This window comes from Pseudarthrobacter linnaei, from assembly GCF_055412825.1.
In genome coordinates this window covers 1-113,592 of the sequence record NZ_JBVAYX010000002.1, presented here as the reverse complement: position 1 = coordinate 113,592, position 113,592 = coordinate 1, and the positions used below count along the sequence as shown (strand labels likewise).

Annotated in this window: 109 protein-coding genes and 2 pseudogenes (1 of these 111 only partly in view); 77 read left to right on the top strand and 34 right to left on the bottom strand. The window is 66.3% G+C overall.

The features are described from left to right. From rplK to rplL, 6 genes are all read left to right on the top strand, one after another. A protein-coding gene (gene rplK, locus ACZYZ3_RS02420; RefSeq protein ID WP_024365990.1) for a 50S ribosomal protein L11 crosses the window boundary here: on the top strand, positions 1-99 show its 3' end. Its footprint begins 333 nt before the window's first position; only the last 99 of its 432 coding nucleotides appear in the window; its start codon lies beyond the left edge, outside the window; its stop codon occupies positions 97-99. Between the two features lie 141 nt (positions 100-240). Beyond that, complete coding sequence (rplA, locus tag ACZYZ3_RS02415) at positions 241-948, top strand: 50S ribosomal protein L1 (protein ID WP_024365991.1); 708 nt, start codon at positions 241-243, stop codon at positions 946-948. Positions 949-1,040: 92 nt separating this feature from the next. Beyond that, complete coding sequence (locus tag ACZYZ3_RS02410) at positions 1,041-2,156, top strand: GNAT family N-acetyltransferase (RefSeq protein WP_463962250.1); 1,116 nt, start codon at positions 1,041-1,043, stop codon at positions 2,154-2,156. Positions 2,157-2,281: 125 nt separating this feature from the next. Further along, on the top strand, positions 2,282-3,391 hold the full coding sequence (locus ACZYZ3_RS02405; protein WP_463962249.1) for a GNAT family N-acetyltransferase: 1,110 nt from the start codon (positions 2,282-2,284) through the stop codon (positions 3,389-3,391). A gap of 311 nt (positions 3,392-3,702) precedes the next feature. Continuing rightward, on the top strand, positions 3,703-4,311 hold the full coding sequence (gene rplJ, locus ACZYZ3_RS02400) for a 50S ribosomal protein L10 (RefSeq protein ID WP_463962248.1): 609 nt from the start codon (positions 3,703-3,705) through the stop codon (positions 4,309-4,311). A 73-nt stretch (positions 4,312-4,384) separates the two neighbouring features. Then, complete coding sequence (gene rplL, locus ACZYZ3_RS02395) at positions 4,385-4,759, top strand: 50S ribosomal protein L7/L12 (protein ID WP_463962247.1); 375 nt, start codon at positions 4,385-4,387, stop codon at positions 4,757-4,759. 306 nt (positions 4,760-5,065) lie between these two features. Here the strand turns inward: rplL and ACZYZ3_RS02390 are convergent. Together ACZYZ3_RS02390 and ACZYZ3_RS02385 are read right to left on the bottom strand one after the other, a co-directional pair. Then, a pseudogene (locus ACZYZ3_RS02390) lies at positions 5,066-5,586 on the bottom strand (aminoacyl-tRNA deacylase). A 20-nt stretch (positions 5,587-5,606) separates the two neighbouring features. Beyond that, positions 5,607-6,806, bottom strand: a complete 1,200-nt coding sequence (locus ACZYZ3_RS02385) for an acetyl-CoA C-acetyltransferase (protein WP_463962246.1) — start codon at positions 6,804-6,806, stop codon at positions 5,607-5,609. Between the two features lie 411 nt (positions 6,807-7,217). Here ACZYZ3_RS02385 and rpoB point away from each other — a divergent pair, with 411 nt between their 5' ends. The 8 genes from rpoB (at position 7,218) to ACZYZ3_RS02345 (ending at position 24,598) form a co-directional block, all read left to right on the top strand. Beyond that, the gene (rpoB, locus tag ACZYZ3_RS02380; protein ID WP_463962245.1) at positions 7,218-10,736 is read left to right on the top strand and encodes a DNA-directed RNA polymerase subunit beta; all 3,519 of its coding nucleotides are present in this window, start codon (positions 7,218-7,220) and stop codon (positions 10,734-10,736) included. A 105-nt stretch (positions 10,737-10,841) separates the two neighbouring features. Next, entirely contained in the window at positions 10,842-14,741 is a 3,900-nt protein-coding gene (locus ACZYZ3_RS02375) for a DNA-directed RNA polymerase subunit beta' (RefSeq protein ID WP_463962244.1), read from the top strand. Between the two features lie 424 nt (positions 14,742-15,165). Beyond that, positions 15,166-15,540 carry a 30S ribosomal protein S12 gene (rpsL, locus tag ACZYZ3_RS02370; RefSeq protein WP_011692814.1) on the top strand — a complete coding sequence of 125 codons (375 nt, stop codon included), beginning with the start codon at positions 15,166-15,168 and terminating at the stop codon, positions 15,538-15,540. A gap of 1 nt (position 15,541) precedes the next feature. Beyond that, positions 15,542-16,012, top strand: a complete 471-nt coding sequence (gene rpsG, locus ACZYZ3_RS02365) for a 30S ribosomal protein S7 (protein ID WP_011692813.1) — start codon at positions 15,542-15,544, stop codon at positions 16,010-16,012. A 69-nt stretch (positions 16,013-16,081) separates the two neighbouring features. Next, a complete protein-coding gene (fusA, locus tag ACZYZ3_RS02360) occupies positions 16,082-18,196 on the top strand; it encodes an elongation factor G (protein ID WP_463962243.1) in 2,115 nt (704 codons plus the stop codon). 242 nt (positions 18,197-18,438) lie between these two features. Then, on the top strand, positions 18,439-19,629 hold the full coding sequence (gene tuf, locus ACZYZ3_RS02355) for an elongation factor Tu (protein ID WP_069949303.1): 1,191 nt from the start codon (positions 18,439-18,441) through the stop codon (positions 19,627-19,629). A gap of 620 nt (positions 19,630-20,249) precedes the next feature. Further along, complete coding sequence (locus ACZYZ3_RS02350) at positions 20,250-24,425, top strand: hypothetical protein (protein ID WP_463962242.1); 4,176 nt, start codon at positions 20,250-20,252, stop codon at positions 24,423-24,425. 47 nt (positions 24,426-24,472) lie between these two features. Continuing rightward, positions 24,473-24,598, top strand: a complete 126-nt coding sequence (locus ACZYZ3_RS02345) for a hypothetical protein (RefSeq protein ID WP_282379773.1) — start codon at positions 24,473-24,475, stop codon at positions 24,596-24,598. A 56-nt stretch (positions 24,599-24,654) separates the two neighbouring features. On the opposite strand, the gene ACZYZ3_RS02340 is transcribed toward ACZYZ3_RS02345, so the two are convergent. After that, positions 24,655-26,082, bottom strand: coding sequence for a GH1 family beta-glucosidase (locus tag ACZYZ3_RS02340; protein ID WP_463962241.1), 1,428 nt, complete (start codon positions 26,080-26,082; stop codon positions 24,655-24,657). A gap of 458 nt (positions 26,083-26,540) precedes the next feature. Between ACZYZ3_RS02340 and rpsJ the strand changes: the two genes are divergently transcribed. The 23 genes from rpsJ to map all read left to right on the top strand — a co-directional run bounded on the left by rpsJ (position 26,541) and on the right by map (position 40,304). Then, complete coding sequence (rpsJ, locus tag ACZYZ3_RS02335) at positions 26,541-26,849, top strand: 30S ribosomal protein S10 (RefSeq protein WP_024366135.1); 309 nt, start codon at positions 26,541-26,543, stop codon at positions 26,847-26,849. Positions 26,850-26,866: 17 nt separating this feature from the next. Beyond that, positions 26,867-27,517 (top strand): 50S ribosomal protein L3, encoded by a 651-nt coding sequence (gene rplC / locus ACZYZ3_RS02330; protein WP_024366134.1) that lies wholly within the window; start codon positions 26,867-26,869, stop codon positions 27,515-27,517. Positions 27,518-27,521: 4 nt separating this feature from the next. Further along, positions 27,522-28,145 carry a 50S ribosomal protein L4 gene (gene rplD / locus ACZYZ3_RS02325; protein ID WP_463872982.1) on the top strand — a complete coding sequence of 208 codons (624 nt, stop codon included), beginning with the start codon at positions 27,522-27,524 and terminating at the stop codon, positions 28,143-28,145. Continuing rightward, positions 28,142-28,447 carry a 50S ribosomal protein L23 gene (gene rplW, locus ACZYZ3_RS02320; RefSeq protein WP_024366132.1) on the top strand — a complete coding sequence of 102 codons (306 nt, stop codon included), beginning with the start codon at positions 28,142-28,144 and terminating at the stop codon, positions 28,445-28,447. The genes rplD and rplW overlap by 4 nt, the downstream gene beginning before the upstream one ends. A 30-nt stretch (positions 28,448-28,477) precedes the next feature. After that, positions 28,478-29,317 carry a 50S ribosomal protein L2 gene (rplB, locus tag ACZYZ3_RS02315; RefSeq protein WP_069949299.1) on the top strand — a complete coding sequence of 280 codons (840 nt, stop codon included), beginning with the start codon at positions 28,478-28,480 and terminating at the stop codon, positions 29,315-29,317. A gap of 12 nt (positions 29,318-29,329) precedes the next feature. Next, complete coding sequence (gene rpsS, locus ACZYZ3_RS02310; protein WP_018773666.1) at positions 29,330-29,611, top strand: 30S ribosomal protein S19; 282 nt, start codon at positions 29,330-29,332, stop codon at positions 29,609-29,611. Positions 29,612-29,649: 38 nt separating this feature from the next. Next, positions 29,650-30,015: a 50S ribosomal protein L22 gene (gene rplV / locus ACZYZ3_RS02305; protein ID WP_069949298.1), complete on the top strand. Its 366-nt coding sequence runs from the start codon at positions 29,650-29,652 to the stop codon at positions 30,013-30,015. After that, positions 30,016-30,861, top strand: coding sequence for a 30S ribosomal protein S3 (gene rpsC / locus ACZYZ3_RS02300; protein WP_463962240.1), 846 nt, complete (start codon positions 30,016-30,018; stop codon positions 30,859-30,861). It abuts the gene before it with no gap. Continuing rightward, complete coding sequence (gene rplP, locus ACZYZ3_RS02295; protein WP_024366129.1) at positions 30,862-31,278, top strand: 50S ribosomal protein L16; 417 nt, start codon at positions 30,862-30,864, stop codon at positions 31,276-31,278. Between the two features lie 2 nt (positions 31,279-31,280). Next, positions 31,281-31,610 carry a 50S ribosomal protein L29 gene (rpmC, locus tag ACZYZ3_RS02290; protein WP_463962239.1) on the top strand — a complete coding sequence of 110 codons (330 nt, stop codon included), beginning with the start codon at positions 31,281-31,283 and terminating at the stop codon, positions 31,608-31,610. Beyond that, the gene (rpsQ, locus tag ACZYZ3_RS02285) at positions 31,607-31,915 is read left to right on the top strand and encodes a 30S ribosomal protein S17 (protein ID WP_123257073.1); all 309 of its coding nucleotides are present in this window, start codon (positions 31,607-31,609) and stop codon (positions 31,913-31,915) included. Before rpmC ends, rpsQ begins: the two co-directional genes overlap by 4 nt. 1,233 nt (positions 31,916-33,148) lie before the next feature. After that, on the top strand, positions 33,149-33,517 hold the full coding sequence (gene rplN, locus ACZYZ3_RS02280; RefSeq protein ID WP_003803789.1) for a 50S ribosomal protein L14: 369 nt from the start codon (positions 33,149-33,151) through the stop codon (positions 33,515-33,517). A gap of 3 nt (positions 33,518-33,520) precedes the next feature. Next, on the top strand, positions 33,521-33,880 hold the full coding sequence (gene rplX / locus ACZYZ3_RS02275) for a 50S ribosomal protein L24 (protein WP_307460561.1): 360 nt from the start codon (positions 33,521-33,523) through the stop codon (positions 33,878-33,880). Continuing rightward, positions 33,880-34,461, top strand: coding sequence for a 50S ribosomal protein L5 (gene rplE, locus ACZYZ3_RS02270; protein ID WP_024366124.1), 582 nt, complete (start codon positions 33,880-33,882; stop codon positions 34,459-34,461). Before rplX ends, rplE begins: the two co-directional genes overlap by 1 nt. Before the next feature lie 90 nt (positions 34,462-34,551). Next, positions 34,552-34,950 carry a 30S ribosomal protein S8 gene (rpsH, locus tag ACZYZ3_RS02265; RefSeq protein ID WP_056425243.1) on the top strand — a complete coding sequence of 133 codons (399 nt, stop codon included), beginning with the start codon at positions 34,552-34,554 and terminating at the stop codon, positions 34,948-34,950. An 18-nt stretch (positions 34,951-34,968) separates the two neighbouring features. Continuing rightward, positions 34,969-35,505, top strand: a complete 537-nt coding sequence (gene rplF, locus ACZYZ3_RS02260; RefSeq protein WP_226760328.1) for a 50S ribosomal protein L6 — start codon at positions 34,969-34,971, stop codon at positions 35,503-35,505. A 2-nt stretch (positions 35,506-35,507) separates the two neighbouring features. Beyond that, positions 35,508-35,891, top strand: coding sequence for a 50S ribosomal protein L18 (gene rplR / locus ACZYZ3_RS02255; protein ID WP_307460555.1), 384 nt, complete (start codon positions 35,508-35,510; stop codon positions 35,889-35,891). A gap of 26 nt (positions 35,892-35,917) precedes the next feature. Continuing rightward, the gene (gene rpsE, locus ACZYZ3_RS02250; protein WP_301226746.1) at positions 35,918-36,601 is read left to right on the top strand and encodes a 30S ribosomal protein S5; all 684 of its coding nucleotides are present in this window, start codon (positions 35,918-35,920) and stop codon (positions 36,599-36,601) included. 1 nt (position 36,602) lies between these two features. Further along, complete coding sequence (rpmD, locus tag ACZYZ3_RS02245) at positions 36,603-36,809, top strand: 50S ribosomal protein L30 (protein ID WP_307460552.1); 207 nt, start codon at positions 36,603-36,605, stop codon at positions 36,807-36,809. After that, a complete protein-coding gene (rplO, locus tag ACZYZ3_RS02240) occupies positions 36,809-37,300 on the top strand; it encodes a 50S ribosomal protein L15 (RefSeq protein ID WP_463962238.1) in 492 nt (163 codons plus the stop codon). The genes rpmD and rplO overlap by 1 nt, the downstream gene beginning before the upstream one ends. 184 nt (positions 37,301-37,484) lie before the next feature. Further along, a complete protein-coding gene (gene secY / locus ACZYZ3_RS02235; protein WP_463962237.1) occupies positions 37,485-38,795 on the top strand; it encodes a preprotein translocase subunit SecY in 1,311 nt (436 codons plus the stop codon). A gap of 5 nt (positions 38,796-38,800) precedes the next feature. Beyond that, positions 38,801-39,370, top strand: coding sequence for an adenylate kinase (locus ACZYZ3_RS02230; protein ID WP_463962236.1), 570 nt, complete (start codon positions 38,801-38,803; stop codon positions 39,368-39,370). A 106-nt stretch (positions 39,371-39,476) separates the two neighbouring features. Continuing rightward, positions 39,477-40,304: a type I methionyl aminopeptidase gene (map, locus tag ACZYZ3_RS02225; RefSeq protein WP_463962235.1), complete on the top strand. Its 828-nt coding sequence runs from the start codon at positions 39,477-39,479 to the stop codon at positions 40,302-40,304. Between the two features lie 838 nt (positions 40,305-41,142). Here the strand turns inward: map and ACZYZ3_RS02220 are convergent. The 3 genes from ACZYZ3_RS02220 to ACZYZ3_RS02210 form a co-directional block, all read right to left on the bottom strand. Next, positions 41,143-42,489 carry an ABC transporter substrate-binding protein gene (locus ACZYZ3_RS02220; protein WP_463962234.1) on the bottom strand — a complete coding sequence of 449 codons (1,347 nt, stop codon included), beginning with the start codon at positions 42,487-42,489 and terminating at the stop codon, positions 41,143-41,145. Between the two features lie 68 nt (positions 42,490-42,557). Next, positions 42,558-43,472, bottom strand: coding sequence for a carbohydrate ABC transporter permease (locus tag ACZYZ3_RS02215; protein ID WP_463962233.1), 915 nt, complete (start codon positions 43,470-43,472; stop codon positions 42,558-42,560). Continuing rightward, entirely contained in the window at positions 43,469-44,419 is a 951-nt protein-coding gene (locus ACZYZ3_RS02210; RefSeq protein WP_463962232.1) for a carbohydrate ABC transporter permease, read from the bottom strand. The genes ACZYZ3_RS02215 and ACZYZ3_RS02210 overlap by 4 nt, the downstream gene beginning before the upstream one ends. Positions 44,420-44,685: 266 nt before the next feature. On the opposite strand from ACZYZ3_RS02210, the gene ACZYZ3_RS02205 reads away from it, so the two are divergent. The 8 genes from ACZYZ3_RS02205 (at position 44,686) to ACZYZ3_RS02170 (ending at position 50,022) form a co-directional block, all read left to right on the top strand. Next, the gene (locus ACZYZ3_RS02205) at positions 44,686-45,621 is read left to right on the top strand and encodes a P1 family peptidase (RefSeq protein ID WP_463962231.1); all 936 of its coding nucleotides are present in this window, start codon (positions 44,686-44,688) and stop codon (positions 45,619-45,621) included. 177 nt (positions 45,622-45,798) lie between these two features. Next, positions 45,799-46,020: a translation initiation factor IF-1 gene (gene infA, locus ACZYZ3_RS02200; protein ID WP_011775571.1), complete on the top strand. Its 222-nt coding sequence runs from the start codon at positions 45,799-45,801 to the stop codon at positions 46,018-46,020. 68 nt (positions 46,021-46,088) lie between these two features. After that, complete coding sequence (gene rpmJ, locus ACZYZ3_RS02195) at positions 46,089-46,202, top strand: 50S ribosomal protein L36 (RefSeq protein WP_009358722.1); 114 nt, start codon at positions 46,089-46,091, stop codon at positions 46,200-46,202. A gap of 184 nt (positions 46,203-46,386) precedes the next feature. Then, positions 46,387-46,761: a 30S ribosomal protein S13 gene (rpsM, locus tag ACZYZ3_RS02190; RefSeq protein ID WP_024366110.1), complete on the top strand. Its 375-nt coding sequence runs from the start codon at positions 46,387-46,389 to the stop codon at positions 46,759-46,761. A 41-nt stretch (positions 46,762-46,802) separates the two neighbouring features. Further along, on the top strand, positions 46,803-47,204 hold the full coding sequence (gene rpsK, locus ACZYZ3_RS02185) for a 30S ribosomal protein S11 (protein ID WP_018773682.1): 402 nt from the start codon (positions 46,803-46,805) through the stop codon (positions 47,202-47,204). A gap of 132 nt (positions 47,205-47,336) precedes the next feature. Next, positions 47,337-48,347, top strand: coding sequence for a DNA-directed RNA polymerase subunit alpha (locus ACZYZ3_RS02180; RefSeq protein WP_024366109.1), 1,011 nt, complete (start codon positions 47,337-47,339; stop codon positions 48,345-48,347). A gap of 77 nt (positions 48,348-48,424) precedes the next feature. Further along, a complete protein-coding gene (gene rplQ / locus ACZYZ3_RS02175; protein WP_463962230.1) occupies positions 48,425-49,099 on the top strand; it encodes a 50S ribosomal protein L17, sunset domain variant in 675 nt (224 codons plus the stop codon). A 32-nt stretch (positions 49,100-49,131) separates the two neighbouring features. Then, positions 49,132-50,022, top strand: coding sequence for a tRNA pseudouridine synthase A (locus ACZYZ3_RS02170; protein WP_463962229.1), 891 nt, complete (start codon positions 49,132-49,134; stop codon positions 50,020-50,022). A 21-nt stretch (positions 50,023-50,043) separates the two neighbouring features. On the opposite strand, the gene ACZYZ3_RS02165 is transcribed toward ACZYZ3_RS02170, so the two are convergent. Then, the gene (locus tag ACZYZ3_RS02165; protein WP_463962228.1) at positions 50,044-50,937 is read right to left on the bottom strand and encodes a sensor histidine kinase; all 894 of its coding nucleotides are present in this window, start codon (positions 50,935-50,937) and stop codon (positions 50,044-50,046) included. Positions 50,938-51,151: 214 nt separating this feature from the next. Between ACZYZ3_RS02165 and ACZYZ3_RS02160 the strand changes: the two genes are divergently transcribed. Then, positions 51,152-51,940, top strand: coding sequence for a response regulator transcription factor (locus ACZYZ3_RS02160; RefSeq protein ID WP_463962227.1), 789 nt, complete (start codon positions 51,152-51,154; stop codon positions 51,938-51,940). Here the strand turns inward: ACZYZ3_RS02160 and ACZYZ3_RS02155 are convergent. The 11 genes from ACZYZ3_RS02155 to ACZYZ3_RS02105 form a co-directional block, all read right to left on the bottom strand. Beyond that, positions 51,919-52,392 (bottom strand): Hpt domain-containing protein, encoded by a 474-nt coding sequence (locus ACZYZ3_RS02155; protein ID WP_463962226.1) that lies wholly within the window; start codon positions 52,390-52,392, stop codon positions 51,919-51,921. The genes ACZYZ3_RS02160 and ACZYZ3_RS02155 overlap by 22 nt on opposite strands. Positions 52,393-52,520: 128 nt before the next feature. Continuing rightward, on the bottom strand, positions 52,521-53,405 hold the full coding sequence (locus tag ACZYZ3_RS02150) for a type II secretion system F family protein (RefSeq protein ID WP_463962225.1): 885 nt from the start codon (positions 53,403-53,405) through the stop codon (positions 52,521-52,523). A 6-nt stretch (positions 53,406-53,411) separates the two neighbouring features. Beyond that, complete coding sequence (locus ACZYZ3_RS02145) at positions 53,412-54,341, bottom strand: type II secretion system F family protein (protein ID WP_463962224.1); 930 nt, start codon at positions 54,339-54,341, stop codon at positions 53,412-53,414. A gap of 7 nt (positions 54,342-54,348) precedes the next feature. Further along, on the bottom strand, positions 54,349-55,824 hold the full coding sequence (locus ACZYZ3_RS02140) for a TadA family conjugal transfer-associated ATPase (protein ID WP_463962223.1): 1,476 nt from the start codon (positions 55,822-55,824) through the stop codon (positions 54,349-54,351). Then, positions 55,825-57,015, bottom strand: coding sequence for a CpaE/TadZ family protein (locus ACZYZ3_RS02135; protein ID WP_463962222.1), 1,191 nt, complete (start codon positions 57,013-57,015; stop codon positions 55,825-55,827). Beyond that, positions 57,012-57,743 (bottom strand): Flp pilus assembly protein CpaB, encoded by a 732-nt coding sequence (gene cpaB, locus ACZYZ3_RS02130; RefSeq protein WP_463962221.1) that lies wholly within the window; start codon positions 57,741-57,743, stop codon positions 57,012-57,014. Before cpaB ends, ACZYZ3_RS02135 begins: the two co-directional genes overlap by 4 nt. Positions 57,744-57,811: 68 nt before the next feature. Continuing rightward, positions 57,812-58,852, bottom strand: a complete 1,041-nt coding sequence (locus ACZYZ3_RS02125) for a pilus assembly protein TadG-related protein (protein ID WP_463962220.1) — start codon at positions 58,850-58,852, stop codon at positions 57,812-57,814. Continuing rightward, on the bottom strand, positions 58,840-59,214 hold the full coding sequence (locus ACZYZ3_RS02120) for a TadE/TadG family type IV pilus assembly protein (protein WP_463962219.1): 375 nt from the start codon (positions 59,212-59,214) through the stop codon (positions 58,840-58,842). Before ACZYZ3_RS02120 ends, ACZYZ3_RS02125 begins: the two co-directional genes overlap by 13 nt. 105 nt (positions 59,215-59,319) lie before the next feature. After that, positions 59,320-59,553 (bottom strand): Flp family type IVb pilin, encoded by a 234-nt coding sequence (locus ACZYZ3_RS02115; RefSeq protein ID WP_463962218.1) that lies wholly within the window; start codon positions 59,551-59,553, stop codon positions 59,320-59,322. Between the two features lie 58 nt (positions 59,554-59,611). Further along, positions 59,612-59,824, bottom strand: a complete 213-nt coding sequence (locus ACZYZ3_RS02110; RefSeq protein ID WP_463962217.1) for a Flp family type IVb pilin — start codon at positions 59,822-59,824, stop codon at positions 59,612-59,614. A 334-nt stretch (positions 59,825-60,158) separates the two neighbouring features. Beyond that, positions 60,159-60,824: a prepilin peptidase gene (locus ACZYZ3_RS02105; RefSeq protein WP_463962216.1), complete on the bottom strand. Its 666-nt coding sequence runs from the start codon at positions 60,822-60,824 to the stop codon at positions 60,159-60,161. A gap of 292 nt (positions 60,825-61,116) precedes the next feature. On the opposite strand from ACZYZ3_RS02105, the gene rplM reads away from it, so the two are divergent. The 3 genes from rplM to glmM all read left to right on the top strand — a co-directional run bounded on the left by rplM (position 61,117) and on the right by glmM (position 63,634). Beyond that, positions 61,117-61,560 (top strand): 50S ribosomal protein L13, encoded by a 444-nt coding sequence (gene rplM, locus ACZYZ3_RS02100; protein WP_024367145.1) that lies wholly within the window; start codon positions 61,117-61,119, stop codon positions 61,558-61,560. Between the two features lie 36 nt (positions 61,561-61,596). After that, on the top strand, positions 61,597-62,103 hold the full coding sequence (gene rpsI / locus ACZYZ3_RS02095; RefSeq protein WP_282379850.1) for a 30S ribosomal protein S9: 507 nt from the start codon (positions 61,597-61,599) through the stop codon (positions 62,101-62,103). 169 nt (positions 62,104-62,272) lie between these two features. Next, positions 62,273-63,634 carry a phosphoglucosamine mutase gene (glmM, locus tag ACZYZ3_RS02090; RefSeq protein WP_463962215.1) on the top strand — a complete coding sequence of 454 codons (1,362 nt, stop codon included), beginning with the start codon at positions 62,273-62,275 and terminating at the stop codon, positions 63,632-63,634. Between the two features lie 104 nt (positions 63,635-63,738). On the opposite strand, the gene mscL is transcribed toward glmM, so the two are convergent. The 3 genes from mscL to coaA form a co-directional block, all read right to left on the bottom strand. Continuing rightward, a complete protein-coding gene (gene mscL, locus ACZYZ3_RS02085; protein ID WP_463962214.1) occupies positions 63,739-64,143 on the bottom strand; it encodes a large conductance mechanosensitive channel protein MscL in 405 nt (134 codons plus the stop codon). A 145-nt stretch (positions 64,144-64,288) separates the two neighbouring features. Continuing rightward, the gene (locus ACZYZ3_RS02080; RefSeq protein WP_463962213.1) at positions 64,289-65,212 is read right to left on the bottom strand and encodes a M15 family metallopeptidase; all 924 of its coding nucleotides are present in this window, start codon (positions 65,210-65,212) and stop codon (positions 64,289-64,291) included. Between the two features lie 5 nt (positions 65,213-65,217). Beyond that, positions 65,218-66,183, bottom strand: a complete 966-nt coding sequence (coaA, locus tag ACZYZ3_RS02075) for a type I pantothenate kinase (protein ID WP_463962212.1) — start codon at positions 66,181-66,183, stop codon at positions 65,218-65,220. A 132-nt stretch (positions 66,184-66,315) separates the two neighbouring features. Between coaA and glmS the strand changes: the two genes are divergently transcribed. The 8 genes from glmS to ACZYZ3_RS02035 all read left to right on the top strand — a co-directional run bounded on the left by glmS (position 66,316) and on the right by ACZYZ3_RS02035 (position 78,948). Then, positions 66,316-68,208 carry a glutamine--fructose-6-phosphate transaminase (isomerizing) gene (gene glmS / locus ACZYZ3_RS02070; protein WP_463962211.1) on the top strand — a complete coding sequence of 631 codons (1,893 nt, stop codon included), beginning with the start codon at positions 66,316-66,318 and terminating at the stop codon, positions 68,206-68,208. 4 nt (positions 68,209-68,212) lie between these two features. After that, a complete protein-coding gene (locus ACZYZ3_RS02065; protein WP_326957574.1) occupies positions 68,213-68,560 on the top strand; it encodes a holo-ACP synthase in 348 nt (115 codons plus the stop codon). A 64-nt stretch (positions 68,561-68,624) separates the two neighbouring features. Next, positions 68,625-70,151 carry an NAD(P)H-hydrate epimerase gene (locus ACZYZ3_RS02060; protein ID WP_463962210.1) on the top strand — a complete coding sequence of 509 codons (1,527 nt, stop codon included), beginning with the start codon at positions 68,625-68,627 and terminating at the stop codon, positions 70,149-70,151. A 111-nt stretch (positions 70,152-70,262) separates the two neighbouring features. Continuing rightward, the gene (gene glgX / locus ACZYZ3_RS02055; RefSeq protein WP_463962209.1) at positions 70,263-72,500 is read left to right on the top strand and encodes a glycogen debranching protein GlgX; all 2,238 of its coding nucleotides are present in this window, start codon (positions 70,263-70,265) and stop codon (positions 72,498-72,500) included. Further along, positions 72,497-74,839 carry a malto-oligosyltrehalose synthase gene (gene treY, locus ACZYZ3_RS02050; RefSeq protein ID WP_463962208.1) on the top strand — a complete coding sequence of 781 codons (2,343 nt, stop codon included), beginning with the start codon at positions 72,497-72,499 and terminating at the stop codon, positions 74,837-74,839. Before glgX ends, treY begins: the two co-directional genes overlap by 4 nt. Positions 74,840-74,867: 28 nt before the next feature. Continuing rightward, positions 74,868-76,640, top strand: a complete 1,773-nt coding sequence (gene treZ / locus ACZYZ3_RS02045) for a malto-oligosyltrehalose trehalohydrolase (protein ID WP_463962496.1) — start codon at positions 74,868-74,870, stop codon at positions 76,638-76,640. Between the two features lie 15 nt (positions 76,641-76,655). After that, positions 76,656-77,693 (top strand): L-glyceraldehyde 3-phosphate reductase, encoded by a 1,038-nt coding sequence (gene mgrA, locus ACZYZ3_RS02040; protein WP_463962207.1) that lies wholly within the window; start codon positions 76,656-76,658, stop codon positions 77,691-77,693. Between the two features lie 169 nt (positions 77,694-77,862). Continuing rightward, entirely contained in the window at positions 77,863-78,948 is a 1,086-nt protein-coding gene (locus ACZYZ3_RS02035; RefSeq protein WP_282379873.1) for an inositol-3-phosphate synthase, read from the top strand. Positions 78,949-79,031: 83 nt separating this feature from the next. Here the strand turns inward: ACZYZ3_RS02035 and ACZYZ3_RS02030 are convergent, their stop codons facing one another. The 3 genes from ACZYZ3_RS02030 to mshA form a co-directional block, all read right to left on the bottom strand. Continuing rightward, the gene (locus ACZYZ3_RS02030) at positions 79,032-79,949 is read right to left on the bottom strand and encodes a DUF559 domain-containing protein (RefSeq protein ID WP_463962206.1); all 918 of its coding nucleotides are present in this window, start codon (positions 79,947-79,949) and stop codon (positions 79,032-79,034) included. 121 nt (positions 79,950-80,070) lie between these two features. Then, positions 80,071-81,873: a formate--tetrahydrofolate ligase gene (locus tag ACZYZ3_RS02025; protein WP_463962205.1), complete on the bottom strand. Its 1,803-nt coding sequence runs from the start codon at positions 81,871-81,873 to the stop codon at positions 80,071-80,073. A 58-nt stretch (positions 81,874-81,931) separates the two neighbouring features. After that, positions 81,932-83,218, bottom strand: a complete 1,287-nt coding sequence (gene mshA / locus ACZYZ3_RS02020; protein ID WP_463962204.1) for a D-inositol-3-phosphate glycosyltransferase — start codon at positions 83,216-83,218, stop codon at positions 81,932-81,934. A 132-nt stretch (positions 83,219-83,350) separates the two neighbouring features. On the opposite strand from mshA, the gene ACZYZ3_RS02015 reads away from it, so the two are divergent. Further along, positions 83,351-83,887, top strand: a complete 537-nt coding sequence (locus tag ACZYZ3_RS02015) for a GNAT family N-acetyltransferase (RefSeq protein ID WP_463962203.1) — start codon at positions 83,351-83,353, stop codon at positions 83,885-83,887. A 10-nt stretch (positions 83,888-83,897) separates the two neighbouring features. On the opposite strand, the gene ACZYZ3_RS02010 is transcribed toward ACZYZ3_RS02015, so the two are convergent. Beyond that, on the bottom strand, positions 83,898-85,319 hold the full coding sequence (locus tag ACZYZ3_RS02010) for a family 4 glycosyl hydrolase (RefSeq protein WP_463962202.1): 1,422 nt from the start codon (positions 85,317-85,319) through the stop codon (positions 83,898-83,900). Between the two features lie 81 nt (positions 85,320-85,400). Between ACZYZ3_RS02010 and ACZYZ3_RS02005 the strand changes: the two genes are divergently transcribed. The 6 genes from ACZYZ3_RS02005 to tsaD all read left to right on the top strand — a co-directional run bounded on the left by ACZYZ3_RS02005 (position 85,401) and on the right by tsaD (position 90,908). After that, positions 85,401-86,492 carry a carbohydrate kinase family protein gene (locus ACZYZ3_RS02005; protein ID WP_463962201.1) on the top strand — a complete coding sequence of 364 codons (1,092 nt, stop codon included), beginning with the start codon at positions 85,401-85,403 and terminating at the stop codon, positions 86,490-86,492. Between the two features lie 160 nt (positions 86,493-86,652). Continuing rightward, complete coding sequence (alr, locus tag ACZYZ3_RS02000; protein ID WP_463962200.1) at positions 86,653-87,873, top strand: alanine racemase; 1,221 nt, start codon at positions 86,653-86,655, stop codon at positions 87,871-87,873. Further along, the gene (gene tsaE / locus ACZYZ3_RS01995; protein WP_463962199.1) at positions 87,870-88,547 is read left to right on the top strand and encodes a tRNA (adenosine(37)-N6)-threonylcarbamoyltransferase complex ATPase subunit type 1 TsaE; all 678 of its coding nucleotides are present in this window, start codon (positions 87,870-87,872) and stop codon (positions 88,545-88,547) included. Before alr ends, tsaE begins: the two co-directional genes overlap by 4 nt. Beyond that, positions 88,547-89,218, top strand: coding sequence for a tRNA (adenosine(37)-N6)-threonylcarbamoyltransferase complex dimerization subunit type 1 TsaB (gene tsaB / locus ACZYZ3_RS01990; RefSeq protein ID WP_463962198.1), 672 nt, complete (start codon positions 88,547-88,549; stop codon positions 89,216-89,218). Before tsaE ends, tsaB begins: the two co-directional genes overlap by 1 nt. A gap of 107 nt (positions 89,219-89,325) precedes the next feature. Next, complete coding sequence (gene rimI, locus ACZYZ3_RS01985; protein WP_463962197.1) at positions 89,326-89,793, top strand: ribosomal protein S18-alanine N-acetyltransferase; 468 nt, start codon at positions 89,326-89,328, stop codon at positions 89,791-89,793. Beyond that, on the top strand, positions 89,790-90,908 hold the full coding sequence (gene tsaD, locus ACZYZ3_RS01980; protein ID WP_463962196.1) for a tRNA (adenosine(37)-N6)-threonylcarbamoyltransferase complex transferase subunit TsaD: 1,119 nt from the start codon (positions 89,790-89,792) through the stop codon (positions 90,906-90,908). Before rimI ends, tsaD begins: the two co-directional genes overlap by 4 nt. 128 nt (positions 90,909-91,036) lie before the next feature. Here the strand turns inward: tsaD and ACZYZ3_RS01975 are convergent, their stop codons facing one another. Beyond that, entirely contained in the window at positions 91,037-92,188 is a 1,152-nt protein-coding gene (locus ACZYZ3_RS01975) for a glutamate--cysteine ligase (RefSeq protein ID WP_463962195.1), read from the bottom strand. A 316-nt stretch (positions 92,189-92,504) separates the two neighbouring features. Here ACZYZ3_RS01975 and ACZYZ3_RS01970 point away from each other — a divergent pair, with 316 nt between their 5' ends. Then, entirely contained in the window at positions 92,505-94,088 is a 1,584-nt protein-coding gene (locus ACZYZ3_RS01970) for a glycoside hydrolase family 3 N-terminal domain-containing protein (protein WP_463962194.1), read from the top strand. A 72-nt stretch (positions 94,089-94,160) separates the two neighbouring features. After that, positions 94,161-95,003 carry a shikimate 5-dehydrogenase gene (locus ACZYZ3_RS01965; RefSeq protein WP_463962193.1) on the top strand — a complete coding sequence of 281 codons (843 nt, stop codon included), beginning with the start codon at positions 94,161-94,163 and terminating at the stop codon, positions 95,001-95,003. A 72-nt stretch (positions 95,004-95,075) separates the two neighbouring features. On the opposite strand, the gene ACZYZ3_RS01960 is transcribed toward ACZYZ3_RS01965, so the two are convergent. Further along, positions 95,076-96,353 (bottom strand): THUMP-like domain-containing protein, encoded by a 1,278-nt coding sequence (locus tag ACZYZ3_RS01960; RefSeq protein WP_463962192.1) that lies wholly within the window; start codon positions 96,351-96,353, stop codon positions 95,076-95,078. 56 nt (positions 96,354-96,409) lie between these two features. Between ACZYZ3_RS01960 and ACZYZ3_RS01955 the strand changes: the two genes are divergently transcribed. The 3 genes from ACZYZ3_RS01955 to groL all read left to right on the top strand — a co-directional run bounded on the left by ACZYZ3_RS01955 (position 96,410) and on the right by groL (position 99,136). Next, entirely contained in the window at positions 96,410-96,841 is a 432-nt protein-coding gene (locus tag ACZYZ3_RS01955; RefSeq protein ID WP_463962191.1) for a hypothetical protein, read from the top strand. Between the two features lie 310 nt (positions 96,842-97,151). Beyond that, on the top strand, positions 97,152-97,448 hold the full coding sequence (gene groES / locus ACZYZ3_RS01950; RefSeq protein ID WP_024367421.1) for a co-chaperone GroES: 297 nt from the start codon (positions 97,152-97,154) through the stop codon (positions 97,446-97,448). A gap of 77 nt (positions 97,449-97,525) precedes the next feature. Further along, on the top strand, positions 97,526-99,136 hold the full coding sequence (groL, locus tag ACZYZ3_RS01945) for a chaperonin GroEL (protein ID WP_463962190.1): 1,611 nt from the start codon (positions 97,526-97,528) through the stop codon (positions 99,134-99,136). A gap of 213 nt (positions 99,137-99,349) precedes the next feature. On the opposite strand, the gene ACZYZ3_RS01940 is transcribed toward groL, so the two are convergent. Then, the gene (locus ACZYZ3_RS01940) at positions 99,350-100,318 is read right to left on the bottom strand and encodes a DUF389 domain-containing protein (RefSeq protein WP_463962189.1); all 969 of its coding nucleotides are present in this window, start codon (positions 100,316-100,318) and stop codon (positions 99,350-99,352) included. 166 nt (positions 100,319-100,484) lie between these two features. Here ACZYZ3_RS01940 and ACZYZ3_RS01935 point away from each other — a divergent pair, with 166 nt between their 5' ends. From ACZYZ3_RS01935 to ACZYZ3_RS01915, 5 genes are all read left to right on the top strand, one after another. After that, the gene (locus ACZYZ3_RS01935; RefSeq protein ID WP_463962495.1) at positions 100,485-102,545 is read left to right on the top strand and encodes an acyltransferase family protein; all 2,061 of its coding nucleotides are present in this window, start codon (positions 100,485-100,487) and stop codon (positions 102,543-102,545) included. Between the two features lie 180 nt (positions 102,546-102,725). Continuing rightward, the gene (guaB, locus tag ACZYZ3_RS01930; RefSeq protein WP_463962188.1) at positions 102,726-104,237 is read left to right on the top strand and encodes an IMP dehydrogenase; all 1,512 of its coding nucleotides are present in this window, start codon (positions 102,726-102,728) and stop codon (positions 104,235-104,237) included. Positions 104,238-104,574: 337 nt separating this feature from the next. Next, positions 104,575-104,772, top strand: a complete 198-nt coding sequence (locus tag ACZYZ3_RS01925) for a hypothetical protein (RefSeq protein WP_463962187.1) — start codon at positions 104,575-104,577, stop codon at positions 104,770-104,772. Positions 104,773-104,811: 39 nt separating this feature from the next. Beyond that, positions 104,812-104,940, top strand: a complete 129-nt coding sequence (locus tag ACZYZ3_RS01920; protein WP_463962186.1) for a hypothetical protein — start codon at positions 104,812-104,814, stop codon at positions 104,938-104,940. An 84-nt stretch (positions 104,941-105,024) separates the two neighbouring features. Further along, a complete protein-coding gene (locus ACZYZ3_RS01915) occupies positions 105,025-106,866 on the top strand; it encodes an ABC transporter ATP-binding protein (RefSeq protein ID WP_463962185.1) in 1,842 nt (613 codons plus the stop codon). A 21-nt stretch (positions 106,867-106,887) separates the two neighbouring features. Here ACZYZ3_RS01915 and ACZYZ3_RS01910 read toward each other — a convergent pair whose 3' ends face one another. The 5 genes from ACZYZ3_RS01910 to ACZYZ3_RS01890 form a co-directional block, all read right to left on the bottom strand. After that, complete coding sequence (locus tag ACZYZ3_RS01910) at positions 106,888-107,394, bottom strand: hypothetical protein (protein ID WP_463962184.1); 507 nt, start codon at positions 107,392-107,394, stop codon at positions 106,888-106,890. Further along, the gene (locus ACZYZ3_RS01905) at positions 107,391-107,753 is read right to left on the bottom strand and encodes a hypothetical protein (RefSeq protein WP_463962183.1); all 363 of its coding nucleotides are present in this window, start codon (positions 107,751-107,753) and stop codon (positions 107,391-107,393) included. Before ACZYZ3_RS01905 ends, ACZYZ3_RS01910 begins: the two co-directional genes overlap by 4 nt. A gap of 324 nt (positions 107,754-108,077) precedes the next feature. Beyond that, positions 108,078-108,716: a hypothetical protein gene (locus ACZYZ3_RS01900; RefSeq protein WP_463962182.1), complete on the bottom strand. Its 639-nt coding sequence runs from the start codon at positions 108,714-108,716 to the stop codon at positions 108,078-108,080. Positions 108,717-108,755: 39 nt separating this feature from the next. Then, a complete protein-coding gene (locus tag ACZYZ3_RS01895) occupies positions 108,756-109,289 on the bottom strand; it encodes a hypothetical protein (protein WP_463962181.1) in 534 nt (177 codons plus the stop codon). Between the two features lie 120 nt (positions 109,290-109,409). Continuing rightward, positions 109,410-109,535, bottom strand: coding sequence for a hypothetical protein (locus ACZYZ3_RS01890; protein WP_463962180.1), 126 nt, complete (start codon positions 109,533-109,535; stop codon positions 109,410-109,412). A gap of 214 nt (positions 109,536-109,749) precedes the next feature. On the opposite strand from ACZYZ3_RS01890, the gene ACZYZ3_RS01885 reads away from it, so the two are divergent. The 3 genes from ACZYZ3_RS01885 (at position 109,750) to ACZYZ3_RS01875 (ending at position 113,271) form a co-directional block, all read left to right on the top strand. After that, on the top strand, positions 109,750-110,886 hold the full coding sequence (locus tag ACZYZ3_RS01885) for a GuaB3 family IMP dehydrogenase-related protein (protein WP_463962179.1): 1,137 nt from the start codon (positions 109,750-109,752) through the stop codon (positions 110,884-110,886). Positions 110,887-110,960: 74 nt separating this feature from the next. After that, positions 110,961-112,712: a glycerol-3-phosphate dehydrogenase/oxidase gene (locus tag ACZYZ3_RS01880; protein WP_463962178.1), complete on the top strand. Its 1,752-nt coding sequence runs from the start codon at positions 110,961-110,963 to the stop codon at positions 112,710-112,712. Between the two features lie 70 nt (positions 112,713-112,782). Beyond that, a complete protein-coding gene (locus ACZYZ3_RS01875) occupies positions 112,783-113,271 on the top strand; it encodes a PTS sugar transporter subunit IIA (RefSeq protein ID WP_463962177.1) in 489 nt (162 codons plus the stop codon). A gap of 82 nt (positions 113,272-113,353) precedes the next feature. Here the strand turns inward: ACZYZ3_RS01875 and ACZYZ3_RS01870 are convergent. Then, positions 113,354-113,518, bottom strand: a pseudogene (locus ACZYZ3_RS01870) (IS30 family transposase); the annotation flags it as partial. Positions 113,519-113,592: the final 74 nt, after the last annotated feature.

Below are 113,592 nucleotides of genomic sequence, written 5' to 3'. Positions count from 1 at the left end.
ACCACCAAGATGGAAGACCTCAACGCCACGAGCCTGGAAGGCGCCGCGAAAATCATCGCCGGCACCGCCCGTTCCATGGGTATCACCGTCGAGGGCTAATAGCCTTCACCGCCGGGCAACCGGCACCACCTAAACATTGAGATTGTTGGAGAGCCGGGCCGGACAAACCGTTCGGAACTCCAACTGTGGCAGGGCCCAGCGCGGTCCGCAGACCACAACTGCACAAGGAGAATAAGCAGCATGGCAAAGCGCAGCAAAGCATATGAGGCAGCCGCAGCCAAGATCGACGCGGAGAAGTTCTACGCGCCGTTCGAGGCAGTGACGCTGGCCAAGGACACCAACCCGTCCAAGTTCGACGCCACCGTTGAGGTTGCTTTCCGCCTGGGTGTCGACCCGCGTAAGGCTGACCAGATGGTCCGCGGCACCGTTATCCTGCCGCACGGCACCGGTAAGACTGCCCGCGTCCTCGTTTTCGCAACGGGCGACAAGGCTGAGGCAGCAATCGCAGCCGGCGCCGACTTCGTTGGTTCTGATGATCTGATCGAAAAGATCGCAGCCGGCTGGACCGACTTCGACGCCGCCGTCGCCACCCCTGACCTCATGGGCAAGGTTGGCCGCCTCGGCAAGGTCCTGGGCCCGCGTAACCTGATGCCGAACCCGAAGACCGGCACCGTGACCGCTGACGTCGCCAAGGCCGTCAACGATATCAAGGGCGGCAAGATCGACTTCCGCGTCGACAAGCACTCGAACCTGCACTTCATCATCGGCAAGGTTTCCTTCGACGCCCTCAAGCTGGCCGAGAACTACGCAGCCGCTCTGGAAGAGGTCCTGCGCCTCAAGCCGTCCGCTTCCAAGGGCCGCTACATCCAGAAGGCCACCGTCGCGACCACCTTCGGTCCGGGCATCTCGGTTGACCCCAACGTCACCAAGGTCCTGACCGAGGTCTAAGCTTCACCGGATCCACAGCAGTAACAGGAAAGACCGACCCGCATCCGCGGGGCGGTCTTTTCTGCGTTCCGGGTCACGGCTACGCTGTCCCCGTGACTGCAGCGCCGTACCGCATTGAACGCCTCCTGATCCCGGACGCCCTCGATTCCCCGGACGCCAGAGACTTCCTTGAGGTCGGAGCATTGTGTGACACCCTGACGCTCCAGACTTGGGGCAACCTGGACCGGGCGACCCCGCCCGAGGCCAGGCTCCAGTTCTGGCGGGACAACGCCTACCGGAAAATCCAGCTCTTTTTTGTGCGCCAGGACGGGCGAATGGCCGCCCGGTCCTGGGTCCGCTTCGAACTCCAGGAGAACCGGGGCAGCGCGTTCGTCCACGTTGAGGTGCTCGAGGAGTTCAGCGGCCGGGGGCTTGGGCTGGCGCTGCTCCGCCACGCGGAAGCGCTGGCGGCCGCAGCGGGCCGCACCATCCTGCAGAGCTACACGGAGCATCCCGCGGGCTTTGACCCGGAAATCCCGGACGCAACCTTCAGGCCGGCCACCGGAACGGGAGCGCTTCCCAATGACGCGCGGGGGGTCCGCTTTGCCCTCAAGGCCGGGTACCGGCTGGAACAGGTCTCGCGCTTCAGCGCCCTGGATGTCCGCGCGCATGCCGCGTCGTGGGATGCGCTGGAACGGGCGGCCCTGGCCAAGGCGGGGGAGGACTATGAGCTTGTGTCCTGGACGGGCCGCTGCCCGGACGAGTATGCCCGTCAGCTCTCCGTACTGATGTCCCGGATGAGCACTGACGCGCCGACCGGAGACCTGAGCTATGACCCGGAGGAGTGGGATGTGGGACGGGTCCGCCACGTCGAGGATACCTGGCAGCGGGCCGGCCTGGAGTCCCTCGTCGCGGCCGCCCGGCACCGGGGCAGCGAGGAGCTGGCCGCCTATTCGGTGCTTCAACTCACGCCGTCGAAACCGTGGCTGGCGGACCAGGACGACACCCTGGTTGCCGCCAGTCACCGCGGGCACCGCCTGGGCATGCTCGTCAAGATCGGCAACCTCCGCCGCCTGCTCGCCGAGTACCCGGCGGTGGAACGTGTCATCACCTTCAACGCCGCGGAAAACGAGCACATGCTCGCCATCAACGTGGCGCTCGGATTCCGCCCCGCCGGCTACGACGGCGAGTGGCAGCGGACCGTCGGCGCCGCCGGCCGGGAGCCGTAGCGGGCAGGGCGCACGTCGCTGATGGAACGCCGGCACAAACCGGCATATGCTGACCGTGGAAACCCTGTTTACTGCAGGAAATCCGGTACCCGTGGATGGCAGAACAGCTGGGGATGATGCCCGTTATGGCAAACGACGTACGGATTGAACAGCTGTGGATCCCCGATTCGCTGGACGGACCGGACGCCGCCGACTTCATTGCCGCCGTCGAAGTGGGCCGCAAGGTGCGCATGCAGACCTGGGGAAGCGACGACCTCGCCTACGCGCCGCAGGAGAAACTGCTGGAACTGGCAGACCCCTACGAGCGCCAGGTGATGCTCGTGGCCAGGATCGGCGGGGAAATCGTCGGAACCGTTGACATTGCTCTGCCTCTCTCCGAGAACCTCGACCTGGCCGAATTTGCCCTGGACATCCTGCCGGAGTTCCAGGGCCGGGGCGTGGGCCGGCAACTGCTCGAAGCCGCGGAGCACTTCGCACGCGATGAGGGCCGTCACACCATCCTGATCGAGACGAACCATCCGAGGTCCTCGTTGGGTGACAGTGAGGCCGGTCAACTGGTCCCCGGCACAGGCCTCGGCTTCGTACCCGTGGACAGCAGGGAGGTGGAGTTCGCCCGCCACAGCGGCTACACCCTCCAGCACATCGAACAGTTCAGTGCCTGTGCGCTGCCGATGGACAGCGGGCTCGTGGAGGAGCTGCAGACCGAGGCCGAGGAAGCCAACGGCGGCCGCTACCGCCTGCACCATTGGACGGACCGGTGCCCGGAGCAGTGGCTCGGGGCGGTCGCGGCGTTGGAAAACAGCGCGGGCGAAGACGGCGTGCCCGGCGTCGACGATACCGACATGGTGTTCGACGGCGGCATCCTCCGTGAGGCGGAAGACGTCGCCATCGCGCAGGGCCGGCGGACGGTGGTTACCGCCATCGAACATATCGACAGCGGTGACCTCGTTGGTCTGACGACCATCAGCGTCCTTGCGTTGCGCCCCGACGTCGTGTTCCAGGACGACACGGTGGTGCTGCGGGAGCACCGGGGCAACAAACTGGGCCTGCTGATCAAGGTCGCGAACATGGAGCGGCTCTCCGAGCAGTTCCCGGACGCCCGGGTGCTCTACACCTGGAACGCGCCCGAAAACCGATACCTGCTCAAGGTCAACCAGCAGCTCGGGTTCGCTACCGCCGGCGTGACGGGGATCTGGCAAAAGGAGCTCCCCAACTTCGGCCCCAGGAACAGCTAAACGAAGCCCGGGGCGCCCGATTTGGAGCAGACGCCCCGACTCGCGTAAGCTGGGGGAACCAAAGACCGTCGGTTGTTGGAAATTCACTCTCCCAAGCAAGACTCACTTCTGCAGTCGCGCCGGGAGAGCCAGTGGATCTCCAGACGAAGGACCCTGAACATAGGGCGGCCGGCGCAGGTGAACGAAGCAAAGCTCCGCAGTCATGGACTGCGTCGAGACAAGCCCCGTGCATCTGCGCGGGGCGTTTTTTAGTTTGTAGCTCTTTTGAGCGGGGACCGGGAAATACCGGCACTATCCCCGGAAGGAGGGTTATGGCAACGCCTAGCAAGGTTTCAGCAGTAGCTGAGATCACTAACGATTTCAAGGAATCGAACGCCGCTGTCCTGACCGAATACCGCGGGCTCACCGTTGCACAGCTCAAGCAGCTGCGTGTCTCTCTCGGCCAGGACACCAAGTTCTCGGTCGTCAAGAACACCCTGACCGCTATTGCAGCCAAGGAAGCTGGTGTCGAAGCATTCGACGGCCAGCTCGCCGGCCCCACTGCAATCGCTTTCATCAAGGGTGACGCAGTTGCCGCTGCCAAGAGCCTCACGGATTTTGCCAAGACCAACAAGCAGCTGGTTATCAAGACCGGTTACTTCGAGGGCAAGGCACTGAACGCCACCGAGGTTGCTGCCCTGGCAGCACTCGAGTCCCGCGAGCTGCAGCTCGCCAAGGTTGCAGGCATCCTCAAGGCTCCTGCTGCCGCGGCTGTGCGCATCATCGACGCGCTGCGCCTCAAGCTTGAAGAAGAGAACGGTGCTCCGGCTGAAGCCGAGGCGCCTGCCGCTGACGAAGCTCCGGCCGACGCAGCAGCTGAAGCTCCGGCTGACGCTGCCGCTGAAGCTCCCGCCGACGCCGCAGCCCCCGAAGAGAACTAACTCTCTAAACCAGACTCCGGTGCGAAGGCACGGCTCCGGCCGCCGAGCACCACTATAGGAAGGACGCCACACCATGGCGAAGCTCACCAACGAAGAGCTCATTGCAGCTTTCAAGGAACTGACCATCATCGAGCTCTCTGAGTTCGTAAAGCTCTTCGAAGAGACCTTCGAAGTTACGGCTGCTGCTGTTGCAGTTGCCGGCCCCGCTGCCGGCGGGCCTGCCGAAGAAGAAGAGCAGACCGCATTCGACGTCATCCTGGAGCACCCGGGCGACAAGAAGATTGCAGTCATCAAGGAAGTTCGCGCTATCACTTCCCTGGGCCTCAAGGAAGCAAAGGACGTTGTTGACAGCGCTCCGAAGGCCATCCTCGAAGGTGTCACCAAGGAAGCTGCCGAGAAGGCTGTTGCACAGCTCGAAGAAGCCGGCGCTCGCGTTACCCTCAAGTAACTCGCCGCTTCAGGAACTGTCCGGGAACCACGCGTTCCCGCTCCGCTCCAGAAACCCCGTCCACTCCGGTGGGCGGGGTTTCCTGCGTTCAAGGCTGGATAAACTTAGCGGCTCCACGGCCTGACGGAGCTGGCGGGCGCTCCACCGGCCGCCCGCCCCTGCAACAGCAACGCGGGGTCACTTACGGCCCATCCCAGGCGGCGGGATGGGCCGTAAGTGACCCCGCGTTGTTTTGCTAACCCGGGGGAGGAGTTAACCCGGCAGGGCTAAATGGCTTCATGGGCCGGTTGGCTAGCTGGCCCGGGGTCAGTTGGGTTCGGAGATGTCCGCGACGACGGCAGCGAGGGCGGCGGTCAGGGCGTCGGCGTCGATGAAGGCGCTGAGGCCGTGTTCTCCGGCACCCATCGATATCCTGCGCCCGGTGATGGTCCGGTCCGCGTACACGGGCCAGGCCACGGCGCTTCCGAGCGGGGTGATCGTGCCGCGCTCGTAGCCCGTGGCGGCCAGGGCCATGTCGGCCGACGGAAGGGACAGCTTGTTCACCCCGACCAGCGCTCGGAGCTTCGGCCAGGAAATCTGCCGGTCGCCCGGAACAGGGCGAACAGGAAACTGCCGTCCTTGTGTTTGACCACCAGGGACTTCACGATATCCCCGGGCCCGATCCCCAGGATCCGGGCCGCCTCCTCCAGGCTGTTCGCCGCCAGGCGCTCCACGAGCTGGACGCTGAGGCCGCGGGCGGCGGCGTCAGCCAGGAACCGCTCCCGGCCGGCGGCGCCACCACCGGTGCGACCACCGCCACCGCTACCGGCCGGGACCTGCCCAGGCATCACGGGGTCCGGCATGGCGCTCAGTCGCGGTACAGCAGGAGTGCTTCGCCCTGGCCGCCGCCGCCGCAGAGAGACACCGCGGCTTTGCCGGCGCCGCGCCGCTTCAGCTCGTGCGCCGCGTGCAGGGCAAGCCGGGCGCCGGAGGCGCCGATCGGGTGGCCCACGGCGATCGCGCCGCCGTGGATGTTGCACTTCTCCAGCGGGTAGTCGAGGTCCTTGAGTGACTGGACGGCGACGGAGCCAAACGCCTCGTTGATCTCGATGAAGTCCAGGTCCGCGGCGGACCAGCCGGCCTTGTCCAGCGCGCTCTTGATTGCGTTGGCGGGCTGGGAGTGGAGTGAGTTATCCGGACCGGCCACCTGCCCGGGTTTCCCGACGACGGCGAGGTACTCCAGGCCGTTGTCCTCGGCAAACTTCCGCGAGGACAGCACGAGGGCGGAGGCGCCGTCGGACAGGGGAGAGGAGTTGCCGGCGGTGATGGTGCCGTCGGTGGCGAACGCCGCCCGCAGCCCGGCCAGGGACGTGACGGTCGTGTCCGGCCGGATGCCTTCATCCGCGGCCAGGATGACAGCGTCCCCCTTGCGCTGCTTCACGCTGATCGGGGCGATTTCGCCGTCGAAGACCCCGTCCTTGGCGGCACGCGCGGCGCGCTGGTGGGACGCGGCCGCCACCTCGTCCTGGGAGGTGCGGTCGATGCCCAGCGTCAGGTTCCTGGTCTCGGTGGACAGGCCCATGGACTGCCCGTCGAAGGCGTCGGTCAGGCCGTCATGGGCCGCGACGTCGAGCGCCTGGATGGAGCCGTAGGTCCAGCCCTGCCGGGAGCCGGGGAGCAGGTGCGGCGCGCGGGTCATCGACTCCTGGCCGCCGGCGACGACGACGGCGGCGTCGCCGCTGCGGATCATCCGCGCCGCATCGATCACCGCGGTCAGCCCGGACAGGCAGACCTTGTTGATGGTCAGGGTGGGAACGTTCCAGCCGAGGCCGGCGCCGATGGCGCTCTGGCGGGCGGGGTTCTGGCCTGCCCCGGCCTGCAGCACCTGGCCCATGATCACCGAGTCCACCTGATCGGCCTTCACCCCGCTGGCGGCCAGGGCCGCGCTGATGGCGTGCGCGCCGAGCTCCACGGCGGTGAAGCTGGCGAGCTGCCCGTTGAGGCGTCCCTGGGGCGTGCGGGCGGCGGCGAGGATGACAACATCATTGTTGTCTGCAGAGTTGCTCATGGTTTTCTCTTCCGATCTTGATCGATGTACAGCAAGGCTATCGTGGCCCCAGTCGCCGGGCCATCCGCCGCCCCCGCCGCCGGCGAAGCGGGGCCGCGCCCCGCGGGCGTGATACCCGATCCGGGCACCGGGGCCAGTGCTTGCAATCCCGGGCGAAGTGGGGTAGACAAGTAGGTTGCTTTGCCGTATTGTAGATATTTGCGTCTTCCCTGTTTACCTTCAGCCTTCATATAGCGGTGGGCTTAGCCTGGCAGCTGGGCCATCAATGTGCCGTCAACAACGGCACCAGCATGGTCAGCGCGGGTCCCGGGTCATATAGCGGAACCGGATTGGTAGCACTGCGGAGTCACTCCGCAGGGTCCATAACGGGGGAGATCTGAAAACGCCTGAAGGTCTGTGGAAGGATCCCTCTTGGTCGCCTCGAGCACCTCTAATGTAAACAACGCTGCAACCGCTATCAATGCCGACAGCACCGACGGTGCAACCCGCCGGCTCTCATTCGCAAAGATTCACGAACCTCTTGACGTTCCGAATCTGCTTGCCCTGCAAACGGACAGCTTTGACTGGCTGGTCGGAAACGAACGCTGGCAGGCACGCGTAGCCAAGGCCGTCGAAGAAGGCGACCTCAGCGTCGCCACCTCCTCGGGTCTGTCCGACATCTTCGAAGAGATCTCCCCGATCGAGGATTTCCAGGGCACCATGTCCCTGAGCTTCTCGGAGCCGGAGTTCGCTGATCCGAAATACACGATGGCTGAGTGCAAGGACCGGGACGCAACGTACTCGGCTCCGCTGTACGTCAAGGCCGAATTCATGAACAACAACACGGGCGAAATCAAGCAGCAGACCGTGTTCATGGGTGACTTCCCGCTGATGACCGAGAAGGGCACCTTCGTCGTCAACGGCACCGAGCGTGTCGTTGTCTCCCAGCTGGTCCGCTCCCCGGGCGCCTACTTTGAGCGCACCGCCGACAAGACCAGCGACAAGGACATCTTCACCGCGAAGATCATCCCGTCCCGCGGCGCCTGGTTCGAACTCGAAATCGACAAGCGCGACCAGGTCGGCGTTCGCCTCGACCGCAAGCGCAAGCAGTCCGTCACGGTGCTGCTGAAGGCCCTCGGCTGGACCGAAGGCCAGATCCTCGAAGAGTTCGGCCAGTACGACTCCATGCGCGCGACGCTGGAGAAGGACGCCACCGAAACCCGCGAAGATGCCTTGCTGGACATCTACCGGAAGCTGCGACCGGGCGAGCCGCCCACGGTCGAGGCTGCCCAGTCCCTGCTGGACAACCTGTACTTCAACTCCAAGCGCTACGATCTGGCCAAGGTTGGCCGTTACAAGATCAACCGCAAGCTCGGCATCGACCGCTCCCTTGGTGACAAGGAAGCGTCTGTCCTGCACGTTGAAGACATCGTCGCCATGATCAAGTTCCTCGTTGCCCTGCACGCCGGTGAGAAGACCCTCACGGGCAAGCGCGACGGCCAGGACCACGAGCTGCGCGTTGAGATCGATGACATCGACCACTTCGGCAACCGCCGCATCCGCGCCGTCGGCGAGCTCATCGAGAACCAGGTCCGCACCGGCCTGTCCCGCATGGAGCGCGTTGTCCGCGAGCGTATGACGACCCAGGACGTCGAGGCCATCACGCCGCAGACGCTGATCAACATCCGCCCCGTCGTGGCAGCGATCAAGGAGTTCTTCGGAACCTCCCAGCTGTCCCAGTTCATGGACCAGAACAACCCGCTGTCGGGTCTGACCCACAAGCGCCGCCTGTCGGCGCTTGGCCCGGGTGGTCTGTCCCGTGACCGTGCAGGCATGGAAGTCCGAGACGTTCACCCGTCGCACTACGGACGTATGTGCCCCATCGAAACCCCTGAAGGCCCGAACATTGGCCTGATCGGTTCGCTGGCTTCCTACGGACGGATCAACCCGTTCGGTTTCATCGAGACCCCGTACCGCCTGGTGGCGGAGGGTGTTGTCTCCGATGAGGTCGAGTACCTCACGGCCGACGACGAAGCAGAGGTCCTGATTGCACAGGCCAACGCTCCGCTCGATCCGAACAAGAAGTTCGCCGAAGAGACCGTCCTGGTCCGCGCCCGTGGTGGTGGAGGCGAGCCCGTGCTGGTCCCCGCCGGCGAGGTCGAGTTCATGGACGTTTCCCCGCGCCAGATGGTGTCCGTGGCTACCGCCCTGATCCCGTTCCTAGAGCATGACGATGCCAACCGCGCACTTATGGGTGCCAACATGCAGCGCCAGGCCGTGCCGCTGGTCCGTTCCGAGGCGCCGTTCGTCGGTACCGGCATGGAACGCGCCGCAGCCGTCGACGCCGGTGACGTCACCATCGCGAAAAAGGCCGGTGTGGTCACCGAGGTTTCCGCCGAGCTCGTCATCATGCTCAACGACGACGGCACGGAAACCAACTACCGCATCAACAAGTTCGCCCGCTCCAACCAGGGCAACTGCTACAACAACCGCGTTCTGGTCAGCGAAGGCCAGCGCCTGGAGGTCGGCGGCATCATCGCTGACGGCCCGGCAACGGACCAGGGCGAACTGGCCCTCGGAAAGAACCTGCTCGTGGCATTCATGTCATGGGAAGGCCACAACTTCGAGGATGCCATCATCCTGTCCCAGCGGATCGTGGCCGAGGATGTTCTTTCCTCCATCCACATCGAGGAGCACGAGATCGATGCCCGCGACACCAAGCTTGGTGCCGAGGAGATCACCCGTGACATCCCGAACGTGTCCGAGGAAGTCCTGGCAGGCCTGGACGAGCGTGGCATCATCCACATCGGTGCCGAGGTTGAAGCCGGCGACATCCTGGTCGGAAAGGTCACGCCCAAGGGCGAGACCGAGCTGACCCCGGAAGAGCGCCTGCTGCGCGCCATCTTCGGTGAGAAGTCCCGCGAAGTGCGCGACACCTCCCTGAAGGTTCCGCACGGCGAGTCCGGCACCGTCATCGGTGTCCGCGTCTTCGACCGCGACAACGACGACGAGCTGCCCCCGGGCGTCAACCAGCTGGTCCGCGTCTACGTCGCTGCCAAGCGCAAGATCACCGACGGCGACAAGCTCGCCGGCCGTCACGGCAACAAGGGCGTCATCTCCAAGATCCTCCCGATCGAGGACATGCCCTTCATGGCCGACGGTACCCCCGTTGATATCGTCCTGAACCCGCTGGGTGTCCCGGGCCGTATGAACGTCGGCCAGGTGCTGGAAACGCACCTCGGCTGGGTTGCCAAGACCGGCTGGAAGATCGAGGGCGAGCCCGAGTGGGTCAAGCAGCTGCCGAACCTGCCGCGCGAGAGTGGCTCGACCACTGTTGCAACGCCGGTCTTCGACGGGGCGCGTGAAGAGGAAATCACTGGTCTCCTCGATTCCACCAACGTCACCCGCGACGGTGTCCGCCTGATCAACTCCTCAGGCAAGACCCGGCTGTTCGACGGCCGCTCCGGCGAGCCGTTCCCGGATCCGATCTCGGTCGGCTACATGTACATCCTGAAGCTCCACCACCTGGTGGACGACAAGATCCACGCGCGCTCCACCGGCCCGTACTCCATGATCACGCAGCAGCCGCTGGGTGGTAAGGCACAGTTCGGTGGCCAGCGCTTCGGTGAAATGGAAGTGTGGGCGCTCGAAGCCTACGGCGCCGCGTACACGCTTCAGGAGCTCCTCACGATCAAGTCCGATGACATCCATGGTCGTGTGAAGGTCTACGAGGCCATCGTCAAGGGCGAGAACATCCCCGAGCCGGGCGTTCCTGAGTCCTTCAAGGTCTTGATCAAGGAAATGCAGTCGCTGTGCCTGAACGTGGAAGTTCTTTCCACGGACGGAACCACAATTGAAATGCGTGACTCTGATGACGCAGTCTTCACGGCTGCGGAAGAACTGGGCATCGATCTGTCTCGTGCAGAGCCCAGTTCCGTAGAAGAGGTTTAGCAGAGGGTGCACGACGGCGGGTTCCCACCCGCCGTCGTGCCTCCCCTCCCTCTTCCCGTAACCCAAGACTTCAGAATTTAGAGAACAAGAGAGAACAGGGACCATATGTCCAGCGAATCCTCCTTCGGCCTCATGCAGATCGGCCTCGCCACCGCGGAAGACATCCGTGGCTGGTCTTACGGCGAGGTTAAGAAGCCGGAAACCATCAACTACCGCACGCTCAAGCCTGAGAAGGACGGCCTCTTCTGCGAGAAGATCTTCGGCCCGTCCCGCGACTGGGAGTGCTACTGCGGTAAGTACAAGCGCGTGCGCTTCAAGGGCATCATCTGCGAGCGGTGTGGCGTTGAGGTCACCCGCGCAAAGGTCCGCCGTGAGCGCATGGGCCACATCGAGCTGGCCGCCCCGGTCACGCACATCTGGTACTTCAAGGGTGTTCCGTCCCGCCTGGGCTACCTCCTTGACCTGGCACCGAAGGACCTCGAAAAGGTCATCTACTTCGCCGCCTACATGATCACGAGCGTCGACGCCGACAGCCGCCACGAAGAACTGCCCAACCTCCAGGTTGAGCACGACATCGAGAAGAAGCAGCTGATCGACAACCGCGACTCGGACATCGCCACGATCGCCCGCGACCTTGAGAACGAGGTTGCCCGTCTCGAAGGTGAAGGCGCCAAGGCTGCCGACAAGAAGAAGGCCCGCGACTCCGCTGACCGCCAGATGGCTAACGTCCGCAAGCGCGCGGACGCTGAAATCGAGCGCCTCGAGCAGGTCTGGGACCGCTTCAAGAACCTCAAGGTCGCTGACCTTGAAGGCGACGAAGGCCTGTACCGCGAACTGCGCGACCGCTACGGCATGTACTTCGAAGGCTCCATGGGTGCCGAAGCGATCAAGAAGCGTCTTGAAAACTTCGACATGCAGGCCGAGTCGGACATGCTCCGCGACATCATTGCCAACGGCAAGGGCCAGCGCAAGACCCGCGCCCTGAAGCGGCTCAAGGTGGTCAACGCGTTCCTGACGACCAACAACAGCCCGCTAGGCATGGTGCTGGACGCCGTCCCGGTGATCCCGCCGGAACTGCGCCCGATGGTCCAGCTGGACGGCGGCCGCTTCGCGACCTCCGACCTTAACGACCTCTACCGCCGTGTGATCAACCGCAACAACCGCCTCAAGCGCCTGCTTGATCTCGGTGCTCCGGAGATCATCGTCAACAACGAGAAGCGCATGCTTCAGGAAGCCGTTGACAGCCTCTTCGACAACGGCCGCCGCGGCCGTCCGGTCACCGGACCGGGCAACCGTCCGCTGAAGTCCCTGTCCGACATGCTCAAGGGCAAGCAGGGTCGTTTCCGCCAGAACCTCCTGGGTAAGCGCGTTGACTACTCCGGCCGTTCCGTGATCGTCGTCGGCCCGCAGCTGAAGCTGCACCAGTGTGGCCTGCCGAAGCAGATGGCGCTGGAGCTCTTCAAGCCGTTCGTGATGAAGCGCCTGGTTGACCTCAACCACGCCCAGAACATCAAGTCGGCCAAGCGGATGGTTGAGCGCTACCGCCCGCAGGTCTGGGATGTCCTCGAAGAGATCATCACCGAGCACCCCGTGCTGCTGAACCGTGCACCCACCCTGCACCGTCTCGGCATCCAGGCGTTCGAACCGCAGCTTGTTGAAGGCAAGGCAATCCAGCTGCACCCGCTGGTTTGTGGCGCCTTCAACGCCGACTTCGACGGCGACCAGATGGCAGTGCACCTGCCGCTGAGCCCCGAAGCCCAGGCTGAGGCCCGCATCCTGATGCTCTCCTCGAACAACATCCTGAAGCCCTCTGACGGCCGTCCGGTGACGCTGCCTTCGCAGGATATGATCATCGGCCTCTACCACCTGACCACCAAGCGTGTCGGTTCAGCTGGCGAGGGCCGGATCTTCTCCTCCGTCGCGGAAGCCATCATGGCGTACGACCTGCACGAGCTGCACCTGAACTCCCAGGTCAAGATCCGGCTTGAGGGCTTTGTCCCTTACGCCGGCTGGGAAGCTCCGGAAGGCTACGAGCCGGGTCAGACCGTGCTCGTCCAGACCTCCCTGGGCCAGGTCCTCTTCAACGAGACGCTTCCGGCGGACTACCCGTGGGTTGAGAACGTTGCGGACAAGGGCGAACTGTCCACGATCGTCAACGATCTCGCCGAGCGCTACCCGAAGGTGGTCACGGCGGCAACGCTGGACAACCTGAAGGATGCCGGTTTCTACTGGGCCACCCGGTCCGGTGTCACCGTCGCCATCTCCGACATCGAGGTGCCCAAGGACAAGCCGCGGATCCTCGCCGGTTACGAGACCATGGCTGCCAAGATCCAGGGCCAGTACGACAAGGGCCTGATCGACGACGACGAGCGTCGCCAGGAACTGATCGAGATCTGGAACAAGGCAACCAACGAGATCGCCCAGGCGATGCGTGACAACCTGTCCCCGATGAACACGATCAACCGCATGGTGTCCTCCGGCGCACGTGGTAACTGGATGCAGGTCCGGCAGATCGCGGGTATCCGTGGCCTGGTGGCCAACCCTAAGGGTGAGATCATCCCGCGTCCGATCAAGTCCTCGTACCGCGAGGGCCTGTCGGTGCTGGAATACTTCATCGCCACGCACGGTGCCCGTAAGGGTCTGGCCGACACCGCGCTGCGTACCGCCAACTCGGGTTACCTGACCCGTCGTCTGGTGGACGTGTCGCAGGATGTCATCGTTCGCGAAGAGGATTGTGGCACCGAGCGCGGTCTGATGACCGCCATCGCGGTCGCGGACTCCAACGGCGAGCTGGTCCTGGACGAGAACGTCGAGAACAGCGCGTACGCCCGTACCCTGGCCGTGGATGTCGTTGACTCCAAGGGCAAGGTCCTGGCAGCGGGCGGCACTGACTGCGGCGACGTCGTCATTGCTGAACTGTTCGCCGCCGGCATCACCGAGGTCAAGGTCCGCTCCGTACTCACCTGTGAGTCCAGCGTCGGCACCTGCGCCCTGTGCTACGGCCGTTCGCTGGCCACGGGTAAGACCGTCGACATCGGTGAGGCAGTCGGCATCATCGCCGCACAGTCCATCGGTGAGCCGGGTACCCAGCTGACCATGCGTACGTTCCACACCGGTGGTGCTGTGTCCTCCAGCGGCGGCGACGACATCACCCAGGGTCTGCCCCGTATCCAGGAGCTCTTCGAAGCCCGTACTCCGAAGGGTGTCGCACCGATTGCTGAAGCAGCCGGCCGCATCACCATCGAAGAGTCCGAGCGGCAGATGCGCCTGGTCATCACCCCGGATGACGGATCCGAAGAGATCGCCTACCCGGTGCTGCGCCGTTCACGTCTTCTCATCGAAGACGGCGAGCACGTCAGCGTCGGCCAGAAGCTCATCAACGGTCCGGTCGACCCCAAGCAGGTTCTGCGCATCATGGGTCCCCGTGCCGCGCAGAAGTTCCTGGTCGACGAGGTCCAGGGCGTGTACCGCAGCCAGGGCATCGGTATCCACGACAAGCACGTCGAGGTTATCGTCCGCCAGATGCTGCGCCGCGTCACGGTCATCGAGTCCGGCGAATCGGACCTGCTGCCCGGCGAGCTCGCCGAGCGCAGCCGCTTCGAAGATGCCAACCGCCGTGTTGTGTCCGAGGGCAAGACGCCGGCTTCCGGCCGGCCCGAGCTCATGGGCATCACCAAGGCGTCCCTGGCGACCGAGTCCTGGCTGTCCGCAGCTTCCTTCCAGGAGACCACCCGCGTCCTGACGCAGGCGGCCATGGAAGGCAAGAGCGATCCGCTGCTCGGCCTCAAGGAAAACGTCATCATCGGTAAGCTCATCCCGGCCGGCACGGGTCTCCCGCGCTACACCGAGGTCACCGTGGAGCCCACTGAAGAAGCAAAGGCCAACCTGTTCACCGGCCCCAGCGCGTTCAGTGACTTCTCCTACGATTCCCTGGGCGGCGACGGAGCTCCTGAGTTCCACGCCATCCCGCTGGATGACTACGACCTGGGCAGCGACTTCCGCTAACCGCTAAAGCAACGCGGGGTCACTTACGGCCCAATCCGCACCTTGGATTGGGCTCAAAGTGACCCCGCGTTGCTGTTTAAGGGCGGTGCCGGACGGGCAGGGTTCCGCGCCGATTAAGGGCCGGGACCTGAGCGTGTTAGACTTGAGACTAATTGTTATTGTGGCAGTGGATGAGTGCGCCGGTAGAAGCTGAGAGGCTGAACCAGGTCGACGTTTCCGGTTTGCAGGGTTCTTGTGCAACGTATGCCACATTTTCGCATGCCTAGGGGCATTCCAGGATAAAAGTCCGTGGGCCCCGGCGTGCGGTCCGACTATTAAGGCTTCGCCTCAGCTGCTCTGGAGAACTTCAAAGCTCGAGCGGCGGGGCGCAGCGACAAGAGAGCGGCTGCCAACGGCCGCTCCGGATAAAACGGAGAACACGAGAGTGCCTACGATTAACCAGCTGGTCCGCAAGGGCCGCACGCCTAAGGTCAAGAAGACCAAGGCCCCCGCGCTTAACGGCAGCCCGATGCGCCGCGGTGTTTGCACCCGCGTGTACACGACGACCCCGAAGAAGCCGAACTCGGCTCTGCGTAAGGTTGCACGTGTGCGCCTCAACGGCGGCGTTGAAGTTACCGCGTACATCCCCGGTGTAGGCCACAACCTGCAGGAGCACTCCATTGTGCTCGTCCGTGGCGGCCGCGTTAAGGACCTTCCGGGTGTCCGTTACAAGATCGTCCGTGGCGCCCTCGATACCCAGGGTGTCAAGAACCGTAAGCAGGCTCGTAGCCGCTACGGCGCAAAGATGGAGAAGAAGTAATATGCCTCGCAAGGGTCCGGCCCCCAAGCGGCCGCTAGTTCTAGATCCCGTTTACGGCTCCCCGCTGGTCACCCAGCTGATCAACAAGGTGCTCGTCGACGGCAAGAAGTCCACCGCCGAGCGCATCGTTTACGGTGCACTCGAAGGTGCTCGCGCCAAGTCCGGCGGCGACCCGGTTGCAGCCCTCAAGAAGGCCATGGAAAACGTCAAGCCTTCCCTCGAGGTCCGCTCCCGCCGCGTCGGCGGCGCCACCTACCAGGTTCCGGTTGAGGTCAAGCCGGGCCGCTCCACCGCACTCGCACTGCGCTGGCTGGTTGGCTACTCGAAGGCCCGCCGCGAGAAGACCATGACCGAGCGCCTCCAGAACGAGATTCTGGATGCCTCCAACGGTCTCGGTGCCGCTGTGAAGCGTCGCGAAGACACCCACAAGATGGCCGAGTCCAACAAGGCCTTCGCACACTACCGCTGGTAATACTTCCCGGACGCCGCCGGCTCCACCGAGCCGGCGGCGAACGTGCAGTCCATCCGAAAGGGAGACACCGTGGCACAGGACGTGCTTACCGACCTTAGCAAGGTCCGAAATATCGGCATCATGGCCCACATTGATGCCGGCAAGACCACTACTACCGAGCGCATTCTGTTCTACACAGGTGTGAACCACAAGATCGGCGAAACGCACGACGGCGCTTCGACGACTGACTGGATGGAACAGGAAAAGGAACGCGGCATCACCATCACGTCTGCCGCCGTGACCTGCTTCTGGGAAAACAACCAGATCAACATCATCGACACCCCCGGCCACGTGGACTTCACGGTTGAGGTTGAGCGCTCGCTGCGCGTCCTCGACGGTGCCGTTGCCGTGTTCGACGGCAAGGAAGGCGTGGAGCCGCAGTCTGAGACTGTTTGGCGCCAGGCTGACAAGTACAACGTCCCGCGCATCTGCTTCGTCAACAAGATGGACAAGCTCGGCGCTGACTTCTACTTCACCGTCGACACCATCATCAGCCGCCTCGGTGCCAAGCCCCTCGTCATGCAGCTGCCGATCGGCGCCGAGAACGACTTCGTCGGCGTCGTCGACCTGCTCTACATGCGTGCGCTGGTCTGGCCCGGCGACTCCAAGGGTGACGTCACCATGGGGGCCAAGTACGAGATCCAGGAGATCCCGGCTGACCTCAAGGAAAAGGCCGAGGAGTACCGCGCAACGCTCATCGAGACCGTTGCAGAGTCCTCCGAAGAGCTCATGGAGAAGTACCTCGAAGGTGAAGAAATCACCGAAGACGAGCTCAAGGCCGGCATCCGCAAGATGACGATCAACTCCGAGCTCTACCCGGTCTTCTGTGGCTCCGCGTTCAAGAACCGCGGCGTCCAGCCGATGCTTGACGCCGTCGTGGACTACCTGCCGAACCCGCTCGACGTCCCGCCGATGATCGGTCACGATCCCCGCGACGAAGAGAAGGAACTGACCCGCAAGCCTTCCTCCGAGGAGCCGTTCTCGGCTCTGGCGTTCAAGATTGCAACGCACCCGTTCTTCGGTCAGCTCACCTTCATCCGCGTGTACTCCGGTCACGTGGAAGCAGGCGCCCAGGTGGTCAACTCCACCAAGGGCAAGAAGGAGCGCATCGGCAAGCTGTTCCAGATGCACGCCAACAAGGAAATGCCCGTTGACGGCGCTACCGCTGGCCACATCTACGCAGCGATCGGTCTGAAGGACACCACAACGGGCGACACCCTGTGCGACTCCAGCAACCAGATCGTCCTTGAGTCCATGAGCTTCCCGGAGCCCGTGATTTCTGTTGCGATCGAGCCGAACACCAAGGGTGACCAGGAGAAGCTCTCCACGGCCATCCAGAAGCTCTCCGCTGAGGACCCGACCTTCCAGGTCTCCCTCAACGAAGACACCGGTCAGACCATCATCGCCGGCATGGGCGAGCTCCACCTGGACATCCTGGTGGACCGCATGCGCCGCGAGTTCAAGGTCGAAGCCAACGTGGGCAAGCCCCAGGTTGCGTACCGCGAAACCATCAAGCGTGCTGTAGAGCGTCATGACTACACGCACAAGAAGCAGACCGGTGGTTCGGGCCAGTTCGCGAAGATCCAGATCGCGATCGAGCCGCTGGACACGTCCGACGGCGAGATGTACGAGTTCTCGAACAAGGTCACCGGTGGCCGTATTCCGCGCGAATACATCCCCTCGGTCGACGCCGGCATCCAGAGTGCGCTGAACGACGGCGTCCTGGCCGGTTACCCGGTTGTCGGCATCAAGGCCACGCTGATTGACGGCGCGTACCACGATGTTGACTCCTCGGAAATGGCGTTCAAGATCGCTGGCCGTATGGCTTTCAAGGAAGCCGCACGCAAGGCGAACCCCATCCTGCTCGAACCGCTGATGGATGTCGAGGTCCGCACCCCTGAGGAATACATGGGTGAAGTTATCGGTGACCTCAACTCCCGCCGTGGCCAGATGCAGTCCATGGAAGATGCCCAGGGCGTCAAGGTCATCCGCGCGCACGTCCCGCTGTCCGGCATGTTCGGCTACATCGGTGACCTGCGCTCGAAGACCCAGGGCCGCGCTGTGTACTCCATGACGTTCCACAGCTACGCCGAGGTCCCGAAGGCTTATGCCGACGAGATCATCCAGAAGAACCGCGGCGAGTAGTCTCCACGGCTCTCGCAGCAACGAACTCGGGTGCATCTTCGTCAACGGAGATTCACCTGGTGCAGGTGGCCGGCTCCGGCCTCGCCGGCCGGCCATCTGCACCGACAGACTCGAGGGACTAGTATTGGTTCCTGAATCTGCAATTTCATCAATCCAAAGCCCCCCAAGTAGACTTACTGAGGTTTCGCCGCGACAAGCGCGGTCGAAGAGTAAGTCATTTGAAAACGTTCTAGGAGGAACCTGTGGCAAAGGCAAAGTTCGAGCGGACTAAGCCGCACGTCAACATCGGCACCATTGGTCACGTTGACCACGGTAAGACGACGCTGACGGCCGCTATTTCCAAGGTGCTGTACGACAAGTACCCGACACTCAACGAGCAGCGCGACTTCGCGTCCATTGACTCTGCTCCCGAAGAGCGTCAGCGCGGCATTACCATCAACATCTCCCACGTTGAGTACCAGACCGAGAAGCGCCACTACGCACACGTAGACGCTCCGGGTCACGCTGACTACATCAAGAACATGATCACCGGTGCTGCACAGATGGACGGTGCAATCCTCGTGGTTGCCGCCACTGACGGCCCGATGGCTCAGACCCGCGAGCACGTCCTGCTCGCCCGCCAGGTTGGTGTCCCCTACCTGCTGGTTGCACTGAACAAGTCGGACATGGTCGATGACGAAGAGCTCCTCGACCTCGTCGAAATGGAAGTTCGCGAGCTGCTTTCGGCTCAGGGCTTCGATGGCGATGAGGCTCCGGTCGTTCGCGTCTCCGGCTTGAAGGCTCTCGAAGGCGACCCTGTTTGGGTCAAGTCCGTCGAGGACCTCATGGAAGCTGTCGACAACTCTGTGCCGGACCCGGTACGTGACCGCGACAAGCCGTTCCTGATGCCGATCGAAGATGTCTTCACGATCACCGGCCGTGGCACCGTTGTTACGGGCCGCGCCGAGCGTGGAACCCTCGCGATCAACTCCGAGGTCGAGATCGTCGGCATCCGCCCGGTCCAGAAGACCACGGTTACCGGTATTGAGATGTTCCACAAGCAGCTCGACGAAGCATGGGCCGGCGAGAACTGTGGCCTCCTGCTCCGCGGTCTGAAGCGTGACGATGTCGAGCGTGGCCAGGTTGTCGTCAAGCCGGGTTCCATCACCCCGCACACCGACTTCGAGGCTAACGTCTACATCCTCTCCAAGGACGAAGGCGGGCGTCACAACCCGTTCTACTCCAACTACCGCCCGCAGTTCTACTTCCGCACCACGGACGTAACCGGCGTTATCACCCTGCCGGAAGGCACGGAAATGGTTATGCCAGGCGACAACACTGAGATGACCGTTGCGCTCATCCAGCCCATCGCCATGGAAGAGGGCCTCGGCTTCGCTATCCGCGAAGGCGGCCGCACCGTTGGTTCGGGACGCGTTACCAAGATCCTCAAGTAATACCTGTCGATCTGAGTTAGACCTCTGATCGGGTGGCCGTCTGACGGTTCCCGTGAAGCAAAGAACAGCCCCGCTGCACCCGCAGCGGGGCTGTTCTTTTTCGCCCCGGGTTCCCTGCCCCGGGTTCCCTTCCCCGGGCGGCGGGACTCTTTCCTGCCTGCGCGTTTGCCGCACGTTGCTCGATCGAAAGGTTCGCCGCCGGATCCGGCGGGGCCGCGGACCTGGGTGTCGGCACAAACACCGACTGGCGGCTGTGGCTGATCGGCAGCGGCGCGACCGGCGGGATCGCCGAGAAGGTCCTGAGCGGACCGTCCGCACCTACGGCCACCATTCCCTGGCAGCCGTCGGGCCAACTGCCGGGCAGGCTTTGCCCGCCGACCGGGAGAGATACCCGACGGCGGCCCCGGCGAGCTGCCCGCGGCGATCCAGACGGACCGGTGGCTGCGGCGGCGGGCCACGATGCGGTTCGACACGGTCCCGCTGGTCGTGGAGGATCCCGGCCCGGGAGCGGGCCCTGTGGACAGGCATCCGCTGACTGTCCACCGGTGCTATATTTCATCTAGTCATTGGATTTACAGGAGCTGGGCGGGTACGGACAGCCGGAGTCACGAAGGATGTTCATGTCGACCGCTGTCCACCCCCTGCTGGTAATACTCCTGGTCGCGGGCGCCCTCCTGCTGGGCCTCCGCTGGGGGAGGGCGCGGGAACGCCGTCGTGCCTCCGACGCGAACAACCAGGCCTTCGCGGGCGGCTTCCGCGACGGGCACCTCCACGGCTGGCGGGACGCCCAGGCCGCCCGGGAGCCGGTGGCCCAGGCCGCCCGGGAGCCGGTGGCGGCGGCCGTCCCGCCGGCTGCGGCGGCTCCACCGCTCGCCCCGCCAGGTCGGCCAACACCGCCGGTCCAGGCTGCCTCGGCGCTCCGGAACCGGCCAACACAGCCGGTCCGGCCTGAAACGCGTGATCAGCACTGGCCCCCGCCGGTGCAGCGGCCCGCTGCGCCGCAGGTGGCCTCGCCGCCGCCTGTTCCTCGGGAGTCCGACGCGGACCGGGCTGCCCGGAAGGAGAAACGGGACCGGCAGAACATTAACATCACTCTCTACGTCGCCAGCCTCCTGCTGGTGGCTGCCGGTGCCCTGTTCATCGGCACCGGCCTCCCGGCAGTCCTCCGCTTCGCCGGCGTTGTGGCCATCACCGCGGTGTTCTATGCCGGCGGTCTGATCCTCCATGCGAAGGCCCCGCGGCTCAGGCCGGCCGCCGTCGCCTTCGCCGGAACCGGCCTGGCCCTGATCCCGGTGGTCGGTCTGGCCATGTACAACTTCACCCTTCCCGACGGCCCCGCCGCCTGGCTGGTCACCTCGTTCATCGGCACCGTGGCCTATGTTGGTGCCGCCGTCCGGATGGACAGCAGGATTCTCGCCTACCTGTCCCTGACGTTCGTCGTGTCGACGGCGTGGTCCGGGATTTCGACCGTGGGCGGAGCCCTGATCTGGTACTTCGCGGCGCTGATCGCCATCGCGGTCATCTTGACGCTGCTAGCCCTGACCCGTCCCCGCTGGATGCCGTCGGTGTTCCTCAAACCGCTGATGGACCTGCATCCGTTCGTGGTCCCCTCCGTCGCAGCCGCTGCGACCTTCCTTCCGATGCTGCTCGGACCGGGCGAGTACGCGTTCATTATGTTCCTGAGTGGAACCTACTTTGCCCTGATGGCGGCGCTCCCGCAGAGCCGTTTCCGGGTCGGCCAATACTACGGCGCGCGGGTCAGCCTTACCGTGGCGCCGGCGGCCGCGGTCTGGGCTGCGAGTGACAGCCTGCCGTGGATGGTGCTGACCGCCCTCGTGCTGGCAGCGCTGCAGTCCGTGCTGCTGGCGTCCGGGCTGACGGTGCTGCCGGCCGCGCTGCTGGGGTCGGCCGGCCGCCGGCGGGCGGACGCCCTCGGCACCTTTGGACTGCAACTGCTCCTGACCGTGCTGTGGGGCGTGGCCACGGTGTTCGTTGCCGCTGTCGGCACTACAGCCGACCCCGCCGTCGACGTGCCAGTGTGGCTGCCGCTGTTGCTGGCGCTGCTCACCGGGATGGCCCTCGCCGCGGGACTGGGAGGGCCGGCGGAGTGGGCCCCGGTGGCTGCGCTGCTGGTGGCGGCGGCCTTCGGCGGACGTTCCGGCGTCTGGAGCCCGGCAGTGTTCCTGTTGCTGGCCGCGCTGTTCTGGGCCGTGCGCTCCAGGCCGCCGGCGGAGCCCCTGCGCCGGTACTTCGTGCTCGCCGCCCGCATCGCAGCCACGCTGGCCGTTCCGGCGGTGGCCGCGGCGGTGACCGGCGGCGGCGCTGTTCCGGTGCTGTCCGCTTTCCTGCTGGCTCTCGTGCTGCAGCAGCTCGCCACGGCAGCCATGGTCAGGGCGGGCGTGCCGTCGCTGGCCCCGGACGCGAGCCTGGCGGCGTTCTCCCTCGCGGCACTCCCCGTCCTCGCCGCGCTGGCCCTCGTGGACGACTCGCCGGGGCGAACGCTCGCCGGCGCCGGCGTCGTGCTCCAGCTCCTCATGTCCCTTGGCATCGGCTGGGCATTCTCCGGGGAAACTGCGGCAGGGACGCCCTGGCGGTCCGGTGTCCGTGAACTGCTGCCCCTGGGCATGGCGGCGGCGCTGGCCGGGCTGGCTTTTGCCGGGGTCTCGCCGGGGAGCGGCAACATCAGCCTGGCCCTGACAGTGCTCTACCTCGTGGCAACGGCGCTGCGCCGCAGTGCGCTGCAGCAGCGGTGGGGCTACTGGTGGATGGCCCGAGGGGCCGGCACCGTCCTGGTATTGACGGGTTTCCAGCAGCTGCGGCAGGAAACCGGTCCGCTGCTGCTCGGCGGCGAGGAGCTCATGGCTGCGTCGCTGCTGGTGCTGGTGCTGGGGCTGCAGCTGGCTTTCCCAATGCTGGCCGAGCGCCGGCGCCGGGCCCCCTACGGCGTGGTCGCCGACGCCGCCGCGGTGCTGGTGCTGCAGGCCGCCGCCCTGGCTGTCCTCACGGCGTCCGGCCTCCAGTACCGGCCCGCCGGGGGCTGGCAGCTGACCGCGGCCGTCGTCATGCTGGCCCTCAGCGCAACGGCGGCGGGGTTCGTGCTGCGAACCCGCCCGCGGACGGCAGTGTTTGCCCCGGCGGTGCTGACGATGCTGCTGCTGGCCCGTGCGGGGTCGGCGCTCGACACCGAGCTGGTTCTGGGCATCTTTGCAGCCTTCAGCGCTGCGATGGTGGTGGCCTGCAGCTCCCGCACCGCCAAGGGCGGATACTTCGCGTCGGCCCGGGTGCTGACCCTGGCGCTGGCGCTCGTCCTGAGCTACGACGTGACGGTCTCGGCCACCGCCGTAGCGGTGACCGTCGGGCTGGTCCTCGCAGCCCAGCACGTGATCCGCTGGCTGATGCGGCACCGCCTGACGGAAGTCCCGTTCCAGCAAGCAGCGGTGTGGATCACGCTCGCCGCCCAGACGGCGCTTCCGCTCGGTTACCTGGCGGCGGCGCCGGACGACGGCGGCCGCTGGGTCCTCCTGCTGCACGCGGCCCTGCTGCTGGTCTCCGCAGCGGCGGCCAGCCGTGTGTTTGCGGCCCGCGGGGCCGCCTACCTGACGGTCTATGCGGCCGTGTTTGGCGCCGTGGCGCTGGGGCCGCTGGTCCAGTTCGACGGCGGCACCCCTGCCGGCGGTCTGCTGGACTGGCCTGTCCTCAGCCACGAGGGCGTCGTGGTGATGCTGCTCGTGCTGTCGCTGGCCGCCACCGCCGCCGGGCTGCGGTTCCGGCGGAATGCGCGGGCCGACGTCGAACGCTGGCTCTGGCTGGCCGGAGCCGGTGCATTCGTCCTGACTGCCCTGGTCCTCGCTCCGCTCGCCGCTGACGGGCTGACCGGGGCGTCGGTCCTGGTGCTGGCAGCGGTCTGTTTTGCGGGGTCGCACCTGGAGCGGTGGCCGGCGCTTTACGTGCCGGCGGTGGCGGCGGCCCTGTCCGGTGGCACACTGTCGGCTTCCGTGCTGCTCGAAGCCGTGCCGGGTGCCTGGGGCAGCTACCTTCCCTGGCTGGCGGGCTGTGCTGCGTCGGCGGCGGCACTGTATGCCGTCCGGTGGCTGCGCCGCGAACCGCTGGCCGACGATCCGGTCCGCCGTTGGTCGCTGGTGTCGGCAGCGGTCCTCGGTTTTGGCCTCGCCGCGGCCGCCGGGCTGCGGTGGGACGGGACAGCGTGGGCCGGGGCTGCGCTCGTGGCCGCCACCGCCGCGGTGTGCTGCGCCGAAGCGCCGGCGAGAGCCCGCAGGGCCGGTGCGGAACTGGGACTCTTCGCCACGACGGCGGCGGTGCAGCGGGCGGTGCTGTTCACCGGACTCGACGCACGCTCCGGCGGGCCCGACGTGTTCTGGACCCTGCAGTGGTACGTGCTTCTCGCCGGAGTGCTGGGAGCCCTGCGCCTGGCGTCCGGGAACCGCAATGCGGGCAACCGCAGGACAGGGCGGGTGCTGTTGTCGGGCGGCGCCGGGCTGCTGACGCTGTCCGGGCTGGGGATCATCCTCGGCGGTGATGCGGGGCAGCAGCTGTGGATCCTGGCCCTGCTGGCCGTGCTGCTCATGGCCGGGCTGGCCTTCGGCGAACGGCGGTTTGTCTGGTGGGGTGCGGCAGGAGTGGCGCTGTGCATCATGTGGGCGATGCGCCAGTACACCTTCGCGCTGCTGGCCCTCATTGCCGCGGCCCTGATCGTGCTGGCGGTCTGGAGGCTGAACCGCAGCAAGCCCGTGGCTGACGAGCCGGCACCGCACCGTGAGCCGGCGGACCATAGTTGACCGGGGCGGGGCGCTGATATCGTTGCTCCCAACGAAGGGAGCTCACAATGGGCTGGTTGATTTTCCTGCTGGTGGCCGTTGCCGTCGTCGCCGCTGTTTTTTGGGCCAAGAAGCACTTCCGCGACGAGATCGAGCGGGCCAAGCGCATTAACCGGGCCAACCGGGACAAATAACGCGCCAACGTACAAAGCTGAGCGGGCGCGGGACGGCGCTGGCGGGCCCTGCCGGCTCAGAGCTTGCGTGCCCTGCTGAGGGCCTGGTACCAGTAATACGAATCCTTGGGCGTGCGTTCCTGGCTGTCGAAATCGACGTGGACCAGCCCGAAGCGCTGCGAGTACCCGGCCGCCCACTCGAAGTTGTCCATCAGGGTCCAGACGTAGTAGCCCAGCAATTCAACGTCCTCGGCGATGCCGCCCGGCGCGGTGGCGTCCACGGCATGCCCCAGGTGGGACGCGAGGTACCGGATCCGGTCCGTATCCGGCAGGGGGCCGGACACGTGCTCGGGCTCGGGGAAGCTGGCCCCGCTTTCAGTGATGTACAGCGGAGGCAGCGCCGCGCCGTACCTGTCCTTCAGTTCGCGGAGCAGCGGGCCCAGGTGGTCCGGCGCCACCGGCCAGCCGAAACCCGTGGTCGCGTATTCCGGGAACGCCGCCATATGGAACGGCATCTTCAGCATCGCGTCAGCGGTGCCGGCGGGGCTCTCGCCCGGGCCGCGTCCGGTCGCGACCTTCACGGGGTAGTAGTAGTTCAGCCCGTAAAAATCGAGGGGCTGGTGGATGGTCCGCAGGTCGGCGTCGGAGATCTTCCCCATCGAACGGAACCACGGCCTGGCGACGAGCGGCACTTTCGGATAGCGGCCCAGGAGGATGGGGTCCGCATAGACCCGGTTCAGGACCAGGTCGAAGATGTCGGCCAGGAACCGGTCCGTCACCGACCGGGACGCAGGCCGGACCGGGGAATGCAGGTTGGTGACTCCAACAGCGCCGGTGACCCCCTCCGCGCGCAGCGCCTGCACGGCCAGGCCGTGCCCCAGGAGCTGGTGGTGCACGGAGGGCAGGGCATCGAAGAGCAGGTCGTGGCCCGGAGCATGGACCCCCAGGGCATAGCCGTTGAGCGTGACCGAGACCGGTTCATTGAGCGTCACCCATTGCGCGACACGGTCGCCGAAGCGGCGGCCGGCCGCCGCGCTGTAGTCGGCGAAGCGTTCCGCGGTGCTCCGCTGCAGCCAGCCGCCTCGGTGTTCCAGCGGCAGCGGGGTGTCCCAGTGGTACAGGGTGGCCATGGGGGAAATGCCGGCTTCCAGCAGCTGGTCAATGAGCCGGTCATAGAAGTCGAGCCCTGCGCTGTTGAACGCACCGGTCCCGTCCGGCTGGATCCGGGGCCAGGAGAGGGAGAACCGGTAGGAGTCGATGCCGAGCGTGCGCATCAGTTCGACGTCCTCCGCGGTGCGGTTGTAGTGGTCGCAAGCGATGGCGGGGGAGTGGCCGTCCTGGATGGTGCCGGGCTTCTCGACGAAGGCGTCCCAGCCGGAGGGGCCGCGGCCACCGGCCGCGAGGGATCCTTCAATCTGGAAAGCGGCCGAGGCAACTCCCAGCTGGAAATCCGGCCGCAGGCGCGCTGCGAGGGCCTGAACTGCTACGGAATCCTGCACAGTCATGTCCCCATCATCCCCACGGTGTCCGCCGAAGGCAATGAGCGGAAGCGGTGGCGCCGGCGCCGTTCCGAAACGGCGGAACCCGGCCAGCGGCTGGCCGGCGGCACCACACCCCGCCCGGCCGCCGATTCGCTTCTGCCCGGCAATTCCGGCATACTAGATGAGTTGTTCAAGCGCTCTTTCGCGTCCCGATCCGGATAATGCCGGGTGTCAGGGTCCAAGTAGGAGACCAAACATAACCCAAGCCCCACGGAATTGCGGACGAGTACGCGCGAAAAGCGCGACACGCCCGACCGCGGGGGTCGGTTACGTCGGCAGGTTGAGGAACCCGGATTTATCCGGATTCAGCTTGTGCGGCGGGTGGTAGTTACGACTTCAATTGCTTCGGCAGCCACATGCAACACGCAAGTAAACAGAGCAGCCCTCACTGGAGCAGCACTAACGAAAGAGAGTCAGGCGACATGGCGGGACAAAAAATCCGCATCCGGCTGAAGTCATACGACCACGAGGTCATTGACTCTTCAGCACGGAAGATCGTTGAGACGGTCACGCGCGCAGGCGCCACGGTAGTTGGCCCTGTGCCGCTGCCGACGGAGAAGAACATCTACTGCGTCATCCGCTCTCCGCACAAGTACAAGGACAGCCGTGAGCACTTCGAAATGCGTACTCACAAGCGTCTGATCGACATCATCGACCCCACGCCGAAGGCGGTTGATTCGCTGATGCGTCTCGACCTGCCGGCCGACGTGAACATCGAAATCAAGCTGTAGGGAGGTGCTGAGAAACTATGACCGCAACCCGTAACGTAAAGGGCCTGCTGGGCACGAAGCTCGGCATGACCCAGGTCTGGGACGAGAACAACAAGCTCATCCCCGTCACTGTGGTCCAGGCTGACTCGAACGTCATCACGCAGCTGCGCAATGCAGACACTGATGGCTATGTCGCCGTTCAGATCGGCTACGGCCAGATCGATCCCCGCAAGGTCACCAAGCCGCTGGCTGGTCACTTTGAAAAGGCAGGCGTCACGCCTCGCCGCCACGTCGTCGAACTGCGCACTGCAGATGCTGACTCTTACGAGCTGGGCCAGGAGCTCTCCGTAGAGCTCTTCGAAGCCGGCCAGAAGATCGACGTCGTTGGCACCACCAAGGGTAAGGGCTTCGCCGGTGTTATGAAGCGTCACGGCTTCCACGGCGTTGGAGCTTCCCACGGTGCACACAAGAACCACCGTAAGCCCGGTTCAATCGGTGGCGCATCCACCCCGAGCCGCGTCTTCAAGGGCATGAAAATGGCCGGCCGCATGGGCGCCGTTCGTCACACCACGCTGAACCTCACGGTCCACGCGGTTGACGTCGAGAAGTCGCTGCTCCTGATCAAGGGCGCCGTCCCCGGCGCCCGCGGCCAGGTCGTACTCGTACGCACCGCCGTGAAGGGAGCCTAGTTCAATGACTAGCACTGTCAAGGTTGACCTGCCTGCAGAGATCTTCGACGTACAGACCAACGTGCCGCTGATGCACCAGGTCGTCGTTGCCCAGCTCGCTGCAGCCCGCCAGGGTACCCACAAGACCAAGACCCGCGCCGAAGTTTCCGGTGCAGGTCGCAAGCCGTTCAAGCAGAAGGGCACCGGCCGCGCCCGTCAGGGTTCGATCCGTGCTCCTCACATGACCGGTGGTGGCGTCGTCCACGGCCCCACGCCGCGTGACTACAGCCAGCGCACCCCCAAGAAGATGATTGCTGCTGCCCTGCGCGGTGCTCTCTCTGACCGCGCCCGTAACGGCCGCATCCACGTCGTTGCTGAACTGGTTCCCGGCACCAAGCCGTCCGCCAGTGCAGCACTGGCAAGTCTGCGGGGTGTCTCCGAGCGTAAGAACCTGCTCGTTGTCATCGAGCGCGCCAACGATGTTGCTGCACTCTCCGTGCGCAACCTCACTGATGTTCACGTTCTGTACGCAGACCAGCTGAACACCTACGACGTTCTCGTCTCCGATGACGTTGTCTTCACCAAGGCTGCCTACGAAGCATTCGTTGCTTCCAAGGCAGTGGCAAAGAACGAGGAGGATGCCAAGTGAGTGCAGCCACCATCAAAGACCCGCGCGACGTCGTGCTTGCACCCGTCGTCTCGGAAAAGAGCTACGGCCTGATCGATGAGGGCAAGTACACCTTCCTGGTGGACCCCCGCTCGAACAAGACCGAGATCAAGCTGGCCGTGGAGAAAATCTTCTCCGTCAAGGTCGACTCGATCAACACCATCAACCGTGCCGGTAAGCGCAAGCGGACCAAATTCGGATGGGGTACCCGCAAGAACACCAAGCGTGCAATTGTGAGCCTCAAAGAAGGCACGATCGACATCTTCGGCGGTCCGCTCTCGTAGCGGAGACCACTTTAACGAGGAAATTAAATTATGGGAATCCGTAAATATAAGCCGACTACCCCGGGCCGTCGCGGCTCGAGCGTAGCGGACTTCACTGAAATCACGCGGTCGACGCCGGAAAAGTCGTTGGTACGTCCCCTCCCGAAAAAGGGTGGCCGTAACAACACCGGTAAGATCACGACCCGTCACAAGGGTGGTGGCCACAAGCGCCAGTACCGTCTGATCGACTTCCGTCGCCACGACAAAGACGGCGTCAACGCCCGCGTTGCCGAGATCGAGTACGATCCGAACCGCACGGCTCGCATCGCACTCCTGCACTACATTGATGGCACCAAGCGGTACATCATTGCCCCGAACAAGCTGTCCCAGGGTGACACCGTAGAGGCAGGTGCCGACGCTGACATCAAGCCCGGCAACAACCTTCCGCTGCGCAACATCCCGGTCGGTACCGTAATCCACGCGGTCGAACTGCGTCCGGGTGGCGGCGCCAAGATGGGCCGCTCCGCCGGCGCATCGATCCAGCTCGTTGCTAAGGAAGGCCGTTTCGCCCAGCTGCGTCTGCCTTCCGGCGAAATCCGCAACGTTGACGTGCGCTGCCGCGCAACCGTCGGCGAGGTCGGCAACGCCGAGCAGTCGAACATCAACTGGGGTAAGGCCGGCCGTATGCGCTGGAAGGGCGTTCGCCCGACCGTCCGTGGTGTCGCCATGAACCCGGTTGACCACCCCCACGGTGGTGGCGAGGGTAAGACGTCCGGTGGACGTCACCCCGTCAACCCGAACGGTAAGCGCGAAGGTCGCACACGCCGTCCCAACAAAGAGAGCGACAAGCTTATTGTTCGTCGCCGTCGTACTGGCAAGAACAAGCGATAGGAGCCTGGACACATGCCACGCAGCCTGAAAAAAGGTCCTTTCGTTGACCAGCACCTCTTTGTAAAGGTAGCCAGGGAAAACGAAAAGGGCACCAAGAACGTCATCAAGACCTGGTCCCGCCGCTCGATGATCGTCCCCGACATGCTCGGCCACACGATCGCCGTACACGACGGACGCAAGCACATCCCCGTGTTTGTCACTGAGTCGATGGTCGGGCACAAGCTCGGCGAATTCGCTCCCACGCGGACATTCCGCGGCCATGTCAAGGACGACCGTAAGGGCAAGCGCCGCTAGGCGCCTGCACTTACGTCAAAGACGAGAGAAGGAAAGCAATGGAAGCCAAGGCAATTGCGCGTCACATCCGCGTAACGCCTATGAAGGCCCGGCGCGTCGTCAACCTTGTTCGTGGTAAGCAAGCGAATGAGGCTCTGGCAATTCTGAAGTTTGCCCCGCAGGCAGCTTCAGAGCCGGTATTCAAGGTAGTTCAGTCGGCAATCTCCAACGCCCGGGTCCTCGCGGACCGCGACGGCGTGGCGTTTGACGAAGGTGACCTCATCATCAGCGAAATGTATGTTGATGAAGGCCCGACCATGAAGCGGTTCCAACCGCGAGCCCAGGGTCGTGCATTTCAGATCAAGAAGCGCACGAGCCACATCACCGTGGTAGTCGCTACCCCGGAGAAAGAGGAGGCGCGCTAAGTGGGACAGAAAGTTAACCCGCACGGGTTCCGACTCGGCATCACCACCGATCACGTATCGCACTGGTTTGCTGACAGCACCAAGCCCGGCCAGCGGTACAAGGACTTCGTCCGCGAAGACATCCGTATCCGCCAGCTCATGTCCACGGGCATGGAGCGTGCCGGTATCGCCAAGGTTGAAATCGAGCGCACCCGCGACCGTGTCCGTGTGGATATCCACACGGCACGTCCGGGCATCGTTATCGGCCGCCGCGGTGCAGAAGCAGACCGCATCCGCGGCGAGCTCGAAAAGCTCACGGGCAAGCAGGTCCAGCTGAACATCCTCGAGGTCAAGAACCCCGAGATGGAAGCACAGCTTGTTGCCCAGGGCGTTGCTGAGCAGCTGACTTCCCGCGTGGCGTTCCGCCGTGCGATGAAGAAGGCCATGCAGTCCGCACAGCGTGCAGGTGCCAAGGGCATCCGTATCGCTTGCTCGGGTCGACTGGGCGGCGCAGAAATGTCCCGCTCGGAGTTCTACCGCGAAGGCCGTGTGCCCCTGCACACCCTCCGCGCGAACATCGACTACGGCTTCTACGAGGCCAAGACCACCTTCGGCCGCATCGGCGTGAAGGTCTGGATCTACAAGGGTGACGTCACCGCCAAGGAACTGGCTCAGCAGGCAGCTGCTGCTCCGTCCCGCGGCCGTGGTCCCAGCGACCGCCCGGGCCGCCCGGGTGGCGCTGACCGTGGCGACCGTGGTGACCGCCGTCGTCGTACCGACCGCCCGGCCGAGGCTGCACCCGCTGCTGCCGAAGCTCCGGCTGTTGAAGCAGCAGCAGCACCGGCTGTAGAAGGAGGACAGGCTTAAATGCTTATCCCACGTCGAGTCAAGCACCGTAAGCAGCACCACCCGGGTCGTTCCGGCGCTGCTACGGGCGGCACCAAGGTCTCCTTCGGTGAATGGGGTATCCAGGCTCTGAGCCCGGCATACGTCACGAACCGTCAGATCGAGTCTGCCCGTATCGCGATGACCCGCCACATCAAGCGTGGCGGAAAGGTCTGGATCAACATCTACCCGGACCGTCCGCTGACGAAGAAGCCTGCCGAAACCCGCATGGGTTCCGGTAAGGGTTCTCCGGAATGGTGGGTCTCAAACGTCAAGCCGGGCCGGGTTCTCTTTGAGATCTCCGGTGTCGATGAAGAGACTGCCCGTGAGGCACTTCGCCTGGCGATCCACAAGCTCCCGTTGAAGGCACGCATTCTGCGTCGCGAAGGTGGTGAATAGAAATGTCAGTAGGATCCAAGGAACTTGCATCCGCACAGCTGGACGGTTTCGACAACGAGCGACTCGTTGAGGAACTCCGTAAGGCCAAGGAAGAGCTGTTCAACCTGCGTTTCCAGTCCGCCACCGGCCAGCTGGAGAACCACGGTCGGCTGCGCGCGGTAAAGAAGGACATCGCACGCATCTACACCGTTCTCCGTGAGCGCGAGCTGGGCATTCGTGCCCAGGTTGCCGCACCGGTTGTGGAAGCCAAGGAAGAAAAGAAGTCCAAGAAGGCTGCGACCAAGAAGGCCGACAAAGCTGAAAAGGTTGAGACCGAGGAGGACTCCAAGTGAGTGAAAAGGACGAGAACGTGACGGAAACTGTTTCCGACGCAGCTACGGCTGCCGAGCGCGGTGACCGTAAGACGAAGCGTGGCTACGTCGTCTCGGACAAGATGGAAAAGACCATCGTTGTCCAGGTCGAGGACCGTGTGAAGCACGCCCTCTACGGCAAGGTCCTTCGCCGCAACACGAAGATCAAGGCTCACGACGAAGAGAACAGCGCCGGTATCGGCGACCTCGTTCTCCTCGCCGAGACCCGCCCGCTCTCCGCTACCAAGCGGTGGCGTCTGGTGGAGATCATCGAGAAGGCCAAGTAACACCTGCAGCCTCGCTGTAAGTCGAGAAACCCCCGTTCCCTTTTTGGGAGCGGGGGTTTCTCCGTTGGCGGCGGCCGCGCCACGCGTCACGCGTCACGCCGGGCAGGGTTTCGGCCCGCTCGCGACGCCGGCGGGCGCCGGGCGTCACGCCGGGCAGGGTTCCGGCAGGCCCGCGACGCCTGCAGGCCGGGATGCCGGGGGAGTGCAGCACCAGCGGGGCCAAGAGGCTGCCGTGCGTGACGCCGTCGGGCGCTGCTGTGCCGTGTCGGCCTGTGCAGCGCCGTTCGGGCCGGCGGACGGCGGGCCCTCGGGCAACGCGTCACGCGCCACGCGCCACGCGTCACACGTCACGCGTCACGCCGGGCAGGGTTTCGGCCCGCCCGCGACGCCGGCAGGCCGGGATGCCGGGGGAGTGCAGCACCAGCGGGGCCAAGAGGCTGCCGTGCGTGACGCCGTCGGGCGCTGCTGTGCCGTGCCGGCCTGTACAGCCCCGTTCGGGCTGGCGGCGGGCGGGCCCTCGGGCAACGCGCCACGCGCCGGGCGCCCGGCGTCACTCCGGGCAGGGTTTCGGCCCGCCCGCGACGCCGGCAGGCCGGGATGCCGGCGGAGCGCAGCACCAGCGGGGCCATAGGCTGCCGTGCGTGCCGTCGGGCGCTGCTGTTCCATGCCGGCCTGTACAGCCCCGTTCGGGCTGGCGGCCGGCGGGCCCTCGGGCAACGCGTCACGCGCCACGCGCCCGGTGTCACAAGGTGCAGGGTTTCGGCAGGCCCGCGACGCCGGCGGGCCGGGATGCCGGGGAAGTGGAGCACGAGCGGGGCCAAGAGGCTGCCGTGCGTGACGCCGTCGGGCGCTGCTGTGCCGTGCTGGCCCGTTCAACCACGTTCGGCCTTGCTGCCGCGGTGCCTGTGTTGCCCTGAACGGCCCCGGATTAGCCCGGACCGCCGGCGAAGCTGTGATAGGGGGATACGCCCGAAACGTGCTAAGATCTTGAGTTTGTATGGCGCCCTCTGTGCGCCGTCATCAACCTCGTAAACAATCGTGCCACGGCATAGTGCCCCCTAGCGCCCGATCCGTCGGGATCCGCGTGGGAAGCAAATGTTTTTGGCACGGGAGTTTAGGCCTGGTCTGGCAAAATCCAGGCAGGTCAAGAGACACCCCGATCAACCGTTCCGCAAGGCTCATTCCGTAGGAAGATTTTCGGTCTGAGAACCCGCGCGACGCAAGGAGTAAATAGTGATTCAGCAGGAGTCGCGACTCAAGGTCGCCGACAACACGGGTGCTAAGGAAATCCTTACCATTCGCGTTCTCGGTGGATCTGGCCGTCGCTACGCAGGCATTGGCGACGTCATCGTCGCTACCGTCAAGGACGCAATTCCGGGCGGCAACGTAAAGAAGGGCGATGTCGTCAAGGCTGTCATCGTCCGTACCAAGAAGGAACGCCGCCGTGCGGATGGTTCCTACATTAAGTTTGACGAGAACGCAGCTGTGATCCTGAAGAACGACGGTGACCCCCGCGGTACCCGTATCTTCGGACCGGTTGGTCGTGAACTTCGCGATAAGAAGTTCATGAAGATCGTTTCTCTGGCTCCGGAGGTGCTTTAGTCCATGGCTAAGATCAAAAAGGGTGACCTCGTTCAGGTCATCACCGGCGCCAAGGCTGAGCGCGGCGGCGACAAAGGCAAGCAGGGCAAGGTTCTGCGCGTTTTCCCCGAGACCAACCGCGTGCTGGTCGAAGGCATTAACCGCGTAACCAAGCACACCAAGGTCGGTCAGTCGCAGCGCGGCACCAAGACCGGTGGCATCGAAGTCGTCGAGGCTACGATCCACATCTCCAACGTGGCTCTGGTTGACCCGTCCACCAAGAAGCCCACCCGCGTCGGTTTCCGCACCGAGACCGTTGAGCGCGATGGCGTGAAGCGCGACGTGCGTGTCCGCGTGGCCAAGAGCTCAGGGAAGGACATCTAATGACTGAGACTCTCGAGACTCCGGCAAGCAAGATCGTTCCTCGTCTGAAGACCAAGTACGCGGATTCCATCAAGAGCACGCTCGTTGAGGAATTCAAGTACGAGAACGTCAACCAGGTTCCCCGTCTGGTCAAGGTCGTTGTGAACATGGGTGTTGGAGATGCCGCCAAGGACTCCAAGCTGATCGACGGCGCTGTCCGCGATCTGACCCTGATCACCGGCCAGAAGCCGCAGGTAACCAAGGCCCGCAAGTCGATCGCACAGTTCAAGCTGCGCGAAGGCATGCCGATCGGTGCACACGCAACTCTGCGTGGGGACCGCATGTGGGAATTCCTGGACCGTCTGGTCACGCTGGCTCTGCCGCGTATCCGCGACTTCCGGGGCCTCAGCGGCAAGCAGTTCGACGGCAACGGCAACTACACCTTCGGTCTGACCGAGCAGGTTATGTTCCACGAGATCGACCAGGATTCCATCGACCGCGTTCGCGGCATGGACATCACCGTCGTGACCACTGCCAAGACCGACGACGAAGGCCGCGCGCTGCTCAAGGCGCTTGGCTTCCCGTTCAAGACCGAAGATTAATCTAGCTACGTAAAAGGTCCGACCGTGCCGGTTTCCCCTCGGGGATGACTGCACGGCGGAAACCGTTATGAGGAAGGGCAAGAGCCCACCATGACAATGACAGATCCCGTCGCAGACATGCTTACGCGTCTGCGCAACGCAAACTCGGCATACCACGATTCTGTGTCCATGCCGTACAGCAAGCTCAAGGCACGCGTTGCCGACATCCTGAAGGCCGAAGGTTACATCGCCTCCTGGAAAGAAGAAGACGCTGAGGTTGGCAAGAAGCTGACCCTCGAGCTCAAGTTCGGTCCGAACCGCGAGCGTTCAATCGCTGGCGTTCGTCGTATTTCCAAGCCGGGACTGCGCGTTTACGCAAAGTCCACCAACCTGCCGCACGTGCTCGGTGGCCTGGGTGTCGCAATCCTGTCCACCTCTTCCGGCCTCTTGACTGACAAGCAGGCCGGCAAGAAGGGCGTGGGCGGCGAAGTCCTCGCTTACGTCTGGTAACGGGAAAGGAAGAGAATAATGTCACGTATTGGACGTCTCCCCATCACCGTTCCTGCCGGCGTTGAGGTCAAGGTTGACGGCTCCGTCGTCAACGTCAAGGGTTCCAAAGGCGAGCTGAGCCACACTGTGCCCAGCCCGATCGAGGTTTCCCTGGAAGATGGCACCCTGACTGTCGCCCGCCCGAACGACGAGCGCGCCTCACGCTCGCTGCACGGCCTGACCCGCACCCTGATCGCCAACATGATCCAGGGTGTCACCGCAGGCTACGAGAAGAAGCTTGAAATCGTCGGTACCGGTTACCGCGTTCAGGCAAAGGGTTCTGACCTGGAGTTCGCTCTGGGCTACAGCCACCCGGTTAACATCTCGGCACCGAACGGCATCACCTTTGCAGTAGAGACCCCGACCAAGCTCTCTGTTTCAGGCATCTCCAAGCAGCAGGTCGGCGAGGTTGCTGCCAACATTCGCAAGCTGCGGAAGCCGGACCCCTACAAGGGCAAGGGCATCCGTTACGCAGGCGAAGTCATCCGCCGCAAGGTCGGAAAGGCTGGTAAGTAACCATGGCGATCGCAATTAACAAGAAGCGTACGAACAAGAGCAAGTCTGCCCAGCGCAGCCGCCGCCAGCTTCGTATCCGCAAGCGCATTTCCGGAACGGCTGTACGTCCTCGTCTGGTCGTCAACCGTTCCGCACGCCACGTATTCGTCCAGGTTGTCGATGACACCCAGGGCCTGACCGTAGCGAGCGCCTCCACTTTGGAAGCCGACCTTCGTGCATTCGACGGTGACAAGACGGCCAAAGCCAAGCGCGTTGGCGAGCTCGTCGCCGAGCGTGCCAAGGCTGCCGGAATCGAAGCTGTTGTCTTCGACCGCGGTGGTAACAAGTACCACGGCCGGATCGCCGCCGTCGCTGACGGCGCACGTGAAGGTGGGCTGTCACTGTGACCGAAAATAACGAAAAGGACATTCAGGTGACTGAAGCTGTAGCTGCTCCGGCAACTGAGACCGCTGCGCCTGCTACCACCGACGGCGCCCGTGGTGGCGCTGCTCGTCGTGGCGAGCGTGGCGACCGCGGCCAGGGCCGTGGCGACCGTGGTGGCCGTGGTGGCCGCGATGGTGGCCGCGAAGCCGAAAAGAGCCAGTTCGTAGAGCGCGTCGTAACCATCAACCGTGTTTCCAAGGTCGTCAAGGGTGGTCGTCGCTTCAGCTTCACCGCCCTCGTCGTCGTCGGTGACGGCAACGGCATGGTCGGCGTCGGCTACGGCAAGGCCAAGGAAGTTCCCGCCGCCATCGCGAAGGGCGTTGAAGAAGCCAAGAAGTCCTTCTTCCGCGTTCCCCGCATCGGCAGCACCATCCCGCACCGCGTTCAGGGTGAAGCCGCCGCAGGCGTCGTCATGCTGCGTCCGGCTTCTGCCGGTACCGGTGTTATCGCTGGCGGCCCGGTCCGTGCAGTACTGGAGTGCGTGGGCATCCACGACATCCTCTCCAAGTCGCTCGGTTCCTCCAACGCCATCAACATCGTTCACGCGACCGTTGACGCGCTGAAGCGCCTCGAAGAGCCGGCAGCAGTGGCAGCACGCCGCGGCCTCCCGCTCGACGAGATCGCTCCGCCGGCAATGGTGAAGGCGCTTTTGAACCAGAAGGCAGGTGTCTGAGTTGGCTAAGAACGTGCTTGTCTCCGACGCAAAGTTGGAGATCACTCAGATCAGGTCGTCTATTGGCGGCAAGCAGAACCAGCGCGACACCCTGCGGTCCCTCGGCCTGAAGCGGATCGGACACACCGTTGTCCGCACCGCTGACGCCGTGACCGTCGGGATGCTCAACACGGTTCCGCACCTGGTAAAGGTAGAGGAGGCGAAGTAATGGCAGAGAAGAACACCGCCGAGAAGGCACAGGGCGCCGCTGAGAAGCAGAACGCACTGAAGGTTCACCACCTGCGTCCCGCCCCGGGTGCCAAAACCGCCAAGACCCGTGTTGGTCGTGGCGAAGGCTCCAAGGGTAAGACCGCCGGTCGTGGTACCAAGGGTACGAAGGCCCGCTACCAGATCAAGGCTGGCTTTGCCGGCGGCCAGCTGCCGCTGCACATGCGCCTGCCGAAGCTGCGCGGCTTCAAGAACCCGTTCCGGGTTGAGTACCAGGTTGTAAACCTGGACAAGCTCAATGAGCTGTTCCCGGAAGGTGGCACAGTCACCGTGGAGAACCTGGTCGAAAAGGGTGCCGTTCGCAAGAACCAGCCCGTCAAGGTGCTTGGCACCGGCGACATCACCGTCAAGGTTGATGTCACCGTCCACGCATTCTCGGCCAGCGCCGCAGAAAAGATTGCTGCAGCAGGCGGAAGCACCACCGCCCTCTAACGAGGCGGCGGGGCAGTTGCCCGTTGTGGAACTCCCGGTACCCGGGGCTCAGGCCCTTAGGTACCGGGAGTTTTTCTTTTTTCCTGCCCTGCGATTGTTCGCAGGGCGCGTCAACCCGTTAGACTCGGTTGTTGGGTTTATTTGACCTATCTCACACGACTTTACTTATCAATCAGGAGGACGCTTGCTTAGCGCATTTGGCCGGGCCTTTCGCACGCCTGATCTGCGACGCAAGTTGTTGTTCACGCTGGGAATCATCACAATCTTCCGCTTGGGTGCCTTCATCCCCTCGCCTGGTGTGAACTACCAGAATGTCCAGCAATGCTTGCAGAGCGGTCAGACCACGGGCGGCATCTACCAGCTCGTCAACCTGTTCAGCGGCGGTGCATTGCTGCAGGTGTCCGTCTTCGCCCTGGGCATCATGCCGTACATTACGGCCAGTATCATCGTCCAGCTGCTCCGGGTGGTCATTCCCCGCTTCCAGCAGCTGTATGAGGAAGGCGCCGCGGGCCAGTCGAAGCTGACGCAGTACACGCGTTACCTGACGATCGCCCTAGGTCTGCTCAACGCCACGACCCTCGTGTCGCTCGCACGCTCCGGCCAGCTGCTGCCGAACTGCCAGCTGCCGATCATCCCCGACGACAGCATCGTCACCACGATCCTCATCATCATCACGTTGACGGCCGGCACCGGCCTCATCATGTGGATGGGCGAGCTCGTGACCGAAAAGGGTGTCGGCAACGGCATGTCGCTGCTCATCTTCACCTCGATCGTTTCCAGCTTCCCGGGCTCGCTCGGCGCCATCTGGACCTCGCAGGGGCCGGGCACCTTCTTCATGGTCCTGGTTATTGGCCTGCTGACCGTGGCCGCGGTGGTCTTCGTGGAGCAGTCGCAGCGCCGCGTCCCGGTGCAGTACGCCAAACGGATGATTGGCCGGCGGACCGTGGGCGGTACCAGCACGTACATCCCGATCAAGGTGAACATGGCCGGCGTCGTGCCCGTCATCTTCGCTTCCTCGATGCTGTACCTGCCGGGCCTGATCTCGCAGTTCAACCAGCCCCAGCCCGGCGAGCCGATGGCACCCTGGGTGGAGTGGATCAACAACAACCTGGTCCGCGGCGACCAGCCGATCTACATGGTGCTCTACTTTGCCATGATTGTGTTCTTCACTTACTTCTATGTTGCGATCACTTTCAACCCTGAAGAAGTTTCTGACAACATGAAGAAGTACGGCGGCTTCATTCCCGGTATCCGTGCCGGCAAGCCTACCGCAGACTACCTGCAGTATGTGCTTGCCAGGATCACGCTCCCCGGTGCTATTTACCTGGCTTTTGTGGCACTTATTCCGCTGGTCGCACTGGTCCTGATCAATGCCAACCAGAACTTCCCGTTCGGTGGCACTTCGATCCTGATCATGGTCGGCGTTGGTTTGGAGACCGTCAAGCAGATTGATGCGCAGCTACAGCAGCGTCACTACGAAGGGCTTTTGCGATGACGAGAATGTTGATTATCGGACCTCCCGGCTCCGGCAAGGGAACTCAGGCGGAGCGCATTTCGGAGCGCCTCGGCGTGATTGCGATCTCCACCGGGGACATCTTCCGCGCCAACGTCAAGGGTGAGACGCCGTTGGGCATCGAAGCCAAGACGTACATGGACGCGGGCGACTTTGTACCGGACAGCGTGACCAACAAGATGGTCCGAGACCGGCTCGGCGAGGGCGACGTGGAGAACGGCTTCCTCCTGGACGGCTACCCGCGCACGACCGCGCAGGTGGACTACCTCGACGGGATCCTGGCCGACGGCGACCAGAAGCTCGACGTCGTCCTGCAGCTCACGGCCGACGACGAGGAACTCGTCGCCCGCCTGCTGGGCCGCGCCAAGGAAACCGGACGCACTGACGACAACGAGGCCGTCATCCGGCACCGCCTTGACCTTTACCACGGCCAGACGGAGGCTGTTGTCGCCAAGTATGCCGACCGCGGCATCCTGACCCGCGTTGATGGCATTGGCGGCATCGATGAGGTCACTGACCGCGTTATGCAGGCCATCAAAGAGGCCCAGACGGCCTGACCGGCCCGCGAACCTCGAGGCCCCTCCCGGATGATCGGGAGGGGCCTCAGCCATTTCGCCGGCGGTCTTTCCGCGCCGGCACAGCCCCATTGAAAGGAAGTTGCGGATGGCATTCGGCCAGCCACGCATCGAATACAAGACCAACGCCCAGATGCGTTCCATGCATGAGGCCGGGCTCGTCCTCAGCAGGGCACTCGACGCCGCGGTTGGGGCCGCCGCGCCGGGGAAGACCACCAAGGACCTTGACGCCGTGTTCGCCGCGGTGCTTAAGGAGGCCGGTGCCACATCGAATTTCCTGGGCTATCACGGCTTCCCCGCCTCGATCTGCACCTCGGTCAATGAGGAGGTCGTACACGGCATCCCCGGGGGGCGTGTCTTGCAGGACGGGGACATCCTCTCGATCGACGGCGGCGCGATCCTGGGCGGCTGGCACTCCGACTCCGCCCGCACCGTGATCGTGGGCACCGCGGACCCGGAGGACCAGCGGCTCTCCGACGTCACCGAGGCCGCCATGTGGCACGGGATTGCCGCGCTGGCGACCGGCAAGTTTATCGGCGACATCGGCAACGCCGTGGACGACTATGTCACCTCCGTGCCCGGCAAGGCCTTGGGCATCCTGGAGGACTACGTCGGCCACGGGATCGGTTCCGAAATGCATATGGCCCCGGACGTCCCGAATTACCGCACCAACCACCGCGGGCCGAAGATCCGCCCGGGGCTGTGCCTGGCCATCGAACCGATGCTGGTGCGCGGCGGCATCGAAACGGCCGTGCTGGAGGACGACTGGACCGTGGTGACCACCGACGGCAAGCGCTCCTGCCAGTGGGAGCATTCCGTGGCGGTCCATGACAAGGGCATCTGGGTGCTCTCTGCGCCCGACGGGGGAGCCGCGAAGCTGGCCCCGCTCGGCGTCGTACCCGTCCCGATCCCTTAGGCGCCGGCTCACACGTCGGATGCGCACAACCGCGGACGAGGCGCACGCGACGCACTCGCGACGCGCTTCGGCGCCGGGGATGCGAAGAAGCCCTGGCGACGCCGGAATACGGCAGCGTCAGGCATTTCGCGCGTCGGCGGAAGATTGGCGCCGCGAAATTGGGCCCTCTCGGCGTCGTGCCCGTCCCGATCCCTTAGGCGCCGGCTCACACGTCGGATGCGCACAACCGCGGACGAGGCGCACGCGACGCACTCGCGACGCGCTTCGGCGCCGGGGATGCGAAGAAGCCCTGGCGACGCCGGAATACGGCAGCGTCAGGGATTTCGCGCGTCGGCGGGAGATTGGCGCCGCGAAATTGGGTCCGCTCGGCGTCGTGCCCGTCCCGATCCTTTGTGCCCCGGCTCACACGTCGGCTGCGCACAACCGCGGAGGAGGCGCACGCGACGCACTCGCGACGCGCTTCGGCGCCGGGGATGCGAAGAAGCCCTGGCGACGCCGGAATACGGCAGCGTCAGGGATTGCGCGCGTCGGCGGAAGATTGGTGCCGCGAAATTGGGCCCTCTCGGCGTTGTGCCCGTCCCGATCCCCTAAGCCCCGGCTCACACGTCGGCTGCGCACAACCGCGGACGACGCGCACGCGACGCACTTCGGCGCCGGCGACGCGCATCGCCAGCGCCTCGCACCAACTACGGCGAGCACCAACTACGGCGAGCAGCAACTTCGGCGCGCTACCGCGGCGGGGCGCACCATGGCCTGAGATGCGAAGAATCCCTGGCACTGCTGGAGGAGAACCAGCAGTGCCAGGGATTCGTCGTCGCGGCAGAGACCGTGCGCGCCGTCAGCTCTTGAGCTTAGGCTTCACGTCTTTGGTGTAGATGCCTTCCAGGGTGGCCTTGAGCGCCGTCATGGTGGCCTGGACGTCGCCCTGCTGGGTGAGGATCGCCGCGGCGGACTTGGCCATCTCCTGGTCCGCGCCCGGCAGGAACACGCGCGCGTTGTCCTGCACGCGGGTCACGGCAAGCTGGTCCATGGCGGTCTTGATCTGCGGGGTCTTTGCCAGCACGGCGGTCATGTCGGCCGAGGTGCGGGTGGGCATGTATCCGGTGGCCGCGGAGAACTGGGCCGTGTTCTCCGGTTCCGTCATGAACTTCAGGAAGGTGGCGGCGGCGAGCTGCACTTCCTTGCTGACGCCGCTGGGAATGCCCAGTCCTGCGCCGCCGGTGGGGCACACCGGGCTTTCGTTCTTCGGGCCGCCCGGCAGGTAGCCGACGCCCACGTTGAACTTCGCGGACTTCAGGACCCCCAGCAGGGAACCCGTCGAGGAAATCGTTGACGAGGTGATTCCCGCGGCAAAGTCATCGGCAGCTTCCTTGGACGAGACCCCGGCCCACTTGTCCTTGAAGATCGAGTCCTGGGCCCACTGCAGTGCGGCTACCGACTCGGCCGAATCGCAGTTGAACTTCCACTCGTCGGACCAGCTGCCGCCCCAGCCCCAGAGGTTGTTCTGCAGCGTCCAGCCTGCATAGCCGGCCAGCGCCGGGTAGATGTAGGCGTACTGGGCGCCGGAGCTGGCCTTCAGCTTGGGCGCCCACTCGGCAAACTCCTGCCACGTCTTGGGGGCGCGGTCCGGGAGCCCGGCGGCCTTGAAGTGGTCCTTGTTGTAATAGAACAGCGGGGTGGACCGGCCGTAGGGGAGCGCCCACTGCTTGTCCTCGTACTGGTAATCCGCGATGAGGGACTTCTGGAAATCATCGACCTTGACGTCGAGCTGCTTGAGCAGGCTGTCCAGGGCGATGATATTGCCGTTGGAGTAGTACCGGAACCACCAGACATCCGAGAGCACCACGAGGCCAGGAAGACCGGACTTCGCGGCCTGCGAGGTCTGGAACTTCTGGGCGATTTCCTCATAGTTCGCCCCGGCGGTGACCAGCTTGACCTTGATCTCCGGGAACTGGGCATGGAACTTCTCGATAATGGCCTTCTCCACGTCCTGGGACTTGCCCGGGTGGTTGGACCAGAAATCGAAGGAGGCTGCGGGCTTGACGCCGCTGAAGTCGATGTCCGCGGCCGCGGTCGCAGATGCGGGGCCTGCGGTGGACGGGCCCCCGCATGCCGACAGTGCGGCGGCGCCGGCGCCGGCACCTGCCAGTCCCAGGAAGTGCCTGCGGTCAAGATTCAATGCCATGGTGGATCCTCTCGATGATGCTGACTCGTTGAATGGCTGTGTTGGAGTTGAAGCTGTCGAAGGCGCCGTCACCCGGTGACGCTGCCCTGGGTGAGGCCGGCCACGATGTACCGCTGCAGCGCCGCGAAGACCAGCAGGATGGGGACTATCACCAGCACGGCGCCGGCCATCAGGATGCCCCAGCCGGAGCCGTTGCCCTCGGAGTTCTGCAGCAGTGTCAGGCCGACCGGCAGCGTCATCGTCTCGGGTCGGTCCGTGATGATGAGCGGCCAGATGTAGTCGTTCCATTCGCTCACGACGACGACCAGGGCCACCGTGGCGATCGACGGTCCGGAGACCGGCGCCACGATCTGCCAGAGGCGGCGCCAGTGCCCGGCGCCGTCGATCTCGGCCGATTCCAGGATGGACGCGGGCAGCGTCATGAAGTGCTGGCGGAGCAGGAACGTGCCGAACGCCGTACCCAGGCCCGGGAGGATGATGCCCCACAGGGTGTTCTTGCCGCCCATCCCTGCGATCAGGATGTAGTTGGGCAGGATGGACACCTGCGGGGGGACCATCAGGGCCACCAGGATCAGCACGAAGATGACGTTCTTGTACGGGAATCGGACAAACACGAGCGCGTAGGCGGTCAGGATGGCCAGGAGGACCTTGATGGTGGCGCCGACGGAGGTGACGATCAGGCTGTTCATAAAGAACTGCGCGAACGGGACCGTTGTCATGGCGATGTTGTAGTTCTCGAGGTTCAGGCTTTCAGGCAGGATCTTCAAGTCCATGGTGATGATTTCGCCGGGCTGCTTGAAGGAGCTCAGCACCATCCACAGCAGCGGCAGGAATACCACCAGGGTGCTGAGGATCAGCGGAAGATAGCCGCCGGCGATGGTCTGGGTCAGGTTGGCCCGCGAGAACGGCCGGTGACGGTGCAGGGGGATCGGGGGCTCTGCGCCGGCGGCGGGGTCAGGGCTGACGGGAGAGAGCAGGCTCACGAGTAGTGCACCTTCCGTTCGACGAACCGTAGCTGCAGCACGGTGATGATGAGCAGGATGGCGAACAGGATCACGGAGATGGCCGCCGAGTAGCCGGCCCGGTTGAAGGCCCCGAAGGCCTGGAGGTAGGCCTCGTAGATCAGCGTGCTGGTGCCGTTGCCCAGCGGGGTCATGATCCGGATCAGGTCAAACGCCTGCAGGGAGCTGAGCATGGTGGTGATGAGCAGGAAGAACGTGGTGGGGGAGAGCAACGGCAGGGACATGGTCACGAAGCGCTTGAAGCCATTCGCCCCGTCGAGTGACGCGGCCTCCATGACATCCTGCGGGAGCGACTGCAGCCCGGCGAGGTAGACGACGGCGCAGTAGCCCAGGTTTTTCCAGACGTAGACGATCATGACCATGACCAGAGACAGCTGGGGATCGTTGATCCACTGCGGACTCTGCTGGCCGAGGCCACGCAGCAGCCAGGCGAGCACCCCGTAGCCGGGATCGAAAATGAACAGCCAGACAAGGCCGACGCCGACGCCGCTGAGCACGTACGGGGCGAAAACAGCTGAGCGGGCGAACGTCGTCCCGCGGATTTTGGAGTTCAGGGCCAGGGCCACCAGCAGGCCCAGGACCATGGACCCGCCGACTGTGACGAGGGTGAAAATAGCAGTGGTGCCCAGCACCTTGGTGGCGTCCGAACTCGTGAAGAACGTGACGTAGTTATCGAGGCCCACCACCGTGGCCGAGGCGGAACCCAGCGTCCAGTCAAGGGTGGAGTAGTAGATGTTGTTGAAAAGCGGGAGGTAGGTGAACACCGCAATCAGGAGCAGGTTCGGCAGGGCCAGGGCCAGGAAGACGAAGAAGTCCCGGCGGGTTCTGGATGACCAGCGGGCACGCGGCGCCGCGGCCGGTTTAGCCTCGACGACGGCGCGGGGCCGGTCGGTCAATTGTCGCGTCATTCAGGTCTCTAACGGGTCCGTGCCGGCCGGGGGCAGGCGGGTGGGCGGGGATACGTTGCTATCACTTCACCACATGGTTGGTGGGCAGAACCCCGCACCAGACACCAGTAGAGCTTTGTTGTCCAAGGCTTCGTTGCCCGTTCACGCTGTGTTGCATGCAGTATTACATAACGATCGTTTGGACCACAGACATCCCGGCGCGATTCTTCAAGTCGTTAGAAAGACTCAGCGGGGCTGTTGCCGGCGTCGGGGAGCACAATGGAGCCATGACTGCGATTACTGATGTGCCGGGCCTGAGGGTGGGCCACGCCGGCCGGACGGGTGGGGGCTGGCTGAGCGGGGTGACAGTGGTGCTGCCCCCGGCCGGGACGGTGGGTTCCGTCGACGTCCGCGGCGGCGGGCCCGGGACCCATGAAACCGATGCCCTGGACCCCACGACCCTGACCCGGAGGGTCGACGCCGTCGTGCTCACCGGGGGAAGCGCCTTCGGGCTCGCCGCGGCGCACGGCGCCCAGCGCTGGTGCGAGGAGAACGGCCGGGGGTTCGCCGTGACCGGCGGCGTGGTGCCGATTGTCCCGGCGGCCGCCATTTTCGACCTCGGCCGCGGCGGGGACTTCGCCGCCCGCCCGGACGCGGCCATGGGCTACGCGGCCATCGCGGACGCCGCCGCCCGCAAGGTCGAGCACGACGTCGAACGGGGCAATGTCGGCGCCGGCACCGGAGCCCTCATCGGCAGGGGGACGTACAAAGGGGGAGTAGGCACAGCCTCCATCACCCTGGACAACGGAGTCGTCGTCGGGGCCCTGGCGGTCGTCAACGCCCTGGGACTGCCCTTCAGCACATCGCAGCAGCAGCCGGAACCTGCACAACCGCCGCCGCCCGCGCTCAACACCACCCTTGTCGTCGTCGCCACGAACGCGATCCTGGACAAAGCCGAATGCAAACGCACCGCGTCGGCCGCCCACGCCGGGCTGGCCCGGGCGCTGAACCCCAGCCACACCCTCGCGGACGGGGACACCGTCTTCTGCCTCGCCACCGGCGCGCTCGCACTCGACCGCAGCAGCGAGGCCGCCCGGCAGGCGGGCCTCATCACCTTGCAGAGCGCGGCAGCCGACGTCGTGCGTCTGGCCATCCTGGATGGGATCGCCTGTGCGGAGGCCGTGAGCACGCCGGCGGGCGAATTTGGTGCATACGGACGCTGAGTGCGCTACGCTTGCTGGATTTAACATTCGGGCCGTAATGGCGTAATGTTGTCTGTTGGTTGTCTGCCCTGTTGTGCCCTTTTGGGACCGGGAGGCATCAGCCAATCAATCAAAAACGTCCGCGGTGATTTCCGGTGCAAGCCGAAGGGCTGCGGCAAACAACAGTTAGCGGAGGGTATGGCCAAGAAGGACGGGGTCATTGAGATCGAGGGCGTTGTGACTGAGGCGCTGCCTAACGCGATGTTTCGCGTTGAGCTCACCAACAAGCACGTCGTTCTGGCACACATCTCTGGAAAGATGCGCCAGCACTACATCAGGATTCTCCCTGAGGACCGGGTAGTGGTGGAGCTGAGCCCGTACGACCTGACACGTGGTCGTATCGTATACCGCTACAAGTAAACACTGGGCGGCCAGAGCAATAGCCGAAGGCCGGTCCAGCTGACCACTGCAACACGCAAAGGAACGCCATGAAGGTCAAGCCGAGCGTCAAGCAGATCTGCGAAAAGTGCAAAGTGATCCGCCGTAATGGCCGGGTCATGGTGATCTGCGAGAACCCGCGCCACAAGCAGCGCCAGGGCTAATTTCCCTCTTCGGGAAATCCTGGGTTGCTAACCCACGCAAGTAAATAAAAGGCAGCACAAGCTGATCTGGGACACTGAGCTAGAACGAGTCCGGACAGCCAACCCCCGGTCGGAGGCTGGGGCCGCACGGATTGTGCGGGTGTTCTGCCTACGACCTCCGGTTTATTCAAGGAGCACTGCCTCTATGGCTCGTCTCGCTGGCGTAGACATTCCCCGCGAAAAGCGGTTGGAAATTGCGCTTACTTACATCTACGGCGTGGGCAAGACCCGTGCACACGAAACCCTGGCTGCCACCGGCATCAGCGCGGACGTTCGGGTCAAGGACCTGTCCGACGCCGAGCTCGTCCAGCTGCGTGATTACATTGAAGGCAACTACAAGGTTGAGGGTGACCTTCGCCGCGAAGTAGCAGCAGATATCCGCCGCAAGGTTGAAATCGGCAGCTACGAAGGTATTCGCCACCGTAAGGGCCTGCCAGTGCGCGGACAGCGTACGAAGACGAACGCACGTACCCGCAAGGGTCCGAAGCGCACCGTTGCAGGCAAGAAGAAGACGCGCTAAACCGCTCGTCTTCCCCCCGATAACTTTCTGTAGGAGAAATAATGCCCCCGAAGACTCGTGGCGCGGTTCGCAAGCCGCGTAAGAAGGACAAAAAGAATATCGCGCTGGGCCAGGCGCACATCAAGAGCACCTTTAACAACACCATCGTGTCCATCACAGACCCGAACGGTGCTGTCATCTCCTGGGCTTCGTCCGGTGAGGTCGGCTTCAAGGGCTCACGTAAGTCCACCCCGTTCGCAGCCCAGATGGCCGCCGAAGCCGCCGCAAAGCGTGCGCAGGAGCACGGCATGCGCAAGGTTGACGTATTCGTCAAGGGCCCGGGTTCTGGACGCGAAACGGCAATCCGTTCACTCCAGGCCGCTGGCCTCGAGGTTGGATCCATCCAGGATGTAACCCCCAGCGCCCACAACGGCTGCCGTCCGCCGAAGCGCCGCCGCGTCTAAGGCTTTCCAACGCACCGGTGCTTGCCCGGACCTTCGCGGGTCCGGGCAAGCCCAGCCGCGTTAAGTCTCAGACCGATCTTTCCACCACCTGTGTTGCGTCATATAGCGGATGCTCGCCGAAAGGAAACCTAAGTGCTCATTGCACAGCGCCCCACCCTCTCCGAAGAGGTCGTCTCTGACAACCGCTCCCGTTTCATTATTGAACCGCTGGAGCCCGGTTTCGGTTACACCCTCGGAAACTCCCTCCGCCGTACCCTGCTCTCCTCCATCCCCGGTGCCTCTGTCACGAGCATCCGGATCGATGGCGTGCTGCACGAGTTCACCACGGTTCCGGGTGTCAAGGAAGATGTCACCGAGATCATCCTGAACATCAAGAACCTGTCGGTTTCCTCCGAGCACGACGAGCCGGTTGTTGCTTACCTGCGCAAGCAGGGCCCGGGAGTCGTCACCGCCGCGGACATCGCTCCGCCGGCCGGCGTCGAATTCCACAACCCGGATCTGCACATTGCCACGCTGAACTCGAAGGGCAAGTTCGAACTCGAACTGACCATCGAGCGCGGCCGCGGCTACGTTTCGGCAGCTCAGAACAAGTCCGGCGACTCCGAGATCGGCCGCATTCCGGTCGACTCGATCTACTCGCCGGTCCTGAAGGTTACTTTCCGCGTGGAAGCAACCCGTGTTGAGCAGCGCACTGACTTCGACAAGCTGATTGTCGACGTCGAGACCAAGCAGGCTATCGCCCCGCGCGATGCCGTTGCTTCGGCAGGTACCACCCTGGTGGAACTGTTCGGTCTGGCCCGCGAGCTGAACACCGCAGCTGAAGGTATCGAGATTGGCCCGTCGCCGACGGATGCTGCCCTGGCAGCAGACATGGCCCTGCCGATCGAGGATCTGGACCTTACCGTCCGTTCCTACAACTGCCTCAAGCGTGAGGGCATCCACACCGTGGGTGAACTCGTGGCCCGCTCCGAGGCCGACCTCATGGACATCCGTAACTTCGGTGCGAAGTCCATCGATGAGGTCAAGGCAAAGCTGGTTGAACTGGGCCTGTCCCTCAAGGACTCGCCTCCCGGTTTTGACCTCGCAGCACGCGCCGCAGCAATTGAAGAGGACGACGCCGCTTTCAGCGACGACGAGCTCTAACAAACAGATCTTGGCCGGCCGGCTGAATGCACCACAGTGTGCGCAGCCGAACGGCTTCCATATGAGGAGAAACTATTATGCCTACCCCCGCTAAGGGTCCGCGCCTCGGAGGCGGAGCGAGTCACGAGCGTCTCATGCTCGCGAACCTCTCCGCCGCACTGTTCGAGCACAAGCGGATCACCACCACGGTGACCAAGGCCAAGCGACTGAAGCCGTACGCCGAGCGCCTGGTGACTTTCGCCAAGCGTGGCGACCTGGCTTCGCGCCGCCGAGTACTCGGCTTGATCAGCGACAAGGGCATCGTCCACGAGCTGTTCACCGACATTGCCCAGGCAGTGGAGAACCGTAACGGCGGCTACACCCGCATCACCAAGATCGGCAACCGCAAGGGCGACAACGCTCCCATGGCTGTCATCGAACTGGTTCTCGAGCCGGTTTCCGCCAAGCAGGCAGTGGTAGCCGAGGCTACCCAGGCTGCGGCCAAGGCTGCTCCGGCTGCCGAGGAAGCTCCCGTCGAGGCCGAGGCCGCTGAGTCCAAGTACGCCGGCTCCAAGCCTGCCACCGCGGACAATGCTGCTCCTGAGGGCTTCGCTGTCAAGGGCAACGAGGACTCCATGAAGTTCCACGTTCCGGGCTCCCGCTGGTACAACGAAACGGTTGCTGAAGTCTGGTTCGACTCCGCAGAATCGGCAGCAGCTGCCGGCTTCGCCCCTGCCGGCGGCGACGCTGCGCAGGCTGGCGACGCTGAGTAGTCTCGCCTTCTTTCCGGAGTAGGCTGAAGTCTATGAACGAGCCAAAACCCGCTGCGCCCGTTAGAGGGGGCAGCGGGTTTTTGCGTGTCCGGCTTGATCTTGCGTACGACGGCGGGCCCTTCAGCGGGTGGGCCGTCCAGCCCGGACGGCGGACCGTCCAGGGCACCCTGGAGGAGGCCCTGGCGTTGCTCATCCGCCGCCCGATCCGCGTGACCGTCGCCGGCCGGACCGACGCCGGGGTGCACGCCCGAGGCCAGGTGGTCCACGTGGACTTCACGGAGGCAGAGTGGCTGGGCCTGAACCGCGGCGTGGAACTGGACCCCGCCGTCGCGCTGCTGCGGCGGCTCCGCGGCGCCCTCAGCCGCGGGCTGGGCAACCTCACCGGGTCCATCGAGGTCCACAAGGTCACCGCCGCGCCCAAGGGCTTCGACGCGCGGTTCTCCGCGCTCTGGCGCCGCTACAGCTACCGGATCGCCGACGGCCCGCTCCTCTGGGATCCGCTGGGCCGTACTTCCACGCTGTGGCATCAGGAACCGCTCGACGTCGGACTGCTCAACGAAGGTGCCTCCCAACTGCTGGGACTGCAGGATTTCCGGTCCTACTGCAAGCCGCGGGAAGGCGCCACAACCATCCGGGAACTCCAGCGTTTCGAGTTCGCCCGCGGCGCCGACGGCGTCCTGGTGGCCACCGTCCAGGCCGATGCGTTCTGCCACAACATGGTCCGCTCGCTCGTGGGGTCGGCGTTGTTTGTGGGGGCCGGCATCGAGGCGCCCGGCTGGCTGCACGAACGCCTGATCACCCGGCAGCGGGACGCCAAGTCCGTGCTGGCCGCCCCGCATCCGCTGGTGCTGGAAGAGGTGGCCTATCCCTCGGCCAGCGGGCTGCTGGCCAGGGCCGAGCTGACGCGCGCTTTGCGCCAGTAGCGCCGCCAGCGTCCGCCGGACCTAGAAGGCCGGCGGCGCCGCCTCGTGATCTGGTGCTGGCGCCGCATGGACGGGAAGCTCCAGGGTGAAGGTGCTCCCGCAGCCGGGAGCCGTGCTGCAGGAAATGGAGCCGCCGTGCCGTTCTACGATTGCTTTCGTGATGGCCAGCCCCAGCCCGGCTCCGGGGATCGGGCCCTCGCGGACTGCGGGGCTGCGGAAGAAGCGGGTGAAGACCCGTCCGGCGTCGGCGGCTGTCATGCCCATTCCGTCGTCCTTCACGTGCAGCAGCACCCGCCCTCCCTCGGAGCTGGCGGAGACGTGGACGGTGCCTCCGTCGGGCGAATATTTGATGGCGTTGGAGACGAGGTTGTCGAGGGCCTGGCTGATCCGCAGCGGATCCACCTCGGCCCAGAGCGCAGCCGGAAGGTCCGTGGACAGCGAGACCCTGGCTGCCTGGGCGTGGGCCTGGGCCGAGCCAAGGCTCGCTTCGACCAGGCTGGCCAGATCGGTCCGGCGCGGGTGGACGGGCGCCGCTGTGTCGGCGGACATCAGCAGGTCCGAGACCAGGGCCAGCAACCGTTCGGCGTTCCGCTGCGCGACTTGGATCCGGCGCACGGTGGCGGGGGAGAGCTCTGCAGATTCGCCGAGGACCAGGTCCAGGTTGCCGATGATCGAGGTCAATGGGGTGCGGAATTCGTGCGAGACAGTGGAGACAAGACTGTCCTTGGCCAACAGCGCATCGGCAAGCGCGGTGACCTCGTCGGTGAGCAGCCGTTCGCGTTCGCCGCTGTCCGCGAGCAGGGAACGCAGCTCGGCCTCCCGGGACCCGGTCAGCCGCTCGAGAGCCAGCTGCGCCCGCCGCGGCATCCCCGCAAAGAATCCTTCCGGGTTCCGGACCAGTTGCTGTTTACTCAATGAAGCCGCGCCCCTTCCTCGCTAGTCCAATTTAACAGGATGCGTCACGCTAGCTTGACACAAGATGAATATTTGCGGCGTCGGCTGTGCCTAAACGGTAATTCGCGCCATGGCGTGGGTATTCTGACAATACTGTCGCACCATGAAAGCGCTGCAGTACCGACGCGGCCGCTATGGGGGTGGATGCCGCATCATCAGAACGTAGAGGGGGACCATGACTGACTTGGGAGTCGCAGTAGTCGTTGAGGACGACGAAGACGTACGTCACCTTGTCGAAGCGGTGCTGAGCCAGGCTGGATTTGACGTCCACGGCGCGGCCAGCGGGCGGGAGGGGGTCGAGGTGGTACGGAGCCAGAAGGCCAGCGTCGTCACCCTGGACATTGGCCTGAACGACATTGACGGCTTTGAAGTGCTGCGCCAGATCCGGCAGTTCAGCGACGCGTATGTGGTCATGCTGACCGGACGGACGGATGAGCTGGACACGCTGACGGCGCTGCACACCGGCGCCGACGATTTTATGGCCAAACCGTTCCGCCCGCGAGAGCTCCGGGCCCGGGTCGCTGCGATGATGCGCAGGCCCCGGCAGGAATTCGCTGAGGGAACGTCCCTGGAGCCGGTGGCAGCGACGCCGGCGGGTCAGATCCTGCCCCAGGATTCGGTGTTTCGGCACAACGGCCTGGTGCTGAACCCGCACACGCGTTCGGTCACCCTCGGTGGCGTCCCCGCCAGCCTGACCCGCAGTGAGTTCGACCTGCTGCACGCCTTGCTGAAGGCCGCCGGTGCCGTGCGGACCAAGGTCGATCTGGTGCGGGTGGTGCGGGGAGAGTATTACGGCGCTGATGCGTACATCAGCGAATCCGACGAGCGCGCCGTCGAGGTCCATATCGGCAATCTCCGGCGCAAACTGCGGGAGGATCCGCTGCAGCCCCGCTGGCTCCAGACGGTCCGTGGCGTAGGGTACCGGCTCGCGCCGGCCGTGGATCAGCCGTCCTTGAGGTCGTAGCTGAGCTGCAGTTCGTCCACTGTTTTGTTTCCGCTCTCGGCGACTTCACGCAGGAGCGACCGTGCGCGGTTGGCATCGCGGACACGGATGGCGTCCTCGAGCGCTCGGGCAAGCGCAGCCAGGCGGACGCCGCCGACCATGGCTGAGGATGTCTTCAGGCTGAGCACGGCGTCCATTGCCGCTGCCTCGTCACCGCTGGCAAGGGACGAAGCGAGGGACTGGTAGCGCTTGTCCCACATTTTCGCGTAGTCCCTCGCGAAGCCCCTGGCCACGGCGGGATTGTCCAGCTCTGACCCGAGTTCGTGGAGGGCGGAGGCGTCCACGAGTGGGGGCGTTGTATCGGGAATAGTGTCCTTGGCCTCCGCCGGGGCCAGTCCTGCACCGCAGGGGCAGGTGCCGGCGGAGAGGCCACTGTCTGCGTCGCCGCCGTCTGGAGCACCTTGAAAGGACATGCATCCACGCTACTGCCTGGCCCGGCCGCTGCCCTGGGTTCCGGGCGATCCTGCGCAAACCCTTGCGCTATCCCGATCGCTTCCTGAGGGTTGCCTAGGACGGCACGAATTAAGGGTTTGCACGGGCGCTACTGCCCGCTGAAAGTCTCGATCGCGTTGATCACTGCAGGGCCAAGGATAGCGATAAAGAGCACAGGGAAGATGAAGAACAGCAACGGGAACAAGATGGTTACGGGAAGCTTCATGGCCTTTTCCTCGGCCCGCTGCCGGCGCTTGACCCGCATGACTTTTGCTTGGATCCGGAGCACCCGGCTGATCGCGATGCCGTAGGTGTCAGCCTGGACGATTGCCTGGACAAAACTTCGCAACTCGGGGACGTTAGTGCGTTCGGAGAGCGCCTGGTACGACTCGCGGCGGCTCCTGCCCACCTGCATGTCCTGCAGGGTCCGGACCAGTTCCTCCGCGAGCGGGCCCTTCCCGTTTTCGCCCGCGCGGGCCATTGCCCCCTCGAAGCCGAGGCCGGCCTCCACCGAGATGAGCATCTGGTCCAGGGTATTGGCCAGTTCCAGCTGCATCAGTTTTTGCCGTTCCTGGCCCTTGCTGTAAAGCAGGAGATCGGGGATGAAATAGCCCAGCAGTGCGACAAAGACCCCCGCGACCTTGATGATCGGCGTCGGAGCGCTGGAGCTAATGTAGAAGCCGAGCAGGGCGCCGATCAGGCCAAGCACGGGCTTGGCGGCCAGCACACGCCCGAGGGGCAGGGAAGCGGGGCGTCCGGCGAGGGACAGCAGCTTGTCGAGCTTGCGGATGTATCCGGTGGGCGTCAGCCGGTAGCCGATGCGTTCCAGCGTGTTGTTCTTCCTGCGCTCAGTCAGCTCTGCTGTATCGGTGCCCAGGGCGAGCATCTCCCGCATGGCGCGCTGGGACTTCCGGTCGACGGAGAGCAGCGACCAGGCGAGGTAGCCCAGCGGCAGGGACACCAGCAGTAGGGCCAGCAATATGCGGGGGTCCATGGCGCCTCAGAACTTCAGATCGATGATCTTGCGCATCCACAGACCGCCGATCGTCATGAGGATGACGGACGCTGCAATCATGCCCCAGCCCAGCGGATTAGTGAACATGACGTTCATGTAGCCGGGGTTGACCAGCATGAGCATCATGACGATGCCGATCGGCATGGCCATCAGGATGTAGGCGGAGAACTTGCCTTCGGCAGCCAGGGACTTGATGTGCCCCTTGATCTCGCTGCGCTCGCGGATGGTCTCGTTCACCTGGTCGAGGACTTCGGCCAGGTTGCCGCCCACCTCCCGGTTGATCTGGATCGCCTGGGCGATCCAGACGAAGTCCTCGTTCTGCATCCGCTCGGCCGTGTCGTTGAGGGAGGCCAACAGATCGCGGCCGAGGCTGGTTTCAGTGACCACCCGGCGCATCTCTTCCGACGTCGGGGCCTGCGACTCGGTGGCCGCGGCATCGATGGCGCGGAGGATACTGTGCCCGGCCCGCAGGCCGCCGGCGAGGAGCTGCAGGGTGTCGCCGAGCTGCTCGTCGAACTTTCCCCGCCGTTTGCCTGCCAGGAAGCCGAGCACGAGGTGCCCAACGAGCGGTGCCAGCAGGACGAGGAGCAGTGCCAGCAGGGGCCCGGCGACGAGGAAACCAGCCAGCGCCCCGACGGACGCTCCGGCCGCTAACAGCACGAAGAAATCGGCCTGACTCAGCCGCAGTCCGGCGTGTTCCAGGGATTCCCGGTTGAAGAGCCGAACCGTGCGCTGCGAAAAAAAACCGTCCACAACGTGTACGGCGGACCCGGCGAACCGGGACAACTGGGAGTCTGCCTGGGTCTGGACCGGCCTTCGCCGGTCCAGCGGCACGTTGGACCCGGGGGAGAGCACCGCGATCCCCATTAACAGCACGGCGGCAAAAAGCAGCCCGACCCCGATGGGCAGTGTCATGGCCGCCTCACGCCCTGCCGGCCGGGGTCAGCGGGGCCGCGAATACACTGGGCGAAACGTGTATGCCCATGTCCTCGAAGCGGTCGATGAAGCGCGGACGGATCCCGGTGGGCACCGGCTTGCCGAGGAAGCGGCCTTGGGCGTCGACGCCGGCGGAGTAGTCGAACACGAAGGCGTCCTGCAGCGTCACGATGTCCCCTTCCATGCCTTGGACTTCCGTGACGTGCGTGATCCGGCGGGTGCCGTCCCGCAAGCGGGAGATCTGGATGATCAGGTTGACGGCGGAGGCGATCTGCTCCCGGATGGCGCGCAGGGGCAGGTCCATGCCAGCCATCAGCACGAGGGTTTCTAAGCGTGCGACCGCGTCGCGGGGCGAATTTGAGTGAACTGTGGAAAGGGATCCGTCGTGGCCGGTATTCATGGCCTGGAGCATGTCCAGCGATTCGCCGCCACGGACCTCGCCCACGACGATCCGGTCCGGGCGCATACGCAGCGAGTTGCGCAGCAGTTCACGGATGGTGACTTCGCCCTTGCCTTCGGTGTTGGGTGGGCGGCTTTCGAGCCGGACCACGTGGCGCTGCTGGATCTGCAGTTCCACAGCATCCTCGATGGTGACGATCCGTTCGTCGTCGGGCAGGAAGGAGGAGAGCACGTTGAGCAGCGTCGTCTTGCCGGTGCCGGTGCCGCCGGAGACAATGATGTTCAGCTTCGCCTTAACGCAGGCGTTCAGCAGTTCGGCCATTTCCGGCGTCAGGGTGCCGAACTCGATGAGGTTCCGCACGGTCAGCGGTACCTTGCTGAATTTTCGGATCGTCAGCGACGACCCGCCGACGGCGAGGGGCGGAATGACGGCGTTGACGCGGGAACCGTCCTCGAGGCGCGCGTCCACCAGGGGCGAGGATTCATCGATGCGGCGGCCCACCTTCGACACAATGCGTTCGATCACCTTGCGCAGGTGGTCTTCGGAGCCGAAGCGCGATTCGGTCAGCGTCAGTTTGCCGTTCCGCTCGACGTAGATCTGGTCCATCCGGTTGACCATGATCTCGGTGACGGCGGGATCGTCGAGGAGCCGCTGCAGCGGACCGTAGCCCAGCACATCGTCTGCGACATCGCGGACGAGCCTGGAGCGTTCCTCGGCGGACAGCGGGACCTGCTCGGCGTCGATAATGCGTGTGAGCTCCTCCCTGGCGGAGGAGCGTAGTTCATCTTCCTTGATGGCGGAATCATTAAAGCGTGCGCCCATGCGTTCGAACAGGGCTGTAGCTGCCCGCTGCTTGAGCGCCGCGAAGACGTCGACGGGCTGCTGGCCCCGGGAGCGGGACTCCGGGGGCTCAGTGAAGCTCAGCGGCGCCGGGCTACTTTTCTCGAGGACGACGGCGGCCGGCGGTGCCGCCGTCGTCTCGCTCCCTCTTGCCGGGGACACGGCCAGCGGGGCAGCGGCGGGCATTCCCTCGGCGGAGCGGAGCCGCTCGGAAAGCTTCACCTAGACCACCACCCGACGGTGGAGTTTCTTCTGGGCAGTGGCACGCCAGGCCGGATCGAAGCGTGCCACGAGCTGCCGGAGTCCCTTGACGGCAGGGTCCTTGCGTCCGTCCTGAAGCACCGGGATGCCGCGGTTGGTAGAGAATGCCACGGCCTTGGATCGCGGGATGCTGACATCCACAGGAGCTCCGATAGTGGCTTCGACATCCTGGACGCTCAGCCCTGACTTGGAGTCGGCCATGTTCAGGACGACATGCCGGGTCTCCGGCAACAGATCCAATCGTCGAAGGATTTCGAGGCCGGAGCGGAGCCCGCGGATACTGGGGACGTCCATGGCGGTCACCCAGACCGCATCCGTGCATTGCTCCAGGGCGGCGAGCCCGATTTCCGGGAGTCCCGGAGCGGTGTCGACAACCACGTACTGGAACTGCTCGGCCAGTTGCTCGAGCAGCCGGGTCACCTGCTGCGGGGTGATGTGGTCGGCTTCCTCCGGTGTCCGCGGACCGCAGAGCGCATAGATGTTGCCTGGATGGACGGTCAGGAAGGCTTTGAGGACGAGGGAGTCCTGGCTTGCCGCTGCCGAGACGGCGTCCGTCACTGTGTGCTCGGGGTTGAGGTAGAGCCCCGAGGCTACGTCCCCGAACTGCAGGTCCAGATCCACAATGACCACCCCCATGGGGGCGACTCTTCCCAGTCCGATTGCGATGTTGGTGGCGATGGTGGTCTTTCCGACGCCGCCCTTGGGGGAGAAGACGCCGATGACCAGGCCTTTGGGACCCTCGGACTGTTGAACTGCCGCGGTCCGGCTCCGGCTGGTGAACGACTGGCAGGCGCGTTCCAGCAGCATGCGGATTTGGGTGGGGTCCGATTCGGGGCTGAGTATGTCCCGGATCCCGGCGCGCATGGCGAGCAGGACGAAGGAGGGGTCCGGTTCGCCCACGAGGACGACGCTGAGTTCCGGCACCTGCACGCCGAAGACCGTGGCGAGGGTCAGTGCGTCTTCAACCGGAACACCCGGGCCAAGGATCAGTACTTCAGGGCGCTCCTGGTCCAGGTTGGCGAACAGCTCGCCAGGATCGGACGGGTTGACGAACGCGAACGTCTGCAGCCCGCCGGGAAGCCCGCCGGCCAAGGCCTGCCGGACCCGGGTATCGAAGTCGGTGTTGGGAGTGATCAGGACGAAGCGGCTCACTTGTAGACCTCCGGCTTGGTCATGATTCCAGGCCTGCCGCTGTCCGTGGCATCGAGTGGCTCCTTGCTCAGCCAGATGCTGGCGTATTCAGAGGCGTAGACGATCTTCGTGGCGTCAACGTCGTTGACGGCAACCGTCAGCAACAAGGATCCCGTGGGTAGCGAGGTGTCTTCCGTAGGAGTGGTCGAGCCGCTTGCGGAAGGCTGCGCGGATGGGGTCGCCACCGGTGCACGTTGCACTGCCGTCACTAGAACCTTGTGGATGGTGAGCTGCGAGGCTTCCTTCTCAGCTTTGGTTTCGACACCGCCACTCTTTAGGGAGACGAAGATACCGACGTGATCACCTGGTGTAATCCGTCCGCCGACCACGCGCTGCGGTTCGAGCTGGAACGAGATTTCCTGCAGGCCCTTCGGCACCTGCACGGACCCGCTGGCCCGGGCCTCTTCCGGTGCTACGAGGCGCTCAGCGACGAGCTGTTCCCCCGGGAGCAGTTCGACGGCGGTGACCTTCTCGGCCAGCCCATCGAGGTTCTTCAGCGCCGATTTTGTGACCGCTTTCCCGGGAAGTTCCTCGCTGGCCACGAAGGCTTTGAGGGCGGCGACTGAAGTGCCGGCGGGGACGGCCTGCTTGACCACGAGCACCGAGATCGGCTCCAGGTTCTGCACGGCCCGAGTATCGGCTCCTTGCGCGTAACTGACGACAAGGATGGCTCCGACGATGGCAAGCACTACGGCCGCCACTCCTGCCAATAAGCGTGACTTCAAAAACTGCTCCTGTGCTGCGTAGGTCGAAAACGTTACTGGGTGAGCCGAACGATAGTTGCCCCAGTGGAGTCGACAGGACCGAGGGTGAAGCCATCTGCCAGGGACACATATTTGATGAAGCTGCCGATGATGCCCCTGCAGTTCCCGTCGCAGGCCACGGAGGCGGAAACATGGGCGGTTGTGTTTTGGAACGAGTTCGGCAATTTGTTGTCGCCGCTGAAACTCCAGCCCTTGACCTTGAAAGCGGCGAACGTGGTCAGTCCATAGACTGCGCCGGCGCCGGTGCCTGTTACCCTGTCGAAGACTGGAAGAAAGACGACCACATCACGCCCAGCCGTGATCTCGGCAGCCCAGTTGCTCAGCGTCGCCTGGCATGAGCCTGGGGCGCTGTTACCGGGGTCGCTTCCGCCCTCGGCAACGGCGAGGTCGATCAGTGCCCCGCAGATCCCCGGATCATTTGTCAGCCAGCCGAAGCCGCCTTCCACAGCAGCCCCTGATGGCCCGTAGAAGCAGTCGGGGTTGGCGTTGCTGCCGTGGTTCTGGAGCAGTTGCAACGTGCCGTCCACACGGTTTTTGACCTGACAGATCGAGAAGGCGACGGGAAACGCCGTAGGTCCCCCCAGCGGGCTGCCCCACTGGGCCGTTGAAGCGGCCATGACCTCGGTGCTGTTGATCCCGAGCGCGCGGGCTAAGAACAGGGATACCTGGTTGGGTTCCTTGCCGGCCTCCTGTGACCCGGCGGTAACGGCGACCGTGCGGGCGGTCTTATCCACGACCAAGGACGCGACGTTACTCAAAGCATCGCCCGCATTGCTGCTGGTCAGGCTGCGCGCCAGCGGAGACGTAGTGGAACACTCGACGTCGTTGACGTCTGTGGCACATTTCTGCGCCACAGCAATGGCAGCGGCATCGGAGCCGTTGCGAAGCTGGGTTCGTTCGGCGTACAGCATTCCTACGTCGACCGCGAGGGCGGCGAAGCCCAGAAGCGCCACCATCAGGATCGCTACGATGACGCTGATGACTCCGCGCTCGCCGTCCTGTGCCGCTGATGCTACACTGCCTAACCGCCGCACAGCATGACCCCTTTGCCTTCCATCGGGAACGGCCCGGCGATGCCGGTCATCGTGGTGAGCGTGTAGGTGATCGTGACCGTCGTTTGGACCCCTGCGGCGCAATTCGTAGGAGCAATGGTGATGTTCCCGTCCACCAGGGCCGGTTGCAGTCCGGTGGCGGCGTTTTTCACGGCGGTGCGGGTGGCCGTGGTGTTGTTGCCGATCGCCATGACACGGACGCCCTCGCGGGCGGCGCTGGAGAGGGTGATCTGGGCGTTGTAGGCGCGGCCGAACTCCATGATGCCCAAAAGCAGCATCACGAGGACCGGGGCCAGGAGGGCGAATTCGACCGCGACGGCGCCCCGTTCAGATGCTTTGGACATGGGTGACCGCCTTCCTGGGTGCCGGGATCGGAAGAGATGCGCGTGGCAGCGGCCCCAGACCACCGCCACGCACTCGATGGCCGATGCGTTCCGTCTAACCAGCGGTCAGGGCTTCGGCGTGCAGGTCGCGCTGCCTGCCGGAGTGGACGCTGCGAATGTGCCGCTGCTGACGGAGCACTGCACCTGGGTGAAGGTGTCTTTCAATGTGCCACCGAGGAGCGTGACGGCGACGATGATCACGACGGCGATGAGGCTGACCATGATGCCGTATTCGACGGCGGTGGCGCCGCGGTGGTCACGGCGAAGACGGGATGCGAGGTTGGAGAAAGAGGAACGCATGGGACTCCTAGGCGAGTTGGGTGGCCACAGCCAGCAGAGAATGAACTCGACGAAGGCGCTACGCGCAGGTTGACGAGGTGGCTGTCCAAGTCTTGCCGGAGACCTGGCACTGCACTTGGCTGAACGTGTTCTTCAAAGTGCCGCCGAGCAGCGTGACCGCGACGATGATCACCACGGCGATGAGCGAAACCATGATGCCGTATTCGACGGCGGTGGCGCCGCGCTGGTCGCGGCGAAGACGGGTTGCGAGGTTGGCGAAAAAGGAACGCATGGGTGACTCCTGAGCGAGGGGGCGGCTGGCCCTGCACCAGCACTGAGAGGAACTTAGCAAGCAGCGAAACGCTGAGGATTCTTCCTTGACGCATCCTGTGCCAAGGCTTCCCAACCTGCTCTTTTCCTGTACCTAACCTGCACGTTCTCTGCGCGGATACTGCGGTTGGCCTGGACACCTCTCCCCGAACGGCCGGCACGAGGCCTATCCGCGGCGGGCAGTGCGCGCAGGGTGGGCTGGGAGGTGGGGCTGATGGCGTTGATTGCCGAGACGAAGACCGGCCGAGCGCCGGTCCGCCTGCCGAGCAGAACAGGAAGAACCGGCCACTCGGCGCTTATTGAATCAGCAGGATGGCGGCGAGGCTGGCCACGAGCATCGAAGGGCCGTAGGCGACTTCCCTTGGCTTGTTTCCGCGGTTTCTCAGCACGAGGACCAGCGAGGCGAGGCCGCCGGCAACGAAGCCCAGTGCTCCGCCATAGAACAACTGGGACCAGCCTAAGTAGCCCAGGTACAGCCCGAGGGGCGCTGCGAGCTTTACATCGCCCATTCCAAGGCCGTTCCGGCTGGTTAGGGCAAGAATCAAGTAAGAAATGAACAAGATTACGGACCCGGCGAGTCCGCGAAGCAGGTCATCCGCAGCCCCCTGGGCCAGCGCGGCGCCCGCCAGGAGCACGAGGCCGGTAGCCAAGAGGGGCCCCACGAGCCGGTTCGGCAGCAAATGATGCACAATATCGATTCGTGCCAGCGGAATGGCGAAAATGCCAAATAATACGTACGCGGAAAGTTCAGCTGCGCTTCCGAAGCGCCACGCGAGCAGAGCCGAGAGGGCAAAGGTGACCGCCGCCGTCGTAGTCCTCAGCCTGGTGGTGGCGTTGCCCGCCAGGCTGGGGAGGGCCCGCCGGATGAGTGTGTCGGCAAGGAGTCCCAGGCACAGGCCGGCGAATCCGACCCCGGCAATAAACAGCGGAGAAGCGCAGCCAGCTTCTACGGTCTCAAGCACGGTTCCTCCAGGGATGCGGCGGGCCGGGGCGGGCAGAATGCATCCGGACACCCCATTTTGACCCAGTGACACGTCATCGGCTATTATTGGTAGTCGTTGTGCGTGTCCTTCTCGATGATGCGTGCCCGCTTGGGAATCCGGTTGCAGGATGACTACCCAACGTGCACATTCGAGACTCAGGATGACTGGTTACATAGAGCCCTCACCTCTGTTCCGGTAGCGCATAGATAGTAGGTGCACCTTCGTGTGACGCCTAAAACAAGAACGCCAGAACAAGAACGAGGCAAACACCGTGCGTACGTACACCCCGAAGCCCGGCGATATCAACCGCCAGTGGCACGTCATTGACGCCACAGACGTTGTCCTTGGTCGTCTCGCGAGCCAGACCGCAATCCTGCTGCGCGGCAAGCACAAGGCCACCTTTGCGTCCCACATGGACATGGGCGACTTCGTCATCATCATCAACGCTGAGAAGGTTGCCCTCACCGGCGCCAAGCTGGAGCAGAAGCGCGCATACCGCCACTCCGGTTACCCGGGCGGCCTGACGTCCGTCACCTACGCGGAGCTGCTGGAATCCAACCCGGTCCGCGCCGTGGAGAAGGCCATCAAGGGCATGCTCCCGAAGAATTCCCTCGCTGCACAGCAGCTGGGCAAGCTGAAGGTCTACAAGGGTGCCGAGCACCCCCACGCCGCCCAGCAGCCCAAGACTTACGAAATCACCCAGGTCGCCCAGTAGTCCTGGCCACCAACAAACTTTTAATCAAGGAGAATCGTGGCTCAGAACGAAGAGACCACCGAAGCCGTTGTGGCTGAGGAAAACCTGACCAGCTACACCTCGGAAAGCGGTCCTGCGGAAGCAGAAGCGCCCAAGAAGGAACGCCCGGCCCTCACGGTTGCCGGCGCAGCAGTTGGCCGTCGCAAGGAAGCCGTCGCACGTGTTCGCATTGTGCCTGGCACCGGCAAGTGGATCATCAACGGCCGCGAGCTGGCCAACTACTTCCCGAATAAGCTGCACCAGCAGGACGTCAACGAGCCCTTCAAGATCCTCGATCTTGACGGCGCCTACGACGTCATCGCCCGCATCCACGGTGGTGGCATCTCCGGCCAGGCCGGTGCCCTGCGTCTTGGCATCGCCCGTTCACTGAACGAGATCGACACCGAGAACAACCGCGCCACCCTGAAGAAGGCCGGTTACCTGCGTCGTGACGCCCGCGTCATCGAGCGCAAGAAGGCCGGGCTCAAGAAGGCCCGTAAGGCTCAGCAGTACTCGAAGCGTTAGTCCCGTTTCCAGGCGCTCTTGGCGCTTGCACGAAAGCCCGTTCCGCCCTTTGTGGCGGGGCGGGTTTTCACAGTTTAACCAGCGCAAACACTGCGGCATGAGCGGCGCCGCGGGTCCGCGAAGCTGCTCCGGGACCGGGGCCTCCACCTCATCGTCTAAACTTGATCCGATGTCTAGATTATTTGGAACAGATGGTGTCCGGGGTTTGGCGAACGGCCTGCTGACGGCCGAACTGGCGATGCAGCTGGCCCAGGCCGCCGCCGTCGTGCTTGGTCATGACCGCAATAGCAGCGGAACACGTCCGCGTGCCGTGGTGGCCCGCGACCCCCGCGCCAGCGGTGAGTTCATTGCGGCTGCGGTGGAGGCGGGGCTGTCCAGCTCCGGGATCGACGTCTACGACGCCGGCGTGCTGCCCACCCCGGCCGCGGCCTACCTGGTCGCCGACCTGAACGCGGACTTCGGCGTGATGATCTCCGCCTCGCACAACCCCGCCCCGGACAACGGCATCAAGTTCTTTGCCCGCGGCGGCCAGAAGCTCCCCGATGACGTGGAAAACGCCATCGAGGCACAGCTCGGCCACGAGCCGCGCCGCCCGGTCGGCGGAGACGTCGGCCGGATCCAGCGCTTCTCGGACGCCGAGGACCGCTACATCGTCCACCTGCTCGGCACACTGCCGCACCGCCTGGACGGACTCAAGGTCGTGCTGGACTGCGCCCACGGCGCGGCGAGCGGCTGCTCCCCGCAGGTCTTCAAGGACGCGGGCGCCGACGTGATTGTCATCGGTGCCGAACCGGACGGCCTCAACATCAACGAAGGCGTCGGGTCAACCCACCTGGGGCCGCTGGCGCACGCAGTTCTGGAGCACGGCGCCGACCTGGGCATTGCCCACGACGGCGACGCGGACCGCTGCCTCGCGGTGGACCACGAAGGGAACACTGTCGATGGCGACGAGATCATGGCGATTCTCGCCGTGGCGATGAAGGCATCGGGCAAGCTCAAGGACGACGTCCTCGTCGCGACCGTCATGAGCAACCTCGGACTTAAGATTGCACTCCGTGAGGCAGGCATCAGCCTGCGCGAAACCGGCGTGGGCGACCGCTACGTCCTGGCAGGCATGCGCGAAGGCGGCTTCAACCTCGGCGGCGAGCAGTCCGGCCACGTGATCTTCGCCGACCATGCCACCACGGGTGACGGCGTCCTCACCGGCCTGCAGATTGCCGCCCAGGTGGCTCTGACGGGCCGTCCGCTGAAGGAACTCGCGAAGGTCATGACCAAACTTCCGCAGGTGCTGATCAACGTCAAGGGAGTGGACCGCACCCGGGTCAACGGCGACGCGGCCCTTGCCGCTGCCGTGGCCGTCGCCGAGACCGAGCTTGGCGACACCGGCCGGGTGCTCCTGCGCCCCTCCGGCACGGAACCGGTGGTGCGCGTCATGGTGGAGGCAGCCTTGCAGGAGACCGCCCAGGCCGTCGCGGAACGCCTGGCCCAGGTGGTCCGGACCGAGCTGGCACTGGAGCTCGTCGCGGACTAACGGCCGACAAAGCCCCGCTTACAAAGCCCGCATACGCAAGAGAACGGCCCGCCCCTGAGGGGCGGGCCGTTCCTGTTCGGGGGACTATCTGGTGTTGCCGTGGACTACAGCGGGCGTTGCTGCAGGGAGTCGCGGATTTCGGTCAGGAGCGCAATTTGTGGATCCTCCGCCGCTTCTTCCTTGACGCCAGGGCTGATGCCGAGGCGGCGGTTGCGCCGCTCGATCATGTGGTTCATGGGCACAACGACCACGAAGTAGATGGCGGCCGCGACCAACAGGAAATTGACGATCGCCGTCAGCAGCACGCCGAACTTGATGTCATTGCCGTTCAGGGTGACCACGGCGAAGCTGTCGAAGTTGGGCGAACCCACCAGACCCGCGATGAACGGCATCAGCACGCTTTGGACCAGTGCCGTGACCACGGCGCCAAACGCAGCGCCGATGACGACGGCGACGGCAAGGTCCACGACGTTGCCCTTGAGAATGAAGTTCTTGAATCCGTTCAACATGTCCCCAAGCTAGCCCAGCCGCGTGAACAACGCCGTGTCGCAGTGGTTAGCTTTGCGGTCCGTGTCGGTGTGGCGCGGCGGGCCCGCCCGGCCCGCCCGGCGCGCGCGGTCCACGCGGTGCACGCAGGCGGGGCTACCCACCAAGCTACCGGTACGCCGGGGCCGCTTCGAGCCCGAAGTACTCCTCGAGGGTCGCGATGCCGCGGGCGTTCATCTCGACCGCCGTCTCCACGCCCACGTAGCGCAGGTGCCAGGGCTCGTAGTAATAGCCGGTGATCTCATGGAACATCCACGGGTAGCGCACCACGAAGCCGAACAGGTGGGCGTTGGCCTTGACCCAGACTGCTGCCGGCTGATTGGCGAACGCGGGGGTGAAGCTGTCCCGCCCGCTGCCGTCTCCGATGTCGAAGGACCAGCCGGTCTGGTGTTCCGAATGGCCGGGCCGTGCGGAGGCGGTGTCCGCCGCGGCCTGGCCCTCGGCGTTCACCCATCTGTTGTAGGTGGCGATCTGGGTGTTAAAGGAGCGGTAACCGCTGGCGAGGGTGATGACTACGCCGGCCGCCGCGGCGGCCGCGAACATTTTCTCCGCCGCGCCCGCTGTCGTGCTGTTCAGCAGCGCCGCTTCACCGGAAGTGGCCAGGCGCACGCGCGGCTGGACGAGGTCGGCCGGCACGTAGCCGGCGGGGGCGAGCGGCCGGTGCTTGTTCACGACCACCCAGGGGCTCGCCGGGTCGGTGAGCGAGCGCCGGGGCGCGGGGGCGGCAGCGGAGGGCTCCGGGACCGGCGGTGTGCCGGGCGGTGCCGTTGCAGTGGCACTGCCCGGCACGGGCTCAGCTGAGGGCGCGGCGGCGACGGAGGAGGCTGGCGCGGCGGCACCCGCCGTCGTCACGGACGGGAAAAACTGGGAGGCCGGAGCGGACACCGTCGGACGGGCGTCCCCCGACGAGCAGGCACTCAGGGCTGCGAGGCCCGAGCCGGCCAGCAGCAGGCGGCTGAAGGCCCGCCGGCTCGGCGGGCCAGCGACGGCCGCCGGTCCGGCCGGAGACTCAGCGGACCCTTTGTAGCACACCTGTGCTAGACCTTGCGGAGCAGCATGCGGCGGATGGAATGGTCGGCGTCCTTGGTGAGCACAAGTTGCGCACGGCCGCGGGTGGGGAGCACGTTCTCCTCCAGATTCGGTTCGTTGATGCGCTTCCAGATCTCCCGGGCAGTCTGCTCCGCCTCGACATCCGAAAGCGTGGCATAGCGGTGGAAGTAGGACTCGGGCTGCGCGAACGCGGTGGTCCGAAGTGTGCGGAAGCGGTCCACGTACCACTCCTCAATGTAGGACGTTTTGGCATCAACATAGATGGAAAAATCGAAGAAGTCACTCAGCGCCAGTCCCTGCCGTCCGTCATGCCGCGGCCGGGCCGGCGCCAGGACGTTCAGGCCCTCGACGATCAGCACGTCGGGGCGGCGCACCACGACTTCTTTGCCCGGGACGATGTCATAGGTCACGTGGGAGTACCAGGGCGCCCGGACCTCCTCGGCGCCGCCCTTGATCTCGCTCACAAAGCGGAGCAGCGCGCGGCGGTCATACGATTCGGGGAAGCCCTTGCGCTCGAGCAGCTGGCGGCGCTTGAGTTCCGCCAGCGGGTACAGGAAGCCGTCGGTGGTGATGAGCTCAACATTGGGGGTGCCGGGCCAGCGGCGGAGCATCTCGCGGAGCACACGGGCGATGGTTGACTTGCCCACGGCGACCGAACCGGCGACGCCGATCACGAACGGTGTGCGCTGGGTCTGCTCGCCCAGGAAGGTAGTGGTTGCCGCATGAAGCTGGCCTGCCGCCTCCACATACAGGTGCAGCAGCCGGGACAGCGGAAGGTAGACCTCGCGGACCTCCTTCATGTCCAGCGGGTCGCCGAGGCCGCGGAGGCGGAGCACGTCCTCCTCGTTGAGGGGCTGCTCCATCTGGGCAGCGAGCCGGGACCAGGTCTGCCGGTCCAGCTCCACGAACGGGGAGGCGCCGTCGCCGTTCGCTTCATTGCGTTGCAAAGTCACCCTAGAGATTCTGCCCTCCGCCGGGCCGAGAGCGAAATGGAGGGCCCTAGCCGCCCCGCCCTGGCCGCGGAAGGCGTGGTGCACGCTATGGTCCTACGTCCTCTGTCCGGGAAACCCGCTAGGCTTGAGTCCATGTGTGGAATCGTTGGATATGTAGGCCACTCCGCTGGCCGGGTAAATACTGGACACAATGCCCTGGACGTTGTCCTTGAGGGACTGCGGCGCCTGGAGTACCGGGGCTACGACTCTGCTGGCATCGCCGTGGTGGCTGACGGAACCATTTCGTCCCGCAAGAAGTCGGGCAAACTGAGCAACCTGATGGCCGAGCTCGAAGCCAGTCCGCTCCCGGAATCGCTGACCGGCATCGGCCACACGCGCTGGGCGACCCACGGCGGCCCGACCGACCAGAACGCCCACCCGCACCTCGCCGATGAGGGCAAGCTGGCCGTGATCCACAACGGCATCATCGAAAACTTTGCCGAGCTCAAGCTGGAGCTCGTGCGCAAGGGTGTGGTCTTCAAATCCGAGACCGACACCGAGGTCGCCGCCGCGCTGCTGGGCGACATCTACCGGAACCAGGTCCACGGCGGCTCGTCCAGGGGCGACCTGACCAAGGCCATGCAGCTGGCCTGCCAGCGCCTCGAAGGCGCCTTCACCCTCCTCGCCATCCACGCGGACCAGCCCGACGTCGTCGTGGCGGCCCGCCGCAACTCCCCGCTCGTCGTCGGCCTCGGCGACGGCGAGAACTTCCTCGGCTCCGACGTCTCCGGCTTCATCGACTACACCCGCCGCGCCGTCGAACTCGGCCAGGACCAGATCGTCACCATCACCGCCGACACCGTCGAGATCACAGACTTCTACGGTGCCCCGGCCGAGGGCAAGGAATACCACGTCAACTGGGACCCGGCCTCGGCAGAGAAGGGCGGCTTCCCGTCCTTCATGGAAAAGGAAATCCACGACCAGCCGGACGCCGTGCTGCAGACCCTGCTGGGCCGCTCGGACATCAACGGCAAGCTGACCCTGGATGAGCTCCGGGTTGATCCGGAACTGCTCAAGAACGTGGACAAAATCATCGTCCTCGCCTGCGGAACCTCCGCCTACGCCGGTCAGGTTGCCAAGTACGCGATCGAGCACTGGTGCCGGATCCCCACCGAGGTGGAGCTCTCGCACGAATTCCGCTACCGCGACCCGATTGTCGACGAGAACACCCTGATCGTCTCGATCTCCCAGTCCGGCGAGACCATGGACACCCTGATGGCCGTCCGCTACGCCAAGGAACAGGGCGCCAAGACCGTCTCGATCTGCAACACCAACGGCTCCACCATCCCGCGCGAGTCCGACGCCGTGCTCTACACCCACGCGGGCCCGGAAATCGCCGTGGCCTCCACCAAGGCCTTCCTGGCGCAGATCACCGCCGCCTACCTGCTGGGGCTCTACCTGGCCCAGCTGCGCGGCAATAAGTTCCAGGGCGAGATCAAGGACATCCTCGCGGACCTCCACAAGGTCCCCGCGAAGATCCAGCAGATCCTCGACAATGAGGCCCAGATCAAGGAGCTCGGCCAGTCCATGGCCGATGCCAAGTCCGTGCTGTTCCTGGGCCGGCACGTGGGCTTCCCGGTCGCGATGGAGGGCGCGCTCAAGCTCAAGGAGCTCGCCTACATCCACGCCGAGGGCTTCGCCGCCGGTGAGCTTAAGCACGGCCCGATCGCGCTGATCGAGGAGGGCCAGCCGGTCTTTGTGGTGGTTCCCTCGCCGCGGGGCCGCGACTCGCTGCACGCCAAGGTCGTCTCCAACATCCAGGAAGTCCGGGCGCGCGGCGCCAAGACTATCGTGATCGCGGAAGAAGGCGACGAGGCGGTCAAGGCCTACGCTGAGCACGTCATCTACATCCCGGAGACCCCCACGCTGCTGGCCCCGCTGCTCAGCACCGTGCCGCTGCAGATTTTCGCCCTCGCCCTGGCATCCGCCAAGGGTTACGACGTGGACCAGCCTCGCAACCTGGCCAAGAGCGTCACCGTAGAATAGCGCCATGATTGTTGGCATCGGCGTAGACGTCGTAGACATTGAACGGTTCGGTCGGCAGCTGGAGCGCACCCCCGGGCTGCGCGACAGGCTGTTCGTCCCCGCGGAGCGCGAACTGAACACACGCTCCCTGGCGGCCCGGTTCGCCGCCAAGGAGGCCGTGGCCAAGGTCCTCGGCGCCCCTGCCGGCATGAACTGGCAGGACTGCTGGATCGGGCTGGACCAGAATGGTCCCACGGTCCAGGTCAAGGGCACCGTGCTGGCGGTGGCCGCGTCGAAAGGCGTCAAACGCTGGCACCTGTCCATGAGCCACGACGGCGGCATCGCCACAGCGACGGTCATCGCCGAAGGCTGAGCGTTACCAGCGGCGAAACACGCCGCACTTCCCACAGCGACTGCACCGCGAATGGACTGAAACCATGATCAGCGCCTACACCGGAACCCAGATACGAGAAACAGAAAAGAGCTTTCTCGAAGCACGCCTGGCCACCGGTGCGGGCGCTGTTCTCATGCAACGGGCCGCCCACGGCCTGGCCAACGCGGTGGTCCGCGAACAGCATGCCCGCGGGGAGCGCCTCTACGGCGCCAGCGTCACCGTGCTCGCCGGCAAGGGCAATAACGGCGGCGACGGGCTGTTCGCCGCCGCCATGCTGGCCGGCCGCGGCATGCGTACGACGGCGGTACTCACCGCCGGGGAGGCCCACCCGGAAGGGCTGCTGGCCTTCGAAAAGGCCGGCGGCCGCGTGATCCGCCTGACGCACGGGAACGTTGCCGGCGCGTCGGCAGCCGCCGCGGCGTCCGGCGTCGTCCTCGACGCGGTCCTCGGCACAGGCGCGCAGGGCGGGCTCCGCGGCCCTGCCGCGGAACTGATCGAGGCGCTGGGGAGTGCCCGGCCCGGGCTCGTCGTCGCCTGCGACATCCCCAGCGGGGTGGACTCCGACACCGGGGAAGCACATTCCCCCGTGCTTCGCGCGGAACTGACGGTCACGTTCGGGGCGGCCAAGGCCGGACTGCTGGCCGATCCCGGGGCGGACTACGCCGGGCGGGTGCAGGTGATCCCGATCGGGATCGAGTCTGCCCTGCCGGATCCGGCCCTGCGCCGGCTGCAGTCCGGGGACATCGCCGCGCTCCTGCCCCGCCCCGAGCGGCGCTCCCACAAGTACTCCCGCGGCGTCCTCGGCGTCGTGGCCGGATCGCAGCAGTACCCCGGCGCCGCGGTGCTGGCCTGCCGCGGCGCGCTGGCAGCCGGGGTGGGGATGGTGCGCTACCTCGGCCCCCCGGAGGTCGCCGACCTGGTCCGCCAGTCCTGCCCGGAAGTCGTGTGCAGCTCCGGCAACGCCGCGGACGCCCATGTCCAGGCCTGGCTGCTGGGACCGGGAATCGACGAACACGCCCCCGGGCAGCTCGACCGCGTGGCGGACGCCGCGGCCACCGGGCTTCCCGTTGTAGCCGACGCCGGGGCACTGCCGGCACTGCCCCGGACCCTGGCCCCGCACTTCGTCCTGACACCGCACGCCGGCGAGCTGGAAACCCTTCTGGCCCGCTACGGCGCCGCCCCCGGCCGCCCCGGGGTGGAGGGAGCCACGCTCGCCGCCGCCCGGCGGGCCAGCGAGCTGACCGGGGCCACCGTCCTGCTCAAAGGCGCCACGACGCTCGTTGCCGCTCCCTCGGGAGCCGTCTTCAGCCAGGCCGACGCGACCCCCTGGCTGGCAACCGCCGGCAGCGGGGACGTCCTGGCCGGGATCCTGGGGGCCCTGCTCGCGCAGCTGACCGGAGCCCCCGGCTCGTTCGCCTCCCTCGGGATACGCGCCGACGACCGGTGGGCCGGCATCGCGGCGCTGGCCGCCAGCGTCCACGGCCGGGCCGGAAGCCTCGCCTCGGACGGCGGGCCGGTGACGGCGTCGGACGTCGCGCAATCCGTGCGGGAGGTCATCGCCAATCTGTAACAAACGCGCATACCAAGTGCGCCGAGTCAATTAGTAACCCTACTTACCAGTAGTCTGTCTAGAGAATTTTTTGTCTGTCTTGAGAATTTTCGCCACGCACGAGGAGTACACATGGAAGTCTGGCCCGGATCGGCATACCCGCTGGGAGCCACCTTTGACGGCACCGGCACCAACTTTGCCCTATTCAGCGAACTCGCGGAACGGGTGGAGCTGTGCATCCTTGCTGATGATTTGACCGAGACCCGCATCGAGCTGACCGAGGTGGACGGCTACGTGTGGCACTGCTACCTGCCGCACATCCAGCCCGGCCAGAAGTACGGCTACCGGGTCCACGGCCCGTACGAGCCCGAGAACGGCAACCGCTTCAATCCGAACAAGCTGCTGATGGACCCCTACGCCAAGGCCATCCAGGGCCAGATCGACTGGGACCCGGCGCTGTTCACCTACGAATTCGGCGACCCCGAGTCCCGCAACGACAGCGACTCGGCCCCCCACACCATGCACGGCGTGGTCATCAACCCGTTCTTCGAATGGGACGGCGACCGCCAGCCGCGGATCCCCTACCACCAGTCGGTCATCTACGAGGCGCACGTCAAGGGCCTGACCGAGCTGCACCCGGAGGTCCCCGAAGACCAGCGCGGCACCTATGCCGGCGTCGCGCACCCGGCCGTGATTGACCACCTGAAGAAGCTCGGCGTCACCGCGATCGAGCTCATGCCCGTCCACCAGTTCGTCAACGACGGCACGCTCGAGGAGAAGGGCCTCAATAACTACTGGGGCTACAACACCATCGGCTTCTTCGCCCCGCAGAACACCTACAGCTCCTCCGGCGACGTGGGGCACCAGGTCCAGGAGTTCAAGGCCATGGTCCGCGACCTGCACAAGGCCGGCATGGAAGTGATCCTGGACGTGGTCTACAACCACACCGCGGAAGGCAACCACCTCGGCCCCACCCTGTCCTTCAAGGGCATCGACAACCAGGCCTATTACCGCCTCGTCGACGACGACCAGAAGCACTACATGGACTACACCGGCACCGGAAACTCCCTCAACGTCCGGCACCCCCACTCGCTCCAGCTGCTGATGGACTCCCTGCGCTACTGGGTGACGGAAATGCACGTCGACGGCTTCCGCTTCGACCTCGCCTCCACGCTCGCCCGCGAGTTCTACGACGTCGACAAGCTCTCCACGTTCTTCGAACTCATCCAGCAGGATCCGATCGTCTCCCAGGTCAAGCTGATCGCCGAGCCCTGGGACATCGGCCCGGGCGGCTACCAGGTCGGCAACTTCCCGCCGCAGTGGACCGAGTGGAACGGCAAGTACCGCGACACGGTCCGCGACTTCTGGCGCGGTGAGCCCTCCACCCTGGGCGAATTCGCGTCCCGCCTGACCGGCTCCGCGGACCTGTACGAAAGTTCGGCGCGGCGCCCTGTGGCCTCGATCAACTTCGTCACCGCCCACGACGGCTTCACCATGCGCGACCTGGTGTCCTACAACGAGAAGCGCAACGACGCCAACGGCGAGGGCAACAACGACGGCGAATCCCATAACCGGTCCTGGAACTGCGGCGAAGAAGGGGACACCGACAACGACCACGTCCTGACCCTCCGGGCCCGCCAGCAGCGCAACTTCATCGCCACCCTGCTGCTCTCGCAGGGTGTCCCGATGCTCCTGCACGGCGACGAACTCGGCCGCACCCAGCAGGGCAACAACAACACCTACTGCCAGGACTCCGAGCTGAGCTGGATCCACTGGGACGCGATGGACCAGCCGCTGGTGGAGTTCACCGCCGTCGTCAACAAGATCCGCCACGACCACCCGACCTTCCGGCGCAGCCGCTTCTTCGACGGACGCCCGGTGCGCCGTGGTGAGGGCGAGAAGCTGCCGGACATCGTCTGGCTCAAGACGGACGGCACCGAGATGCTCCCGGAGGACTGGGACAGCGGCTTCGGCCGGACCATCGGTGTCTTCTACAACGGGCACGGCATCCAGGAGCAGGACTCCCGCGGCCGCCGGATCACCGATGACAGCTTCGTGCTCGCGTTCAACGCCCACGACGACGACGTGGACTTTGCGCTGCCGGCGGAGGAATACTCGAAGTTCTGGGACGTCCTGGTGGACACCGCCGACCAGGCGAACACCGAGGAACCGCTCAAGGCACAGTCGGTGCTGAAACTCGCAGCCAAGTCCATGGTGGTGCTCCGCGCCCACTCGGGCCCCGAGGTGGAAGTGGACTACTCCGCGGCCGCTTCGCTGGCCTCCATGGCCGAGCACGAGGATGCCCTCGAGGAGATGGTGGAGGCCCAGGAAGAGGCCGCCGCAGCCGTCGCGAAAGCAGCCGCCAAATGAGGACCCCGGTCTCCACCTACCGGCTTCAGATCCGGCCTGGCTTCACCCTCCAGGATGCTGCCGAGACCGTGCCCTATCTGAAGTCACTCGGCGTGGACTGGATCTACCTCTCGCCGATCCTGACCGCGGAGCAAGGCTCGGACCACGGCTATGACGTCACCGACCCCTCCGCGATCGACCCCGACCGGGGCGGCGCGGAGGGACTGGTCGCCGCGTCGCGGGCGGCGCGGGACGCCGGGATGGGAGTGCTCGTCGATATCGTCCCCAACCATGTCGGCGTCGCCACCCCCGCACAGAACCCGTGGTGGTGGTCCCTGCTCAAGGAGGGGCAGCAGTCCCGCTACGCTCCGGCGTTCGACGTCGACTGGGACTTCGGCGGCGGCCGGATCCGGATCCCCGTGCTGGGATCGGACGCCGACGTTGAGGCGCTGGAAGTCAAGGACGGGGAGCTGCGCTACTACGACCACCGCTTCCCGCTGGCCGAAGGAACCTATACCGCAGGTGACTCCACTGCGGATGACCCCCGCGCGGTCCACGACCGGCAGCACTACGAGCTGGTCGGCTGGCGCCGGGCCGACAATGAGCTGAACTACCGCAGGTTCTTCGCCGTCAACTCCCTGGCCGGCATCCGGGTCGAGCTCCCGGAGGTCTTCGATGAGGCCCACGCCGAGATCGTCCGCTGGTTCCGCGACGGGCTCGTCGACGGGGTGCGGATCGACCACCCGGACGGGCTGGCCGATCCGGAGGGCTACCTGCGCCGGCTCCGCGAGGTCACAGGCGGCAGCTACCTGCTGATCGAGAAAATCCTGGAGCCGGGGGAGGTGCTCCCGGCGGGCTTCGACTGCGAGGGAACCACCGGCTACGACGCCCTTGCGGACGTGGACCGGCTCTTCGTCGACCCCGCCGGGCAGGACACCCTCGATGCGCTCGACACCGAGCTGCGCGGCGGCACGGCTGCGGACTACGAGGAGATGATCCGGGGCACCAAGCGCCGGATCACGGACGGGATCCTGCACTCCGAGATGCTCCGGCTGGCCCGGCTGGTGCCGGCCGGAACCGGTCTCAGCGCCGAGGCAGCCGCCGATGCGCTGTCCGAAATCATCGCCGCCTTCCCGGTGTACCGCAGCTACCTGCCCGAGGGCGCGGAGGTCCTGAAGGAGGCGTGCGAACTTGCCGTCCGCCGCCGCCCTGAGCTGGCCGACGCCGTCGGGCAGCTGCTGCCGCTGCTCCTGGACGCCAGCCCGGAGCCCGGCGCCGAACTGGGACGCCGCTTCCAGCAGACCTCCGGCATGGTCATGGCCAAGGGCGTGGAGGACACCGCGTTCTTCCGCTACACCCGGCTGGGGACCCTGACGGAAGTCGGCGCCGATCCCACCGAGTTCGCCGTCGACCCGGAGGAGTTCCACCACCGGATGGCCCGGCGGCAGGCTGAGCTTCCGCTGTCCATGACGACGCTGAGCACGCACGACACCAAGCGCAGCGAAGACACTCGGGCCCGGATCTCCGTGCTCGCGGAGATGGCCCCGCAATGGCGGGCCGCCCTTACCCGGCTGCAGGAACTGGCGCCGCTGCCCGACGGGCCCCTGGCCAACCTGCTGTGGCAGGCCATCGCCGGCGCCTGGCCCGCCGACCGGGAGCGGCTGCACTCCTATGCGCAGAAGGCGGCCCGGGAGGCCGGCAACTCCACCGACTGGCTGGACCCGGTCGCCGGCTTCGAGGAGAAGCTGGCCGCCGCCGTCGACGCGGCCTTCGACAACCCCGACGTCCGGGGGGAACTGGAATCCCTCGTGGATCTCCTGGCCCCGTACGGGGCCGCCAATTCGCTGGGCGCCAAGCTGGTGCAGCTGACCATGCCCGGGGTGCCGGACGTGTACCAGGGAACCGAGTTCTGGGACCGCTCGCTGACGGACCCGGACAACCGGCGGCCGTTCGACTACGGTGCGCGGCGCACGGCCCTGGCCGCGCTCGACGCCGGCGAACGCCCGGCGTCCTACACCGATGACGCGGCGAAACTCCTGGTCACCTCGCGGGCGCTGCGCCTGCGCCGGGACCGCCCGGAGCTGTTCACGGGCTACCGCCCCGTGGCGGCAACCGGCTCGGCCGCCGGGCACCTGATCGGCTTTGACCGATGCGGTGCCGCAGGCACCGGGGCCGTCACCCTCGCGACCCGGCTGCCCCGGGGACTGGAGCAGCAGGGCGGCTGGCGGGACACCGCCATCCACCTGGACGGCGCCATGACCGACGAACTGACGGGCGCCACCTTCGGCCCGGGCACCGTGGAGGTGGCCGCCATCCTGGCTAGCTACCCGGTGGCCCTGCTGGTACCCGCCAAGCACTGACCGAACCACCGATATACGGAAAGCTGTGATCACTTTGCCTGCTGACGGTAATGCACGTTTCGACCTCTGGGCGCCGGAAGCGGGCACCGTGACGCTGCTGGCCGACGGCCGGCAGTACCCGATGACACGACGGCCCGGCGGCGGGGCCGGCGCTGACGGGTGGTGGACGTCCCCGGAGGCCCCGGCCTCCGGGGACGTCGACTACGGTTACCTCCTCGACGGGGACACCACCCCGCTGCCGGACCCCCGGTCCCGGCGGCAGCCCGAGGGTGTCCACTCCCTGTCCCGCACCTTCGACGCCGGCAGCCACGAGTGGGCGGACGGGCAGTGGCAGGGCCGCGGGCTGCAGGGGGCCGTGATCTATGAGCTGCACCTGGGGACCTTCACCCCCGAGGGCACGCTGGACGCGGCCATCGGCAAGCTCGACTACCTGGTGGACCTCGGCATCGATTTTGTCGAGCTGCTGCCGGTGAACGGGTTCAACGGCACCCACAACTGGGGCTACGACGGCGTCCTCTGGTACGCCGTGCACGAAGGCTACGGCGGACCAGCCGCGTACCAGCGCTTCGTGGACGCCGCCCACGGCGCCGGGCTCGGCGTCATCCAGGACGTCGTCTACAACCACCTCGGCCCCAGCGGGAACTACCTTTCGCGGTTCGGGCCGTACCTGAAGTCGGGGGAGGGCAACACCTGGGGCGACTCGGTGAACCTCGACGGCCCCGGCTCCGACACGGTGCGCCGCTACATCCTCGAGAACGCCGCGATGTGGCTGCGGGACTACCACGTGGACGGGCTGCGGCTCGATGCCGTGCACGCCTTCAAGGACGAGCGGGCGGTCCACCTGCTCGAGGAGTTCGGTGCACTGGCGGACGAAGTGGCCGCCGAAACCGGCCGTCCCGCCACGATGATCGCCGAGTCGGACCTCAACGATCCGCGGCTGCTCTACCCCCGCAACGTCAACGGCCACGGCCTGGCCGGGCAGTGGAGCGATGATTTCCACCATGCCGTGCACGTCAACGTTAGCGGCGAGGCCACCGGCTACTACGCCGACTTCGAATCCCTCGAGGCCCTCGCCAAGGTCCTGGTCGACGGCTACTTCCACGACGGCAGCTACTCCAGCTTCCGCGGCCGGCACCACGGCCGGCCCATCAACACCGGCCTGGTCCACCCGGCGGCGCTGGTGGTCTGCAACCAGAACCACGACCAGATCGGCAACCGGGCCACCGGGGACCGGCTGTCCCAGACCCTGGGGTACGGGCAGCTGGCGCTCGCCGCCGTCGCGACCCTGACCTCGCCGTTCACGCCGATGCTGTTTATGGGAGAGGAATACGGCGCCACCACGCCGTGGCAGTTCTTCACCTCGCACCCGGAGCCGGAGCTCGGGAAGGCCACCGCGGAGGGCCGGATCCGCGAGTTCGAGCGGATGGGCTGGGACCCCGCCGTCGTGCCCGATCCGCAGGACCCGGAGACCTTCACCCGCTCCCGGCTCAACTGGGCCGAAGCCGCCGAGGGTGACCACGCGCGGCTGCTGGAGCTGTACCGGCAGCTGATCGCGCTGAGGCGCTCGACGCCGGAACTCGCCGGCCTGGGCTTCGAGGACACCGCGGTGGCCTTCAGCGAGGCCGACCGCTGGCTCCGGCTGCGCCGCGGCAGCGTGGAGGTCGCGATGAACTTCTCCGCCGAACCGAACCGGCTCGCCGTTGCCGGCAGCACCATCGCACTGGCGACCGACGGCGGCGCGCGCCTCGGGGACCGCCAGCTCGAGCTCCCCGGCCACAGCGCCGCCATCATCTCGAAATAGGACAGGACAGTACGCATGACTTACGTTGCAGCAGACACCCGGTATGACACCATGCCCTACCGCCGCGTGGGACGCAGCGGGCTGAAGCTCCCCGCCATTTCACTGGGCCTGTGGCACAACTTCGGCGACGACTTGCCCTTCGAAACCCAGCGCGCCATCCTGCGCCGGGCCTTCGACCTCGGCGTCAACCACTTCGACCTGGCCAACAACTACGGGCCGCTGGCCGGTTCCGCCGAGACCAACTTCGGCCGGCACCTCAAGGACGACTTCGCCCCGTACCGGGACGAGCTCATCATCTCGACCAAGGCCGGCTACCACATGTGGCCGGGCCCGTTCGGCGAATGGGGCTCGCGCAAATACCTGCTCGCCAGCCTGGACCAGTCGCTGAACCGCATGGGCCTGGACTACGTGGACATCTTCTACAGCCACCGGCCCGACCCGGAAACCCCGATGGAAGAGACCATGGGCGCCCTGGACTACGCCGTCCGCTCCGGGAAGGCCCTGTACGCCGGCATCTCCTCTTACACCCCGGAACAAACCCTCGAGGCGGCCCGGATCCTGAAGGAGCTCGGCACCCCGCTGCTGATCCACCAGCCGAGCTACTCCATGCTGAACCGCTGGACCGAAAACGGCAGCCCCAACCTCTACGAGGCGCTCGAGACGGTGGGGGCAGGCTCGATCGCGTTCTCGCCGCTGGCGCAGGGCATGCTCACCGACCGCTACCTGAACGGGATCCCGGCCGATTCACGCGCCGCCCAGGAAAAGTCCCTGGCCGGGGACAGCATCACCGAGGACAAGCTGGACCGGGTGCGCGGGCTGCACCGGATCGCCGGGGGCCGCGGGCAGACCCTCGCGCAGATGGCCATCGCCTGGATCCTGCGCGAGCAGGGCAAGGGCTCCTCCGTGACCTCCGCCCTGGTCGGGGCGTCCAGTGTCCGGCAGCTCGAGGACTCCCTGTCCGCGGTGAACAACCTTGGCTTCACCGCCGGGGAGCTGGCGGCGATCGACGAGTTCGCCGTCGAGTCCGAGATCAACCTGTGGGCCCAGAAATAGCCTGCCCCGCCCGCCCGTCATACAGGCGGTGCGGCGGCCGGGAACAACTTCGGTCCCCGCGCCGTTGTCTAGAATGCTAAGGGCGCCGTATGGCGCCGTGCCCGCTGCCGCCGTCGTGCATCAGAGTACTTCCGCGCCGGGCACATGAAGTTGTCCCCAAAGGAGTTCCGTGTCTTCACATCCGATTCGTGTTGCAATCGTCGGCGTAGGTAACTGTGCCACCTCGCTGGTCCAGGGCGTCGAGTACTACCGGGAGGCCGACCCCAAGGCCACGATTCCGGGGCTGATGCATGTGGAGTTCGGCAAGTACCACGTCAACGACGTCGAATTCGTTGCCGCGTTCGACGTCGACGGCAAGAAGGTGGGCCTGGATCTGGCCGACGCCATTCTGGCCAGCGAAAACAACACCATCAAGATCGCCGACGTCCCGCCGACCGGTGTCACCGTCCAGCGCGGCCCGACCCTAGACGGGCTCGGCAAGTACTACCTCGAGACCATCGAGCAGTCCACGGAGGAGCCGGTCGACGTCGTCCAGGCCCTCAAGGACGCCAAGGTCGACGTGATGGTCTGCTACCTGCCGGTCGGGTCGCAGGAAGCCGCCGAGTACTACGCCCAGTGCGCGATCGACGCCGGCGTCGGCTTCGTCAACGCCCTGCCGGTCTTCATCGCCGGCACCAAGGCCTGGGCGGACAAGTTCACCGCCGCCGGTGTCCCGATCGTGGGCGATGACATCAAGAGCCAGATCGGTGCCACCATCACGCACCGCGTCATGGCCAAGCTGTTCGAGGACCGCGGCGTCACCCTGGACCGCACCTACCAGCTGAACGTCGGCGGCAACATGGACTTCAAGAACATGCTGGAGCGCGACCGCCTCGAGTCCAAGAAGATCTCCAAGACCCAGGCCGTCACGTCCAACGTCGAGGCGGACATCGCCCCGCGCGACGTCCACATCGGCCCGTCGGACTACGTCCAGTGGCTCGATGACCGCAAATGGGCGTTCGTCCGGCTTGAGGGCCGCAACTTCGGCGACGCCCCGGTGTCGCTCGAATACAAGCTGGAGGTCTGGGACTCGCCTAACTCCGCCGGTGTGATCATCGACGCCATCCGCGCCGCCAAGATCGGCCTGGACCGCGGCATCGGCGGCCCGCTGCTATCCGCCTCGAGCTACTTCATGAAGTCCCCGCCGGAGCAGTTCAACGACGACCTCGCCCGCGACAAGGTCGAGGCCTTCATCCGCGGCGACCTGGAGCGCTAACCCCGCCTCCCCCTCCGTTGCCCTATCACTTACGGTGCCCAAACCCCTGGTTTGCCCGCCACAAGTGATAGGGCAACGGGTGGTTAAACGGAGCGAAGGGCGGCCCGGACGCGCTGTACGGCGCCGCGGAAATCATCTGCCAGATCGTCGGAATTGAACTTGAAATAGCGCCAGCCGGCCGCGTTGAACGATTCGTCGCGGCGGTTGTCGCGGGACTGTTGTTCGGGCGTGCGGTGATGTCCGCCGTCGTACTGGACAGCGACCCGATGCCTCCGGTAGCCGAGGTCCGCAGCGGGGGAGTAGGGGTCGCCCGGCACAGTCCGCAGCTGCAGTTCGGGCTCCGGCAGCCCGGCCGCGGTCAACGCAAGGCGCAGGAACGTTTCCGGCGCGGAGTCGGAGCCTGGCCGGATAAGCTCCAGCGCCTGGCGCGCTTTCACGATCCCCTTGAGTTTCGGGTGTCGCCTGAGCATCGCCGCGAGCTGGGGAAGGGTTGCCCACGGCTCCGTGCGGCCCTCCAGCCCAGGGCGGGGCTGCCGCACCAACTGGTCGCCGAGCGCGACGAGATCCCTCAGCGGCAGGATGCGGGCAAGGTCCAGCCAGGTCCGGGCCGGCGTCGAAATCATGATTCCGTCCCAGACCATGAGCTCGTCGTCGAACGCAAGAACGGTATGCCCGACCACACCTGCACGCCGGACCGGCGGCAGAACCTTGGGTTTGCTCAGGTGCAGTTCCCGGCAATCGCGGAACCACGACGGAAGCCACAGGCCCAGCAGCATGGCGGCCGTGAGGTGCGAAATCCACGCGCCCGGCGTCGCTGCCGACAGGGCACGGGCCAGGCCCCGGAGTTCAAACTCCCAGCCGGTGGGCAGGTAGAGCAACCGGCCGGCCGTCTCGAGATCGGCAGCACGGAGCCGGGAGTTGCCCAGGGCTGCGGCCCGCGCCTCGTAGACGGTGAACGGGGCCGAAGCGAGGTGGGTCGGCAGGGCTGCTGGTGGTCGCATGCGGACCATTCTTATCCGAACAACGGATCCCCGCTCCGGTTATCCACAAGGGCCCGTTGCGCTATCACTTTTGGACGCCATTCCAGGGAAATGGCAGCCAAAAGTGATAGCGCAACGGGGGTTAGAAGAGGCCGACCGGGTTGCCTTCGGCGTCGACGTCCATGCGCATCGCGGCCGGGACCTTCGGGAGCCCAGGCATCGTCATGACCGCTCCGGTGAGGGCCACGATGAAGCCCGCGCCGGTCTTGGGAATGAGGTCGCGGACGTGCACGGTGAACCCTTTCGGGGCGCCGAGCTTGCTCGCGTCATCGCTGAAGGAATACTGGGTCTTCGCCATGCAGACCGGGAAGCCGGACCAGCCGTTCTTCTCGATCTCCGCGAGCCGCTTGAGCGCCGGGACGGAGAAGTCCACGCCGTCGGCGCCGTAGATCTCCTGCACGATGGTCCGGATCTTGTCCTCCACCGACATCTCCAGCGGGTACAGGTGGCGGAAGGTATGCGGCGCGTCGATGGCCGCGGCGACCTTGGCCGCGAGTTCGTCGCCGCCGTCACCGCCGCCCCCGCGCCCCCAGACATCGGCGACGGCCGCCTGGACGCCCTCCGCGGCGCACCACTCGAGCAGCCACTCCAGCTCCTCCCGGGTGTCGGTGGCGAACTTGTTGATCGCCACCACGGGGGTGATGCCGAACTTCTCCACGTTCCGCACGTGGCGCTGAAGATTGACGACGCCGCTGGCCAGCGCGTCGAGGTTGGGTTCCTTGAGCTGGTCCTTGGGGAGTCCGCCGTGCATTTTCAGGGCCCGGACGGTCGCCACAATGACGACCGCGGACGGAGCGACGTCGGCGACGCGGGACTTGATGTCCATGTACTTTTCCGCGCCCAGGTCCGCGCCGAAGCCGGCCTCGGTGATGACGATGTCCGCCAGGCTGCGGGCAGTCTGGGTGGCGATCAGGGAATTGCAGCCATGGGCGATGTTCGCGAACGGGCCGCCGTGGACCAGGGCCGGGGTCCCGGCGATGGTCTGCACCAGGTTGGGCTTGATGGCTTCCTTGAGCAGCATGGTCAGGGCGCCCTGGACACCCAGTTGGGCCACCGTGACCGGCTGCCTGTCGTAGGTGTACCCGAAGGTGATCCGGCCCAGCCGTGCCCGGAGGTCCGCGAGGTCCGTGGCGAGGCAGAACACCGCCATGATCTCCGAGGCCACCGTGATGTCGAAGCCGTCCTGCCGCGGGATGCCCTGCGTCGGGCCGCCGAGCCCGATCACCACCTCGCGCAGCGAACGGTCGTTCATGTCCAGCACCCGTTTGAAGGTCATCCTGCGCGGGTCGATGTTCAGCTCGTTGCCCTGGTAGATGTGGTTGTCCACCAGGGCCATCAGGGCGTTGTTCGCAGAGGTGACGGCGTGGAAGTCGCCCGTGAAGTGCAAGTTGATCTCGTCCATCGGCAGCACCTGGGAGTAACCGCCGCCCGTGGCGCCGCCCTTCATGCCCAGAATCGGCCCAAGTGACGGTTCCCGCAGCGCGATCATCACCTTGTGGCCGGCGCGGGCCAGGGAATCCGCCAGTCCCACCGTCGTGGTGGATTTGCCTTCACCGGCGGGGGTGGGGGACATCGCCGACACCAGCACCACCTTGCCGGGGACCCGGGACGGCGCGCCGGCCGGTGAACCGGCGAGCTTGGCAGGGTCGATCTTCGCCTTGTAACGGCCGTGGAAGTCCAGCGCCTCCGCGTTGATCCCGGCCGCCGCGGCAATCTCCTGGATCGGGCGCATCGTGGCCTGCTGCGCGATCTCCAGATCACTCAGCACGGTGGCGCCCGCAGCTCCCGCGGTGCCCGTGCCCGTGTCCGGCACCGCGGCGCCCGACGTTCCTGCAGCTGCCGCGGCTGTTGTGGCGGCTGATCCGGGAATCGTGGTTTCAGACATCGTCGTCCTTTGGCTCGTGGCGGCGGTGGGTGTGCCGGCCAGTGGGTTCAGGCCGCTGTTACCGGCCGATGGCTCCGGGTGCGGGCGTGTGGCCCACCGGAATGGTCAGGTTTCCAAAGTACTGGCTCAACGCGGTGTGGTAGCTCTCCAGCGTGATGGCGGCGGTTCGGTGCCAGCCGAACTCCTGCGCGTGCAGGGAGGCCGCGCGGCCCATATCCTCGCGGGTTGCGGGGTCGTCATACAGGGCTTCGAGGACGTCGGCCCAGTCGGCAGCCTTGTGGCCCTCCACGAGCATCCCGGTCCGGCCGTCGAAGACCGCGCGGGACAGCCCGCCGACCTTGGTGGCGACCACCGGCGTGCCGCAGGCCTGGGCCTCCAGCGCCACGAGGCCGAACGATTCGCTGTAGGACGGCATCACCACGACGTCGGCGGAGCGGTACCAGCCGGCCAGTTTCGGTGCGCTGACCGGCGGATGGTGGGTGACGACGTCGTCCATTCCGGCGGCGCTGATCAGCGACTTCAGGTCGAAGTCCTTCGCCCCGCTGACGGCGCCGACGATGGTCACCTGAAGGTCGATGTCCGGACGCCGGTCCCGGAGCAGGGCGGCGGCCTTGACCAGGATCTGCGGCCCCTTGAGGCGCTGGATCCGGCCGGCGAACAGCAGGTGGAAGCGGCCCGCAGGGATCCCGTGGGCGGCCCGGGCCCGGCCGCGGAACGCGGGCGTGAAAATGTCCAGGTCCACCCCCGGCGGGGCCACATCGATGTGGTCGTTGTCCGCGTTGTAGTGCGAGACCAGTTCCGCCGCTTCAGTGCCGGTGTTGGCGATCAGCCGGGTGGCGCCGTCGACAATCCGCTGCTCGCCGTCCTCGCGCCGCCGCGGCTCGGGCTGCTCGCCGGAGACCAGCAGCAGGTTCTTCACCTTCGCCATGGTGTGCATGGTGTGCACGAGCGGCAGTCCCCACAGGCTGGCGAGCTCCAGCCCGGCCACCCCGGAAACCCAGTAGTGCGAATGGATCACGTCGTAGCGCCCGTGCGGCTGGAGCTGCCGGATGCGGTCGATTTCGGCCACCATGCTGTGCAGCAGCCCGGGAAGTTCTTCCTTGGGCAGCTTCCGGGCCGGCCCGGCCATGACGTTGTGCACGCAGACCCCGGGGGAGGGGTGCTCGACGGCGGCCTGGCCGGCGGAGGTGGACCGGGTGAAGATCTCCACCTCGACGCCGGTATCGGCGAGGGCCGCGGCGAGCGCGCGGATGTACACGTTCATGCCCCCGGCGTCGCCGGACCCGGGCTGCTCCATCGGGGAGGTGTGCAGGGAGAGGAACGCGACGCGGCGGATCAGCGACATTCTTTTTCCCTCCTCCTGGAACTTCGCCCGAAACTGCATTTCGATAAAACACTACTCCTGAAAATCCCGCGGGTTCATAGGCCGGTGGGCGGCGCCAGCCACAACGCCGGGCCAGCTGCTAACGTGACGGCTGTGAGCACACGCGAAGAGACCGGTTCCACCGCCCCGGGCTGGGACATCCGCCCCGCCGCCGGCGCGGACTGGCCGGCGATCTGGGGGATCCTCGAACCCGTGATCAGGGCCGGGGAGACCTTCACCTGGGACCGGGACACCACCGAGCACCAGGCCCGCGAACGGTGGTTCAAGCAGCCCCCGGGGCGGACCTTCGTCGCCGTGGGCCGCGGGGAGCTCGACGGCGTTGTCTTGGGCACCGGCGAGCTGCACGCGAACCAGGGCGGCGGCGGAAGCCACGTCGCCAATGCCGGGTACATGGTCCACCCGGCGCACGCGGGCAAGGGCGTGGCCCGCGGGCTGTGCGCCTACTCGCTCGACGCGGCGAGGGCGGCCGGATTCCGCGCCATGCAGTTCAACGCCGTGGTGGAAAGCAACGTCCGGGCCGTGGCCGCCTGGCAGTCCCTGGGCTTCGAGGTGCTGGCCACCATCCCGGAAGCGTTCCTGCACCCGAGGCTGGGCTACGTGGGCCTGCACCTGATGTACCGCAGACTCTAGCGCCGGGGACTCAGGGGTCCCCGCGCCAGAGCTCCTTCAGTTCCGGAAACGCGGCCTCATACCCGGCCAGCAGCTGGTCCGCGAGGTCCGCGGAGCCGACCAGCGGGTGCCCTGCGAACGCCGCCAGCGCCGCGGCCCGGCGGCCCGGGCCGGTCGACCCCGCGTCCCGGCTGGTCGCCCTCACAACGAGCCGTTCGACGTCCTTGACCTGCCGGAGCAGCGCCAGCTGCGCCGGCGCCGGGCGCTCCTGCACCATCGGCACAACACCGTCGGGCGTCACCCGGCAGGGCACCTCGACGACGGCGTCAGCCGGCAGCCCCGGAATCGCCGGTGCCGTTGCGCCGCCGCCGGTGTCGCTGGCGGTGTTGGGGGTGTTCAGGATCAGCTCCGCCGCGCCTCCGCCGGAGAGGGCGCGCAGCACCGCCAGGGCGACGCGTTCGTAGCCGCCGCCGGCAAGATCTGTCTCATCCCGGCGCTCGCCGAGGGGCCGGGCCTCGGCGAGATAGCCCTCCTCGCGGGAGCGGCGTGCGGCGTCCCACAGCCGGAAGGCCTCCGGCCCGGCCACCGCAAGGCGCGGATAGAGCTCGGTCTGCTGCCGGTCGATGGACTCGCCGCGGGTCGTCGCGGAGGACCGGATGCCGGCCAGGGCGCGCCCGGTCTCGTAGTAGTAGTACAGGTATTCGTTCGGCAGGCACCCCAGGTCCGCCAGGAAGCGCTGCGGAAACAGCCGGCCCTCCTCGAAGCCGGCGAGAGCGCCGGCGTCGGCCAGCAGCCCGGGCAGCATGTCCCGGCCGCCGGACGCCAGCCGGTACAGCCAGCCGAGATGGTTCAGTCCGTAGTAGCCCACGCCGTCGAGCGTGCCCTCGGGCATCGCGACGCCGGCGGCGTTCGCCGCCCGGTGCACCAGCCCGCTGGCCGAATCGCAGATGCCGACCACTTTGCGGCCGAGCACCGGGACCAGGGCTTCGATGACCATGCCGGCCGGGTTGGTGAAGTTCAGCAGCCACGCGTCAGGACAGTGCCGCCGCATCCGGGATGCGAGATCCAGCATGCGGGGGATGGACCGCAGTGCGTAGGAGATGCCGCCGGCCCCCGTGGTTTCCTGGCCCAGGAGTCCCAGGTCCAGGGCCACCCGCTCGTCGGCGGTGCGGCCGGCTGTCCCCCCGGGGCGGATCGCGGCAAACACCAGATCCGTGCCGTGCAGCGCCTCGGTCAGGGACGTGGTGGCGCGGACCGCGGGAAAAGTGGCGGCAGCGCCGGGCGGGTGCTGACCCGCCAAGGAGGCCAGTACGGCGTTGATGGCGGCGAGCCGGCCTGGATCGACGTCGTACAGCACGAGTTCCCGGACCAGCCCGGCGAAGGGGCCCGCGCAGAGCGCCCGGTAGACCAGCGGTACCCGGAATCCGCCGCCCCCGGCAATCGTCAGCCGCATGCCGACAGTCTATGCACAGCGGCAGCTTCCGGGCCCGGCAGTCGCCTTTCCAGCCGTACCCGGACGGCGTACTGTGCATACATGGACGCGATACCGACGCGGCGCTTTGACCCGCTTTCCTCCGTCCGAACCCCGGCGGCGGAAGGCTTCGACCTGCTGCTAACCGGGACCGTCTTCCAGGACATCATCTTCACCGGGCTCCCGCACGCGCCCGTCGCCGGAACCGAGATCTGGAGCGACGGGATGGGCAGTTGCCCCGGAGGCGTGGCGAATCAGGCCATCGCCGCGGCCCGGCTGGGGCTGCGGACCGGGCTCGCGGCAGCATTCGGTGATGACGGCTACGGCGACTACAACTGGAAGATCCTGGCCGGGCAGGAACACGTTGACCTGTCGCTGTCCCGGAAGATCGCCGGCTGGCACTCTCCGGTCACGGTGTCCCTCAGCGTGGACCACGACCGGTCCATGGTGACGCACGGCCACCCGGCGCCGGTGAGCTCCAGCGAACTGGTCGGCTGCCCTCCGCCGGCGCTCGCCGCCGTCGCGGAGCTTGGCGAGGAGCTGGAGCCGTGGGCGCTCGACGCATGCAAGGCCGGGGTCCGGCTGTTCGGCGATGTCGGCTGGGATCCCACCGGTGTCTGGTCCTCGGCACGGCTGGACAACCTGCAGTACTTCCACGCCTTTATGCCGAACCAGCACGAGGCGATGGCATTCACCGGCCACGACAACCCGTGGGCGGCACTCTACGCGCTGGCGGACAAGGTGCCGGTCGCCGTCGTGACCCTTGGGCCCCAGGGCGCCATGGCCGTGGACTCCGAAACGGGCGAGGAGGAGTGGGTGCCGTCGCTGCCGGTGTCCGCTTTCGATCCGACCGGCGCGGGGGACTGCTTCGGCGCCGCCTTCATCGTCGGCTGCCTGGCGGGCTGGCCGCTCGGCGACCGGCTGCGGTTCGCCAATCTCTGCGCCGCCCTGGCCGTGCAGGAGGTCGGCGGCTCGCTCGCCGCACCCGGCTGGGGGGACATCGCCGACTGGTGGCAGCGCGCCAACGCCCGGAAAGAACGCCAGAGCAGCCAGTGGCTCCGGCGCTACCGCTTCCTCGAGGACATCGTCCGTGACGTGCCGCAGGAAGCGCAAAGGCGGGCGACGGCGACCATCGCGCACCTTTCGGACGCGTAGCAGGGCCCCTCCCGCTGGACATGCCCTCCCTGCGGGCCAAGGAGGGGAGCTAATGCCATGGTGCCCACTCGTGGGCGTGAACACTGGGCATGTCCCCCGGGGAGGTGGTGCCGGGAGGCCCGAATTAAGCCGCATGCGCAGCCACCCCTAGAATCGTTAAGTGACTTACCCAGCAGCAACAGGTGACTTCCGGCCCGTCCCGCGCGTTCCGCCGGCCTACGCCGAGGAACGCTCGGCATTAATCGACCTTGAAGCCATCCGGCACAACGTCCGCCGCCTGGCGTCCGTGGCCTCACCGGCCCAGGTGATGGCGGTGGTCAAGGCCGACGCCTACGGCCACGGAGCCGTCCCCGTCGCCCGCGCCGCGCTCGGTGCCGGCGCCACCTGGCTGGGAACTGCCCACATTTCCGAGGCCCTGGCCCTGCGCGCCGCCGGGATCGAGGCCCCCCTGCTGGCCTGGCTGCACACCCCGGAGAGCAACTTCGCCGCCGCGGTGGCCGCCGGCATCGACATCGGCTGCTCGGGCTGGGAACTGGAACGCATTGTTGCAGCCGCCCGCGAGCAGGAACGGCCGGCCCGCGTGCACCTCAAAGTGGACACCGGGCTGGGCCGCAACGGGGCGACCCTGGAGACCTGGGACAGCCTCGTGGGCGAAGCCATGGACTTCCAGGACCAGGGCCTGCTGCGGGTGGTGGGCATCTTCTCCCACCTGGCTGTTGCCGACGAACCCGAGCGCCCGGAAACCGACGACCAGCTGGCGGCCTTCCGCGATGCCCTCGCCATTGCCCAGGACGCCGGCGTGGATCCCGAGGTGCGGCACCTCGCCAACACCCCGGCCACGCTGTCCCGGCCCGACACCCACTTTGACCTGGTCCGCGTCGGGCTGGGCGTTTACGGACTGTCGCCGTTCGAGGGGCAGGGCTCGGAAGAGCTGGGCCTGCGCCCCGCCATGACGGTCCGCACCGTCGTGTCGCACTGCAAGGATGTGCCGGCCGGCCAGGGCGTCTCCTACGGCCTGAATTACCGCACCGGCGGCACCAGCACGCTGGGGCTGATCCCGCTTGGTTACGCCGACGGCGTCCCCCGCATCGCCACGGGAGGACCGGTCCGCGTCGGGGGCGTGAACTACCCGGTGGTGGGGCGCATAGCGATGGACCAGATGGTGATCGACCTGGGCCCGCTCAACGTCTCCACCGGCGGCCCCAGCGTCCTCGGCGCCGAAGCCGTGCTCTTTGGCAGCGGCGACGACGGCGGGCCCACCGCCGAGGACTGGGCCCGGGCGGCCGGCACCAACAACTACGAGATCGTCACGCGCATCAGTCCCCGGGTGCCGCGCCGCTACATCAACGAAGAGCCCGCCAGCGGCGAGCCGCGGCCGTGAGCGCGCCGGCCTGGGAACGGACCCTGAGCGTCGGGACCGCGGACGGGACGCACGCCCTCGCGGCAGTCCTCGGCGCGCAGCTCCAAGCCGGTGACCTGCTGGTCCTCACCGGCGAGCTGGGAGCGGGAAAAACCACCTTCACGCAGGGCCTCGGCGAGGGCCTGGGGGTCCGGGCCGGCATCATCTCACCGACCTTCGTGCTGGTCCGGATCCACCCGAACCTGCCCGACGGTCCGCGGCCGGGCGGCCCGGACCTGGTGCACGTGGATGCGTACCGGTTGGGTTCGGCCTCGGAAATCGACGATATCGACCTGGAAAACACGATGGACAGCGCAGTGACCGTGGTGGAATGGGGCCGCGGCCGGGTGGAGCACCTGAGCGAGAGCCGGCTTGAGGTGGACCTGGTCCGCAGCCTCGGCGGCGACCGGGCGCCCGCACCTGCCCGCCTCCCGGAATCGCCCCACGGTCCGGCGCCAACCGGAAACGCTGAGGTGCTGGATTTTGACACCGACGACGACGACGAGCCCCGCACCATAGTGATCCGTGGCTTCGGTCCCCGCTGGGCGCACCCGCCCGCCCTCCCGGCGCCGGTTCCCTCGACAGCCGGGCCGGGGCCCGCTGAACCGGCATCTCCCGCTCCACAGCCACTGCCCCACACCCTGGAAGGGACCTGATGCTGATCCTTGCCATCGACACCTCGGCGGTGGCCAGCGCCGCGCTCGTCTCCGATGACACCCCGGAATCCCTCGTCGGAAGCTTCGCCACCGAAGACACCCGGAGCCATGCCGAAGTGCTGGCGCCGGGAATCGAGGCCCTCCTCGCCGAGGCCGGCCTGGGCGGGGCCGACATCGACGCGGTTGTGACCGGGGTGGGGCCGGGCCCGTTCACCGGCCTGCGCTCGGGGATCGTCACCGCCCGCACGCTCGCATTCGTCTGGGGCGTACCGCTCTACGGGCTGATGAGCCTGGACGCCATCGCCCTGGAGGTGGCCGAGTCCACGGACGCGGCGCCGGAGTTCATCGTCGCTACGGATGCCCGGCGCAAAGAGGTCTACTGGGCCCGGTATGCGCTCAGCAGCGGGCAGTTGCCGCAGCTGCAGGACGGCCCGCACGTCGGTTTCGCCGCGGACCTTCCCGATCTTCCGGTCTACGGCGCCGGCGGCGGCCTGTATGCCGACGTCGTCAGGGCCGTCCCCGAATTCTGCGAACGCCAGCCGGAGGCCCTCTCGCTGGGCCAGTTCGCGCTCGCACGGCTCGCCGCGGGGGAGCGGCTGCTGGACTCCACCCCGCTGTACCTGCGCGAGTCCGATGCCCAGGTCCCCGGCCCTCGGAAGAGGGCGCTGTGAACGCCGTGTCCTCGGGACAGAACTCAGGACAAAATGCAGGACAGGACTCAAGCCCGGGAACGGGAGCTGTGCCGGCGGGGATGCCCCGCGGGGTGATCCTCCGGAACATGACCGCAGCGGACATCCCGGCCGTGCATGAGCTGGAGCGCAGGCTGTTCCCGGTGGATGCCTGGCCGCTGCAGATGTTCGCCGCCGAGCTGGCCCAGGCCCAGACGCGGCGCTACCTTGTGGCAGAGCGGGCCGGGGAGATCGTCGGCTACGCCGGGCTGATGTGCATCCAGCCGATCGCGGACGTCCAGACCATCGCCGTCGTGCCGGAGGAGGAAGGCCGGGGGATCGGCTCGGCGTTGCTGACCGAACTCATCCGGGAAAGCCGGCTGCGGCGTGCCGAGGACGTGCTGCTGGAGGTCCGGGCCGACAACCCCCGCGCCCAGCAGCTCTACCGCCGCTACGGATTCGAGCAGATCCACGTCCGGCCCCGCTACTACCGCGACGGCGTCGACGCGCTGATCATGCGGTTCCGGCTCGGCACCGCCGACTCCACCACCACCCACAGGGAAGCAGACCGCCCATGAACAGCACCCAGCACTACCGGCCGCTGGTCCTTGGCATCGAGTCCTCCTGCGACGAGACCGGTGTCGGGATTGTCCGCGGAACGCAGCTGCTGACCAACACAGTGTCCTCCTCCATGGACGAACACGTCCGGTTCGGCGGCGTGATTCCCGAGATCGCCTCCCGCGCGCACCTGGACGCTTTCGTCCCCACCCTCCGCGAGGCGCTGGCCGAGGCCCGGGTGACCCTGGCGGACATCGACGCGATCGCGGTCACCTCCGGTCCCGGGCTGGCGGGCGCCCTGATGGTCGGGGTCTGCGCGGCCAAGGCGCTCGCTGTCGCGACCGGCAAACCGCTCTACGCCATCAACCACCTCGTCGCGCACGTCGGCGTCGGGCTGCTCCAGACCGACGACGGCGGCCGGCACCCCTTCGCCGACAGTCCGCAGGCTAACGCCCTGCCGGAAAACCTCGGGGCCCTGCTGGTCTCCGGCGGGCACACCGAAATCCTGCGGATCCGGAACATCACCGGGGACGTTGAGCTGCTGGGGTCCACAATTGACGACGCGGCCGGCGAGGCCTACGACAAGGTGGCGCGGCTCCTGGGCCTCGGCTATCCGGGCGGCCCGGCCATCGACAGGCTGGCACGCACGGGCAACACCAAAGCGATCCGCTTCCCGCGCGGCCTCAGCCAGCCCAAATACATGGGGACCGCGGAAGAGCCCGGGCCGCACCGCTACGACTGGTCCTTCAGCGGACTCAAGACCGCCGTCGCGCGCTGTGTGGAGCAGTTCGAGGCCCGCGGCGAGACCGTGCCGGTGGCGGACATTGCCGCAGCCTTCCAGGAAGCCGTTGTGGACATCGTCACCTCCAAAGCCGTGCTGGCCTGCCGCGAGAACGGCATCACCGAACTGCTGCTCGGCGGCGGCGTGGCGGCGAATTCACGGCTGCGACAGCTCACGGAACAGCGCTGCAGCTCCGCCGGTATCCGGCTGACCGTCCCGCCGCTGGCGCTGTGCACGGACAACGGCGCCATGGTCGCGGCCCTCGGCGCCCAACTGGTGATGGCCGGGACCGCACCGAGCGGCATCGGCTTCGCGCCGGATTCCTCCATGCCGGTCACCACCGTCTCGGCCTGAGACCGTCCCGCGGCAGCGGGCGCCCGGAGAAAATCTGGCTGGCAGCTGTGGCCGTTCCCGGCACTGACAGCGGCTTCTGCTGCCAGTCAGATCGGGGGGCACGGTGCAGGCCCTGCCGACTCACCTCTCTAGGCTGCGGGGCCCTTGCGCATCTGCTGGACCAGATCCAGGACGACGGCGCGCAGGTCGCCGCCGTGCTCGGCGGCCACGCGCCGCTGCCGCTGGTACCCGGCGCCGCGCTCAATGATCTTCAGGACGTCGGCCAGCTCCGTTACGCAGCCCAGCTTCACCGCCACGGGTTCCAGCCGGGCGACCGTCTCGCGGATATGGTCCGTGACGAGCTGCTCGTTGCCCGCCGCGTCCAGGATGATAATGGCGTCCAGCCCGTAGCGGGCCGCACGCCATTTGTTCTCCTGCACATGCCAGGGCGGCATGGTGGGGATGGTCCCGCCGTTGTCCAGCGTCGTGGAGAACTCGTCGACGAGGCACTGCGTCAGGGCGGCGATGGCACCGACTTCCTCCAGCGTGGCCAGGCCGTCGCAGATGCGCATCTCGATGGTGCCGAAGTGCGGGACGGGCCTGATGTCCCAGCGGATTTCGGAGAGTGAGTCGATCACGCCGGTGGTGAACATGTCCCGGGCATAGGACTCGAAGTCCTCCCAGCTACCGAACTGGAAGGGCAGACCGGCGGTGGGCAGCTGCTGGAACATCAGTGCGCGCTGCGAGGCGTACCCGGTGTCCTCGCCGCCCCAGAACGGGCTCGAGGCGGAGAGTGCCTGGAATTGCGGGAAATAGTTCACCAGCCCGTCCAGGACGGGGAGCACCTTGTCCCGGCTGTCCAGGCCCACATGCACGTGGACGCCGTAGATCACCATCTGCCGGCCCCACCACTGGGTGCGGTCGATGAGCTTGGCGTAGCGCTCCTTGTCGGTCACCCGCTGCAGCTGCGGCGGGCTGAAGGGGTGGCTCCCTGCGCAGAAGATCTCGACGCCCATCGGATCGGTGACATCACGCACGGCGGCAAGGGAACTGCTCAGGTCCGCTTTTGCTTCCGCCACGGTGTTGCAGATCCCGGTGACCAGCTCCACCGTGTTCAACAGCAGTTCCTGCTTGATGTGCGGGTGCTCGTCGTCCTCGTTCAGTTCGGGGTGCCTCGCGGCGACCCCGCGGAGGACCTCCTTGGCCACGGAGGCCAGTTCCCCGGTTTCCGCGTCCACGAGGGCGAGTTCCCATTCCACACCAAGAGTTGATTGCCTGGATGAAGCGAAATCAATCTTCATGTGGTCCCTTCATTGTTTTGCTGTCCGTTTCCCTGCCCCGTCCGGCTTTCGTCTTGGGCGGAATTGCCGGACAGTTGGCGAGGCAACGGTGGCTCAAGTCTAGTGCAGGGGTAGCATCGGGCCGGTGGTGAGATTGCAGCGAAGACGTGAAAGTGTTCACAAAAGTACCCGGTCCGTAGCGGTACTGACGGCAATTCTGGGGCTTGTCCTCGGAACCGCCTCCTGCTCCGGGACCCCGACGCCGGGGCCCGCGCCGGATTCTGCGGCCCCGGAGGCCCCCGCGGCCACCGCACCCACCGCACCGGCGCCACCTCCGGTGCCCCCGGCGGATCCGTCCGCGACGCTGCCGGACGATCCGGATGCCTTTCCCCGCGCCGGGACCCGGCCGCTCGGCTGGGGCCCGCAGCAGCGGGACGCGACCGCCGCGGCGCGGGCTGTGGCCGCGATGACTCCCGAGCAGCGGGCCGGGCAGGTCCTGCTGCCGTTCTACCGCGGGCTCGACCATGAGGCCCAGGCCGCGCTCATCGAGCGCCTGCACCTGGCCGGGTCCGTCATCATGGGCGACAACGTTCCGGGAACACCGGAGGGAAGGGTGGACACCGCGGCGATGCACGGGGTCGCCAGCCGGCTCCAGGCTGCGGCACGGGCCGGCGGCCGCAGCTGGCCCGGCCTGATCGGCGTCGACCAGGAGGGCGGCGTGGTGGCACGGCTGCGGGCGCCGCTGACCGAATGGCCTGCCCCGATGAGCTACGGCGCGGCGGGAAGCGGGGCGCTCGCCGGCAAGGCCGGCCAGGCCATGGCCTCCGAGCTCGCGGCGCTGGGATTCAACACCGACTTCGCCCCGAGCTCCGACGTCACCATGGGGCCGGCCGATCCGACCATCGGAGCCCGGTCGATGTCCGGGAACGCCGACGCCGCGTCCGGCTTCGGCGTCGCCTTTTCCCAGGGGATGCTGGCCGCGGGGCTGCTGCCGGCCGCGAAACACTTTCCCGGCCATGGTTCGGTCAGCGTCGATTCCCATGCCCGGCTGCCGGTCCAGGGCGCAAGCCTGGAGCAGCTCCGGGCCAGGGACCTGTTGCCCTTCCAGGCGGCCATCGACGCCGGTCTGCCGATGGTCATGACCGGCCACATCGCCGTGCCGGCTCTCGAACCCGGCGTTCCCGCCTCGCTGTCCCCAGCGGCCTACGCCGAACTGCGCAGCATGGGATTCCAGGGGGTGGCCGTCACAGATGCGCTCAACATGGGCGCGGTCAGGGGACAGTACCCCAACGACTCCGCTGCGCCGCTGGCACTGGCCGCCGGCGCAGATCTGCTGCTGATGCCCGTCAACGTGGAGGCCGCCCACGCCGCGATCATCGCCGCGGTGCGCAGCGGCGCCCTGCCGCCCGAACGGCTCGCCGAGGCGGCGCAGCGCGTCGTCACCATGATGATCTGGCGTGCCCGCACGGGCGCCGCGCCCGGAACGGCGCCCGGCAGCGGCAGCGGCCTGTCGCAGGACGTCTCCGCGGCGGCCATCACCGTGCTGGCCGGGCCCTGCGACGGGCCGATCGTGCCGGCCAGCGTCCGGGTGACGGGCGGCTCGGCCCAGGACCGGGCGCGGTTCGCCGCCGCTGCCCGCAACGCCGGCATCAGCATCGGTGCGGGTCCGTTGGTCTCGCTGATCGGCGCCGCGGCATCACCGTCCTCACCGGATGCGCCACAGACGCCGGCGGACGTGGCGGTCGCTCTCGACGCGCCCTGGCCGCTGGCACACTCCACCGCCCCTGCGAGGATCGCACTCTACGGCCGGAGCCAGGGCGCTTTCAACGCGCTGGCCGCCGTGCTGGCCGGACACGCCAGGGCACCCGGCAAGCTTCCGGTCGCCGTCGGGTCCCAGCACCCGGGAACCGGCTGCGCCTGATATCCGGCCTTCGCGGGCCAGCCAGCGCCCGGGAACGCGGCGGCCTGGCCCGGCCTGTCGTTTAATAGAGCAGTGCCCATCCTGAATAAAGACATGACCCTCTGCATCTCGCTCTCGGCCCGGCCGAGCAACAACGGGACGCGCTTCCACAACCACCTCTATGACCAGCTTGGCCTGAACTGGATCTACAAGGCCTTCGCCCCCACGGACCTCGGCCAGGCGATCGCCGGCGTGCGCGGCCTCGGAATCCGCGGCTGTGCCGTGTCGATGCCGTACAAGGAGGACGTCATCGCGTTGGTGGATGTGATGGACCCGTCCGCTAAAGCCATCGACTCGGTCAACACGGTCGTCAACGACGGCGGCACGCTCACCGCCTACAACACCGACTACACGGCAATCGAGCAGCTGCTGCAGCGCAACGCCGTGCCCCCGGCCTACTCCGTGCTGCTCCGGGGCGCCGGCGGCATGGCGAAGGCCACCGCCGCGGCCCTGCGCGACGCCGGGTTCCGGGACGTCACCGTGATCGCGCGCAACGAGGAGGCGGGACGGGCGCTCGCCGGGCTCTACGGTTTCGCCTGGCGCGCCGACGCCGATTCCCTGACCGCCGACATGATCATCAACGTCACGCCTATCGGCATGGGAGGAAATACGGCCGGGGGGATGGCGGGAGGCCCCGACGCCGAGGCCCTGTCCTTCCCGCAGGAGGCCGTGGACGCCGCGACGGTGGTGTTCGACGTCGTCGCGCTGCCCGCCGAGACTCCGCTGATCAAGGCCGCCCGAGCGGCCGGGAAAACCGTGATCACCGGCGCGGAGGTGGCGACCATCCAGGCGCTGGAACAGTTTGTGCTGTACACCGGGATCCGGCCCAGCGACGAGCAGGTCCGGGCCGCAGAGGACTTCATGCGGGCCCAGTAGCCTCCGGAAACTCGGAAAGCCGCCAATCCAGAAAGCCGCGAATCCGGCTGTCCGTCCGGCGCCTGCCCGAACCTAGACCGGTTCCACCGAGATGGCCACCCGCTCCTCCCCGATCCGGGTGAGGACCAGGGTGGCTGTCTTGTTGCCCTTGTTGCCCTTGTTGCTGCGGCTGCCGGGCTTGCCGCCGGTTTTCCCTCCGGTTTTCCCTCCGCTTTTCCCTCCCGGGAGGAGCTGTTTGCGCAGCTCCTCCGGGGTGACCGAGGTGCCGCGCTTCTTGATGTCCAGGACCCCGATGCCCTGGTCCCTGACCCAGGCCTTGAGCGCCTTGACGTTGTACGGCATCACCTCCAGCACCTTGTAGGGCCGGGCAAAGGGGGTGTCCCGCAGTTCCGGGGCGCAGATGTAGGCGATGTGCTCGTCGACGAGGTGCCCGCCCAGCTGGAGTGCGACGTCGGCCACCAGCCCGGCGCGGATGACGGCGCCGTCGGGCTCGTAGAGGTACCCCTCGACCGGCCCCACCGGGGCGACCGGGCCGCCGTCGAAGTCCTCGGCGCTGGTGAGCTCCGCCGCGCCCGCGGGGCCGAGCAGCAGCGCAGCCCGCCGGATCCCCGGACGGCGGACCGCGTTGAACCACAGCGCCACTTCGGTGACGTCCCCGCCCGCCGACACCCACTGGGCCTCGCAGTTCTTGGGCACCGAGTCGTGTGGCATGCCGGGGCCCATCTTCACGCCCACGGCCAGTCCGGCGCCGGCCAGGGTCTCGACGAAGGACAGCGGCGGGGAAAAGTCCTCCGGATCCCAGAGCCGTTTCGTGCCCGAGGTGGAGGTGGTCCGGCGTGCAGGGTCCAGCCACACGCCGTCGATCCCGTCCAGGGCCACCGTTGTCGCGTCGGAATGGACCACGGTGGCGTTCCGGAAGGGGATCAGGTTCATTGTGGCGCAGGCCGCCGTCGTCTCGTCCCTTTCCACCGCCGTGACCTGGATGTCCAGCGAGGCGAGCGCCATGGCATCGCCGCCGAGGCCGCAGCCAAGGTCCGCCACGTGCTGCATGCCGGCTTCCGCGAAGCGCTGCGCATGCCGGGCCGCCACGGTAAGCCGGGTGGCCTGCTCCAGGCCCGCCTGGGTGAAAATCATCTGGCGGGCGAACTCGCCGAATTTGGCCTCGGCCTTGGTCCGCAGCCGCGACTGGGTGAGGACGGCGGAGACGAGTTCGGGGGAGTGTCCGGCCTTCCGGAGGGAAGCGTTGAGGCGGAACGCCTCATCCTCCTGGTAGGGGCCCAGTGACGCCAGCAGCTCCCAGCCTTCGGGGTTCAGCAGCGGGGCGATTTGGTCCTGCGGTGCGTCAGACATGGGTTCAAGCCTAGTTCAGCGCGGGGCGGCGCCGTGCGCCCGATAAGGTTGACGGCATGGAAGACAGCGGCACGGCGAACAGCGGCAAGGACGAGTACTACCCTGAGGCCCGCGCCACCCAGCAGGACGCCGGCACCGGCCGACCCGCCCGCCAGGGACTCGCCCGCTACGCCCGGCCGGCGCTGATCGCCGGCGGTGTCATCGCCGTCGTGTGTGTGGCCCTTCTGGTGATCATCTTCTTCCTGGACTCCTTCAACGCCACCGTCTATTCGGTCGGCGGCAAGGACGTCCAGGACGCCACCGACGAGGCGAAATCCATCCGCGAGAGCTACGCCGCGGTCCGCGTCGGCGGCATCGTGTTCCTGGCCCTGGGCGTTGCCCTGGCCGCGGCCGGGGGCCTGGCGCTGTACCGGCACCGGAACGAGGCCGGTACCGACGACGGCGAGAACGGCGAGAATGTCGACTTCGAGGATCTCGGCGGACGGTAGTCCGGTACCGGCACCGCGGACATGTCCAGCGCCCGGTGCCGGCATGGAGCACAACGCCCAAATGTCCACGGGCCGCACCCAGGAATGGGCATGTCTCCAAGGCCCCAGCGGTCACCGGGAACGAATTTCTGGCACTCGCCTTGACCGAGTGCTAACTACTTACATAGAGTCGTCATTAGCACTCTCCCTAGGAGGGTGCTAACACCTGAAGCTTTACAGCCAGGCGGCTGCCGGCACCGCGACGACGGTCTGTACGCCTTGGCACCACAGCTTTAAAGTCCACGAATTTGCTGACGAAAAGGAGAGGTCATTGTCGGTCTCTATTAAGCCTCTTGAGGATCGTATTGTTGTCCGCCCGCTCGAAGCCGAGCAGACCACGGCTTCCGGCCTGGTTATCCCGGACTCCGCGCAGGAAAAGCCGCAGGAAGGCGAAGTTGTCGCAGTAGGCCCCGGCCGCTTTGACGACAACGGCAACCGCGTGCCGATCGACGTCACCGTTGGCGACGTTGTCATCTACTCCAAGTACGGCGGAACTGAAGTCAAGACCGGCGGCACCGAGTACCTCGTGCTGTCCGCCCGCGACGTCCTGGCGATCGTCGTAAAGTAACTCTCTTGGACCCCGCGCCGCCGATCCTCGTTTGACGGGTCAGTTGCGCGGGGTTCTGTCTTTGAAAGGACAAAACCATGGCAAAGCAGCTTGCGTTTAACGACGCTGCCCGCCGGTCGCTTGAAGCCGGCATCGATAAGCTCGCCAACACGGTCAAGGTGACGCTTGGCCCGCGCGGCCGCAACGTCGTGCTGGACAAGAAGTGGGGCGCCCCCACGATCACCAACGATGGCGTCACCATCGCCCGTGAAGTCGAGCTGGACGACCCGTACGAGAACCTTGGCGCGCAGCTTGCCAAGGAAGTCGCCACCAAGACCAACGATGTTGCCGGTGACGGCACCACCACCGCCACGGTGCTGGCACAGGCCCTCGTCAAGGAAGGCCTCCGTAACGTTGCGGCAGGCGCCGCCCCGGGCCAGATCAAGCGCGGGATCGAGGTCTCGGTTGAGGCCATCGCCGCCCGCCTGCTCGAAAACGCCCGCCCGGTCGAAGGCACCCAGGTCGCCAACGTCGCCTCCATCTCCGCCCAGAGCGATGAGATCGGCGAGCTGCTGGCCGAGGCATTCGACAAGGTCGGCAAGGATGGTGTGATCACCATCGAGGAATCCTCCACCACGCAGACCGAACTGGTCCTCACCGAGGGCATGCAGTTCGACAAGGGCTACCTGTCCCCGTACTTCGTCACCGACGCGGAACGCCAGGAAGCTGTCCTCGAAGACGCGCTCATCCTGATCAACCAGGGCAAGATCTCCTCGGTCCAGGACTTCCTGCCGCTGCTGGAAAAGGCTCTGCAGAGCTCCAAGCCGCTCTTCATCATCGCCGAAGACGTCGACGGCGAGGCACTCTCCACGCTGATCGTCAACCGCATCCGCGGCACCCTGAACGTCGTTGCCGTCAAGGCACCGGGCTTCGGAGACCGCCGCAAGGCCATGCTGCAGGACATCGCCACCCTCACGGGCGCCCAGGTTGTCTCGCAAGAACTGGGCCTCAGCCTGGACACGGTCGGCCTGGAGGTGCTGGGCACTGCCCGGCGCATCACCGTCACCAAGGACAACACCACCATCGTTGACGGCGCCGGTTCGGCCGAGGACGTCGCAGCCCGGGTTTCCCAGCTGCGCGCCGAGCTGACCCGCACGGACTCCGACTGGGACAAGGAAAAGCTGCAGGAACGGCTGGCCAAGCTGGCCGGCGGCATCGGCGTGATCAAGGTCGGCGCTGCCACCGAGGTCGAGCTCAAGGAAAAGAAGCACCGCATCGAGGACGCTGTGTCCTCGACCCGCGCTGCCCTGGAAGAAGGCATCGTCGCCGGCGGCGGCGCCGCCCTCATCCACGCCCTCAAGGCGCTCGACGAGGACCCGGCCGTCCAGGCCCTCGAGGGCGACGCGGCAGCTGCTGTCGGCATCGTCCGCCGGGCACTGACCCAGCCGTTGCGCTGGATCGCCCAGAACGCCGGCTTCGACGGCTACGTCGTCGTCGCCAAGGTCGCGGAATCGGCCAACAACCAGGGCTTCAACGCCAAGACCGGCGAATACGAAGACCTGATCGCTGCAGGCGTCATCGACCCCGTGAAGGTGACGCGTGCGGCCCTCCGCAACGCGGCTTCCATCGCGGCACTGGTGCTCACCACGGAAACCCTCGTGGTCGAGAAGCCTGCCAACGAAGACGAGCACGCAGGCCACAGCCACTAGGCTGCAACCAGCGCACAAAGAACCGGTCCAGCGTCCGCTGGGCCGGTTTTTTGTGCCCGCTGTGCTTTGTGCCCGCTGTGCTTTGTGCCCGTTGTGCCCGCTTGCGCTGTGCCCGCTTGCGCTGTGCCCGCTTGCGCTGTGCCCGCTTGCGCTGTGCCCGCCTGCGCGGTGCCCGCTCGCGCGGTGCCCGCCGCGGCGCCGGGCCGCAAGGAATCAGCGCCGTGCCCGCAGCGCCGTCCGTTTCAGGCGGGACGCCGCGGCGTCCGGCAGCCGGCGGGTGACCAGCCGGTAGAAGAGCAGCACGGCAACGGCCGCCGCCACGATTCCCACCAGGTTCAGCGCCAGCTGCAGGGCGGAACCTGCCGCCTTCTCAAACTCGCCCAGCACCAGCGCGACGGCCACGAAGCCGGCCGCAGGCACCGTGGTCACTGAGATGAAGACGCCGGTCAGGGCGGCGGAACGACCGCTGATCACGGACAGCATCCCGGCGATGCCGGCCAGCACAGCGACAATCAGCGAATACGGCCCCGGGTGGTAGATGAATTCGGCGGCGGAGCCGCGGTCCAGGACGTCGGCGGGGAAAAGCCCCAGCGGCACGGAGAGCCACGCAGTGAACGCCGCGGCCAGCATCGCGACGGGGAAGCCAATGCCCAGGGCCAGCGCGGCGCGCCGTCCCAGCTTCCACTGCCGCTGCACAATCGCCACGGCCAGGGCCGCCAGCGGACCGAACTCGGGACCGACCGCCATCGCGCCGACGATCAGAATCGTCGAGTCCGTGACGATGCCGATGCCCACCAGCTGGGTCGCCAGGATGAGGAAGGCAAGGAAGCTCCAGGTGAGACGCGAATCTTCGCCCGTCTGCCGGGACACCTCGTCCCAGATCACGGCGTCCGCGCCTTCGCCGGGCGCGTCCGCGGTGGCCTTGTCCGCCCGGTCGGAGAGCACCACCTCCGGCATGATGACCGAGATCGAGCCCTGTTCCTGGACCTGAAGGACATGGAGCTTCTCCACCAGCCGCTCCATGGACTCCCGCGCCAGCAGGACATGGATGACGTCCCCCGGAGGGAGGACGGACCCCCTCGGCTGGCGGGAGACTTCGGCGACGCCGACCTCGGCGGTGGAGCAGTCCATCACAGCGTCGGACAACTCTTCCGGAACACAAATGCGCAGCTGTGCGATCACGATGCGGCCTCCTCTGGCTCGTTAAAGGGTAGCCCTCCGGGACCACCCACATCCGGCGACCGGGTGGCCGCACGCGCCGCCGTGATTGGCCAGGGAAATTACGGCTCGCTAACATTGAGGCTTTGGAAACCGGCCTGGAGGGTCCCGAGTGTCGATTGAGCGAACCATGGCCGGCCCGCCGGCAGCGGAGGCAGGGTCGCAGTCCCGCGCAGAATCGGGCTACCGCCCCGAAGTCCAGGGCCTCCGTGCCCTCGCGGTCCTCATGGTGGTCAGCTACCACGTGTGGCTCGGGCGGGTCTCCGGCGGGGTCGACATTTTCCTGCTGATTTCGGCGTTCCTGATGACGCTCAGCTTTGCCCGCAAGGTCGAGGGCGGCCAGCCCCTGCGGCTCCTGAGCCATTGGCTCCACCTGCTTAAGCGGCTGCTGCCCGCCGTCGTGGTGGTCATCCTCGGCGTGCTGGCCGGCACCAGCGTGGTCCTGCCCCAGAGCCGCTGGCCGGACGTGCTGGACCAGGCCTGGGCCTCGCTGCTGTACCGGCAGAACTGGCTCCTCGCGGACACCGCCGTCGACTACTACGCGCAGGACCACGCCGGGGCCAGCCCGCTGCAGCACTTCTGGTCACTGTCCATCCAGGGCCAGGTGTTCCTGCTCTGGCCGCTGGTGTTCGCCGCAGCTGCCCTGCTGCTGCGCTTCCTGCGCCGGACCCGGCTGGGGGAGCGGGTCAGCTATTCTGCCCTCCTGGCTGCGGCCTTCGGGGCGATCTTCGCGGTGTCGCTGGTGTTCTCCATCGAGCAGACCGCCACCAACCAGTCCTACGCCTACTTCGACACCCGCACCCGGCTCTGGGAGTTCGCTCTCGGCTCGCTGCTGGCGCTGGCGCTGCCGCACCTCAAGCCCGGCAAGGCGCTGCGGCTAGTCCTCGGCTGGGGCGGTCTCGCCGCGATGCTCTCCTGCGGCCTGCTGCTCACCGTGGACCGCTCCTTCCCCGGCTTCATCGCGCTGTGGCCGACCCTGGCCGCGGCTGCCATCATCGTCGCCGGACAGAGCGGCAGCCGCGTCGGCGTGGACCGCTTCCTGACGTGGAAGCCGCTGGTGGAACTCGGGGACAACTCCTATGCCCTGTACCTCTGGCACTGGCCGCTGCTGGTGCTCTCCCTAGCCGCGACGGGCATCACCACGCCGAACCTGATCCAGGGCCTGGCCATCGTTGCTGCTTCGATGGTGCTGGCTGTGCTGACCACCCGGTTCGTGGAGAAGCCGCTGCGCGAGTGGCACTGGCCGCAGCGCCGGGCCTGGCGCACCGCCGTCGTGATCGCGGCTTGCGGCGCGCTGCTGGCCGGCCCGGTGTCGGTGTGGGAGAGCAAGCTGCTGGCAGACGAGGCCGCGGCCGCGGCGCAGCCGAGGGAACTGACACCCGGAGCGGCCGCCCTGGCGCCCGAGAATGCGGGCAAGCCGACGCCGGACGCGAAAATCATCCCGGCTCCGGTCGCCATGAAGAACGAGTGGGCGGATATCGACGGGCGGTGTACGGCCGGGAACGTCCCGGCGGATCCGCTGCTCGCGGGATGCCTGCAGGACAGCAGCCCGGACACCGTCACGAAACGCATTGTGGTGCTCGGTGACTCCCATGCCCAGCAGTACATGGCCGCGCTTGGCCCGATCGCCCGAAACCGCGGCTGGGAAGTCGTGGCCCTCCTGAAGGGAAATTGCCGCTTCGGCGGCGAATCCCCGGACCGGGACGCCGAGTGCAACGCGTTCAACCGGGCCAGCGCCCAGTACGTCCTGGACCACAAGCCCGACGCGGTCTTCACCGTCGCCTCGCTGACGCACAAGGACGTGCCTTTCGAAACCGAGGTGCCGCAGTACCTCGAAGGCATCAAGGCCTTCACCGATGCCGGCATGGACGTGGTCGGTGTCCGCGACAACCCGCGCTTCACCATGGACATGCCCGAATGCGTCCAGAAGCACGGCCCGGAGGCACCGAAATGCCGGGTGCCGCTGCAGGAATCCCTGGCAGCGTCCTCCCCGCTGGACGCCTACCGGGGGAAGGTGCCGCGTCTGCACCTGATGGACCTGAGTGACTTCATCTGCGCCGGCGGGATTTGCCCGGCCGTCGTCGGGAATGTGTACGTCTACAAGGACGACAACCATCTGACCAAGACGTACGTCCAGAGCATGATCCCCATGTTCGAACAGCGCCTGCTGGCGGCCACCGGCTGGACGTGACACGTCGGCGCCGGTCCGGCCGGTGCCGTAGCTCACATTACTGCCCCGGAATATGGGGATCGCCGCCAAGGTTCTAGTATTTATTCAACACTTCTGCACAGGCCATGCCCGTAATGACGGGCTGGTCATCTGTTGCAACCCCTACCCGTGAAACCCGTAACCAAGGTAAGAGGCGCACTCATGACCCAGCCCGAACACAACCCCTTCGGCTTCATCGGCCTGACGTACGACGACGTCCTGCTGCTGCCCGGCCACACGAATGTCATCCCCTCCGAGGCCGACACGTCCTCCCGGATCTCCAAGCGCATCACGGTCCAGACCCCGCTGCTCTCCGCAGCGATGGACACGGTCACCGAATCGCGGATGGCAATCGCGATGGCCCGCCAGGGCGGCCTCGGCGTCGTGCACCGCAACCTCTCCATCGCCGACCAGGCGGACCAGATTGACCGGGTCAAGCGCAGCGAATCAGGCATGATCACCAACCCGCTGACCATCGGCCCGGAAGCCACCCTGGCCGAGCTGAGCGAAATCTGCTCGCACTACCGGGTTTCCGGCCTGCCCGTCGTGGACGAGGGCATGCGGCTGCTGGGCATCGTCACTAACCGCGACACCCGCTTCGTCCCGGAAGCGGATTTCCCGATCCGACTGGTCAGCGACGTTATGACCAAGATGCCCCTTGTCACGGGGCACGTCGGCATCAGCCGCGAGGAAGCCGCGCACAAGCTGGCGACCAACAAGATTGAAAAGCTCCCGCTCGTTGACGAGCAGGGCCGGCTCAAGGGCCTCATCACCACCAAGGACTTCACGAAGGCCGAGCAGTATCCGCTGGCCACCAAGGACGACGAAGGCCGGCTGCGCGTCGGCGCTGCCATCGGGTTCTTCGGCGACGGCTGGGAGCGGGCCATGGCGCTGGTCGACGCCGGGGTGGACGCCCTCTTCGTCGACACCGCCAACGGACACTCCCAGGGTGTCCTGGACATGATCCGCCGGCTCAAGTCCGATCCGGTGGCCGCGCACGTCGACATCATCGGCGGCCAGGCCGCCACCCGCGAAGGCGCCCAGGCGCTCATCGACGCCGGTGCCGACGGCATCAAGGTCGGTGTGGGTCCCGGCTCCATCTGCACCACCCGGGTGGTCGCCGGCGTCGGCGTACCGCAGATCACCGCCATCTACGAGTCGGCCAAGGCCGCCATCCCGGCCGGCGTGCCTCTGATCGCCGACGGCGGCCTGCAGTACTCGGGCGACATCGGCAAGGCCCTGGTGGCCGGCGCGGACACCGTCATGCTCGGCTCCCTGCTCGCCGGCTGCGACGAGTCCCCGGGTGACCTGATCTTCGTCAACGGCAAGCAGTTTAAGCTTTACCGCGGCATGGGCTCCCTCGGGGCCATGCAGACCCGCGGCAAGAACACCTCTTACTCCAAGGACCGCTACTTCCAGGCCGACGTCTCCGGCGACGACAAGCTCATCCCGGAAGGCATCGAGGGCCGGGTGGCCTACCGCGGCCCGCTGGCCTCGGTGGCCCACCAACTGGTCGGCGGTCTCCGCCAGACGATGTTCTACACCGGCGCCCCGACCATTCCCGAGCTCAAGGCCCGCGGAAAGTTCGTCCGGATCACCCCGGCCGGGCTCAAGGAATCCCACCCGCACGACATCCAGATGACGGTGGAGGCACCGAACTACGGTTCGCGCTAAACCGCACAGCAGCCACGAGGCGCAGGCGATTGGGACCTCTCCCCATCGCCTGCTTCTTTCTGTGTGCGGTAGCCTCAAGGCTGGCCGGCGGTTCCGGGATTCCCCGGAGACGGCACCTCGGCGCAGGCTGAATGGCCCGCCCTGGAAGATGTCGGAAGTGAGATTCGTGCGCTGTAGCAGCCGGCTGTCCCGCCTGGCCCGGATGGGGTGCGTGGCCCTTGCCGTCAGCCTCTGCCTTGGCCTGTCCGCCTGCGGTGCAGGAGCAGGCTCACGAGCACAAGGGACAGAAGCGAAGTCTCCGCCAACGTTGGAAACTGCCAAGTCCAGGCTGTTGGCCGTGCAGCACGAGATCATCGGGACGGTGCCGGCCGATTTGGTCGTCTCGGTTTTCGAGAACGACACCTCCAGCCTGATGCCATGCGGTGGGGAAGCAAAGAAATGGGCCGGAACGGGCCAGGTCGAGCTCCACCCCGGCATGGACCGTCCGAGTTTCCTCGACGGGGTGCGGAAGGTTGTGTCCGAAGAACCGGACTGAACGGCGAAAGACCGCACCGGCGGCCAGGGCGAGCGCACCGTGGACCTCCTCCACGAGGACGGGACGCACCTGATCGTTGGTTTTTGGGACACCCCCGAGTCGCTCCAGATCGACAGCTTCAGCGCCTGCTTCGAGTTCCCGGACTACCAATACGGCGAGAAGTACTAAACGAATTAACCACGGACGTTGGTGGCAGGCGGCGACACACGAACCCCCGGCCCCGAGTCCAGCCACGCAAACTAGGCTGGAGGCATGTCCGAACTCAGGCCCGCCCGTGAGCCCAAGCGCAAGCTCGCGCTGAGGCCCTACGCCCGGGCCGTGGCGCAGGTGCTGCGCGTCAGCTTCCGGGCCTCGCCCGCCGCCGTTGTGATGAAGGTTGTGGGCTCGCTGATCTCGGCGCTGCTGCCGCTGGTCACCACCTACTTCGCGGCGCTGACCACCACTGCCCTCGCGGCCGCCTACTCCGGCGATGCCACCGCAGGCCAGCAGGCCATTGTCTACGTCATCATCACAGCCGCGCTGGGCCTGTTCTGGGGCGCCTTCAGCAGTGTGGACCGGTACATCCAGCAGCTCATGAGCTTCAAGGTCGGCGCGATCGTGGGCGACCTCATGTACGAGCGGTTCCTGGCGCTGGAATTCTGGCGCTACGACGACAAGGAAACGGTTGACCTGTACGACCGGGCCAAGCGCTTCTCCGATTCCTACGCCCGGGTCCTGGACCGGATCGCGGCCATCTTCACCCAGCTGGTCTCGGTGATTCTGGCGATCGGCGCGCTGCTGCTGGTCAGCTGGTGGATCGCGGTGATCGTGCTCGTGGCGATCGTGCCCAGCGTCTACCTGCAGTTCAGGCTCTCCCGCGAGCAGATCGCGCACTGGAACACCCAGATCGACTCCCGCCGGCAGCGGCGGATGATCGAGACCAACCTCCTGCGCCCGCAGCACATCGCCGAGATGCGCCTCTACGGGATCGTCGGATACCTGATGCGGCTCCGCTCCCGGCTGCGGGACGCCGACGAGAAGCGCCGGCTGGATTTCCAGAAGCGCTACATCCCCAAACAGCTCGCCGCGGACACCCTGCAGTACGGCGCCGAGGTCGTGTCCCTGATCTGGGTGGTCGGGCAGATCATCGCCCGCGCACAGACGGTGGGCCAGTTCCTCTACGTGCAGCAGATCGTCAGCCGGGCCTTATCCACCGCCAACAGCCTCGTCTCCTCGCTCAGCTCCATTGACGAGGACCTTGCCAACCTCAAGGACTACGAGCTGTTCATGGCGCTGCCGGTCCCCTCCGACCAGGCCCCGCCGCTGCTGCAGGCGCCCGGGACCGTGGAGCTGCGGGACATCCGCTTCACCTACACGGGCAGCGAACTGGAAGTCATCAAGGGCATCTCGCTGACCATCCGCGAAGGCCAGCACATTGCGATCGTGGGGGAGAACGGCGACGGCAAGTCCACCCTCATCCGCATCCTCGCCGGGCTCTACCGCCCGGACTCCGGGCAGGTGCTGCTCGACGGCGTCGACCTCGCCGCCGTCGACGTTAAGTCCTGGCACCGTCATCTGGCGGTGCTCAGCCAGGAGTTCCTGAAATACGAGTTCGCCACCGCGGCGGAGAACATCTTCTTCGGCGACGTCGATTCACCGCGCGACGACGGGCGGATCCGCCGCGCCGCGGCCGACGCCGAAGCCCTCGAGTTCATCAACAAACTGCCCAACGGCCTGGACAACCACGTCAGCAACTGGATGGAAGATCCGCGCGGACGGAAGGGCAGCGGGCTGTCCGGCGGACAGTGGCAGCGCCTCGCGATGGCCCGGAACTTCTACCGCAATGCCCCGTTCATGGTCATGGACGAGCCGACCTCGGCCATCGATGCGCTCGCGGAACACCGCATCTTCACCCGGCTCTTCGCCGACCGCAGCAGCACGATCATCGCCATCAGCCACCGGCTCGCCACGATCGAGAAGGCGGACGTCGTCTACATGCTGGAGGACGGCCGGATCGTGGAGCAGGGCACCCACAAGGAACTGGTGGCTTTGCGCGGCCGCTACTTCCGGATGTTCGAGTCCCAGCTCACCGTGGACGAGGCCGAAGGCATCTGAGCAGGTCCCTGGGCAGTCCTGTCAGCGGCGTTCCAGCCACCGCGCGTAGAGCCCGGCGCTGTCCAGCATGAGCCGCCGGGTATAGGCGAGGCCCGCGGCGAAGCCCAGCGGCCAGATCACCAGCATCCCCAGCAGAGGCAACACTTCAGGTGAGCCGCCCTTGGGCGTGAACAACACCAGGGCGCCAAGACCTACCAGGCTGACGATCAGGATCGTCCGAATCACGAGGGGAGTAATCCGGATTCCCTGTTCCACCCGGGGGATATCCGCCGCGGGCTTGGGAGGTTTACGGGTGAACCGCGGCCACGCCGTGACGGCCCATCCCAGAGCCGCGAGGACCGTTCCCAGGAGTGCCAGGACAATCCCGGTTTCCGGGCTCTGGCCAAGGACCGCGGCGAGACCGGCATAAACGGCCCCGGAAGCGGCCAGCACCGCGGGGTACCACCAGGCGGAGAAGACCCAGGACCGGCGCTGGGCGAAGCCGAACGCCTCCTCGCGGGGTACCACGCCGGTGCCCGGGCCTGTCATGCGGTCACCGACGGGCGGGAGCCGGCGGCAGGGCGAGCAAGCCATTGCTTGAATAAACGTTCCCGCTGCGCGTGCAGGTGGCGCGAATAAAGCAACCCGGCCCCGACCGCGGGCGGCCAGGCTGCCAGAAACGCCAGGACGGGCAGGACCTCCGGCGACATTCCCCTGGGCAGGAGGGCCATGCACGCCACCACAATGGCCAGCATCATGGCCGTTGAGCCAATTGCGACGCCCGGGGCGATCCGGATGGACTGTTCGGTGCGGGCAAAGTCCGTGGCCGGCCGCGGCGGCTTGCGCGTGAACCGCGGGGCAATAGTCGCCAGCCAGCCAACCCCGGAAAAGAACAGCCCCAGACCCACCAGAATTAGGCCATCCTCCGGACTCTGGCCAGTCGCGGACTGAGCGAGCGCCTGCGCGGCCCAGGTAAGGCGAAGACGATGCCCATCCACCAGAAAAAGAAAACGCGGGCGCGGCGGTGCGCATAGCCGAGGGCGAGCTCCGGGTAGTCGAGTGCGGGAGCCGCAGCCGGTCCCGTCATCGCGTCACCGCCAGGGCGTCCCGCACCTTTGTCCGCTCCATGGACGACTGGAGCCATTGATTCCCCCAAATTGTTACTGCGGGCAAGATCCCGCCGGACTCTGACAAAAACGAGTTCATCCCCGCCCAAAGCTAGTCCATCCCCGTCAGCCCTGCGATGGGGACTTCTTCCCATCGGCCGGCGACTGAACCACGGTGGTCCGGACCCGCGCCAGGCTGGGCTCCGGGGGAACGCTGCTGAATCCAAAGGTGACGGCGGGCCGGATGGCGGACAGGGGCCCGGCGTCGCCGCCGGCCCAGCCGACGCTCGCCGAATCGAGGCGGTGCAGGTCGGTGACCCCGTAATACTCCTGCCGCCCGCCCTTCGCGGCGCCCGCGGTGCGCACCCCCTGGCTGAGCCGGGCCGCGAGCGGGTTGATGGCATGCAACCACCGCGGATGCACCGCCATGGGCCGGGGGACCATCCTCGCGAGAGTGCCCAGCCGGGTCCGGGCGCCGACGGCGGCACAGATCCGGAGCGGACCGGCGTCCACCCGGAGCCCGTTGGCACCGTGGGACGCCGCAACGTCCACCACGCGGGTCTCGTCAAAGTTGTAGACCGCTGCGATGAAGTCGCCGATCTCGGCCGTCGGGGCGAGCAGGATCCGGTGGCCGGAGGGCAACTGGACCATGGCGTCGGCGAACGGCCCGAACGGGGAGCGCGGCCACAGGCCTACCACTGCGCGCAGGCCGGACTCCGTTCCGATCCCGGCAATGTGGCCGTCGAAAACCCAGAGTCTACCCATGACGCCAGCGTAGCGGCCGCGGCGCAGGCCTGCAGTCCTCTACAGGGGGCCGTAACCCGCGCTGCCGTGCGGGTCGCGCCAAATGGCCAGATCGCCTTCCACCGCTGTGCGGAGCCCCGGGTCCGTCTGGACCCTTCGCCGGAAGGACTGCCGGGCCCGTCCCAGGACTACGGACGGGATGAGGATAAAGGCTGCCAGGAGAGCCACAAAGAGCACATACGCGCCGCTCACCGCAACCAGCGTCGCAGTTCCCCGGGAAGCGATCCCGGGGAAAACGGTGGCCAGGATACCGCCCAGAATGATGGCCAGCACGGACACCATCACGCCGCCGCCGCGCGCCGAGCCCGGGCCACGGGCGATGAGGAGCCTGTTGGTGTTCGGCAGTGTGCCACGTACCCGCTTCCAGGAGACCAGGCCCAGCACCGTCACAGCAATGCCCAGCAAGCCGAGGATCAAGACCCAGGCGGGGTCCCCTGACATGGCCGAGACGAAGGCGCCGGTCAGGAGCACGAGGGGCCCGGATCCGACGGCGCTGCTCCAGGCCGCAGCGACGGTGCCCTGGGCATCAGCCAACTGCCGCAAACGGGAGGGCGCGTTGGGTGGACTGACCCGTGCCAGCTCCGGAGAAGTCCAGTAATCAAGAGGATGCGCGGGCTGGCCGGCGGGGAAAGGAGTTGGAACGCTCATCTCGGACTACAGACCCGGCCCGTCGCGAAGGAGTTGTTCCAGGTCTTGAGGAAGCAGGGCAGTGGCGGGGAGGTCCTCACCCTCGACATCATGTTCGGTGATGAGCAGGGGTGCGTTGTCTTGAGTGGTCATAACAGCCTTCCGGGCGACAGGTCTGTGCCTAGTCTAAGGAAGGTGGGCGCCCCCGTGAGCCAGCCCCAGCCCTTCTTTGCGCCGGCGGCCACAGGATCGTCCGCGCAGAGTCCGACGCGCGGGATGTGCCGGTCCAGCGGGCCCGGAGCCTGCGCCGCCACCCTGCGTCCTGCCGGGTCCGGGGCCAGCGCCGCGGCTGGGATAACCTAGAGCAGTGACTTACGAGATTGAGATTGGCCGTGGCAAGCGTGGGCGTCGTGCCTACTCCCTGGATGACATTGCGATCGTCCCCAACCGACGAACGCGTGACCCCAAGGATGTGTCCGTCGCCTGGCAGATCGACGCCTACAAGTTCGACATGCCGGTCATCGCCGCTCCCATGGATTCGGCCATGTCCCCGGAGACCGTGATCGCCCTGGGCCGCCTCGGCGGGCTCGGCGTCCTCGACCTCGAGGGTCTCTGGACCCGGTATGAGGACCCGCAGGCCGTGCTGGACCAGATCGGCGCGCTCCAGGACGAGACCAATAGCCCCGCCGTCACCCGGCGCATGCAGGAGCTCTACCAGGCCCCGATCCAGCCGGAGCTGATCACCGCCCGGCTCGCGGAAATCCGCGCCGCGGGCGTCACCGTTGCCGGGTCCCTCACCCCGCAGCGAACCCAGGAACACTACAAAACCGTGGTGGCCGCCGGCGTCGACATCTTCGTGATCCGCGGCACCACGGTCTCGGCCGAGCATGTCTCCAAGGCGCACGAACCGCTGAACCTGAAGCAGTTCATCTACGAACTCGACGTCCCGGTCATCGTCGGCGGGGCCGCCGGATACACCCCGGCCCTGCACCTCATGCGCACCGGAGCCGCCGGCGTGCTGGTCGGCTTCGGCGGCGGCGCCACGAGCACCACGCGCCGCGCCCTCGGCATCCACTCGCCCATGGCCTCGGTCATCTCCGACGTCGCCGCTGCCCGTCGCGACTACATGGATGAATCCGGCGGCCGTTACGTCCACGTGATCGCCGACGGCGGCATGGGATCCTCCGGCGACATCGTCAAGGCGATCGCCATGGGCGCTGACGCTGTCATGCTCGGCAGTGCCCTGGCCCGCGCCGAGGAAGCCCCGGGCAAGGGCTGGCACTGGGGCCAGGAAGCGCACCACCTGGAACTTCCCCGCGGCGACAGGGTCAATGTCGGCACCGTCGGGCCGCTCGAGGAGGTCCTTTTCGGACCGGGCCACCACACCAACGGAACGTCCAACCTGATCGGTGCGCTGCGCCGTTCGATGGCAACCACCGGCTACTCGGACCTGAAGGAATTCCAGCGCGTCGACGTCGTCGTCTCGCCCTACGCCGGCAACTGATAGCCCCCTGCCCATCCGGGGAAGTTGGAAGTAGTGTGGTGCACTACGAGCGTTGAGACGGATGGAGGCGTGACATGAACAGTTTTCCCGGCGGTTCTCCCAAGGCCGGCGGTGCCCTTGGGCCTGCGGAACGCGAAGCGTCACTCGCGGTACTCAGGGGCACCACCGAACCGGGGAAGGAACTCGACATCCTGATCGTCGGCGGCGGCATCGTCGGCACCGGCGCGGCCCTGGACGCCATCACGCGCGGCCTGAGCGTCGGCATCGTCGAGGCCAACGACTGGGCCGCCGGCACCTCCTCCCGTTCCTCAAAGCTGATCCACGGCGGCCTCCGTTACCTGGAAATGCTCGATTTCGCGCTGGTCAAAGAGGCGCTGCACGAACGCGGCCTGATTCTTTCCGCGCTCGCCCCGCATCTCGCCCGGCCCGTTCCCTTCCTGTACCCGCTGACCAAGCCGTTCTTTGAACGGCCCTATGTGGGCGCCGGCATCGCCCTGTACGACGCCATGTCAATCTCCACCGGCCAACGCCGCGGCGTGCCGTTCCACAAACACCTGAGCCGCCGGGGGACCCTGCGGGCAGCGCCGAGCCTTAAGGACGATGCGTTCGTCGGCTCCATCCGGTACTACGACGGCCAGGTCGACGACGCCAAATACTGCGCGAACCTGGTCCGCACCGCGGCCTACTATGGCGCCCACGCGGTGAACCAGATGTCCGTGGTGTCTTTTCTCCGCGAGGGCGAACGCGTGGTCGGTGCGAAGGTGGTCAACCACGAGGACGGGTCTTCCTTCAACATCAAGGCCAAACAGGTCATCAATGCCACGGGCGTCTGGACCGACGAGACCCAGGCCATGGTGACCGACCGCGGCCAGCTCAAGGTCCGCGCCTCGAAGGGCATCCACCTGGTGGTTCCACGGGACCGCTTCCAATCGACCGTGGGGCTGATCCTGCGGACCGAGAAATCCGTCCTGTTCGTCATCCCCTGGGGCCGACACTGGATCATAGGCACTACCGACACCGACTGGCACCTCGACAAAGCCCACCCGGCCGCGTCCAGCAAGGACATCGACTACATCCTCGAGCATGTGAACCGGGTCCTGAAACGCCCGCTCACCCGCGAGGACGTCGAAGGGGTCTACGCCGGGCTCCGCCCGCTCCTGGCCGGCGAAAACGACTCCACCGCGAAACTGTCCCGCGAACACGTCGTGGCTCATCCGGTGCCCGGGCTCGTCGTTGTGGCCGGCGGCAAATGGACCACCTACCGGGTCATGGCCAAGGACGCCGTCGACGAGGCGACCCGCAGCATGGACGAACGTGTCCCGCCCAGTTGCACGGAGTCCATCCCGCTGCTAGGCGCCACCGGATTCAAGGCCGCCTGGAACAAGCGGAACCGGATGGCGGAGGAAACCGGCGTCCATGTGGCCCGGATCGAGCATTTGCTCAACCGCTACGGTTCGATGGCCCGGGAGGTGCTGGCGCTCATCACCGAGACCCCGGAACTGGGTGAACCGCTGCCCGGCGCGGACGACTACCTCGCCGCCGAGGCCGTGTACGCCGCCACCCATGAGGGCGCCCGGCACGTGCAAGACGTGCTGACCCGCCGGACCCGGATTTCCATCGAGGCCTGGGACCGCGGCGTGTCCGCCGCACCGGTAGTCGCTAAACTGATGGGAGAGGTCCTCGGCTGGAGCGATGCGCAGCGTGAGGGCGAGATCAAGCACTACCTGGCCAGGGTCGACGCCGAACGGCTCAGCCAGGAGCAGCCGGACGACGAATCCGCTGACGCAGCACGCTTGGGCGTCGAGGACATCGTTCCGTTGCGCTGACCGGCAACGTCCGCCGGCAGCCTCGACCCGAGACTGCCGGCGCATTGACGCCACTTTGAAGGGATACCTCTTGGCGGAACCACTGGACCGGTATGACGCCGAGCTCACCACCCCGGAAATGGTGATCCTCGAGATGGACGCCACCGACAAGCTCGACGCCACGGCCCAGCTGGCGGAGCGGATGCACGCCGCCGGACGCATTTCAGATCTTCCGGGCTTCCTTAAGCACGTCAGCGCCCGGGAACACCAGCTGGCGACCGGCCTTCCCGGCGGCATAGGCCTGCCCCATGCCCGCAGCGAGTTCGTCTCCCGGACCACCATCGCGGTCGGCATCACCAAGTACGGCAGGGCGCTCGATTTCGGCGCCGCCGACGGGCCGGCGACCGTGGTTCTCCTGATCGCGACCCCGGCCAGTTCCTTCTCCGAGCACCTCGAAGTGCTGGCCACGCTGGCGAGGTCCTTGTCGAAGGAGTCGTTCCGCGAATCGCTCCGCCGGGCCTACGACCCCGAAGTGATCGCGGAACTTATCAACTCCAGCCTGGTTTTCTTCGACCACTGAGATTGGGGCAGGCCCTTTCGTGTCGACTCCGTCGCCACGTAGGGACCCGGCGGTTTCTAGGGGTCGTTGCAACACCTGTTGGTTAGGTGGTTAGTAGTAAATCACGTAGACGCTCGGCTGGGGTATCCCAGCCGAGCGTTTTGCGTGGACGGCCGTTGAGCTCCTGTGCGACGTGTTCGAGGTCTTCGGGTCCGTAGGCGTTCAGGTCGGTGCTTTTGGGGAAGTATTGGCGCAGGAGCCGGTTGGACGCTCCTATGTTTGTCAACCGTGTTCAGGCGCCGAGGATTTGGCCGTGGACTCCATAACGCGGTAAAGGTGCCG

Bases quoted from the DNA above. Each gene is read 5' to 3' on its own strand.
- rplA (WP_024365991.1), top strand. From the start codon at position 241: ATGGCAAAGCGCAGCAAAGCATATGAGGCAGCCGCAGCCAAGATCGAC.
- ACZYZ3_RS02405 (WP_463962249.1), top strand. From the start codon at position 2,282: ATGGCAAACGACGTACGGATTGAACAGCTGTGGATCCCCGATTCGCTG.
- rplJ (WP_463962248.1), top strand. From the start codon at position 3,703: ATGGCAACGCCTAGCAAGGTTTCAGCAGTAGCTGAGATCACTAACGAT.
- rplL (WP_463962247.1), top strand. From the start codon at position 4,385: ATGGCGAAGCTCACCAACGAAGAGCTCATTGCAGCTTTCAAGGAACTG.
- ACZYZ3_RS02385 (WP_463962246.1), bottom strand. From the start codon at position 6,806: ATGAGCAACTCTGCAGACAACAATGATGTTGTCATCCTCGCCGCCGCC.
- ACZYZ3_RS02375 (WP_463962244.1), top strand. From the start codon at position 10,842: ATGTCCAGCGAATCCTCCTTCGGCCTCATGCAGATCGGCCTCGCCACC.
- rpsG (WP_011692813.1), top strand. From the start codon at position 15,542: ATGCCTCGCAAGGGTCCGGCCCCCAAGCGGCCGCTAGTTCTAGATCCC.
- ACZYZ3_RS02350 (WP_463962242.1), top strand. From the start codon at position 20,250: ATGTCGACCGCTGTCCACCCCCTGCTGGTAATACTCCTGGTCGCGGGC.
- ACZYZ3_RS02345 (WP_282379773.1), top strand. From the start codon at position 24,473: ATGGGCTGGTTGATTTTCCTGCTGGTGGCCGTTGCCGTCGTCGCCGCT.
- ACZYZ3_RS02340 (WP_463962241.1), bottom strand. From the start codon at position 26,082: ATGACTGTGCAGGATTCCGTAGCAGTTCAGGCCCTCGCAGCGCGCCTG.
- rpsJ (WP_024366135.1), top strand. From the start codon at position 26,541: ATGGCGGGACAAAAAATCCGCATCCGGCTGAAGTCATACGACCACGAG.
- rplC (WP_024366134.1), top strand. From the start codon at position 26,867: ATGACCGCAACCCGTAACGTAAAGGGCCTGCTGGGCACGAAGCTCGGC.
- rplD (WP_463872982.1), top strand. From the start codon at position 27,522: ATGACTAGCACTGTCAAGGTTGACCTGCCTGCAGAGATCTTCGACGTA.
- rplB (WP_069949299.1), top strand. From the start codon at position 28,478: ATGGGAATCCGTAAATATAAGCCGACTACCCCGGGCCGTCGCGGCTCG.
- rpsS (WP_018773666.1), top strand. From the start codon at position 29,330: ATGCCACGCAGCCTGAAAAAAGGTCCTTTCGTTGACCAGCACCTCTTT.
- rplV (WP_069949298.1), top strand. From the start codon at position 29,650: ATGGAAGCCAAGGCAATTGCGCGTCACATCCGCGTAACGCCTATGAAG.
- rplP (WP_024366129.1), top strand. From the start codon at position 30,862: ATGCTTATCCCACGTCGAGTCAAGCACCGTAAGCAGCACCACCCGGGT.
- rpmC (WP_463962239.1), top strand. From the start codon at position 31,281: ATGTCAGTAGGATCCAAGGAACTTGCATCCGCACAGCTGGACGGTTTC.
- rplX (WP_307460561.1), top strand. From the start codon at position 33,521: ATGGCTAAGATCAAAAAGGGTGACCTCGTTCAGGTCATCACCGGCGCC.
- rplE (WP_024366124.1), top strand. From the start codon at position 33,880: ATGACTGAGACTCTCGAGACTCCGGCAAGCAAGATCGTTCCTCGTCTG.
- rpsH (WP_056425243.1), top strand. From the start codon at position 34,552: ATGACAATGACAGATCCCGTCGCAGACATGCTTACGCGTCTGCGCAAC.
- rplF (WP_226760328.1), top strand. From the start codon at position 34,969: ATGTCACGTATTGGACGTCTCCCCATCACCGTTCCTGCCGGCGTTGAG.
- rplR (WP_307460555.1), top strand. From the start codon at position 35,508: ATGGCGATCGCAATTAACAAGAAGCGTACGAACAAGAGCAAGTCTGCC.
- rplO (WP_463962238.1), top strand. From the start codon at position 36,809: ATGGCAGAGAAGAACACCGCCGAGAAGGCACAGGGCGCCGCTGAGAAG.
- ACZYZ3_RS02230 (WP_463962236.1), top strand. From the start codon at position 38,801: ATGTTGATTATCGGACCTCCCGGCTCCGGCAAGGGAACTCAGGCGGAG.
- map (WP_463962235.1), top strand. From the start codon at position 39,477: ATGGCATTCGGCCAGCCACGCATCGAATACAAGACCAACGCCCAGATG.
- ACZYZ3_RS02220 (WP_463962234.1), bottom strand. From the start codon at position 42,489: ATGGCATTGAATCTTGACCGCAGGCACTTCCTGGGACTGGCAGGTGCC.
- ACZYZ3_RS02210 (WP_463962232.1), bottom strand. From the start codon at position 44,419: ATGACGCGACAATTGACCGACCGGCCCCGCGCCGTCGTCGAGGCTAAA.
- ACZYZ3_RS02205 (WP_463962231.1), top strand. From the start codon at position 44,686: ATGACTGCGATTACTGATGTGCCGGGCCTGAGGGTGGGCCACGCCGGC.
- infA (WP_011775571.1), top strand. From the start codon at position 45,799: ATGGCCAAGAAGGACGGGGTCATTGAGATCGAGGGCGTTGTGACTGAG.
- rpmJ (WP_009358722.1), top strand. From the start codon at position 46,089: ATGAAGGTCAAGCCGAGCGTCAAGCAGATCTGCGAAAAGTGCAAAGTG.
- rpsM (WP_024366110.1), top strand. From the start codon at position 46,387: ATGGCTCGTCTCGCTGGCGTAGACATTCCCCGCGAAAAGCGGTTGGAA.
- rpsK (WP_018773682.1), top strand. From the start codon at position 46,803: ATGCCCCCGAAGACTCGTGGCGCGGTTCGCAAGCCGCGTAAGAAGGAC.
- rplQ (WP_463962230.1), top strand. From the start codon at position 48,425: ATGCCTACCCCCGCTAAGGGTCCGCGCCTCGGAGGCGGAGCGAGTCAC.
- ACZYZ3_RS02170 (WP_463962229.1), top strand. From the start codon at position 49,132: ATGAACGAGCCAAAACCCGCTGCGCCCGTTAGAGGGGGCAGCGGGTTT.
- ACZYZ3_RS02160 (WP_463962227.1), top strand. From the start codon at position 51,152: ATGACTGACTTGGGAGTCGCAGTAGTCGTTGAGGACGACGAAGACGTA.
- ACZYZ3_RS02155 (WP_463962226.1), bottom strand. From the start codon at position 52,392: ATGTCCTTTCAAGGTGCTCCAGACGGCGGCGACGCAGACAGTGGCCTC.
- ACZYZ3_RS02150 (WP_463962225.1), bottom strand. From the start codon at position 53,405: ATGGACCCCCGCATATTGCTGGCCCTACTGCTGGTGTCCCTGCCGCTG.
- ACZYZ3_RS02145 (WP_463962224.1), bottom strand. From the start codon at position 54,341: ATGACACTGCCCATCGGGGTCGGGCTGCTTTTTGCCGCCGTGCTGTTA.
- ACZYZ3_RS02120 (WP_463962219.1), bottom strand. From the start codon at position 59,214: ATGTCCAAAGCATCTGAACGGGGCGCCGTCGCGGTCGAATTCGCCCTC.
- ACZYZ3_RS02115 (WP_463962218.1), bottom strand. From the start codon at position 59,553: ATGCGTTCCTCTTTCTCCAACCTCGCATCCCGTCTTCGCCGTGACCAC.
- ACZYZ3_RS02110 (WP_463962217.1), bottom strand. From the start codon at position 59,824: ATGCGTTCCTTTTTCGCCAACCTCGCAACCCGTCTTCGCCGCGACCAG.
- glmM (WP_463962215.1), top strand. From the start codon at position 62,273: ATGTCTAGATTATTTGGAACAGATGGTGTCCGGGGTTTGGCGAACGGC.
- mscL (WP_463962214.1), bottom strand. From the start codon at position 64,143: ATGTTGAACGGATTCAAGAACTTCATTCTCAAGGGCAACGTCGTGGAC.
- glmS (WP_463962211.1), top strand. From the start codon at position 66,316: ATGTGTGGAATCGTTGGATATGTAGGCCACTCCGCTGGCCGGGTAAAT.
- ACZYZ3_RS02065 (WP_326957574.1), top strand. From the start codon at position 68,213: ATGATTGTTGGCATCGGCGTAGACGTCGTAGACATTGAACGGTTCGGT.
- ACZYZ3_RS02060 (WP_463962210.1), top strand. From the start codon at position 68,625: ATGATCAGCGCCTACACCGGAACCCAGATACGAGAAACAGAAAAGAGC.
- glgX (WP_463962209.1), top strand. From the start codon at position 70,263: ATGGAAGTCTGGCCCGGATCGGCATACCCGCTGGGAGCCACCTTTGAC.
- treY (WP_463962208.1), top strand. From the start codon at position 72,497: ATGAGGACCCCGGTCTCCACCTACCGGCTTCAGATCCGGCCTGGCTTC.
- mgrA (WP_463962207.1), top strand. From the start codon at position 76,656: ATGACTTACGTTGCAGCAGACACCCGGTATGACACCATGCCCTACCGC.
- ACZYZ3_RS02030 (WP_463962206.1), bottom strand. From the start codon at position 79,949: ATGCGACCACCAGCAGCCCTGCCGACCCACCTCGCTTCGGCCCCGTTC.
- ACZYZ3_RS02025 (WP_463962205.1), bottom strand. From the start codon at position 81,873: ATGTCTGAAACCACGATTCCCGGATCAGCCGCCACAACAGCCGCGGCA.
- mshA (WP_463962204.1), bottom strand. From the start codon at position 83,218: ATGTCGCTGATCCGCCGCGTCGCGTTCCTCTCCCTGCACACCTCCCCG.
- ACZYZ3_RS02010 (WP_463962202.1), bottom strand. From the start codon at position 85,319: ATGCGGCTGACGATTGCCGGGGGCGGCGGATTCCGGGTACCGCTGGTC.
- ACZYZ3_RS02005 (WP_463962201.1), top strand. From the start codon at position 85,401: ATGGACGCGATACCGACGCGGCGCTTTGACCCGCTTTCCTCCGTCCGA.
- tsaB (WP_463962198.1), top strand. From the start codon at position 88,547: ATGCTGATCCTTGCCATCGACACCTCGGCGGTGGCCAGCGCCGCGCTC.
- rimI (WP_463962197.1), top strand. From the start codon at position 89,326: ATGACCGCAGCGGACATCCCGGCCGTGCATGAGCTGGAGCGCAGGCTG.
- tsaD (WP_463962196.1), top strand. From the start codon at position 89,790: ATGAACAGCACCCAGCACTACCGGCCGCTGGTCCTTGGCATCGAGTCC.
- ACZYZ3_RS01975 (WP_463962195.1), bottom strand. From the start codon at position 92,188: ATGAAGATTGATTTCGCTTCATCCAGGCAATCAACTCTTGGTGTGGAA.
- ACZYZ3_RS01960 (WP_463962192.1), bottom strand. From the start codon at position 96,353: ATGTCTGACGCACCGCAGGACCAAATCGCCCCGCTGCTGAACCCCGAA.
- ACZYZ3_RS01955 (WP_463962191.1), top strand. From the start codon at position 96,410: ATGGAAGACAGCGGCACGGCGAACAGCGGCAAGGACGAGTACTACCCT.
- groL (WP_463962190.1), top strand. From the start codon at position 97,526: ATGGCAAAGCAGCTTGCGTTTAACGACGCTGCCCGCCGGTCGCTTGAA.
- ACZYZ3_RS01935 (WP_463962495.1), top strand. From the start codon at position 100,485: ATGGCCGGCCCGCCGGCAGCGGAGGCAGGGTCGCAGTCCCGCGCAGAA.
- guaB (WP_463962188.1), top strand. From the start codon at position 102,726: ATGACCCAGCCCGAACACAACCCCTTCGGCTTCATCGGCCTGACGTAC.
- ACZYZ3_RS01915 (WP_463962185.1), top strand. From the start codon at position 105,025: ATGTCCGAACTCAGGCCCGCCCGTGAGCCCAAGCGCAAGCTCGCGCTG.
- ACZYZ3_RS01910 (WP_463962184.1), bottom strand. From the start codon at position 107,394: ATGACAGGCCCGGGCACCGGCGTGGTACCCCGCGAGGAGGCGTTCGGC.
- ACZYZ3_RS01900 (WP_463962182.1), bottom strand. From the start codon at position 108,716: ATGGGTAGACTCTGGGTTTTCGACGGCCACATTGCCGGGATCGGAACG.
- ACZYZ3_RS01890 (WP_463962180.1), bottom strand. From the start codon at position 109,535: ATGACCACTCAAGACAACGCACCCCTGCTCATCACCGAACATGATGTC.
- ACZYZ3_RS01880 (WP_463962178.1), top strand. From the start codon at position 110,961: ATGAACAGTTTTCCCGGCGGTTCTCCCAAGGCCGGCGGTGCCCTTGGG.